107 protein-coding genes and 1 riboswitch (2 of these 108 only partly in view) are annotated in these 112,268 nt (G+C 64.4%); of the genes, 47 read left to right on the top strand and 60 right to left on the bottom strand.

Annotated elements, in window-relative coordinates; genetic code table 11:
* The 5 genes from AC4BBN_RS04300 to ssuD form a co-directional block, all read right to left on the bottom strand.
* Nucleotides 1-760, bottom strand: partial view of a branched-chain amino acid ABC transporter permease gene (locus AC4BBN_RS04300; protein ID WP_490590713.1) — the 5' portion only. Its footprint begins 311 nt before the window's first position; the window shows 760 of its 1,071 coding nt (coding positions 1-760); the start codon lies at nt 758-760; its stop codon lies beyond the left edge, outside the window.
* A gap of 2 nt (nt 761-762) precedes the next feature.
* Complete coding sequence (locus tag AC4BBN_RS04295; RefSeq protein ID WP_490590712.1) at nt 763-1,644, bottom strand: branched-chain amino acid ABC transporter permease; 882 nt, start codon at nt 1,642-1,644, stop codon at nt 763-765.
* A gap of 10 nt (nt 1,645-1,654) precedes the next feature.
* Nucleotides 1,655-2,449 carry an ABC transporter ATP-binding protein gene (locus AC4BBN_RS04290; protein WP_490590711.1) on the bottom strand — a complete coding sequence of 265 codons (795 nt, stop codon included), beginning with the start codon at nt 2,447-2,449 and terminating at the stop codon, nt 1,655-1,657.
* 257 nt (nt 2,450-2,706) lie between these two features.
* A complete protein-coding gene (locus AC4BBN_RS04285; RefSeq protein ID WP_490590710.1) occupies nt 2,707-3,897 on the bottom strand; it encodes an acyl-CoA dehydrogenase family protein in 1,191 nt (396 codons plus the stop codon).
* Nucleotides 3,894-5,057, bottom strand: coding sequence for an FMNH2-dependent alkanesulfonate monooxygenase (ssuD, locus tag AC4BBN_RS04280; protein ID WP_490591386.1), 1,164 nt, complete (start codon nt 5,055-5,057; stop codon nt 3,894-3,896). The genes AC4BBN_RS04285 and ssuD overlap by 4 nt, the downstream gene beginning before the upstream one ends.
* Before the next feature lie 422 nt (nt 5,058-5,479).
* Here ssuD and AC4BBN_RS04275 point away from each other — a divergent pair, with 422 nt between their 5' ends.
* The 7 genes from AC4BBN_RS04275 (at nt 5,480) to AC4BBN_RS04245 (ending at nt 12,470) form a co-directional block, all read left to right on the top strand.
* Nucleotides 5,480-6,607, top strand: a complete 1,128-nt coding sequence (locus AC4BBN_RS04275; protein WP_490591385.1) for an acyl-CoA dehydrogenase family protein — start codon at nt 5,480-5,482, stop codon at nt 6,605-6,607.
* Nucleotides 6,604-7,725: a sigma-54 interaction domain-containing protein gene (locus AC4BBN_RS04270; protein WP_490590709.1), complete on the top strand. Its 1,122-nt coding sequence runs from the start codon at nt 6,604-6,606 to the stop codon at nt 7,723-7,725. Before AC4BBN_RS04275 ends, AC4BBN_RS04270 begins: the two co-directional genes overlap by 4 nt.
* A 147-nt stretch (nt 7,726-7,872) precedes the next feature.
* A complete protein-coding gene (locus tag AC4BBN_RS04265; protein WP_490590708.1) occupies nt 7,873-8,349 on the top strand; it encodes a rhodanese-like domain-containing protein in 477 nt (158 codons plus the stop codon).
* Nucleotides 8,349-9,263: a serine O-acetyltransferase EpsC gene (gene epsC, locus AC4BBN_RS04260; RefSeq protein WP_490590707.1), complete on the top strand. Its 915-nt coding sequence runs from the start codon at nt 8,349-8,351 to the stop codon at nt 9,261-9,263. Before AC4BBN_RS04265 ends, epsC begins: the two co-directional genes overlap by 1 nt.
* On the top strand, nt 9,260-9,529 hold the full coding sequence (locus AC4BBN_RS04255) for a helix-turn-helix domain-containing protein (protein ID WP_490590706.1): 270 nt from the start codon (nt 9,260-9,262) through the stop codon (nt 9,527-9,529). Before epsC ends, AC4BBN_RS04255 begins: the two co-directional genes overlap by 4 nt.
* An 82-nt stretch (nt 9,530-9,611) precedes the next feature.
* Nucleotides 9,612-10,538 carry a family 2A encapsulin nanocompartment shell protein gene (locus AC4BBN_RS04250; RefSeq protein WP_490590705.1) on the top strand — a complete coding sequence of 309 codons (927 nt, stop codon included), beginning with the start codon at nt 9,612-9,614 and terminating at the stop codon, nt 10,536-10,538.
* Between the two features lie 15 nt (nt 10,539-10,553).
* Nucleotides 10,554-12,470: a family 2A encapsulin nanocompartment cargo protein cysteine desulfurase gene (locus tag AC4BBN_RS04245; protein WP_490590704.1), complete on the top strand. Its 1,917-nt coding sequence runs from the start codon at nt 10,554-10,556 to the stop codon at nt 12,468-12,470.
* Between the two features lie 58 nt (nt 12,471-12,528).
* Here the strand turns inward: AC4BBN_RS04245 and trhA are convergent, their stop codons facing one another.
* From trhA to AC4BBN_RS04215, 6 genes are all read right to left on the bottom strand, one after another.
* A complete protein-coding gene (gene trhA / locus AC4BBN_RS04240; RefSeq protein WP_490590703.1) occupies nt 12,529-13,164 on the bottom strand; it encodes a PAQR family membrane homeostasis protein TrhA in 636 nt (211 codons plus the stop codon).
* Between the two features lie 49 nt (nt 13,165-13,213).
* Nucleotides 13,214-14,425: an MFS transporter gene (locus AC4BBN_RS04235; RefSeq protein ID WP_490590702.1), complete on the bottom strand. Its 1,212-nt coding sequence runs from the start codon at nt 14,423-14,425 to the stop codon at nt 13,214-13,216.
* Nucleotides 14,426-14,499: 74 nt separating this feature from the next.
* Complete coding sequence (locus AC4BBN_RS04230; RefSeq protein WP_490590701.1) at nt 14,500-15,948, bottom strand: efflux transporter outer membrane subunit; 1,449 nt, start codon at nt 15,946-15,948, stop codon at nt 14,500-14,502.
* Between the two features lie 15 nt (nt 15,949-15,963).
* Nucleotides 15,964-19,206, bottom strand: a complete 3,243-nt coding sequence (locus AC4BBN_RS04225) for an efflux RND transporter permease subunit (protein ID WP_490590700.1) — start codon at nt 19,204-19,206, stop codon at nt 15,964-15,966.
* A 24-nt stretch (nt 19,207-19,230) separates the two neighbouring features.
* A complete protein-coding gene (locus tag AC4BBN_RS04220) occupies nt 19,231-20,457 on the bottom strand; it encodes an efflux RND transporter periplasmic adaptor subunit (RefSeq protein ID WP_490590699.1) in 1,227 nt (408 codons plus the stop codon).
* Between the two features lie 112 nt (nt 20,458-20,569).
* Nucleotides 20,570-21,439: an alpha/beta hydrolase gene (locus tag AC4BBN_RS04215; RefSeq protein WP_490590698.1), complete on the bottom strand. Its 870-nt coding sequence runs from the start codon at nt 21,437-21,439 to the stop codon at nt 20,570-20,572.
* Between the two features lie 178 nt (nt 21,440-21,617).
* On the opposite strand from AC4BBN_RS04215, the gene AC4BBN_RS04210 reads away from it, so the two are divergent.
* The gene (locus AC4BBN_RS04210; protein ID WP_490590697.1) at nt 21,618-22,529 is read left to right on the top strand and encodes a LysR family transcriptional regulator; all 912 of its coding nucleotides are present in this window, start codon (nt 21,618-21,620) and stop codon (nt 22,527-22,529) included.
* A gap of 76 nt (nt 22,530-22,605) precedes the next feature.
* Here the strand turns inward: AC4BBN_RS04210 and AC4BBN_RS04205 are convergent, their stop codons facing one another.
* Nucleotides 22,606-23,508, bottom strand: coding sequence for a LysR family transcriptional regulator (locus tag AC4BBN_RS04205; protein ID WP_490590696.1), 903 nt, complete (start codon nt 23,506-23,508; stop codon nt 22,606-22,608).
* Nucleotides 23,509-23,623: 115 nt separating this feature from the next.
* Here AC4BBN_RS04205 and speB point away from each other — a divergent pair, with 115 nt between their 5' ends.
* From speB to AC4BBN_RS04170, 7 genes are all read left to right on the top strand, one after another.
* Nucleotides 23,624-24,574, top strand: coding sequence for an agmatinase (speB, locus tag AC4BBN_RS04200; protein WP_490590695.1), 951 nt, complete (start codon nt 23,624-23,626; stop codon nt 24,572-24,574).
* Between the two features lie 9 nt (nt 24,575-24,583).
* Nucleotides 24,584-25,459 carry a sugar phosphate isomerase/epimerase family protein gene (locus AC4BBN_RS04195; protein WP_490590694.1) on the top strand — a complete coding sequence of 292 codons (876 nt, stop codon included), beginning with the start codon at nt 24,584-24,586 and terminating at the stop codon, nt 25,457-25,459.
* Nucleotides 25,460-25,461: 2 nt separating this feature from the next.
* On the top strand, nt 25,462-26,517 hold the full coding sequence (locus AC4BBN_RS04190; RefSeq protein ID WP_490590693.1) for an isopenicillin N synthase family dioxygenase: 1,056 nt from the start codon (nt 25,462-25,464) through the stop codon (nt 26,515-26,517).
* Nucleotides 26,518-26,567: 50 nt separating this feature from the next.
* Nucleotides 26,568-27,377, top strand: coding sequence for a transporter substrate-binding domain-containing protein (locus AC4BBN_RS04185; protein ID WP_490590692.1), 810 nt, complete (start codon nt 26,568-26,570; stop codon nt 27,375-27,377).
* Nucleotides 27,378-27,557: 180 nt separating this feature from the next.
* Nucleotides 27,558-29,087, top strand: a complete 1,530-nt coding sequence (locus AC4BBN_RS04180) for an amino acid ABC transporter permease/ATP-binding protein (RefSeq protein ID WP_490590691.1) — start codon at nt 27,558-27,560, stop codon at nt 29,085-29,087.
* Nucleotide 29,088: 1 nt separating this feature from the next.
* Nucleotides 29,089-29,832: a class II aldolase/adducin family protein gene (locus AC4BBN_RS04175; protein ID WP_490590690.1), complete on the top strand. Its 744-nt coding sequence runs from the start codon at nt 29,089-29,091 to the stop codon at nt 29,830-29,832.
* Nucleotides 29,833-29,946: 114 nt separating this feature from the next.
* Entirely contained in the window at nt 29,947-30,891 is a 945-nt protein-coding gene (locus AC4BBN_RS04170; RefSeq protein WP_490590689.1) for a 2-hydroxyacid dehydrogenase, read from the top strand.
* Here the strand turns inward: AC4BBN_RS04170 and AC4BBN_RS04165 are convergent.
* From AC4BBN_RS04165 to AC4BBN_RS04140, 6 genes are all read right to left on the bottom strand, one after another.
* Complete coding sequence (locus tag AC4BBN_RS04165) at nt 30,885-31,835, bottom strand: AEC family transporter (RefSeq protein WP_490590688.1); 951 nt, start codon at nt 31,833-31,835, stop codon at nt 30,885-30,887. The two genes, AC4BBN_RS04170 and AC4BBN_RS04165, sit on opposite strands and share 7 nt — an antisense overlap.
* Before the next feature lie 131 nt (nt 31,836-31,966).
* A complete protein-coding gene (locus tag AC4BBN_RS04160) occupies nt 31,967-32,368 on the bottom strand; it encodes an ACT domain-containing protein (RefSeq protein WP_490590687.1) in 402 nt (133 codons plus the stop codon).
* Nucleotides 32,365-33,138: an ABC transporter ATP-binding protein gene (locus AC4BBN_RS04155; protein WP_490590686.1), complete on the bottom strand. Its 774-nt coding sequence runs from the start codon at nt 33,136-33,138 to the stop codon at nt 32,365-32,367. Before AC4BBN_RS04155 ends, AC4BBN_RS04160 begins: the two co-directional genes overlap by 4 nt.
* A gap of 11 nt (nt 33,139-33,149) precedes the next feature.
* Nucleotides 33,150-33,863 carry an ABC transporter permease gene (locus AC4BBN_RS04150; protein WP_490590685.1) on the bottom strand — a complete coding sequence of 238 codons (714 nt, stop codon included), beginning with the start codon at nt 33,861-33,863 and terminating at the stop codon, nt 33,150-33,152.
* Nucleotides 33,864-33,873: 10 nt separating this feature from the next.
* Nucleotides 33,874-34,560 carry an ABC transporter permease gene (locus tag AC4BBN_RS04145; RefSeq protein ID WP_490590684.1) on the bottom strand — a complete coding sequence of 229 codons (687 nt, stop codon included), beginning with the start codon at nt 34,558-34,560 and terminating at the stop codon, nt 33,874-33,876.
* An 86-nt stretch (nt 34,561-34,646) separates the two neighbouring features.
* Nucleotides 34,647-35,417: a transporter substrate-binding domain-containing protein gene (locus AC4BBN_RS04140; protein ID WP_490590683.1), complete on the bottom strand. Its 771-nt coding sequence runs from the start codon at nt 35,415-35,417 to the stop codon at nt 34,647-34,649.
* Between the two features lie 141 nt (nt 35,418-35,558).
* On the opposite strand from AC4BBN_RS04140, the gene AC4BBN_RS04135 reads away from it, so the two are divergent.
* From AC4BBN_RS04135 to AC4BBN_RS04085, 11 genes are all read left to right on the top strand, one after another.
* Complete coding sequence (locus tag AC4BBN_RS04135) at nt 35,559-36,491, top strand: LysR family transcriptional regulator ArgP (protein ID WP_490590682.1); 933 nt, start codon at nt 35,559-35,561, stop codon at nt 36,489-36,491.
* A riboswitch (cobalamin riboswitch) is annotated at nt 36,476-36,688 on the top strand. (Overlaps the previous gene by 16 nt.)
* 194 nt (nt 36,689-36,882) lie before the next feature.
* Nucleotides 36,883-38,172 carry a cobyrinic acid a,c-diamide synthase CobB gene (locus tag AC4BBN_RS04130; protein WP_490590681.1) on the top strand — a complete coding sequence of 430 codons (1,290 nt, stop codon included), beginning with the start codon at nt 36,883-36,885 and terminating at the stop codon, nt 38,170-38,172.
* A gap of 20 nt (nt 38,173-38,192) precedes the next feature.
* A complete protein-coding gene (cobO, locus tag AC4BBN_RS04125; protein ID WP_490590680.1) occupies nt 38,193-38,762 on the top strand; it encodes a cob(I)yrinic acid a,c-diamide adenosyltransferase in 570 nt (189 codons plus the stop codon).
* Nucleotides 38,763-38,777: 15 nt separating this feature from the next.
* Entirely contained in the window at nt 38,778-39,617 is an 840-nt protein-coding gene (locus AC4BBN_RS04120; RefSeq protein ID WP_490590679.1) for an ABC transporter ATP-binding protein, read from the top strand.
* 30 nt (nt 39,618-39,647) lie between these two features.
* A complete protein-coding gene (locus tag AC4BBN_RS04115) occupies nt 39,648-40,622 on the top strand; it encodes an ABC transporter substrate-binding protein (RefSeq protein WP_490590678.1) in 975 nt (324 codons plus the stop codon).
* Between the two features lie 14 nt (nt 40,623-40,636).
* On the top strand, nt 40,637-41,677 hold the full coding sequence (locus AC4BBN_RS04110; RefSeq protein WP_490590677.1) for a FecCD family ABC transporter permease: 1,041 nt from the start codon (nt 40,637-40,639) through the stop codon (nt 41,675-41,677).
* A gap of 43 nt (nt 41,678-41,720) precedes the next feature.
* Nucleotides 41,721-42,767, top strand: coding sequence for a cobalamin biosynthesis protein CobW (gene cobW / locus AC4BBN_RS04105; RefSeq protein ID WP_490590676.1), 1,047 nt, complete (start codon nt 41,721-41,723; stop codon nt 42,765-42,767).
* Between the two features lie 10 nt (nt 42,768-42,777).
* Nucleotides 42,778-46,650, top strand: a complete 3,873-nt coding sequence (gene cobN / locus AC4BBN_RS04100; protein WP_490590675.1) for a cobaltochelatase subunit CobN — start codon at nt 42,778-42,780, stop codon at nt 46,648-46,650.
* 20 nt (nt 46,651-46,670) lie between these two features.
* Entirely contained in the window at nt 46,671-47,711 is a 1,041-nt protein-coding gene (locus AC4BBN_RS04095) for a magnesium chelatase ATPase subunit I (RefSeq protein WP_490590674.1), read from the top strand.
* A gap of 17 nt (nt 47,712-47,728) precedes the next feature.
* On the top strand, nt 47,729-48,400 hold the full coding sequence (locus tag AC4BBN_RS04090; protein ID WP_490590673.1) for a vWA domain-containing protein: 672 nt from the start codon (nt 47,729-47,731) through the stop codon (nt 48,398-48,400).
* 9 nt (nt 48,401-48,409) lie between these two features.
* On the top strand, nt 48,410-48,826 hold the full coding sequence (locus AC4BBN_RS04085) for a DUF1636 family protein (RefSeq protein ID WP_490590672.1): 417 nt from the start codon (nt 48,410-48,412) through the stop codon (nt 48,824-48,826).
* Between the two features lie 14 nt (nt 48,827-48,840).
* Here AC4BBN_RS04085 and AC4BBN_RS04080 read toward each other — a convergent pair whose 3' ends face one another.
* From AC4BBN_RS04080 to AC4BBN_RS04065, 4 genes are read right to left on the bottom strand one after another with little or no spacing between them, the layout of a single operon-like run.
* Nucleotides 48,841-50,442 carry a rhodanese-related sulfurtransferase gene (locus AC4BBN_RS04080; RefSeq protein WP_490590671.1) on the bottom strand — a complete coding sequence of 534 codons (1,602 nt, stop codon included), beginning with the start codon at nt 50,440-50,442 and terminating at the stop codon, nt 48,841-48,843.
* On the bottom strand, nt 50,439-51,044 hold the full coding sequence (locus AC4BBN_RS04075; protein WP_490590670.1) for a cysteine dioxygenase family protein: 606 nt from the start codon (nt 51,042-51,044) through the stop codon (nt 50,439-50,441). The genes AC4BBN_RS04080 and AC4BBN_RS04075 overlap by 4 nt, the downstream gene beginning before the upstream one ends.
* A gap of 22 nt (nt 51,045-51,066) precedes the next feature.
* Complete coding sequence (locus AC4BBN_RS04070; protein ID WP_490590669.1) at nt 51,067-52,062, bottom strand: ABC transporter substrate-binding protein; 996 nt, start codon at nt 52,060-52,062, stop codon at nt 51,067-51,069.
* Between the two features lie 34 nt (nt 52,063-52,096).
* Complete coding sequence (locus AC4BBN_RS04065; protein ID WP_490590668.1) at nt 52,097-53,353, bottom strand: acyl-CoA dehydrogenase family protein; 1,257 nt, start codon at nt 53,351-53,353, stop codon at nt 52,097-52,099.
* A gap of 139 nt (nt 53,354-53,492) precedes the next feature.
* On the opposite strand from AC4BBN_RS04065, the gene AC4BBN_RS04060 reads away from it, so the two are divergent.
* The 8 genes from AC4BBN_RS04060 (at nt 53,493) to AC4BBN_RS04025 (ending at nt 61,636) form a co-directional block, all read left to right on the top strand.
* A complete protein-coding gene (locus AC4BBN_RS04060) occupies nt 53,493-54,524 on the top strand; it encodes an ABC transporter substrate-binding protein (protein WP_490590667.1) in 1,032 nt (343 codons plus the stop codon).
* Nucleotides 54,525-54,580: 56 nt separating this feature from the next.
* Nucleotides 54,581-55,690, top strand: coding sequence for an LLM class flavin-dependent oxidoreductase (locus AC4BBN_RS04055; protein WP_490590666.1), 1,110 nt, complete (start codon nt 54,581-54,583; stop codon nt 55,688-55,690).
* Nucleotides 55,687-56,526 carry a class II aldolase/adducin family protein gene (locus AC4BBN_RS04050; protein WP_490590665.1) on the top strand — a complete coding sequence of 280 codons (840 nt, stop codon included), beginning with the start codon at nt 55,687-55,689 and terminating at the stop codon, nt 56,524-56,526. Before AC4BBN_RS04055 ends, AC4BBN_RS04050 begins: the two co-directional genes overlap by 4 nt.
* Nucleotides 56,527-56,551: 25 nt before the next feature.
* The gene (locus AC4BBN_RS04045) at nt 56,552-57,550 is read left to right on the top strand and encodes an ABC transporter substrate-binding protein (RefSeq protein WP_490590664.1); all 999 of its coding nucleotides are present in this window, start codon (nt 56,552-56,554) and stop codon (nt 57,548-57,550) included.
* Entirely contained in the window at nt 57,547-58,617 is a 1,071-nt protein-coding gene (locus tag AC4BBN_RS04040) for an ABC transporter permease (protein WP_490590663.1), read from the top strand. Before AC4BBN_RS04045 ends, AC4BBN_RS04040 begins: the two co-directional genes overlap by 4 nt.
* On the top strand, nt 58,611-59,417 hold the full coding sequence (locus tag AC4BBN_RS04035; protein ID WP_490590662.1) for an ABC transporter ATP-binding protein: 807 nt from the start codon (nt 58,611-58,613) through the stop codon (nt 59,415-59,417). The genes AC4BBN_RS04040 and AC4BBN_RS04035 overlap by 7 nt, the downstream gene beginning before the upstream one ends.
* Nucleotides 59,418-59,481: 64 nt before the next feature.
* On the top strand, nt 59,482-60,654 hold the full coding sequence (locus AC4BBN_RS04030) for a c-type cytochrome (RefSeq protein WP_490590661.1): 1,173 nt from the start codon (nt 59,482-59,484) through the stop codon (nt 60,652-60,654).
* Nucleotides 60,655-60,682: 28 nt separating this feature from the next.
* Complete coding sequence (locus AC4BBN_RS04025) at nt 60,683-61,636, top strand: ABC transporter substrate-binding protein (protein ID WP_490590660.1); 954 nt, start codon at nt 60,683-60,685, stop codon at nt 61,634-61,636.
* Between the two features lie 66 nt (nt 61,637-61,702).
* On the opposite strand, the gene AC4BBN_RS04020 is transcribed toward AC4BBN_RS04025, so the two are convergent.
* Entirely contained in the window at nt 61,703-62,764 is a 1,062-nt protein-coding gene (locus AC4BBN_RS04020) for an AbrB family transcriptional regulator (RefSeq protein WP_490590659.1), read from the bottom strand.
* Nucleotides 62,765-62,954: 190 nt separating this feature from the next.
* Nucleotides 62,955-64,214, bottom strand: a complete 1,260-nt coding sequence (locus AC4BBN_RS04015) for a sugar MFS transporter (RefSeq protein ID WP_490590658.1) — start codon at nt 64,212-64,214, stop codon at nt 62,955-62,957.
* Between the two features lie 217 nt (nt 64,215-64,431).
* Between AC4BBN_RS04015 and AC4BBN_RS04010 the strand changes: the two genes are divergently transcribed.
* From AC4BBN_RS04010 to AC4BBN_RS03995, 4 genes are all read left to right on the top strand, one after another.
* The gene (locus AC4BBN_RS04010; RefSeq protein WP_490590657.1) at nt 64,432-66,048 is read left to right on the top strand and encodes an FAD-binding protein; all 1,617 of its coding nucleotides are present in this window, start codon (nt 64,432-64,434) and stop codon (nt 66,046-66,048) included.
* Nucleotides 66,045-66,374, top strand: a complete 330-nt coding sequence (locus AC4BBN_RS04005) for a 4Fe-4S binding protein (protein WP_490590656.1) — start codon at nt 66,045-66,047, stop codon at nt 66,372-66,374. The genes AC4BBN_RS04010 and AC4BBN_RS04005 overlap by 4 nt, the downstream gene beginning before the upstream one ends.
* On the top strand, nt 66,374-67,360 hold the full coding sequence (locus tag AC4BBN_RS04000) for an ABC transporter substrate-binding protein (RefSeq protein ID WP_490590655.1): 987 nt from the start codon (nt 66,374-66,376) through the stop codon (nt 67,358-67,360). Before AC4BBN_RS04005 ends, AC4BBN_RS04000 begins: the two co-directional genes overlap by 1 nt.
* 365 nt (nt 67,361-67,725) lie before the next feature.
* Nucleotides 67,726-68,307 carry a hypothetical protein gene (locus AC4BBN_RS03995; protein ID WP_490590654.1) on the top strand — a complete coding sequence of 194 codons (582 nt, stop codon included), beginning with the start codon at nt 67,726-67,728 and terminating at the stop codon, nt 68,305-68,307.
* 189 nt (nt 68,308-68,496) lie between these two features.
* Here AC4BBN_RS03995 and cobF read toward each other — a convergent pair whose 3' ends face one another.
* The 4 genes from cobF to cbiE are packed head-to-tail and all read right to left on the bottom strand — an operon-like array spanning nt 68,497 to nt 71,604.
* A complete protein-coding gene (cobF, locus tag AC4BBN_RS03990; protein WP_490590653.1) occupies nt 68,497-69,261 on the bottom strand; it encodes a precorrin-6A synthase (deacetylating) in 765 nt (254 codons plus the stop codon).
* Entirely contained in the window at nt 69,258-70,055 is a 798-nt protein-coding gene (cobM, locus tag AC4BBN_RS03985) for a precorrin-4 C(11)-methyltransferase (protein ID WP_490590652.1), read from the bottom strand. The genes cobF and cobM overlap by 4 nt, the downstream gene beginning before the upstream one ends.
* Entirely contained in the window at nt 70,052-70,441 is a 390-nt protein-coding gene (locus AC4BBN_RS03980) for a cobalamin biosynthesis protein (RefSeq protein WP_490590651.1), read from the bottom strand. The genes cobM and AC4BBN_RS03980 overlap by 4 nt, the downstream gene beginning before the upstream one ends.
* The gene (cbiE, locus tag AC4BBN_RS03975; RefSeq protein WP_490590650.1) at nt 70,423-71,604 is read right to left on the bottom strand and encodes a precorrin-6y C5,15-methyltransferase (decarboxylating) subunit CbiE; all 1,182 of its coding nucleotides are present in this window, start codon (nt 71,602-71,604) and stop codon (nt 70,423-70,425) included. The genes AC4BBN_RS03980 and cbiE overlap by 19 nt, the downstream gene beginning before the upstream one ends.
* On the opposite strand from cbiE, the gene AC4BBN_RS03970 reads away from it, so the two are divergent.
* The gene (locus tag AC4BBN_RS03970; RefSeq protein ID WP_490590649.1) at nt 71,603-72,352 is read left to right on the top strand and encodes a cobalt-precorrin-6A reductase; all 750 of its coding nucleotides are present in this window, start codon (nt 71,603-71,605) and stop codon (nt 72,350-72,352) included. The two genes, cbiE and AC4BBN_RS03970, sit on opposite strands and share 2 nt — an antisense overlap.
* Here AC4BBN_RS03970 and cobJ read toward each other — a convergent pair.
* From cobJ to cobG, 4 genes are read right to left on the bottom strand one after another with little or no spacing between them, the layout of a single operon-like run.
* Nucleotides 72,328-73,062: a precorrin-3B C(17)-methyltransferase gene (gene cobJ / locus AC4BBN_RS03965; protein WP_490590648.1), complete on the bottom strand. Its 735-nt coding sequence runs from the start codon at nt 73,060-73,062 to the stop codon at nt 72,328-72,330. The two genes, AC4BBN_RS03970 and cobJ, sit on opposite strands and share 25 nt — an antisense overlap.
* Nucleotides 73,059-73,790: a precorrin-2 C(20)-methyltransferase gene (gene cobI, locus AC4BBN_RS03960; protein WP_490590647.1), complete on the bottom strand. Its 732-nt coding sequence runs from the start codon at nt 73,788-73,790 to the stop codon at nt 73,059-73,061. The genes cobJ and cobI overlap by 4 nt, the downstream gene beginning before the upstream one ends.
* Nucleotides 73,790-74,422 carry a precorrin-8X methylmutase gene (locus tag AC4BBN_RS03955; RefSeq protein ID WP_490590646.1) on the bottom strand — a complete coding sequence of 211 codons (633 nt, stop codon included), beginning with the start codon at nt 74,420-74,422 and terminating at the stop codon, nt 73,790-73,792. Before AC4BBN_RS03955 ends, cobI begins: the two co-directional genes overlap by 1 nt.
* The gene (gene cobG / locus AC4BBN_RS03950) at nt 74,412-75,602 is read right to left on the bottom strand and encodes a precorrin-3B synthase (protein WP_490590645.1); all 1,191 of its coding nucleotides are present in this window, start codon (nt 75,600-75,602) and stop codon (nt 74,412-74,414) included. Before cobG ends, AC4BBN_RS03955 begins: the two co-directional genes overlap by 11 nt.
* Before the next feature lie 419 nt (nt 75,603-76,021).
* On the opposite strand from cobG, the gene AC4BBN_RS03945 reads away from it, so the two are divergent.
* Nucleotides 76,022-76,708 (top strand): DUF2076 family protein, encoded by a 687-nt coding sequence (locus AC4BBN_RS03945; protein ID WP_490590644.1) that lies wholly within the window; start codon nt 76,022-76,024, stop codon nt 76,706-76,708.
* A gap of 13 nt (nt 76,709-76,721) precedes the next feature.
* Here AC4BBN_RS03945 and AC4BBN_RS03940 read toward each other — a convergent pair whose 3' ends face one another.
* From AC4BBN_RS03940 to AC4BBN_RS03915, 6 genes are all read right to left on the bottom strand, one after another.
* Complete coding sequence (locus AC4BBN_RS03940) at nt 76,722-77,186, bottom strand: CreA family protein (protein ID WP_490590643.1); 465 nt, start codon at nt 77,184-77,186, stop codon at nt 76,722-76,724.
* Nucleotides 77,183-77,446, bottom strand: coding sequence for a cell division topological specificity factor MinE (gene minE / locus AC4BBN_RS03935; protein ID WP_490590642.1), 264 nt, complete (start codon nt 77,444-77,446; stop codon nt 77,183-77,185). Before minE ends, AC4BBN_RS03940 begins: the two co-directional genes overlap by 4 nt.
* A gap of 3 nt (nt 77,447-77,449) precedes the next feature.
* Entirely contained in the window at nt 77,450-78,265 is an 816-nt protein-coding gene (gene minD / locus AC4BBN_RS03930; protein ID WP_490590641.1) for a septum site-determining protein MinD, read from the bottom strand.
* Nucleotides 78,266-78,295: 30 nt separating this feature from the next.
* A complete protein-coding gene (minC, locus tag AC4BBN_RS03925; protein ID WP_490590640.1) occupies nt 78,296-79,036 on the bottom strand; it encodes a septum site-determining protein MinC in 741 nt (246 codons plus the stop codon).
* Between the two features lie 201 nt (nt 79,037-79,237).
* On the bottom strand, nt 79,238-81,805 hold the full coding sequence (gene cphA / locus AC4BBN_RS03920; protein ID WP_490590639.1) for a cyanophycin synthetase: 2,568 nt from the start codon (nt 81,803-81,805) through the stop codon (nt 79,238-79,240).
* Nucleotides 81,805-84,045: a cyanophycin synthetase gene (locus AC4BBN_RS03915; protein ID WP_490590638.1), complete on the bottom strand. Its 2,241-nt coding sequence runs from the start codon at nt 84,043-84,045 to the stop codon at nt 81,805-81,807. Before AC4BBN_RS03915 ends, cphA begins: the two co-directional genes overlap by 1 nt.
* A gap of 160 nt (nt 84,046-84,205) precedes the next feature.
* On the opposite strand from AC4BBN_RS03915, the gene AC4BBN_RS03910 reads away from it, so the two are divergent.
* From AC4BBN_RS03910 to AC4BBN_RS03900, 3 genes are all read left to right on the top strand, one after another.
* Entirely contained in the window at nt 84,206-86,503 is a 2,298-nt protein-coding gene (locus AC4BBN_RS03910; RefSeq protein WP_490590637.1) for a cyanophycin metabolism-associated ABC transporter, read from the top strand.
* The gene (locus AC4BBN_RS03905) at nt 86,500-86,979 is read left to right on the top strand and encodes a cyanophycin metabolism-associated DUF1854 family protein (RefSeq protein WP_490590636.1); all 480 of its coding nucleotides are present in this window, start codon (nt 86,500-86,502) and stop codon (nt 86,977-86,979) included. Before AC4BBN_RS03910 ends, AC4BBN_RS03905 begins: the two co-directional genes overlap by 4 nt.
* Nucleotides 86,980-87,123: 144 nt before the next feature.
* Complete coding sequence (locus AC4BBN_RS03900; RefSeq protein ID WP_490590635.1) at nt 87,124-87,828, top strand: hypothetical protein; 705 nt, start codon at nt 87,124-87,126, stop codon at nt 87,826-87,828.
* 47 nt (nt 87,829-87,875) lie between these two features.
* Here the strand turns inward: AC4BBN_RS03900 and AC4BBN_RS03895 are convergent, their stop codons facing one another.
* The 15 genes from AC4BBN_RS03895 to gspG form a co-directional block, all read right to left on the bottom strand.
* Nucleotides 87,876-89,651 carry an ABC transporter ATP-binding protein/permease gene (locus AC4BBN_RS03895; RefSeq protein WP_490590634.1) on the bottom strand — a complete coding sequence of 592 codons (1,776 nt, stop codon included), beginning with the start codon at nt 89,649-89,651 and terminating at the stop codon, nt 87,876-87,878.
* 69 nt (nt 89,652-89,720) lie between these two features.
* A complete protein-coding gene (locus AC4BBN_RS03890; RefSeq protein WP_490590633.1) occupies nt 89,721-90,623 on the bottom strand; it encodes a 5'-nucleotidase in 903 nt (300 codons plus the stop codon).
* Between the two features lie 2 nt (nt 90,624-90,625).
* Complete coding sequence (gene gspF, locus AC4BBN_RS03885) at nt 90,626-91,858, bottom strand: type II secretion system inner membrane protein GspF (RefSeq protein WP_490590632.1); 1,233 nt, start codon at nt 91,856-91,858, stop codon at nt 90,626-90,628.
* Nucleotides 91,859-91,867: 9 nt separating this feature from the next.
* Nucleotides 91,868-92,251 (bottom strand): type II toxin-antitoxin system death-on-curing family toxin, encoded by a 384-nt coding sequence (locus AC4BBN_RS03880; RefSeq protein WP_490590631.1) that lies wholly within the window; start codon nt 92,249-92,251, stop codon nt 91,868-91,870.
* On the bottom strand, nt 92,248-92,472 hold the full coding sequence (locus tag AC4BBN_RS03875) for an AbrB/MazE/SpoVT family DNA-binding domain-containing protein (protein ID WP_490590630.1): 225 nt from the start codon (nt 92,470-92,472) through the stop codon (nt 92,248-92,250). Before AC4BBN_RS03875 ends, AC4BBN_RS03880 begins: the two co-directional genes overlap by 4 nt.
* A 65-nt stretch (nt 92,473-92,537) precedes the next feature.
* Entirely contained in the window at nt 92,538-93,947 is a 1,410-nt protein-coding gene (gene gspE / locus AC4BBN_RS03870) for a type II secretion system ATPase GspE (protein WP_490590629.1), read from the bottom strand.
* A gap of 3 nt (nt 93,948-93,950) precedes the next feature.
* Complete coding sequence (gene gspD / locus AC4BBN_RS03865; protein WP_490590628.1) at nt 93,951-96,182, bottom strand: type II secretion system secretin GspD; 2,232 nt, start codon at nt 96,180-96,182, stop codon at nt 93,951-93,953.
* Between the two features lie 4 nt (nt 96,183-96,186).
* Complete coding sequence (gspN, locus tag AC4BBN_RS03860) at nt 96,187-96,984, bottom strand: type II secretion system protein N (protein ID WP_490590627.1); 798 nt, start codon at nt 96,982-96,984, stop codon at nt 96,187-96,189.
* Between the two features lies 1 nt (nt 96,985).
* Entirely contained in the window at nt 96,986-97,510 is a 525-nt protein-coding gene (locus tag AC4BBN_RS03855) for a type II secretion system protein M (protein ID WP_490590626.1), read from the bottom strand.
* A complete protein-coding gene (gene gspL, locus AC4BBN_RS03850; protein WP_490590625.1) occupies nt 97,507-98,742 on the bottom strand; it encodes a type II secretion system protein GspL in 1,236 nt (411 codons plus the stop codon). The genes AC4BBN_RS03855 and gspL overlap by 4 nt, the downstream gene beginning before the upstream one ends.
* 118 nt (nt 98,743-98,860) lie before the next feature.
* Entirely contained in the window at nt 98,861-99,904 is a 1,044-nt protein-coding gene (gene gspK / locus AC4BBN_RS03845; protein ID WP_490590624.1) for a type II secretion system minor pseudopilin GspK, read from the bottom strand.
* The gene (locus tag AC4BBN_RS03840) at nt 99,901-100,623 is read right to left on the bottom strand and encodes a PulJ/GspJ family protein (RefSeq protein WP_490590623.1); all 723 of its coding nucleotides are present in this window, start codon (nt 100,621-100,623) and stop codon (nt 99,901-99,903) included. Before AC4BBN_RS03840 ends, gspK begins: the two co-directional genes overlap by 4 nt.
* Before the next feature lie 89 nt (nt 100,624-100,712).
* On the bottom strand, nt 100,713-101,087 hold the full coding sequence (gspI, locus tag AC4BBN_RS03835) for a type II secretion system minor pseudopilin GspI (protein ID WP_490590622.1): 375 nt from the start codon (nt 101,085-101,087) through the stop codon (nt 100,713-100,715).
* On the bottom strand, nt 101,084-101,515 hold the full coding sequence (locus AC4BBN_RS03830) for a prepilin-type N-terminal cleavage/methylation domain-containing protein (protein ID WP_490590621.1): 432 nt from the start codon (nt 101,513-101,515) through the stop codon (nt 101,084-101,086). Before AC4BBN_RS03830 ends, gspI begins: the two co-directional genes overlap by 4 nt.
* Before the next feature lie 157 nt (nt 101,516-101,672).
* Nucleotides 101,673-102,140 carry a type II secretion system major pseudopilin GspG gene (gene gspG / locus AC4BBN_RS03825; RefSeq protein ID WP_490590620.1) on the bottom strand — a complete coding sequence of 156 codons (468 nt, stop codon included), beginning with the start codon at nt 102,138-102,140 and terminating at the stop codon, nt 101,673-101,675.
* 49 nt (nt 102,141-102,189) lie between these two features.
* On the opposite strand from gspG, the gene AC4BBN_RS03820 reads away from it, so the two are divergent.
* Nucleotides 102,190-102,612, top strand: a complete 423-nt coding sequence (locus AC4BBN_RS03820) for a type II secretion system protein N (protein WP_490590619.1) — start codon at nt 102,190-102,192, stop codon at nt 102,610-102,612.
* Here AC4BBN_RS03820 and AC4BBN_RS03815 read toward each other — a convergent pair.
* Genes AC4BBN_RS03815 through ilvA form a run of 3 tightly spaced genes read right to left on the bottom strand, consistent with a single transcriptional unit; the run spans nt 102,602 to nt 105,560 of the window.
* Nucleotides 102,602-103,135 (bottom strand): histidine phosphatase family protein, encoded by a 534-nt coding sequence (locus tag AC4BBN_RS03815; protein WP_490590618.1) that lies wholly within the window; start codon nt 103,133-103,135, stop codon nt 102,602-102,604. The genes AC4BBN_RS03820 and AC4BBN_RS03815 overlap by 11 nt on opposite strands.
* Nucleotides 103,132-103,932: an adenosylcobinamide-GDP ribazoletransferase gene (locus AC4BBN_RS03810; protein ID WP_490590617.1), complete on the bottom strand. Its 801-nt coding sequence runs from the start codon at nt 103,930-103,932 to the stop codon at nt 103,132-103,134. Before AC4BBN_RS03810 ends, AC4BBN_RS03815 begins: the two co-directional genes overlap by 4 nt.
* A gap of 5 nt (nt 103,933-103,937) precedes the next feature.
* On the bottom strand, nt 103,938-105,560 hold the full coding sequence (gene ilvA / locus AC4BBN_RS03805; protein WP_490590616.1) for a threonine ammonia-lyase, biosynthetic: 1,623 nt from the start codon (nt 105,558-105,560) through the stop codon (nt 103,938-103,940).
* 300 nt (nt 105,561-105,860) lie between these two features.
* On the opposite strand from ilvA, the gene AC4BBN_RS03800 reads away from it, so the two are divergent.
* The gene (locus AC4BBN_RS03800; RefSeq protein ID WP_490590615.1) at nt 105,861-106,313 is read left to right on the top strand and encodes an OsmC family protein; all 453 of its coding nucleotides are present in this window, start codon (nt 105,861-105,863) and stop codon (nt 106,311-106,313) included.
* A 3-nt stretch (nt 106,314-106,316) separates the two neighbouring features.
* Here AC4BBN_RS03800 and coq7 read toward each other — a convergent pair whose 3' ends face one another.
* Nucleotides 106,317-106,961: a 2-polyprenyl-3-methyl-6-methoxy-1,4-benzoquinone monooxygenase gene (coq7, locus tag AC4BBN_RS03795; RefSeq protein ID WP_490590614.1), complete on the bottom strand. Its 645-nt coding sequence runs from the start codon at nt 106,959-106,961 to the stop codon at nt 106,317-106,319.
* A gap of 103 nt (nt 106,962-107,064) precedes the next feature.
* Entirely contained in the window at nt 107,065-108,330 is a 1,266-nt protein-coding gene (locus tag AC4BBN_RS03790; protein WP_490590613.1) for a porin, read from the bottom strand.
* 414 nt (nt 108,331-108,744) lie between these two features.
* On the opposite strand from AC4BBN_RS03790, the gene AC4BBN_RS03785 reads away from it, so the two are divergent.
* Nucleotides 108,745-109,824, top strand: a complete 1,080-nt coding sequence (locus AC4BBN_RS03785; RefSeq protein WP_490590612.1) for a porin — start codon at nt 108,745-108,747, stop codon at nt 109,822-109,824.
* An 83-nt stretch (nt 109,825-109,907) separates the two neighbouring features.
* Here AC4BBN_RS03785 and ylqF read toward each other — a convergent pair whose 3' ends face one another.
* Both ylqF and AC4BBN_RS03775 read right to left on the bottom strand, forming a co-directional pair.
* A complete protein-coding gene (gene ylqF / locus AC4BBN_RS03780; protein ID WP_490590611.1) occupies nt 109,908-110,846 on the bottom strand; it encodes a ribosome biogenesis GTPase YlqF in 939 nt (312 codons plus the stop codon).
* A gap of 12 nt (nt 110,847-110,858) precedes the next feature.
* On the bottom strand, nt 110,859-111,347 hold the full coding sequence (locus tag AC4BBN_RS03775; protein WP_490590610.1) for an Lrp/AsnC family transcriptional regulator: 489 nt from the start codon (nt 111,345-111,347) through the stop codon (nt 110,859-110,861).
* A 124-nt stretch (nt 111,348-111,471) separates the two neighbouring features.
* Here AC4BBN_RS03775 and AC4BBN_RS03770 point away from each other — a divergent pair, with 124 nt between their 5' ends.
* Nucleotides 111,472-112,268 carry the 5' portion of an aminotransferase class V-fold PLP-dependent enzyme gene (locus AC4BBN_RS03770; RefSeq protein ID WP_490590609.1) on the top strand. The gene runs 775 nt beyond the window's last position, so only the first 797 of its 1,572 coding nucleotides appear in the window; it begins with the start codon at nt 111,472-111,474; the stop codon falls past the right edge of the window.

Here is a 112,268-nt window from a genome sequence, read left to right as displayed (position 1 = left end):
TGCCCAGGTAGGCAAAGGCCCACAGCGCACCGGCAATGCCCAGGAAGAACGAACTGACGGCATAGGCCTGCAGCTTGCGCCGGGCCACCTGGATGCCGATGACGCCAGCGGCGGTGTCCATGTCGCGTATCGCCATCCATTCGCGGCCAACTCGGCTGCGCAACACGGCATAGGCCAGGCCGATGAGTAGCGCTGTGACTACCAGCACCAGCAGGTAGCGGTCGGCAGCGGACTGGATGGCGTAGCCCAGCCATTCCAGCCGGGGCGCCGAGATGGTCAGCGACTGGCTGTCGTTGGAGAACCAGTGGAAGTTGGTGAACAGCCACTCGAAGAAGAACTGCGCGCCCAGCGTAGAGGCACCCAGGTAGAAGCCCTTGATACGCAGAGCCGGCAGGCCGAACAACACGCCTGCGGCTGCGGCAATCAAACCCGCCAGCACCAGCACAACGGGTAGCGGCAGCAATGGCAGGCGCAGTAGCAAGTTGTAGCTGGCAAACGCACCTATGGACATGAAGGCCGCCGAGCCCAGCGATACCAGGCCGGCAAAGCCCATGAGCAGGTTCAGCCCAATGCCGGCCAGGCCCAGAATGACGATGGGAATGAGGATGGAGTTCAGCCAGTAGTCGCTGAACAGCAGCGGTATGGCAGCGAGTGCAGCCGCCGCCACGCCCGCGTTCACCAGCGACTGGGCCGGTGCCGATGGAGGCTGCAAGAGTGTGGGTAGCGGCGCTGCTGGAATGGAGGAGGGGAGGGCACTCATGCTCAGACTCTTTCAATTTTCAAATCGCCAAACAGGCCGGCGGGACGCACCAGCAGAAAAACCACGGCCAGGATGTAGGCAAACCAGGTGGAAACGCTGCCGTTGACCAGCGGGCCGATGTAGATGTCGGCCAGGGCTTCGGTGGCCCCGACTAGCAGCCCACCCACAATCGCGCCCGGAATCGAGGAGAAACCACCGATGATCAGCACGGGCAAGGCCTTCAACGTGACCAGCGACAGCGAGTACTGCACGCCCTGCCGCCCGCCCCACACCAGCCCGGCCACCAGGGCCACAAAGCCGGCCACGCTCCAAACGATGCGCCAGATGCGCGGCAGACCTATGCCTATGGACTGGGCTGCCAGCGTGTCGTCGGCCACGGCCCGCAGGGACACGCCCATGCGCGTCTTGTTGAAGGCGATGGACAACACGACCACCAGCAGAAAGGCAATGCCCGAGGCTGCAATGTCGTACTGGCTGACCGAGATGCCGTGGAAGTCGATGGCCACGTCGGGTATGCCCAGGTCCAGCATGTGCACGTCGCTGCCCATCAGCAACTGGGCCAGGCCCTCGATGAAATAGCTCAGGCCCAGAGTGGCCATGAACAGGGTCAGCGGGTCGCGGTTGCGCAGCGGGCGCAGTACCAGCCGCTCTACCGCGCATGCCATGGCGACCATGACCACGCCGGTCAATAGCAAGGCGATCAGAAAGTGGAACTGGTGTTCCAGCAGCGTCACAAAGGTCAGCGCTGAAAACAGCAGCATTGCGCCTTGTGCGAAGTTGAATACGCCCGAGGCCTTGTAGATCAGCACGAAGCCAATGGCCACCAGCGCGTACATGGCACCGGCAAACAGGCCGCTGAACAGGGTTTCCAGAAAGTAGGACATGCGCGGGCTCCTAGTGCACGGTGCCGAGGTAGGCGGTGATGACGTCGGGGTGGTTGCGCACCTCGTCCGGGCGGCCGTCGGCAATCTTGCGGCCGTAGTCCAGCACCACTACGTGCTGGGCCAGGTCCATCACGATGCCCACGTCGTGTTCGATCAGCACGACAGTGGTGGCCAGCTGTTGGTTGATCTGGCGAATGAAGCGGCTCATCTCCAGCTTCTCTTCGTGGTTCATGCCGGCCATGGGCTCGTCCAGCAAGAGCAGCGTGGGTTGGGCCATCAACGCGCGGGCCAGGTCTACCCGTTTCTGGATGCCGTAGGGCAGGGTGGACACCACGGTGTGGGTGAAAGGCGCCAGCTCCAGAAAGGCGATGGTGCGCTGGGCTTGGGCCAGTGCGGCGCGGCGCTCGGCCCGGTCGCGGCCCAGGCGGAAGACGTTTTCCAGGAAGCTGGCCGTGCCGTGCCGGGCGTAGCCGGCCAGCACGTTTTCCAGCACGCTTAGGCGGCTGAACAGGGCGTTGTGCTGGAAGGTACGGCCAATGCCCAGACGTGCGGCTTTCAGCGGATGGATGGCTTCAAAGCGTTGGCCGGCGAACACCACATCACCCGAGTCCGCCTTGTAGACGCCGTTAATCACGTTCAGCAAGGAGCTTTTGCCCGCGCCGTTGGGGCCTATCAGCGCACAGATGGTGCCTGGGGCTACGTCGAAGCTCAGCGCGTTCACGGCGCTCACGCCTTTGAAGCTCAGAGACACATCGCGCAGTTGGAGTAGTGGCTTGCTGGTGACGCCAGGGTGCGTGCTGGTCATAAGGCGTTGCTGCGGTAAAGGGTTTGATATGCCATCTATATAGAAGCCGCCAGATATTTGCGACTCATTGCATATAAGCGATTGCCGTGCCAGAAGATTTATCCTTTTAAATCAATGGCTTATGATTTTTTGAGGTGCGTGGTCTGCTGTGTCCGCAGCACATCGCAAACAGATTGCTGCCGAACAAGCACGGCACAAAGTGAAAGCGGGCCCACCGCTTGCGCAGTGGGCCCGCTGCATGCGGGAGCTTCTGTCGGTCAGGAATAGAAACTGGGCTTGGGCAGTTGCTCGTTCAGCACCCAGTCGCCCAGTTCGCGCACCTTGTAGTCCACCGGGTCGTGCAGGGTGTGCACGCGCAGATTGCGCCAGTAGCGGTCTAGCCGCAGGGCAGCGGTGGTGGCGCGTGCGCCGGTGACTTCGAACATCTTGTGCACCACGTCCAGGCTGGCGCGGGTGGTGGCGACCTTGGCCGCTGCGACTGCGATAGCGACGCTGCCGCGCTCGGCTTCGGTCAGGGCCGTGCCCCGCTGCCAGGCCTGGTCAAAGGCCTGGGCGGCGTGCTGCAGCAATACGCGCGCGCCCTCCAACCCGAGCCAGAAATCGCCGTAGTGGGCCAGGATGTACGGGTCCTGGTTGGGGGATGCAGCGCTGGACGCCATCCAGGGCCGGCCCTGTTGCAGGGTGAACTGGCGGGCCTCGGCCAGCGCGCCTTCGCCCAGGCCCTGGTAAATATGGGCCAGTATCAGTTGGGCCAGCAGCGGGCGCAGACAGGCATAGGGGGTGGACAGCGGGCCGGGGTCGGTGAGCAGCTCTGCGTGGCGCACTTCGACCTGGTCAAACAGCACGCTGCCGCTATCTGTCTGGCGCTGGCCCATATTGTCCCAGTCGTTCAGCACGGTGATGCCCTTGCGTTCCGTGGGTACCACGGCTATCAACAGGCGACCTGCAGGGTCGAGTGCGGATGCCAGCAGCATGTCCGAATCGCTGGCACCGGAGCAAAAGCTTTTGCGCCCGTGGAATACGTAGCCGCCATCCTGTGGCTCGGCGCGGGTGGATTTGTCCAGCGGGTTCAGCGCATTGCCCCAGAACCAGCGTTGTGCCAGCGTCTGCTCGATCCAGGGTTGCCACTGTGCTGGTTTACCAAAAAGCTGGGTGGTCGCCAGCAGCAGGTGGTGGAAGGCGAACAGGTGGGCCACGGAGCTGTCCACACGCGCGAACTGGCGCACCACCTCCAGCGTCTGTTGCCAGGTAGCGCCCAGGCCACCCAGCGCGGCAGGTGTGCTCAGGCCCAGCAGGCCGCTGGCGCGCAGCAGGTCACGCTCGGCCTTGGCCGTGCCACCGCGCTGGTCGCGCTCCACGGCGGTGGCCGCCAGAGCCTGTACGGCGGTTTCTACCTGGGTTTGCCAGGGCGCGCGGGCCTCGCCTGTCTCGGACTGGAAATGCTTCATGCGGTGGTCTCCTCTGGCTTGGGTACGCGGGATGCCGGTGGCACGATGTCGTTGGCAATTACCTCGCCAAACGGGCCGGTGAGGTTGGCGGTGCCGGCCGGGCGCACATGGGCCAATGGTAGCAAGGGGAACAGCAGTTCTGCAACGCGGTACGACTCCTCCAGATGCGGGTAGCCCGAGAAGATGAAGGTCTCAATCCCCAGCGCCGCATACTCCTTGATGCGCTCCGCCACCTCTTCGGCGCTGCCCACCAGCGCCGTGCCCGCGCCGCCGCGCACCAGGCCCACGCCGGCCCACAGATTGGGCGAGACTTCGAGCTTGTCGCGGCGCCCACCGTGCAGCGCGGCCATACGCTGCTGGCCTACCGAGTCGAAGCGCGCGAAGGCTTTTTGCGCTGCGGCAATGGTCTCGTCGGTGACGTGGGATATCAGCTCGTCCGCCGCGCGCCAGGCGGCTTCACTGGTTTCACGCACGATCACATGCAGGCGTATGCCGAAGCGCAGAGTGCGTCCGTGTAGTGCCGCCGCCGCACGCGCTTTGGCGATTTTGTCGGCCACATCGGCCGGGGGCTCGCCCCAGGTCAGGTAAACGTCCACTTGTTCACCGGCGAGCGCAATTGCCGCTTCGGACGAGCCACCGAACCACAGCGGTGGATAGGGCTTCTGCACCGGTGGGTACAGGGTTTTGGCGTTCTCCACGCGCAGGTGCTTGCCACTGAAGTTGACGGTTTCTCCTGCTGCCACGCCGCGCCAGATACGCAGGAATTCGTCCGTCACTTCATAGCGTTCAGCATGCGTTAAAAAGCTGCCATCGCCGTGCTGCTCGTCCGGGTCGCCGCCGGTAACGACATTGATCAGCAGACGGCCATTGGAGAAGCGGTCCAGCGTGGCGGCCTGGCGCGCCGACACGGTGGGCGAGATGATGCCGGGGCGTATCGCCACCAGGAATTTCAGGCGCTCGGTGAAAGGCGCCAGCGATGCGGCCACCACCCACGAGTCTTCACAAGAGCGGCCGGTAGGTATCAAGACACCTTCAAAACCCAGCTCGTCGGCGGCCTGCGCCACCTGGCGCAGATAGTGGTGGCTGACGGTGCGCGCGCCGTGCGCTGTGCCCAGGTAGCGGCTGTCACCGTGCGTGGGAAGAAACCAGAAGATCTGCATGCTTGTGCCTTTGGAGGGTGGGGATTCAAGCAGGCAAATCAGCAGGTAGCGTGCCAGTGCCGCAATACCTGTGCGGCTGGCGGTAATCACCTGTTTTGTGCTGCTGTAGCAGCAGCGCATCACCAGTTGTGCTGGGTTTTTGCGGGTCATACAGTGTTGGTCTGCTGGCTCAGAAGCAGGCCGTGTATGCATATGCAAAAGCCTTCCAAGCGCAAGCCCTTGTAGCCCACAGAATATGTTGGCAGAGCAGCAATGCTGCTGCGGCTGCTGGTTTTCAAAAACCCGGCAGCTTCTTGTTTTGACCGCAGCAACCGAGGTTTCCGATCGTGGCTCTTGCTTCAACGGTGCAGATGGCACCCGACAGTTTTGAAACGGATGGCGTGCCCGATCCGTCTTCTGGGCCGCATACTGTACAAAGCTTGATGGAGGCATTTTCTGCAACGGCGGCCGAGCGCGATGCACGCGGCGGAACACCCAAAGCCGAGCGTGACGCCCTGCGCGCCAGTGGCCTGTTAGCACTGAGCATCCCGCAGGAGTTTGGCGGTATGGGCGCCAGTTGGCGACAGACCTTGGATACGGTGCGGCAATTGGCGCAGGCCGATAGTTCCCTGGCCCATGTGTTTGGCTTCCACCATCTGATGCTGGCCACGGTGCGCCTGTTTGCCCGGCCGCAACAGTGGCAGCCTTGGTTTGAGCAAACCGCGCGCCGCCACTGGTTCTGGGGCAACGCGCTGAACCCTTTGGACGACCGCACCACCAGCAGCGAGCAAGGCAGCTGGCGTGAATTCACCGGGCAAAAAAGCTTTTGCTCCGGCGCATTGGATTCCGAGATGCTGGTCGCTTCGGCGCGCGAGGAGGGCAGCGGTGCGCTGTTGGTGGCGGCCTTGCCCACCGGCCGCAGCGGCATCTCGGTGGCGCCTGATTGGAACAACATCGGCCAGCGCCAGACGGACAGCGGCAGCGTCACGTTCGAGAAGGTGCGGGTGGAGCAGCACGAAATGTTGCTGGACCCCGGGCCTCTGTCCACCCCCTTCGCCTGCCTGCGCCCGCTGGTGTCCCAGCTCATTCTGGCGAACGTCTATCTGGGTATTTCCGAGGCGGCCTTTAGCGACGCGCGCCGCTACACCTTGCAGGAGTCGCGGCCCTGGCATGCGGCCAAGGTCGCGCATGTGGACGAAGACCCCTATGTGCTGGGCCACTACGGTGACTTCTGGGTGGGCTTGGAGGCCGTGCGCGTGCTGGCCGACCGCGCTGCCGACCGGCTGGACGAAGCCTGGCAGCGCGGCGATGCGCTGACTGCGTCCGAGCGTGGCCACGTGGCGCTGGCGGTAGCGACCGCCAAGGTGTCAGCTACGCACACCGGGCTGGACATCTGTACCCGCATGTTCGATGTGGCCGGTGCCCGTGCCACCCACGGTGGACTGCGGCTGGACCGCCACTGGCGCAACCTGCGCACCCACACCCTGCACGACCCTGTGGCCTACAAGCTGCGCGAGATCGGTGAATGGGCCCTCAAACAGCAATTTCCTGTGCCGAGCTTTTACTCATGAACTCCTACTCCCGCCATGTGTACAGCGTATCTGCCACCGAAGAACCGGACGCCGATTGGGATACGCCCCGCCTGTTAACCCTGCCCGACCCGCGCAAGCACACCACCTCCATCCGCGCCACGGCCCAGGTGTTTGAAGACCCGCGCTCGGTGGCCTTGCTGGAGCGCATCCGCATGGTGGCGCCCAGCGACGCGAACGTGCTCATCATCGGCGAGACCGGCACCGGCAAGGAGTTGATTGCCCGCCATGTGCACGACCTGAGCAGCCGGCGTGGCCGCCCGTTTGTGGCTGTCAATTGCGGGGCATTTTCGGAAACGCTGGTCGAGAGTGAGCTTTTTGGTCACGAGAAAGGCGCTTTCACCGGCGCCTTCACCGCCAAGACGGGTTGGTTTGAAGCAGCCAATGGTGGCACCTTGTTCCTGGATGAAATCGGCGACCTGCCACTGTCCATCCAGGTCAAGCTGCTGCGTGTGTTGCAGGAGCGCGAGGTGGTGCGCCTGGGTTCGCGCAAGAGCATACCCATAGACGTGCGGGTCGTGGCGGCCACCAATGTGCGTCTGCAGGATGCAGTGGCCGCCGGGCACTTCCGTGAAGACTTGTTCTACCGCCTGCACGTGGTGCAACTGGCCCTGCCCACTTTGCGTGAGCGGCCCGGCGACATCCTGCCGCTGGCCCGCCATTTCATCGAGGAATACCGCAACCGCCTGGGCTATGGCCCGGTACGCATGGACCCGGGCGCCGAACGCAAGCTGCGCGAGCACAACTGGCCCGGCAATATCCGCGAGCTGGAAAACGTGATCCACCACGGCCTGCTGATCTGCCGCCACGATGTCTTGGGTGCCGACGATTTGCAGATGTCCACCCTGGGCTTGCAGCGCCGCAACCATGAAGCCGAGGCTGCCGCCGACGGGCCGCAGCAGGCGCTGGAGGCCGTGCTGCGCCAGCTTTTCAACGAGCCACATGAGAGCCTGTTCGAGCAGATCGAAGACACGGTGATGCGCACGGCCTTTGACTTTTGCCACCGCAACCAGGTGCAGGCCGCCAAGCTGCTGGGCATCAGCCGCAACATCCTGCGCTCGCGCTTGATCAAGAGCCGGGAGATCTCCGCTCTGAAGTAAGTGGGCGCAGCTCCATAGATGTTTTTCGTGTTTAGAACTGACTTTTTAGTCGTTCGCCTTTGGTGGCTATCGCCATAAAGTGGCTCCACAAAGATGCCTGCAGACGGTTTTTGCAGGCGCACGGTGTTTTTTAGAACAGGAGTTGCTATGTCTTCCGCTACCGCTGATGTGATCAGTCTCCCCCCCGAATTGGTATCTGCGCAAGCTCTGGCGCGCGCTGCTGGCCTGCCCTACGCCGGAGGCGTTTCTCCCCAGGTGGCATGGCACCTGCTGGCTGGTGAGCAGGTGCAGCTGGTGGATGTGCGAACCTTCGAGGAGCGCAAGTTTGTGGGCCATGTGCCGGGTAGCGTGCACGTGCCCTGGGCCACCGGCACCAGCCTGACGCGCAACCCGCGCTTTGTGCGCGAGCTGGAGGCCAAGCTGGCGGGCGGCAAGGATGCTGTGGTTTTGCTGCTGTGCCGCAGCGGCAAGCGCTCGGCCCTGGCCGCAGAAGCCGCCACCAAGGCCGGCTTTACATCGGTGTTCAACGTGCTGGAAGGTTTCGAGGGCGAGATCGATGCGCAGCAGCACCGTGGCGGCAGTGATGGCTGGCGCTTCCACCAACTGCCCTGGGTGCAAGACTGATGGCCAGCCCTGTCTTTGATACCCATAGCGTGGTGCAGGCCTTGCACGGCGTGCGCAGCGAATGGCGGGCGGCACAAAGGCGCTCCAGCGAGCCGGGTGGCCGCGAGTTCCCGTCGCGCGATGCGCTGGCGGGCATTGTGGAGTCGCTCAAAGGCGTGCTGTTTCCCATGCGCCTAGGCCCGGTGGATCTGCGCCAGGAGAGCGAAGACTTTTACGTCGGCTACACCCTGGATGCGGCCCTGCATGCACTGCTGACGCAGGTGCGTCTGGAGCTGCGTTTGGTGGATGGCGTGCCCGCAGGCACCCAGCCGACCCAGGTGGTGCAGCAGTTCGCACTGGCCTTGCCGGCGATACGCCGCCTGCTCGACAGCGATGTGCTGGCCGCCTTCCACGGTGACCCGGCAGCCCGCAGTGTGGACGAGGTACTGCTTTGCTACCCCGGTGTGTTGGCCATGGTGCACCACCGCCTGGCGCACCAGCTGTACCGCCAAGGCCTGCCTTTGCTGGCGCGCATTGTGGCCGAGCTGGCACACAGCAGCACGGGCATCGACATTCATCCTGGTGCAAGCATAGGCGCCGGCTTTTTCATCGACCACGGTACGGGCGTGGTGATTGGCGAAACCGCCGTGATAGGCGAGCGCGTGCGCCTGTACCAGAACGTGACGCTGGGCGCAAAGCGCTTCTATACCGATGCCCAGGGCCACCTGGAAAAGGGCCAACCGCGCCACCCCATCGTGGAAGACGACGTGGTGATCTATGCGGGCGCCACGGTGCTTGGCCGTGTGACCTTGGGCCAGGGAGCGACCATAGGCGGCAATGTGTGGGTGACGCAAGACGTGCCGCGTGGCGCCCATGTCACCCAGGCCAGTGCGCGGCAAGAGCCCCGCACCGTGCCCGAGCCTGTACCCGCATGAGTGCGATTGTCGAAAGCCTGGGCCAGGCGGTGCGTCAGCTGCGCGAGGCGCGTGGCTGGTCACAGGAACAACTGGCCGAGCACGCGGACCTGAACCGTTCGTACGTCGGTGAGATCGAGCGGGGCCGCGCGATTGCCTCCATCGTCACCACCGAAAAACTGGCCAACGCACTGGGTGTTTCCTTGTCCATGCTGATGGCCGATTGCGACCATCTCACCGAGCGGCGCACGCGCCGGGGCCTGCGATTGACGGCTATAGCATGTTGAAGGATGCCTGTAGGCGTCCGACACTGCGGGCCATTCCTGTTTTCCTTTTCTTCTTCACCATCTTTTTCAACGGAGTCCTTTCATGAGCAGTGTGAACCTCAGTACCCTCGGCGACAACGCCGCGCGCCAGCTAGCCAACGCGACCAAAACCGCGCCCCAGCTGGAAACCATCTCGCCGCGCTGGCTGACGCATCTGCTGCAGTGGACGCCGGTGGAGGCCGGTATCTACCGCCTGAACAAGGTGAAGAACGCCGAGTCCATCAAGGTCACCTGCACCGCCCGCCAGTCGGAAAACCAGCTGCCCCGCACCTTTGTGGATTACGAAGAGCAGCCGCGCGAGTACTTCCTGAATGCCGTGAGCACCATCCTCGATGTGCACACCCGCATCTCTGACCTGTACAGCAGCCCGCATGACCAGATCAAGGAACAGCTGCGCCTGACTATCGAGACCATCAAGGAAAACCAGGAAAGCGAACTTATCAACAACCCCGACTACGGCCTGCTGGCCCAGGTGACCGACGAGCAGCGCATCTTCCCGCTGACCGGCGCACCTACGCCCGACGACCTGGACGAACTGCTGACCAAAGTGTGGAAAGAACCCGCTTTCTTCCTGGCCCACCCCTTGGCTATCGCCGCCTTTGGCCGTGAAGCTACGCGCCGTGGCACGCCACCGCCCACCGTCAGCCTGTTCGGTTCGCAGTTCATCACCTGGCGCGGCATTCCGCTGATCCCGTCGAACAAGGTGCCTGTTGCCGACGGCAAGAGCAAGATTTTGCTGCTGCGCGTGGGCGACAAGCGCCAAGGCGTGGTGGGTCTGTTCCAGCCCGGCCTGCCAGGCGAGCAGGCTCCTGGCCTGTCGGTGCGCTTCATGGGTATCAACGACCAGGCGATTGCCTCCTACCTGATCTCGTTGTACTGCTCGCTGGCGGTGCTGACCACCGATGCACTGGCCGTGCTGGACGACGTCGAAATCGGCAAGTACCACGACTATCCGGACACCTACAAGTAAAGCGGTGCTGTCACTATGACTACCGTTGTTCCCCAACCCTCGTTGCCAGCGGGCCTGCCCGACCCGGCCACGCTGGCCCGCATGGCGACTGCGCTGTTCTCTGCCCTGCCGGGTGAGTCGCCTGCCTTGGCAAGTTTGCCGGGCGTGCAAGCGCCAGGCAATTTCGCGCCTGCTGGGTCGCCGCTGGCCAGTCCGGCCGGCTTCGGCCCTGGTGTGCCGGGTACGCCGATTCCGATCGGCCAGGTTCCGGGCATCAATCTGATTCCCGCGTCGCCCGGCTCGGTACTCAGCCTGGCAAACCGGGCACCGGCTTTGCAGCCGCATGCCCAGGCCGGTAACGGCCTGCCTGACCGGGTGGTTAGCGAGTTACCGGCTTACGAGCCACGTATCGGCGGTGCCGCCCTGGGTGTGCCAGAGGCTTTGCCTAGTGCTGTGCCCAGCGCTTCGCCGTACTACTTTCTGAGTCCTGACATTGGCCATCCTGCGCCGTCGGCGCCAGACAGTGGCTCCAGCCTGGATGCCTTGAGCCGCTTGCCGTTTGCACCGCCCAGCGATGCAGCGCGGCCCGCTGCTTTGCCCACGCCTCCGGTGCCGCAGACCACGCCGGCGTTCTACTTTGTCGATGCGGTGACCTTGCCCAACGGCTATGTCACCCCCGCCAAAGCGGGCCGTAACGATGTACCTCCGTATGCCGGCTCGGCGCACCCAGCGTTCGACATCAACGCCGTACGCCGCGATTTCCCCATCCTGCAGGAGCGGGTTAACGGCAAGCAGCTGGTGTGGTTCGACAACGCCGCCACCACGCACAAGCCGCAGTCGGTGATCGACCGCATAGCCTACTTCTACGAGCACGAGAACTCGAACATCCACCGCGCTGCCCATGAACTGGCCGCCCGCGCCACCGACGCCTACGAAGGCGCACGGGAGCGGGTGAAGAAGTTCATCAATGCGCCGGACGTGAACGAGGTGATCTTCGTGCGCGGCACCACCGAGGCCATCAACCTGGTGGCCAAGAGCTGGGGCGGCCAGCATGTGGGCGAGGGCGACGAGATCATCGTGTCGAATCTGGAGCACCACGCCAACATCGTGCCCTGGCAGCAGCTGGCTGCCGCCAAGGGCGCCAAGCTGCGCGTGATTCCGGTGGACGACAAGGGCCAGGTGCTGCTGGACGAGTACCGCAAGCTGCTGAATGACCGCACCAAGATCGTCGCCGTAACGCAAGTGTCGAACGCACTCGGTACCGTGGTGCCGGTGAAGGAGATCGTGGAACTGGCGCACCGCGCTGGCGCCAAGGCGCTGGTCGATGGCGCGCAGTCGATCTCGCACATGCGGGTGGACGTGCAGGACATCGGCGCCGACTTCTTCGTGTTCTCCGGCCACAAGGTGTTCGGCCCGACCGGCATCGGCGTGGTCTGGGGCAAGCGCGAGGTGCTGGAAGACATGCCTCCCTGGCAGGGCGGCGGCAACATGATTGCCGACGTGACCTTCGAGAAAACCGTGTTCCAGCCGATCCCGAACAAGTTCGAGGCCGGCACTGGCAACATTGCCGACGCGGTGGGTCTGGGCGCAGCCATCGACTACGTGAACAAGGTGGGTATCGAGAACATCGCCCGCTACGAGCACGAGTTGCTGGTCTACGGCATGCAGCAGCTGGGTGCGATTCCCGGCGTGCGCCTGATCGGTACCGCAGCCGACAAAGCCAGTGTGATGTCCTTCACTCTGGCCGGCTACAGCACCGAAGAGGTTGGCAAGGCCTTGAACGAGGAGGGCATTGCCGTGCGCACCGGCCACCACTGCGCCCAGCCTATCCTGCGGCGCATGGGTGTCGAGACCACGGTACGGCCGTCGCTGGCCTTCTACAACACCTTTGCCGAGATCGACCTCTTGGTCACGGTGGTGAAGCGCCTGGCATCCGCCCGTCGCAACGGCTGATGCTATTAAATTAAGAGCTGCCAGCGCAGGTAATACCTGCGCTGGCAGCTCTTTTTATTTAAGAAGAGTAGTTGAGGACGGCAAAGAAGTGGAAGCCGGTGCCGGCAACCACAAAGGCGTGCCACACGGCGTGGGCGTAGCGCACCTTGTGGTCCAGTGCAAAGAACACCACACCCAGGGTGTAGGCCAGGCCGCCGGCCACCAGTAGCGCAATGCCCATGGTGGGCACGTTTTGCACCAGTGGCACCGCAGCAATCAGTACCAGCCAGCCCATGGCCAGGTACAGGCCGGTGGACAGCCAGGGGTGCGTCAGGCGGTTGAAGGATTTCAAGACCACGCCCATCACCGCCATCGACCACACCAGGCCAAACAGCGTCCAGCCCCAGGGGCCGGACAAGGCGCCCAGCGCGAACGGCGTGTAGCTGCCGGCAATGAAGAGGTAGATGGCGCCGTGGTCCAGCTTCATGAACACACGCTTTGCCGGGCCCTGCGGCAGCGCGTGGTACAGCGTGGAGGCGGCGTACAGCAGCACCATGGTCACGGCGAAGACGATGGCGCCCACCAGGTTGGCGGCGGATAGCTGGCTGGCCGCCACGATTAAAAATGGTGCGGCCACCAAGGCCGCCAGCAGGCCCACGCCGTGGCTCACGCTGTTGGCGATCTCCTCGCCCAGGGTTTGGATTCGATCTTGCATTGCAGCATTTTTACACCCAGGTGTGACACCCGTGTAAAGCACCCGGTGTTTAGAGGCCGGACGCCCGGCGGCCAAACAGGCCCAGCACGCCTGCTGCAGCCCAGGCCATGGCTCCACCCAGCACCATGGCGCTGGGCACGCCGTAGCCATCTACCGCCCACCCGCCCAGCAATGCCCCGCTGGCCAGGGCGATCTGGAACACGCTGACCAGCACGGCCTGGCCGGCGTCGGGTGCGTCGGGCACGGCCTGGATCATCCAGGCGGTCAGCGCCACCGGCAGCGCGCCAAAAGCCAGGCCCCAGGCGGCCACCACCATGTCGGCGCTGACGGCGCCGGGCCCGCTGATGGCTGCCGCTAGCAATGCCATTCCCAGCAGGGCAGCCGGCGCAATCAAGGCCAGGCGCAGGTTCCACGCCACCAGCTTGCCGCCGATGAAGTTGCCGGCAATGCCCACCACTCCGTAGACCAGCAGCAAGACGGCCACCATGGCGGGCTCCAGCCCGAAGACCTTTTCCAGCAGCGGCTTGAGGTAGGTGTAGGCGGCAAAGTGCCCCAGTATCAAGAAGGCTATGGCTACCAGGCCGACCTGCGCCATGGGTAGCCGCAGCGGCTTGAGCAGGTCTGCCGCACGCAGGGCGCGCGCGGCGGGCAGGGCCGGCAGCAGCCACCACTGGGCCAGCGTCACCAGCGCGGCCAGCACTGCCGTCGTGGCAAAGGCGCTGCGCCAACCGGCCAGGCTGCCCAGCAGTGCACCGGCCGGCACGCCCGCCACCGTGCCCACCGAAATACCCGCCAGGATGATGGCCATGGCCCGCGCTTGCGAGGCGGCCGGCACCAGCTGCGTGCCTATACCCGGCGCAAAGGTCCAGAAGCCACCCACGCAGATGCCCAGCAGCACCCGCGCGACCAGCGTCACGCCAAAGCTGGGCGCCAGCGCGCCGACCAGGTTGACCAGGGTCAGCAGCACGGTCAGGGCGATCATCACCAGGCGGCGGTCCAGCCGGCCCGAGGCGACGATCAGCGCCGGCCCGGCCACGGCCGCGACCAGGCCCGGCACGGTGACCATCAGGCCGGCGTGGCCTACCGACACCTGCAGGTCTGCCGCGATATCGGTCAGCAGGCCTACGGGCAGGAACTCGGTGGTCACCATCGCGAAAGTGCCCACGGCGATGGAGCCTACGGCCAGCCAGTTGCGGGCCAGGGCAGGCGGGCTTTGGCCGGCCAGGCCGTGTGTGGCGGTGGTGGATGCAGATGGATTCATTTTGCTACTTATTTGATAGCTGCTAGCGCAGGTATTTATTGCGCTACAGCCTTGTTTTGTTTAAATGCTGGGGCCTACAGCGTCTTCGCCAGCACCCGCGGCGCGACTTCCACGACAGACTTTTCTGGCGCATCCCAGCCACCGCCGAGGGCACGCACCAGCCCCACCGTGGCCTGGTACTGGGCCGAGCGCACACCCAGGGCCTGGCGGCGGTTGAGCAGCTCGCTGCGGCGCGCTTCCAGCAGGTCCAGCTGGCTGACCAGGCCGTTGCGGTAGCGCGAATACGACAGCACCGTGGCCCGGCTGGCCGATGCCACCGCGCGCCCCTGCGCCTGGGCTTGCTGGTCCAGCAGGCGCAGCGCGGCGAGCTGGTCTTCCACCTCCTGGAAAGCGGTCAGCACCTGGCCACGGTACTGGGCGGTGGCGCCATCCAACTGGGCGTTGGCGGCCTGCACGCCGGCTTCGCGCCGGCCGCCGTCCAGCAGCGGTACCGACAGCAAAGCGCCGATGCCCCAGGCGCGGGCCGACCACTTGAACACGTCGCCGAGTTCGGGCGATGCATAGCCGCCGGCTGCGGTTAGCGACACGCTGGGGAACCAGGCCGTCTGCGCCACGCCCACGCGGGCCTGCGCTGCAAGCAGATTGCTCTGTGCGGCGGCTACGTCGGGCCGGCGCGCCAGCACCGTGCCGGGCACGCCAGCGGGTATCACCGGCAGCGCGGTGCGCCAGTCGGCCGACTCCAGGTGGAAGCTGGGCGCCGCGTCGCCCACCAGCACGGCCAGCGCATGTTCCAGCGTGGCGCGCTGGCGGTCCAGCGCCAGGGCATCGGACTCGGTAGCGGCTACTTCGGTCTGCACGCGCACTACTTCCAGCTCGGCCACATCACCGGCGCGAAAGCGGCTTTGCGTCAGCTGCAGCGTGTCCTGGTAGGCATCTACCGTGGCGCGCACCAGGGCACGCTCGGTGTCCAGCGCCCGCAGCGCCAGATAGGTTTGCGCCACATTCGCCTGCACCAGCAGACGCGTGCTCTGTAGCAGCGCGGCGCGGGCCTGGGCGTCCAGACTGGCGGCGTCGGTGGCGCGCGCCAGCTTGCCGAACAGGTCCACCTCGTACGACAGCTGTGCGCTGGCCGTGACCAGGGTGCTGGGCACACTGCCGTTGGTGGTGTTGGCACCAGCCTGGCGGGTGGCTCCGGTACCCAAGCCCAGCTGTACCGACTTGTCGGCCTGGCTACTTTTTAGCAGTGCCTGGGCCTGGGCCAGGCGGGCGGCGGCTTCGGCAATGCCGGTGTTGTGCAGGCTGGCACGCTCTACCAGCGTGTCCAGCGTGGGGTCGGCAAAAGCCTTCCACCAGGTGCCGCGGTCGCGGGCTTCGGCCGGGCTCAGGGCCGTCCACTGCGCGCCTTCTTTGAAGGCCGCAGGCGCGGCGGCGATGGCAACCGGGTCCACCGCAGGGACGCTGGCACAACCAGCCAGCACCAGGGCGGCTAGCAGCGGTGCCAGTGCATGGTTCAAAAGTTTCATGGTGTTTCTCCGTTCTTACAGTGGCGCGGCGGGCAGTGGGCGGGCCGAGCCACCACCGCCATGCGGCAGCGTGGGCAGGGCGGGCACAGCCGTTTCGATGTGGCCGACTTCGCCGTGGTGTTTCAGGGCCCGGTTGCCGGCCAGGCGGCGCATCAGCACATAGAACACCGGCGTCAGGAACAGGCCAAAGGCCGTCACGCCAATCATTCCGGCGAACACCGCCACACCCATGGCCGAGCGCATTTCTGCGCCCGCACCGGTGGACAGCACCAGGGGCAGCACGCCCATGATGAAGGCCAGCGAGGTCATCAGAATGGGGCGCAAGCGCAGGCGGCTGGCTTCGATGGCGGCCTGCACCGGTGTGCGGCCTTCAAACTCCAGCTCGCGGGCGAATTCGACGATCAGGATGGCGTTCTTGGCGCTCAGCCCCACCAGCACGATCAGCCCGATCTGGGTGAACACATTGTTGTCCCCACCGTGTATCCACACGCCGGTCATCGCGGCCAGGATGCCCATGGGCACGATCAGGATGATGGCCAGCGGCAGCGTCAGGCTTTCATACTGCGCGGCCAGCACCAGGAACACCAGCAGGATGGCCAGCGGGAACACCAGCAGGGCGGAATTGCCGGCCAGGATTTCCTGGTAGGTCAGCTCGGTCCACTCGTAGCCCACGCCCTTGGGCAGGGTCTCGGCGGCGATGCGGTTGATGGCGTCCTGCGCCTGGCCGGATGAAAATCCGGGGGCTGGTCCACCGTTGATGTCGGCGGCCAGGTAGCCGTTGTAGCGCATGGCGCGTTCCGGGCCGAAGCTCGAATTGACCTTCATCAAGGCCGACAGCGGCACCATCTCGCCGGTGGTTGAGCGCACCTTCAGCAGGCCCACATCCTCGGCGCGTGCGCGGTAGGGCGCATCGGCCTGTACCCGCACGGTGTAGGTGCGGCCAAACTTGTTGAAGTCGTTGGCGTACAGGCTACCCAGGTAGATCTGCATGGTGTCGAAGATGTCGGTCACCGGCACACCCAGCTGGCGGGCCTTGGTGCGGTCAATGTCGGCATACAGCTGCGGCACGTTGACCTGCCAGCTGGTGAACATGCCGGCCAGTTCGGGCGTCTGGTAGGCCTTGGCCATGAAGGCTTTCACGGCCTTGTCCATCTCGTCGTAGCCCAGCGAGCCACGGTCTTCCAGTTGCAGCTTGAAGCCGCCGGTGGTGCCCAGGCCGGCCACGGGCGGTGGCGGGAACATCACGATGAAGGCGTCCTGGATGCTGCCGAAAGCCTGGTTCAGCTGGCCTGCCACGGCGCCGCCACTTTGGTCGGCGCGCTTACGTTGCTCAAAAGGCTTGAGCGTGGCGAACACGATGCCCGAGTTCGAGCTGTTGGTGAAGCCGTTGATCGACAGGCCGGGGAAGGCGATGGCGTCTTCCACGTTCGGGTTCTTCTTGACGATCTCGCCCATGCGTTTGATCACGTCCTCGGTGCGGTCCAGCGTGGCGCCGTCGGGCAGCTGGGCGAAGCCGATCAGGTACTGCTTGTCCTGCGCGGGCACAAAGCCGTTGGGCACGGCCTTGAACAGGCCAAAGGTCACGGCGATCAGCACCAGGTACATCACCATCATCAGGGCCTTGCGGCCGATGACGCGCTTCACGCCGCCGCTATAGGCTTCCGAGCCCCGGTGGAAGAAGCGGTTGAAGCCGCGGAACAGCCAGCCCAGCGCCTTGTCCATGCCGCGCGTCAACGCGTCTTTGGGCGCATCGTGGCCGCGTAGCAGCAGGGCGGCGAGGGCCGGCGACAGGGTCAGCGAGTTGATGGCCGAGATCACCGTGGAGATGGCAATCGTCACCGCGAACTGCTTGTAGAACTGGCCCGTCAAACCGCTGATGAAGGCCAGCGGCACGAACACCGCCACCAGCACCAGGGCGATGGCGATGATGGGGCCAGACACCTCACGCATGGCCTTGTAGGTGGCGTCGCGCGGGCTCAGGCCGGCCTCGATATTGCGCTCCACGTTTTCCACCACCACGATGGCGTCGTCCACCACGATACCGATGGCCAGCACCAGGCCGAACAAGCTCAGGGCGTTGATCGAAAAGCCCAGGATGTGCAGCACCGCAAACGTACCCACCACCGACACCGGCACGGCCAGCAATGGAATGATGGAGGCGCGCCAGGTTTGCAGAAACAGAATCACCACCAGCACCACCAGCAGCACGGCTTCCAGCAGGGTGTGCACCACCGACTCAATCGAGGCCCGCACGAACTGCGTGGGGTCGTAGGCGATGCGGAACTCCACGCCCTCGGGCATATTCTTCTGCAGCTCGTCCATGGTATTGCGCACATTGGCCGAGATGTCCAGCGCATTCGAGCCTGGCGCCTGGAACACGCCCATGCCGACGGCCGGGTCGTTGTTCAGCAGCGAGCGCAGCGAATAGTCGGCCGCACCCATTTCCAGCCGGCCAATGTCGCGCAGGCGGGTGATGGCACCGTCGGCACCGGTCTTGACGATGATGTCGCCAAACTCTTCTTCGCTTTGCAAACGGCCTTGGGCGTTGATCGACAGCTGCATGTCCACACCAGCCAAGCCGGGCGATGCACCCACCACGCCGGCCGCCGCTTGTACGTTTTGTCCACGGATGGCCGCCACCACGTCGCTGGCCGACAGGCCGCGTTGCGCCACCTTTTGCGGGTCCAGCCAGACGCGCATGGAATAGTCACCACCGCCAAATATCTGCACCTGGCCCACGCCCTGGATGCGCGCCAAGCGGTCTTTCACATTCAGCACTGCGTAGTTGCGCAGGTAGTTCATGTCGTAGCGCTTGTTGGGCGAAGCCAGGTGCACCACCATGGTCAGGTCGGGTGCGCTCTTGACCGTGGTCACACCCAGGCGGCGCACTTCTTCTGGCAGGCGCGGCTCGGCTTGCGATACGCGGTTCTGCACCAGTTGCTGGGCCTTGTCGGGGTCGGTGCCGAGCTTGAAGGTGACTGTCAGCGTCATCACGCCATCGGTCGTGGCCTGGCTGCCCATGTAGAGCATGCCTTCCACGCCGTTGATGCTTTCTTCCAGCGGCGTTGCCACGGTTTCGGCGATCACCTTGGGGTTGGCGCCCGGGTACTGGGCGCGTACCACCACCGAGGGCGGCGCGACTTCGGGGTACTCCGAAATCGGCAGGCTGCGTAGCGCGATCAGGCCGGCGATCAGCATCAGCAGCGACAGCACGCCCGCGAAGATCGGTCGGTCGATGAAAAATTTAGACAAATTCATGGGGTTGTTCTCTGAAGATTCCGATCAGGACTGGGTTGCCGCCCCGGCTTTTGCTTGGGCTTCGGGCTTGCCATTCATGGGTACCAGTTGGGGCTCCACCAGCGCCCCGGGGCGCACCCGCTGCAGGCCGTTGACGACCAGCTTTTCACCGGCGACCAGCCCCTTGCTGACCACGCGCAGGCCGTTCACCGATGCACCCAGCGTCACCTCGCGGTAGGCCACGGTGTTGTCTTTGCCGACCACCATCACAAATTTCTTGTCCTGATCGGTGCCCACGGCACGCTCGTTCACCAGCAGCGCGGTCTCAGTCTGGGTCTGGCCCATGCGCACGCGGGCGAACTGGCCGGGCATCAGGCTGCCGTCCTTGTTATCGAACACGGCGCGGGTGCGCACCGTGCCGCTCTTGGCGTCCACCTGGTTGTCCACCAGCTGCAGCTTGCCGGTGAAGGGCGTGTCGCTGGTGGCGGCCGTGCCCATCTGCACGGGAATGCTCTCAATGCCACGCGTACCGTGCGGGCCGTTCAGGTCTTTCAGCGCGCGGGCAATCACGCGCTCGTCGGCGTCAAAGCTGGCGTAGATGGGGCTGATGGAAACCAGCGTGGTCAGCACTTGTGCGCCGGGGCCTGCGGCCACCAGGTTGCCCGCGGTCACTTCCAGCTTGCCGACGCGGCCCGACACCGGCGCACGCACCTGGGTGTAGTCCAGGTTCAGGCGGGTGGTTTGCAGGCCAGCCTGGGCGGCGCGCAGATTGGCCTGGGCTTCACGCAGGCTGTTGCCGCGCTCGTCCAGCTCGCGTTGGGCGATGGCGTGTTCGTCCCACAGGCGCTTGGAGCGTTCGAATTCGCTGTTGGCCTGCGATACGCGGGCCTGGGCGGCGGCCAGCTGGGCATCGCTGCGGTCCACCTCGGCGGCATACGGGGCGGGGTCGATGGTGAACAGCAGATCACCCTGTTTCACCAGCGCGCCTTCGCGGAAATGCACAGACTGCACCGCGCCAGCCACGCGGGAGCGGATGTCTACCCGCTGCACGGCTTCCAACCGGCCCGAGAACTCGCTCCAGGCGTTGACCTGGCTCTCGGTCACGGTAGCGACCGAGACCGGAATGGCCTGTGGCGCTGCCGGTGACAGGCCGGCTTCGGCCGGGGTACTTTGCAGGCCGAAGACGATGGCGGCGGCCGCTGCCACAGCGGTCACGGAAACGGCGGCAGTCCACAGTGTGCTGCGCAGGGGGAAGGCGGTTTTGGAGCTCATAAGTGTCTTTCAGAGAGGATGGAAAAAGCGTTGGGCCATGCGGCGGCCCGCCCGGACCCACAGGGCCGGGAAAAAGGGGGGCTACAGAGCAGGGTGGTTTAGTGCAGCGGCGTCAACAGCTTCTGGGCTGGTCGGCGCTGGGCTTCTGGGGTGGCAGCGTGGCTTCGAAGAAGGCGCGGAACTGTTGCTTCAAGTCTGCTGCGCAAGGGCATTCAGCGGTCAGCGGGGTGTACAAGGCATCGGGCCAGCCTTTGGCATTGGTCACCAGGTTGAAGCTGGCTGTAATGCCAGCACTGCGCAGCCGCTCGGCGTAGGCGCGGGCTTCGTCGCGCATGGGGTCGTCTGCACCGCTGAGCACCAGGGTGGGAGGCAGGTCGGCCAGGCGGCGGGCCACGCCGGGTACGGCGTAGGGGTGTTCGGCGTCCATCGGGCAGCGCAGGTACTGCTGCCAGCCATCGGCCCATTTGCAGCCGGTAGCGGCACCGGTGCTGGCGCGTAGCGATGCCGTTCCCACGCAAGGGTCGAGCATGGGTGACAGCAGAATCTGCCCTGCCAGCGGCGGCTGGGCGCGGTCGCGTGCCACCATGGCCACGGCGGCAGCCAGGTTGCCACCGGCTTCTTCACCGGCCAGGAACAGGCGGGCGCCTTGGCCGGCCAATTTCACGCGGTGTTTGTAGACCCATGCCAGCGTGTCGTAGCCCACCTCCACACCCTGTGGAAACGGACTGGCGGGCGCCAGTGGGTAGGCCAGGGAGACCACCACCGCGCCAGCGCTGGCCAACAGCCGGGCCACCGTGGCGCCGTTGTCCAGGCCACCCGCCACAAAGGCACCGCCATGGAAGTGCAACACCAGCGGTGCGGCGCCACCGGGTACGCGCTTGCCGTACATGCGCACATCCACCGCAGGCCGCTGCGGCAGCGCGATGCAGGCGTTGCTTTCGGTGGGCTGTGCGGGCCGGGTGGTTGCTGGGCGGGGGACCATGGTGGTGTGTTTAGTTAGTCGCAGGTAGTGCGGGAATGTGAAGTAATGTAGTGCGCATGGCTTATTGCATAAAGACGTGGTTTGGCAAGTTCTCTGTTTCTAATCTAGCAACAATAGGCCATCTTTACCGTGCGAAGATGCGCTGCGCTCCGGCACCCAGCCAGAGCAAGAAAGGACTATGGACCAGATACTGACCATGCGTGTCTTTGCCCGGGTGGTGGAGGCAGGCACTTTTACCAAGGCCGCCGACTCGCTGGCACTGCCCAAGGCCACGGTCACCAAGCACATCCAGCATCTGGAGTCGCGCCTGCGCGTCAAGCTGCTGCACCGCACGACGCGCCGCGTGTCCGTTACACCCGATGGCGCCGCCTACTACGAGCGTGCCTCCCGGCTGCTGGCCGATCTGGACGAGCTGGAAGCCAGCATGGGCAATGCCCAGATCAACCCGCAAGGGCGTTTGCGGGTGGACGTGGGTTCGTCTGTGGCCAATCTGCTGATCATCCCGGCCTTGTCCACCTTTTTTGAGCGCTTCCCGGACATCCAGCTGGACCTGGGCGTCAGCGACCGGCCAGTGGACTTGATTGGCGACAACGTGGACTGCGTGATACGCGGTGGCGAGCTGCAAGACCAGTCGTTGGTGGCTCGGCGTATTGGCATTCTGCCGTTTGTGACGGTGGTGTCGCCCGACTACCTGCGCCGCTACGGCGCGCCGCAGACTCCGCAGGAGCTGGAGCAGGATGGCCACCGCATGGTCAACTTTTTCTCGCCACGCACTGGCCGCCTGATGCCGAATGAGTTTGTCAAAGACGGGGTGCAGCTGGCGCTGGACAGCAGCCACCGCATCGCGGTGAATGAGAGCAACGCCTATCTGGCAGCGGCGCTGGCCGGCTTGGGCGTTTCGCAGATGGTGACCTTCATGGCTGCACCACACCTGGCGGACGGCACGCTGGTGCAGGTTTTACCCGATTGGGAAGTACCGCCGATTCCGGTCTATGTGGTCTACCCGCCGAACCGCCATCTGAGTGCCAAGGTACGTTCGTTTGTGGATTGGGCGGCCGAGCTGTTTAGCCAGAACCCGCATCTGCGTTAGCCGGAAGTTTCAAGCCTTTTAGCTCGCTGGCGCAGGATTTATCTGCGCAGGTAGCTATGAAATAAATAGCGTGGCCTCAGGCCTTGGCCACGCGCTTACCCGGCTGCAGCAGCTCGCGCATGGCCTGCAGCGGCAGTTCGCGGCTGCGGCCACGCCGGTACACCAGCGAAAACTGCGACTGGTAGCCGAACTCGGCCGGTAGCAGCACCTTCAGCCGCCCTTGCTCCACCCAGGACTGGGCGTAGTGCTCGGGCAGGTAGCCGATGTAGCCGCCCGACAAGATCAGTATCAGCTGCGCCTCCATGCTCTCCACCGTGGCCACGCTGCGTTTGAAGCCGTGGCGGCCCAGCTCGGTCTGGCTCCAGTAGCTGCGGCTGACCACGTTCAGCTCGGACACAAAGGTTGGCTTCACCGCTCTCTGGCTGAAGCAGGGATGCCGGTCGCTGCAGTACAGCCATTGCTGCTCGCGGTACAGCGGGTGGTAGATCAGGCCATTGGCCTTGGCGGGGAAGAAGCCCACCGCCATGTCCAGCTCGTTGTCCAGCAGCCCTTTTTGCAGCTCATAGGGGCTGCGTATCAGCAGGCTCAGGTGCATGCCGGGGTACTTGCCGGAGAACACGCCGATGGCCGTGGCCAGCGGCAGGGCGGGGTCGGTTACCGTGGTGTCGATCACGCCGATCTTCAGCGTGCCGCCCAGGTCGCCCTTGAGCGCCATGGCGTAGCGCTCGAAACCTTCCAGCTCGCCGAACAGGCGCAGGGTTTCGGACAGCAGCAGTTCGCCCTTGGGTGTCAGCGCAAAGCCACCGCGCCCGCGCCGGCACAGGCTGAAGCCCACCTGGGCCTCCAGCTGGGTCATATAGGTGCTGATGGCCGAGGTGGTCAGGTTCAGCTCCTGCTGGGCGCGGGCAAAGCCCTGGTTGCGCGCCACGCTGGCAAAGATGCGCAGCAGCTTGAAGTCGGTGCCAGGAGTAGTAGCCATGCTGTTTAGTTGTGAAAAGTTGAAACTGATTATTTGTTTTCTACTATTTTTTCATAACCAGGGCTAGCTAAAGATCACGCCAGTTCCTTGCTTCCAATTTCAAAGGCCCCGCGAGATGTCCAAAGTTTTCCACCAGCCCCAGGGCGGCAACGAGATGCCCCGCTTCGCCGGTCGCTCCACCATGATGCGCCTGCCCGCCATGGACAGCGCCGCCGGCCTGGACGCTGCCTTCATCGGCGTGCCGCTGGACATCGGCACCTCGCTGCGTGCCGGTACCCGCTTCGGGCCGCGCCAGATCCGCGCCGAGTCGGTGATGATCCGGCCCTACAACATGGCGACCGGGGCGGCGCCCTTTGATTCGCTGTCGGTGGCCGATATTGGCGATGTGGCCATCAATACCTACAACCTGCTGGAGTCGGTGCGCATCATCGAGGAAAGCTACGACCAACTGTTGCAGCACCCGGTGATCCCGCTGACGCTGGGCGGCGACCACACCATCACCCTGCCCATACTGCGGGCCATTGCGCGCAAGCACGGCCCGGTAGGCCTGGTGCATGTGGATGCACATACCGATACCAATGACGACATGTTTGGCGAAAAGATCGCCCACGGCACCACCTTCCGCCGCGCGGTGGAAGAGGGCCTGCTGGACTGCAAGCGCGTGGTGCAGATCGGCCAGCGCGCCCAGGGCTATTCCAGCGGCGACTTCCAGTGGGGCGTGGACCAGGGCTTTCGCCTAGTGCAGGCCGAGCAGTGCTGGTACCAGTCGCTGGCGCCCCTGATGGCCGAGGTGCGCACCCAGCTCGGCAGCGGCCCGGTCTACCTCAGCTTTGACATTGACGGCATCGACCCTGCCTGGGCCCCCGGCACCGGCACCCCCGAGGTGGGCGGCCTCACCGCCATCCAGGCGCTGGAAATTGTGCGCGGCTGCAAGGGCCTGAACCTGGTTGGCGGCGACCTGGTGGAAGTGTCGCCACCCTATGACCTCAGCGGCAACACCTCGCAGCTGGCCGCGAACTTGCTTTACGAAATGCTGTGCGTGTTGCCCGGTGTGGCGTACCGCTGAGATACGACGATGGAACTCAAGATTTTTCGCTCCACCTGGGGTGCAACCACCGATATGGCAGCCTGCGTGGCCCAGCTGCGCGAGGCCGGCTGCACGGGCCTGGAAGCCCGCTTGCCCCTGGATGCGGTGGCCCGGCGTGTGCTACGCGATACCTTGCGCGCCGAGGCGCTGGACTACATCGCCACGGTGTTCACCGGCGCCGATGTCGTCCCGCGCCAGCAGGACGGCCCCGAGGTGCATCTGCAGCACCTGGCCCGCGCCTTTGATGCAGCGGCAGACATCGCACCCCGTTTCGTGAACCTGCTGGCCGGCAACGACCGCTGGCCCTTGACGGCCCAGGTGGACTTTCTGGGCCGGGCCCAAGCGCTGGCCGACGCAGCAGGCATAGCCTGCACTTTTGAGACCCACCGTGCCAGCTCGCTTTACAGCCCCTGGGTTACGCTGGACATAGTTCGCCAGTTGCCCCAATTGCGCTACACCGCTGACATCAGTCACTGGGTGGTGGTGTGCGAACGCTTGCTGGAGGACCCGCTGGACTACTTCCAGCCCTTCATTGACCGCGTGCACCACATCCAGGCACGTGTGGCCTACGCCCAAGGCCCTCAGGTGCCTGACCCGGCCGCGCCCGAGTATGCCAACGAGCTGGCATTCCATCAGCGCTTCTGGGAATCCATCTGGGCGGCGCAGCGTGCCCAGGGTTACACCACGGCCACGCTGACCCCCGAGTTCGGCCCGGATGGTTATATGCATTTGCTGCCGTACACCCGCAGCCCGGTGGCTGACCTGTGGTCGGTCAACCGCTGGATGGCGCTGGAAGAAAGACGCCACTTCCAGCGCTGGTCGCAACACCACATTTCCCAACCCGACACCTCCGCAGGACTCTGAGCATGCAACCCGGACAACGCAATTTCACGGCCTTGCCCGTGATCAATATCAGCGGCCTGTACAGCGACAGCCTGGCGCAGCGCCAGACGGTGGCCGATGCCCTGGGCGAGGCGGCGCGCGATGTTGGCTTTTTCTACATCGTTGGCCACGGCATCGACGCAAAGTTGGTGGCCGGCCTGCGCGAGGCCAGCCGCACGCTGTTCGCCCAGCAGATGGATTGGAAGATGCGCTACTACATCGGCGAATCCTGGGGCCATAAGGGCTATGTGCCCGAAGGCGAAGAGGTGTACTCGAAAGGCCGGCCCGACCACAAAGAGGCCTTTGACATCGGTTTTGAAGCACCAGACGATCACCCGCTGGTGCTGGCCGGCACGCCGTTGATCGGCAACAACAAATGGCCAGATCTGCCCGGCTTCAAGGCCGCAGTGGCCAGCTATTACGCAGCGGTATTTGCCCTAGGTCGCCAGCTGTTCCGCGGCTTTGCCTTGTCGCTGGGTCAGCCGGAAGACTTCTTTGAGGCGATGGTGACCTGCCCACCGTCCAAGCTGCGCCTGATCCATTACCCGGTGGACACCGAGGCGGTGGATGCGCCCGGCATTGGTGCGCATACCGATTACGAGTGCTTCACCCTGCTGCTGGCCGACCAGCCTGGCCTGGAGGTGATGAACGACCAGGGCGTCTGGGTTGATGCGCCGCCATATTCCGAGGCAGGTGAAGAGGCCTTTGTGATCAACATCGGTGACATGCTGGAGGTGATGACTGCCGGCGCGTTTCCCGCCACCTCGCACCGCGTGCGCAAGGTACAGCACGAGCGCTATTCCTTCCCGCTGTTCTTTGCCTGTGACTACCACACGCGCATCCGCCCGCTGCCGCAGTTTGCCCGTGCATCTGCGAGCACCAGCTACAGCGAGCTATCGATCGGCGACCACATGTATTCGCAGGCCCAGCAAACCTACACCTACCTCAAACGCAAGGTAGCGGCCGGTGAAATTTCCTTGCCCGAAGGTGCGCTGAAGCCCAATAGCTTCGGTCACCTGAAGTCCCAGGCCACCAGCTGAACCCCGCTTTGTTTCCGTTGTTTGTCCACCCACCCCAGGAGTTAAGCACCATGATGAAAACCATCCGTACCGCGTCCCTGCACCGCAGCCTGTTGGCTCTGGCATTGGCAGCCTTGCTGCCGGCCGCTGCATTTGCCCAAACCCTGGTGCCCGGCCAGATCAAGGTCGGCATGGAAATTACCTACCCACCGTTCGAATCCTGGCAAGGCGACAAGGTCGTGGGCTTTGACCCCGATGTGGCCGAGATGCTGAGCAAGGACATGAAGACCAAGCCGGCTTTCGTGGACACCAAGTTCCCCAGCCTGATCCTGGGCCTGGGCAGCGGCCAGTTCGATACCGTCATTTCTGGCATGTACATCACGCCGGAGCGCACCGCCCAGGCCGATGCGATTGCCTATGCCCGCACCGGCGCTTCCATCATGGTGGGCAAGGATGGTGGCGTAACGCCGAAGACAGAGCAAGAGCTGTGCGGCCTGAAGGTCGGCCTGCAAGCCGGCACCAGCTGGGTCAAGGCGCTGGCCAAGCTGTCTACCGAATACTGCGTGCCGAATGGCAAGCCGGCTGTGGTCGTGAGCGAGTTCCCCACCGCGCCCGAAGCCTCGCAAGCGCTGCTGTCGAAGAACATCCAGGCCCAGCTGGAAATCGCCGGCGCCGCAAAGATGCTGGCAGAACGCAGCAAGAACCGCATCGTCATCAGCTCGCCTGCGCTGGTCTATCCACAAACCCTGGGCATCTACGTGAAGAAAGGCAATACCGCCCTGTACCAGTCGCTGGAGAAAGCCTTGGCCGCCGCCCAGGCCAGCGGTGAATACGCAGCGCTGATCAAGAAGTACGACCTGGAACCCGTCGCGTCGAAATAGGACTCACCCCCAGGCTGCAGCGCTGCGCGTCTTTCGCCAACCCCCTTGCAGGGGGCAACACCAGCAGCCTGGCAAAGCCAGTTCTGCGGTGTTTCTGGCGGGAGTGCGTTCTGTCTGTAGCGTGGGGGTAATTAATTAAACCGAGTGGCACGGCGTTAGTGCGTCTGCTGGAGCCTGTATATGGAATTGGATTGGCCGTATTTCTTCTCTCTGTTTTCCATGGGGGTGTTCTGGCGGGCCTGCGTGACGGTGGTCGAGCTGGGCTCGCTGTCCTGGGGGCTGGGCCTGGTGCTGGGTTTTTTGGTGGCCTGCGCTCGCGTTGCCGAGTCGCGCTGGATCAGCGCGGCGGCCGCCTTTTATGTGTGGCTATTCCGCAGTGTGCCGCTGCTGGTGCTGGTGGTTTTTGTGTTCAATCTGCCGCAGATATTCCCGGCTAGCCGCAGCATCATTGGTGAACCGTTTTTTGCCGGCCTGTTGGCCATGGTGCTGACCGAGGCCGCCTATATGGCCGAGATCCATCGTGGTGGCCTGCTGTCGGTGGCCAAGGGCCAGCGCGAGGCCGGCAAGGCACTGGCGATAGGCCGCTTTGGCGCCATGCGCCTGATCGTGATTCCGCAGGCCTTCCGTATCGCCCTGCCCACGCTGATCAACGAATACGTCACCATCATCAAGCTGACTTCGCTGGTCTCGGTGATCTCGCTGCCCGAGCTGTTGATGACCGGGCTGCGCCTGTATTCGCAGAACTTTCTGGTGATGGAAACCCTGCTGGCCGTGGCCGTGTACTACGTGTTTCTGGTCACCATCTTCAGCACCCTGTTCAGCTGGTTGGAGAAGCGGCTGGACCTGCATTCCCGCCAGCCCGTCACCCTGGATGCCGCTGCGTGTACCGCACTGCGCGGTGAGCTGGGTGGCCCGGTAGCGCTGCAGCCGGTGGTGGCCGCAGCCGGCACGCCTGCTGCCCTGGAGCTGCGCAATATCCATAAGGCCTACGGGCCACACCAGGTGCTCAAGGGCATAGGGCTGCAGGTGGCAGCGGGCGAGGTGATTTCCATCATCGGGCCGTCCGGCTCGGGCAAGACATCGCTGATCCGCACCATCAACGGCCTGGAAAAGATTGACCAGGGCGAGATCATCCTGTTTGGCGAGAGCTATATCCACGCCAATGAGCCGCTGGAAAGCAGCCGCGTGCGCAAGGGTATCAGCCGTATAGGCATGGCCTTCCAGAATTTCAACCTGTTCCCGCACCTGACGGTGCTGGACAACGTCTGCCTGGCGCCGCGCTACCACCAGCAGCCCGCAGATGCGCCGCTGCGCCGTACCCGTGCACTGCAACTGCTGGACAAAGTGGGCCTGCTGGCGCACCACCAGAAGTACCCGCACCAGCTCTCCGGCGGACAGCAGCAGCGCGTGGCGATCGCCCGTGCACTGGCGATGTCGCCGGATGTGATGCTGTTCGACGAGCCCACATCCGCACTCGACCCCGAGTTGGTGGGCGAGGTGCTGAAGGTGATCCAGGACCTGGCGCAAGAGGGCATGACCATGGTGATCGTGACCCACGAGATGGACTTCGCTCTGGCCATCTCCGACCGGGTGCTATTCATGGAGAACGGCCTGGTCCAGCTGGACGCGACTCCGCAGCAAATTCGACAACCCGACGTGCTTGATGCCACCACGCAGCGCGTGCGCAAATTCATGGGACTGGACGCTTGATATGACCGTAACGACTGACGAAGCCACCCTACGCCGCGACCTGGCTGCGGCCTACCGACTGGCTGCGCTGTTTGGCTGGGACGACACGCTCTACACCCACTTTTCGGCGCGTCTGCCCTCTGACGGTGGAGAAGAGCGCTTTCTGATCAACCCCTTTGGCAAGATGTTCGACGAGGTCTGCGCCAGCGACCTGCTGGTGGTGGACATGCAGGGCCGCGTGGTGTCTGGCAGCGCTGACTACAACGTGGCCGGCTTCACCGTGCACAGCGCCGTGCACATGGGCGGCCAGAACGCGCATTGCGTGATCCACACCCACACCCTGGCCGGCATGGCGGTGGCGGCCTGCGACGGTGGGCTGCTGCAGCTGAACCAGATTAGTACCGAGTTTTATGGCCGGGTGGGTGTGCATGCCTACGAAGGCGTGGCCTTCGACCTGGGCGAGCGGGCGCGCATCCAGCAGGCGCTGGGCAATAACATCGCGCTCATCCTGCGCCACCACGGCCTGCTGTCGGTGGGGGCCACGGTGGCCGACGCGTTTTGCATCATGTACTACCTGAACCGTGCCTGTGAAATCCAGATGGCGGCCAGCCAGATGGCTGCTACCGCCGGCCCGGTTAGCGCCATGCCTGCCCATCTGAGCCAGCATGCCTGCGAACAGCTGCAAAGCGTGGAGCATGAACGCCAGATACTCTGGCAGGCCTGGCTGCGCAAGCTGGACCGCATCGACCCTTCCTACCGCAACTGATTCCATTTCCAGATCAATACGAGATTAGGCGCGAAGCCGCAGGCAGTGGTTTGCCACGGCAAGGCGAAGCAACGACATATTCGGATTAATCTGGTAATGGAATGAAAGCCGACTATGCCGACTCTGCTGGTGTGTAGCGATACCGATGATCTGGGCGGGCTGTATGCCGCCTTCCGTGCCGAGGCCGAGCGCCTGTGGCCCGATGTGCAGGTACGCCTGTGGCCCGATGTACCCGACCCGGCCGACGTGCTGGCCCTGGCCGCCTGGTTCCCGCCACCAGGCCTGGCCGAGAGCCTGCCGAATCTTCGCCTGGTGTGCTCGATTGCCGCCGGGGTAGAGCACGTGCTGCAGCGTTTGCCGGTGCCCATCCAGCTGCCGGTAACGCGCATCGTGGACCCCGGACTGGCCGTTGGCATGGCCGAGTACGTATTGTGGGCCGTGCTGTACTACCACCGTGCGCTAGACCGCGCCCTCCAGCAGCAGGCGCAGCGCGTGTGGCAGATGCCGGTACAGAAGACTCCCGCCCAGACCCATGTGGGGGTGATGGGCCTGGGCGTGCTGGGCGGCCATATTGCGCAGGTGTTGCAGGCCCAGGGCTTTGTGGTCAGCGGCTGGTCGCGGTCAGCCCATGCCATTGATGGTGTGCGCACCTATGCCGGGCCGGACGCTATGGATGATTTTCTACAGGCGCCAGACATTCTGGTCTGCCTGCTGCCGCTTACACCCGAGACCCGCTTTATCCTCGGCAAGGACCTGTTCGGCCGCCTCAAACCCGGCGCGGCCCTGGTGCATTGCGGACGTGGCGAGCACCTGGTGGTGGACGACTTGCTGCAGGCCTTGGACCAGTGCACGTTGCGCGGCGCGGTGGTGGATGTGTTTGCGCAGGAGCCCTTGCCTGCGTCCAGTCCGCTATGGGCACACCCGCGCGTGGTGGTCACACCGCACATGGCATCGGGCGCCCAGGCCAGCGTGATCGTCGCGCAGGTTTTGGACAACCTGCAGCGCGTGCGCAGTGGCCAGCCGCTACTGAATGCGGTGGACGCGGCAGCGGGCTACTGATACCACCAGGACACGAAGCTCATTACTGCGCTGACCGTGACCAGGCCCAGCACGGTGGACACGGCCACGCTGGCAGTGATCATTTCTTCCCTGGTTTTGTAGCGCTGCGAGAACAGGAAGACATTGGCGCCCATGGGCATGCTGGCTGCCACCACCATCACCATCAGCGCCAGACCGTGAAGGCCCAGCATCCAGCCGAACACCACCACCAGTGCGGGATGCAGCAGGTTTTTCGCCAGCGCCAGGCCTAGCGCTGGGCGCAGTTGCGGCCCAACCCGGTTCTGCGCCAGGGTGATGCCCACCATCACCAGGGCCACCGGGCTGAAGGCCTGGCCCAGCAGTACCAGGGGTGTGTCTACAACAGCGGGAATCGTCCAGCCCGTTTGAGCGAACAGCAGCCCTGCGACGATGGGAATCGGCACGGGGTGGAAGACCGCATTGCGCACCGCCTGCCACACCAGCACCGCTACATGGTGCTGGGGCCCACCGTTCTGCGCGGTTTCGCGCGCTACGGCCAGTTCAACGGCCACGGTGGCTAGCGTCAGCAGCACCAAGGCGTGCAGTGAGATCAGTGTCAGCAGCGTCACCATGCCCGGCGGGCCGTAGGCCAGGCCAATCAAGGGGATGCCGATCATCGAAGTGTTGCTGTAGGTGCTGGCCATGCCCAGCACGGCGGCCGTGCGGTTAAAGCCGTAGACCAGCAGCATGCCCGCAAAGATGACCCCAGCGCCCAGGAAGTAGGCCGCTACAGGCTTCAGGCTCAGGTCCTGCACATGCACCACGCTCATGCTGCGGAACAGCAGGGCGGGCGAGAGCAGCAGAAACACCAGGTTGGACAGGTCTTTCACCGAGCCTGGGCCTATCCACTGGCGGCGGCCGGCGATCCAGCCCAGTGCGATCAGCAGCACCACGGGCAGCAGGGAGGAGACGATGGGGTTGTTCACAGGCGCAGGCGGCAGAGTGCATAAGCAAGGGCCTCCAGTGTAAACAACGCCTTTTTTGTTAGCTTCTTATGCTATTTTATTTATAGCTGCTAGCGCAATGAATATATGCGTTGCAGGATTTTTTTGTATTTTTAACCGGCACTTTGCTGGAGCTGGCGCAGCGCGGCCATCGCGTCCTGCGCCCGCTCCACGGGCACAAAGATGTGGTCGTGGTAGGCCCCGGCGACCACATTGCAGCTGATGCCTGCGTCGCCCAGCGTCCGTGCAAACGCGGCGGTCAGGCCCACGGCCTGCAGGTCGGAGTGCACGGTCAGCGTGATCCAGGCGCAGCGGAACAGCACGGGCAATTGCAGCGCCAGGGCGCGTGCCTCGGGCAATACGATAGACAGGCCTTCGGGCTCACGGATGGTGGCCACCACGTCATCCAAACCGATGGAATAGCCGGGGTGCAGGCTGGCGAACGCAAACACACCATCGTTCAGTACCGGCTCCATGCTCGCCAGCAAGGTGTGCAGATTGGATATAGCGGTCATTTCAAACTCCCAGATAAAAACTGCTGCAGCCGCTCGCTCTTGGGCTGGCCCAGCACCTCGCGCGGCACGCCTTGCTCTTCAATCTGGCCCTTGTGCAGAAAGATCAGGTGGTTGGCCACCTCGCGGGCAAAGCCCATTTCGTGTGTCACCACCACCATGGTGCGGCCTTCTTGGGCCAGCTTCTGCATCACTTTCAGCACCTCGGAGACCAGCTCCGGGTCGAGCGCGCTGGTGGGTTCGTCAAACAGCATGACCTCGGGCTCGATGGCCAGGGAGCGCGCAATCGCCACGCGCTGCTGCTGGCCGCCGCTCATATGGGCGGGGTAGCTGTCTTCCTTGTTCTGCAGGTCCACCAGTTTCAGGTACTTGCGGGCGCGCTCGATGGCCTCGTCCTTGGAAACGCCCAGCACATGCACTGGCGCTTCGATGATGTTTTGCAGCACCGTCATGTGCGCCCATAGATTGAAATGCTGGAACACCATGGCCAGTTTGGTCCGCATGCGCTGCAGCTGCTTGGCCTCGGCGGCCACCAGTTCGCCATGCTTGTCGGGCACCAGCTTCAGCTCTTCACCGGCGACGATGATGCGGCCCGCATTGGGCTTTTCCAGCAGGTTCATGCAGCGCAAGAAGGTGCTCTTGCCGGAGCCGGAGCTGCCGATGATGCTGATCACATCGCCTGCGCGGGCTTCCAGCGAGACGCCTTTGAGCACTTCGTTGGAGCCGAACTTCTTGTGGATGTCTATGGCCTGGAGTTTGAGGTTGGAGGTCATGTGGTGCGTCCTTACTTTCTGCGCGGTGCCATGTAGGCCAGGAAATGTTTTTCAGCCAATCGGAACATGGCAATCAAGGCAAAGGTACCTACAAGGTAAATCGCCGCAGCAAACAGATAGGCCTCGAACGGCAGGTAGAAGTCCGAGTAGATGCGGCTGGCCGCCGCCGTCACATCCAGCAGCCCCGGCACCGCACTGGCCAGGCTGGTGCTCTGCAGCATCATCACCACCTCGTTGCTATAAGCGGGCAGGGTGCGCCGCATGGCGCTGGGCAGCACCACCCGGGTCATGATCTTGAAGTGGCTCATGCCAAAGGCTTGCGCTGCTTCGATCTCGCCGGCATTGGTCTCGCGGATGGCCCCGGCCAGCATCTCCGCCGTGTAACCCCCGGTATTCAGCGCAAATGCCAGCAAGGCGCAGAAGAACGCGTTCTTGAAATACACCAGCGGCCACACCGTGTCCCAGCGCGCCTGTATCCACTCCAGCTGTGCCAGACCGTAGTAAATCAAATACACCTGGATCAGCAGCGGCGTACCCCGAATCACAAAGGTATAGGCCCCCACCAACCGTTTGAGAACGGTGTTGTTGCTCGTCAAAGCCAAAGCAAAGGCCACCGCCAGCACCGCCCCGATGGCGACAGAGGCCACCAACAGCCACAGCGTATTCAGAATCCCCTCGCCAAACATGGCCAGGCTTTCTTCGCGAAAGATGACTTCCCAATTCATAACGTCATCCTCACAGCGTAATGCGCTTGGTGCCCAGGCTGTAGCGGGCATTCAGCCTGCGCAACACCTCCAGCGACACCCAGGTGTAGACCAGGAACAAAGCCCCGGCAAACAGCAAATAGACAAACGGCGAGCGGGTCGCCGCACTGGCCTGCTTGGCCAGATAGGTCATCTCCTGCAGACCAATCAAACTCACCAAGGCTGTCGCCTTGATCAACACCAGCCAGTTATTCGTAAAGCCCGGCAAGGCATAGCGCACCATCTGCGGCGCCGTGATACGCAGGAACGCCTGACGCGGTCCCATGCCGAAGGCGGCCGCCGCCTCGAACTGCCCGCGCGGAATCGCCATGATGGCGCCGCGAAACGTCTCGGTCATGTACGCACCGTAGATGAAACCCAGGGTCAGCACCCCGGCCGTGAACGGCTCCAGGTCCAGAGTCGCCTCGCTGCCGGCCATCTCCAGCAGGGAATTCACGCCAATCGTGCCGCCGTAGAACACCAACAGCATCAGCACCAGGTCCGGGATGCCTCGGATGACAGTGGTGTACAGCGTGGCGGGCACCACCAAAAGGGGCCGCCCGGAGAGCTTGGCAGCCGCGCCCAGCAGGCCCAGCAGCACCGAGACCACCAGCGCGGCCAGGGACACGCCGACCGTGAGCAGTGCGCCGTGGAGGATGGATGAGTAATAGTCAGACACGGTAAAACCAGGGGGGAGTTAAAGAACAAGCCATGGCGCCGTGGCACAGCGCGATGGCCTGGAGTTCTGGTGCGTGCTGTAACGGCTTACAGCTTGCCGTAAACATCCATCTTGAAGTACTTGTCGTTCAAGGTCTTGTAGGTGCCGTCGGCGCGGATGGCCTTGATGGCCACGTTGAGCTCATCCTTCAAGGCCTTGTCACCCTTGCGGATGGCTACGCCCACGCCGGTGCCGAAGTATTTGGGGATGTACAGCTCTGGTCCCACGGTCTTGTAGTCCTTGCCTTCGGGTTTGCTCAGGAAGCCGCCGGTCACTTCGATGATGTCAGCTACGGTGCCGTCCAGGCGGCCGGCCTTGATGTCCAGATAAACCTGGTCTTGGGCTTCATAGGGGGTGATGATGGCGCCCACTTTTTTCAGTTCGCCGTTGGCGTATTTCTCTTGGGTGCTGCCCTTGAGCACGCCGAGTTTCTTGCCCTTGAGCGAGGCGTCGCCGGCATAGGCAATATTGCTTTTGATGACCACCGTGCTGGGTGTGAAGTAGTACTTGTCGCTGAAGTCCACCACGCGCAGGCGTTCTTCATTGATGGTCATGGAGCTGATGATGGCGTCGTATTTCTTGGCTTGCAGGCCGGGGATCATGCTGTCCCAGACCTGTTCGACGAACACGCATTTGCGTTTGATCTTCTCGCACAGGGCGCTGGCGATGTCCACATCGAAGCCGGTGGGCTTGCCGTCGGCAGTCTTGAAGGTGAAGGGCTCGTAGGTGGGGTCGATGGCGACTTTGAGGTCTTTACCCTGGGACAGGGCGCTCAGGCTGATGGCGCCCAGGGCAATCGAAAGCAGCAGTTTTTTCATCGTGGATCTCGGTAAGGATACGAATCTAGGGTCTTCCCGGCTCTGGAATAACACCCTGTGTTGTCAGGGAGCCGCAGGTTAGTGGGCTTTGAAAAAGAAATAAAACTAATTTTTTTAACGATGGTTTAGTATTTCTAAATTATGAAAATTGATAACGCGCATCTGGCGGCTTTTGCGATGGTGTTGCGCGAGGGCAGCTTTGAGGCGGCGGCCAAGCGCCTGCATGTCACGCCCTCGGCCATCAGCCAGCGCGTCAAGCTGCTGGAGGAACACCTGGGCCAGGTGCTGCTGCAGCGTTCCACGCCCACCCAGGCGACCAGCGCGGGCATGGTGCTGGCCCGGTTTGCCGAGCAGGTATCGATGCTGGAGGCCGAGATGCTCAGCGAGGTGGGCGCGCCCGAAATGCTGGGCGCAGCCATGCAGCGCGTACCCATCGCGGTGAACGTGGACTCTCTGGAGACCTGGTTTCTGTCGGTGTTCGACGTGCTGCCGCCGGGCGTGCAGATGTGCCTGGACATCCGTGCGGAGGACCAGGACCATTCAGCCGTGCTGCTGCGCGAGGGCACGGTGATGGGCGCGGTTAGCTCCAGCCCCGACCCGACCTACGGCTGCACCGCCGAGCACCTGGGGGTGATGCGCTACCTGGCCGTGGCATCGCCCGGGTTTGCGCAAAGCTATTTCGCCACCGCCGACCGCGAGGAGGCGCTGCACCACGCGCCCATGCTGGGCTTCAACCGCAAGGACAGGCTGCACGACCTGTTCATCGCCCAATTGGCGAATACCGCCCAGCTGTCGCCCACGCATTTCATTCCCTCGGTGCACGGATTTGTACATGCCGTGGCGCGCGGCCTGGGCTGGGGGCTGGCCCCCGAGGCCTTGGTTGCCGAGGGCATTGCGGAAGGCTCGCTGATTGACATACTGCCCGGACAGCACCTGGACGTGGCTCTGTACTGGCACCGCTGGCGCATGCGTTCGTCGTTCCTGGACGTGATCGGCGTGGCACTGAAGCAGGCGGTGCAGGCTGGACTGCGCGTCTCGCTCCTCAGGGGGGCTGGTACACTGGAAACACGTTAGCAGGTGTCTTTCAGCCCTCGGGCTCGGAGGATTAAACGGGAAGTCGGTGCGATGCCGATGCTGCCCCCGCAACGGTAAGCGAGCCAAAGCGCGGCCTCATCTGCCACTGTGCATCCAATGCATGGGAAGGTGGCCCCGCAGAAAAGTCCTTCTTTTCCCTCGTGAGCCCGGATACCGGCCTGTTAGCACAAGCGTGACCTTGCGGTGGGCGGGTGTCAGCGGGCTTCGTGGCGTGCCGGACATTGCTCCGTCTGCGTCTGCGCCCTCTGATCTCTTTGCCTCCGGGTCACACCGATCCATCTTGTCGCGCGGCGGGCGTGTGGGGCTGAATGATGTACTACCAAATTTATAGCTGCTCCCGCAGGCGGAATATGCGCTTGCGGGCTATTTGATGCCTAAGCTGTGTGATGCACTGCTGGTGTCGGCTCCGGCCTCCGGCCAGGGCAAGACCACCGTCACGGCTGCGCTGGCTGCATGGCACCGCAGCCAGGGCCGGCGCGTGCGCGTCTTCAAGACCGGCCCCGACTTTCTGGACCCCATGGTGCTGGAGCGCGCCAGCGGCCACCCGGTCTACCAGCTGGACCTGTGGATGTGTGGCGAGGCCCATTGCCGCGCGCTGCTGCATGCGGCAGCAGCCGAGGCCGACGTGATCCTGGTGGAAGGCGTGATGGGCCTGTTCGACGGCACGCCCAGCAGCGCCGACCTGGCCGAGCGCCTGGGTCTGCCCGTGCTGATGGTGATTGACGGCGCCTCCATGGCGGAGACCTTCGGCGCGGTGGCCCATGGTCTGCACAGTTACCGGCCCGGCCTGCAGTTTGCCGGCGTGCTGGCCAACCGTGTGGGCAGCGACAGCCACGCACAGATGCTGAAAAACAGCCTGCCCCCCGGCCTGCGCTGGTTTGGCGCCATGCCGCGTTCGGCCGATTACAGCCTGCCCGAGCGCCACTTGGGCCTGGTGCAGGCCTCTGAAGTGGAGCAATTGGATGCGCGCATCGCCAAAGCCGCGCAAGCCATTGGCCCCAGCGTGGAAGGCATGGCCAGCCCGGTGCGTTTCGAGCCGGTGGTAGCCGAACCCTTGCCGCAGCGGCTGGCCGGCGTGCGTATCGCCATCGCCCGTGATGCGGCTTTCTCATTCCTGTACGCCGCCAATCTGGACACGCTGCGTGCGCTGGGGGCCGAGCTGGTGTTCTTCTCGCCGCTGGCCGATGCAACCCTGCCCGATGCGCACAGTCTGTATCTGCCCGGTGGCTACCCCGAGCTGTATTTGCATAACTTGCAGTCCAACCAGGCCATGCGCGAGGCGGTGCATGCCCACCATGCGCAGGGCAAACCCATCGTCGCTGAATGCGGCGGCATGCTGGCGCTGCTGGACAGCCTGGCCGGCCACGATGGCATTGCCGTGCCTATGTGGGGACTGCTGCCTGGCACCGGCGCCTTGCAAAAGCGGTTCGTCAACTTGGGCATGCACGCGGTGCAATTGCCCGAAGGCCGGCTGCGCGGCCACAGCTTCCACCATGCGCGCATGGACAGCACGCTGCCCGCCGTGGCCTTCACGGCGCCGCAGCGCGAACGCAGCTATGCCGAACCGGTGTACCGCAGCCAGCGCTTGCACGCCTCCTTCATGCACATGTACTTTCCGTCCAACCCCGGCGCAGTGGCAACGCTGTTTGCGCCCGGCTGACCCTTCATTAGGACCTCCCCATGGAAATCGAATCCCCACCGCTGCTGCGCGACACCCCCAAGCCCCAGGGCGAGCGGCGCGGCCTGGTTATCGTGCACACCGGCACTGGCAAGGGCAAGAGCACGGCCGCTTTCGGCCTGGCGCTGCGCGCGCATGGCCGGGGCAAAGTGGTCAAGGTCTACCAGTTCATGAAGGTGCCAACCGCGCGCTTTGGCGAGCACCGCTTGTTTGAGCAACTGGGCATTCCCATCATCGGCCTGGGCGACGGCTTCAGCTGGAAGAGCCGCGACCTGGACCACTCTGCCGAGCTGGCCCAGTTTGGCTGGGCCCAGGCCGAGGCTACGGTGCGCGCTGGCGAACACTTCATGGTGGTGCTGGACGAAATCATGTACCCGCTGCGCTACGGCTGGATACCACTGGAGCCGGTGTTGGCCTGCCTGCGTGAGCGCCCGCCCCATGTGCATGTGGTGCTGACTGGCCGGGGCGCGCCTGCCGAGTTGGTCGAGCTGGCCGACACCGTGACGGAGATGACGCTGGTCAAGCACCATTTCAAGGCCGGCGTGCCCGCCCAGCGCGGCATTGAAGACTGAGCGTTTGCCAAAGCCATGAGCACCCCGAATCCCACCGCCCAACCCCTGCTGGAAGTGCAGGCCGTGTCCCTGCTGCGCCAGGACAAGGCGGTGCTGAGCCAGGTCTCGGTGTCCGTGCCGTTTGGCGCGCACATCGCGCTGGTAGGGCCGAATGGTTCGGGCAAGACCAGCCTGCTGCAGGTGATGGCGGGCCGCCTCAAGCCCACGCAAGGCCGGGTGCTGGTGGGCGGCCAAGATCTGGCGCAGATGCCCGGCATGCAGCGCGCGCGCCAGTTGGCGGTGGTGCACCAGCACGAGCAGGTGCACGGCCAGCTGCGGGTACGCGACTACGTGGCCCTGGGCCGTACGCCACACGTCGATGCCAGCCGGGATGAGAATGCTGAAGCGGTACAAAGCGCTTTGCAGCGCTGCCATCTGGAGCAACTGCAGGACCGCTTGATGCGCACCCTGTCTGGCGGCGAGCAGCAACGCGCCGCCATCGCCCGGGCCATTGCGCAGCAGCCGCGCATCCTGTTGCTGGACGAGCCCACCAACCACCTTGATCTGCGTACCCGCGCCGACATGCTGGACCTGTTGACAGGGCTGGGTGTGACCGTGGTCGCGGCCCTGCACGAGCTGAGCCTAGTGCAGCGCTTTGCCCACCGCGTGCTGCTGCTAGGCCAGGGCCAGGTGGTGGCCGAAGACCTGCCCGCCAAGGTGCTGACCAAGGAGCTGGTGCTGGGCAACTTCGGCATGGACGTGTTCTACCTGCCGCTGCCGCACCGCGAGCATGCGGTTGCAGTGTTCGAGTCGCCGCAAACCGCGCACAAGCCGCTGCATGCCACGCGGCCCCATGTCCGCCCGTTGGCACATTGATTTTTAACTGTTGAAGCAAAGAAAAGAACCATGGCATTTACCGTGCGTCGTTTGAAATTTTCCCCAGTTGGGTGCCTGCTGCTGGGCGCGCTATCGCTATATGCCGTCGGCGTGCAGGCCCAGACTTTCCCGGTGACGGTAGACAGCTGCGGTGAAAAAATCACTTTCGCCGCCCCGCCCAAGGCTGCCCTGATCCACGACATCAATATGACCGACATGGCCCTGTCGCTGGGTCTGCAAAAGAACATGGTGGGTGTCAGCGGCATCAGCGGCTGGTACAAGATGAGCCCCGAGTTCAAACAGGCGCTGGGCAACATCCGCGAGATCGCACCCAAACAGCCAACCCTGGAAAACATCCTGGCCGCCAACCCCGACTTCTTTTTTGCCGGCTGGAACTACGGCATGAAGGTGGGCGGCGACGTCACTCCGACCACGCTGCAGAAATACAAAATTCCGACATTGGTGTTGTCCGAGAGCTGCATCCATGTGGACAAGGCACGCCCGCGTGCATCCATGGACCTGCTGTACGGCGACTACCTCAAGCTGGGCACTATCTTCGGCAAAGAGGCCGAAGCCAAGGCCCAGACAGAGGGCTGGAAGCAGCGCCTGGCCCGCTTGCCCAAGGCTCCAAGCAAAGAACCTTTGCGCATGTTCTTGTTTGATTCTGGCGAAGACAAGCCCTTCACCGCCGGCAAGTACGCCATTCCCACCGCAATGATGGAAGCCGCCGGTGGCCGCAACATCATGGACGACGTGGAAACCAGCTGGGGTACGGTGTCGTGGGAGGCGGTGGCCGCGCGCAACCCCCAGTTCCTGGTGCTGCTGGACTACCAGAACGGTGGCGGCGCTGACAAGCTGCTGCAGTTCCTGCAACAGCATCCTCTGATGCAGCACACCGACGCGGTCAAGAACAAGCGCTTTGTGGCTCTGCGCTATGAAGAGCTGACGCCCGGCCCGGCGAATATCGGCGCCATTGAAAAAATAGCCAAGGCGGCCGCGCGTTGAGCACATTGACCACCATGCGATCGGCATCCCGCTGGGCGAATGGCGGGCCTGCGTTCGTGCGCGTGGCCTTGCTGTTGTTGGCCTTGGTGGGCGTCGGCATGGTGTCGGTAGTCTCTGGCTCGACCTCGGTGAGTCTGTCCCAGGTGGGACATGGCCTGGGCTTGTTGCTCAGCGGTGCAGACGATGCGCGCTACAGCATGGTGGACCGCATCGTGGTCGATCTGCGCCTGCCGCGCATGCTACTGGCGATTCTGGTTGGCGGCGGCCTGGCTCTGGTCGGCGCCTTGCTGCAGACGGCCACGCGCAATGACCTGTCCGACCCGTATCTGTTTGGGCTGTCCTCCGGTTCGGCAGCGGGTGCGGTGGCGGTCATTACCCTGACGGGCGAGGTGCTGGGTATCTGGACGCTGCCGTTGGCGGCGTTTGTCGGTGGTATGGCCTCGGTGGCCGTCGTCTTGTTGCTGCTGCGCCGCTACCGCAGCCACACGCCGGAGCGGATGATTCTGGCCGGTCTGTCGGTGTCGTTCCTGTTCACCGCGCTGACCTATTACTTCACCTTTCTGGGCGACCAGCGGGCCGCCCAGTCGGTGCTGTTCTGGACCATGGGGGGGCTGGGCTCGGCGCGCTGGGACAATCTTTTTGTGCCTTTGACCGGCCTGCTGGTGCTGGTAGCTTTTTGCTGGCGCAAGCTGGGCGCGCTGGATGCCATGCTGGCCGGTGAGAACACCGCCCACAGCCTGGGCATCGACCCGCAGCGCCTGCGCATCCAGGTGTTTGTGGTCTGCGCGTTTGCCACCGCCTGCTTTGTGGCAGTGTCGGGCGTGATCGGTTTCGTAGGGCTGATGGTGCCGCACTTGGCGCGCGCGCTGGCTGGCGCCTTGCACCGGGGCATGCTGGGCCTGGCCGTGCTCATGGGTGCTCTGCTGCTGTTGCTCAGCGACGTGGTTTGCCGCACCGTGCTTGCGCCACAGGAGCTGCCAGTGGGCATCATCACCGCCAGCCTGGGCGCGCTGTTTGTGATGTACACCTTGCTGCACCAGCCCGACGTGGCCTGACCGCACTTCTTATTGTTTGAATTCTTTTTTGAAAGACTGCACCATGCAAACCCGCAAAATCCCCGCCACCATCGTCACCGGCTTTCTTGGTAGCGGCAAGACCACGTTGCTGCGCAACCTGCTGACCAACGCGCAGGGCCGCCGCATTGCGGTCATCGTCAACGAGTTTGGCGAACTGGGCATTGACGGCGAGCTGCTGCGCGGCTGTGGCATCGGCTGCGATGAGAACGGTGAAGAAAACGGCCAGCTGTTCGAACTGGCCAACGGCTGCCTGTGCTGCACCGTGCAAGAAGAATTTGCTCCGGTGATGGAGCAGCTCGCCGCTCGCCGCGACCAGATTGATTACCTCGTCATTGAGACCTCCGGCCTGGCGCTGCCCAAACCCTTGGTGCAGGCCTTCCAGTGGCCCGCGCTGCGCAACGCCTTCACCGTGGACTCGGTGATTACGGTGGTGGACGCGCCAGCGGTCGCCGCAGGCACCTTCGCCGAAGACCCGGTGGCCGTAGACGCCTTGCGCCGCGCTGACGACAACCTCGACCACGAATCCCCGCTGGCCGAGCTGTTTGAAGACCAACTGGCCACGGCCGACCTGGTGATCGTGCATAAGGTGGACGGCATGGATGCGGCTGCGCTCGAAGCAGTGGAAGCCACCATCCGCGCCGAAGCGCCAGCGGGCGTAAAGCTGGTGCGTGCCTCGCACGGCAACGTGCCTATGGACGTGCTGCTGGGCCTGGAGCGCGCGGTGGAAGACGTGATCGATTCCCGCAAAACCCACCACGACGAGGAAGAAGACCACGACCACGATGCCTTCGATTCGGTCTCCCTCACCCTGCAGGTGACCGACCGCGCCAAGCTGCTGAAGGAGTTGACCGCCCTAGTGCAGCGCCACGAAATCTACCGCGTCAAAGGCTTTGTGTCCTTGCCGGGTGCGGCCATGCGCTTGGTGGTGCAGGGCGTGGGTCAGCGCTTTGACAGCTACTTTGACCGCGCCTGGCGCGCGGACGAGCCCCGGGCCACCCGCTTGGTGTTCATTGGCGACCACCTTGAGGCTGCCGTCCTGCAAGCCGAATTGCAAGCCGCACTGGCGTAAGGAATCTCCTATGCATTTGCTTTCCACCCGCCCCGGCGGCCATGTCGAAGACGATGGCAACGGCATCGTGCGCGTGGAGCAAACGCCGGGCGACATCGTGGTGCTCACCGTTGCAGACACCACCTTGTCGCTGCTGGCCGAGGTGGCCAGCAACTTGCCGGCTGATTACCCGAGCGTGCGCCTGGCCAACCTGATGTGGCTGCGCCAGCCTGCGTCCACCGACTTATACATGGACGATGTGCTGCGCCACGCCAAGGCCATCGTCATGGAGCACCTGGGCAGCCCCAGCGACTGGGCCTACATCGTGGACCAGGTGTGCGAGTCGGCGGCCGCGCGCGGCCAGTGGCTGGTGATGGTGTCGGGCGAGTGTGTGGAAGACGCGCAACTCTTGCTGCGCAGCACCGCCGCGAAGGAAGACTGCACCCACCTCTGGCGCTGCCTGCGCGAGGGCGGGCGCGACAACGCGAACAATTTTTACCAGCTCATCCAGCATGCCGCCTTTGGCCGGGGTGAGCGGCCTGCACCGGCCCAGGTGCTGCCCGCCGCTGTGCGCTACGCGCCCGTCACGCAGGTGGCCCCTTGGTGCGACGGCGCACCTGTAGCCCTGCTGGTGTTTTACAAAGCCCATTTGCAAGCCGGCAATACCGCCGCGTTTGACGCCATGCTGGCAGCCCTGGCGGAGCAGGGCCTCAACACCCTGGCGCTGGCGCTGGATTCGTTGAAAAACCCCGGCAGCATGGCGCTGCTGCGGTCCATGGCTGCGGAGCACAAGGTCGATGTGGTGCTCAACGCCACCAGTTTCGCCGTGGGCTCGATTGACGGCAACGACAGTGGCGCCGAAGTGCAGCCCGTGCTGCTGGCGGGCGACGCGCCGGTGCTGCAGCTCATCACCGCCGGTTGTTCGCAAGAGCAGTGGCAAGACGACCCGCACGGCCTCACCCCGCGCGACCTGGCCATGCAAATCGTGCTGCCCGAGGTGGATGGCCGCATCGGCACCCGGCCCATCAGCTTCAAGGGCCTGGCCTGGCGCTGCGAGCGCGCAGAGATTGATGTGGTGCGTTACCAGCCTGAGCCTGAGCGCATGGCCTATGTGGCCTCTCTCGCACGTCGATGGTGCACATTGCGCTATAAAAAAAGTAGCGATAAGCGCGTGGCCCTGGTGCTGGCCAATTACCCGAATGACGACTCCCGCCTGGCCAATGGTGTGGGGTTGGATACGCCAGCCTCCACCGTGGTCATCCTGCAAGCCCTGCAAGCCGTAGGCTATGCCACCGGCGAAGTGCCGGCTGACAGCGACGCCCTGATGGCAGACCTGACGCGTGGTGTCACCAACAACCTCGACGCCAACGACGCGCGCCCCGTGGGTCAGAGTCTGGCCATGGCCGACTACCTGCAAGACTTCTGTGCGCTTCCTGCCGATAGCCAGGCCGCCATCAACGCGCTGTGGGGCCTGCCTGAGCAGGACCCGCTGGTGCGCCATGGCCGCTTCATGGTGTCTGGCCAGCGCTATGGCAATGTGTTTGTGGGTAACCAGCCCGCACGGGGGCGCGACCTGGACTTGGTCGCCACCTACCATGACGCCGACCTGGTGCCCACGCACAACTACCTGGCCTTTTACTTCTGGCTGCGCCGCGCCTACGCGGTGGACGCGGTGGTGCACGTTGGCAAGCACGGCAACCTAGAGTGGCTGCCCGGCAAAAGCGTGGCGCTGGGCGCGGCCTGCTGGCCCGACGCCATTCTGGGCCCGTTGCCGCACCTGTACCCCTTCATCGTCAATGACCCCGGCGAGGGCGCTCAGGCCAAGCGCCGCACGCAGGCCGTCATCATCGACCACCTGATGCCCGCCATGACCCGGGCCGAAACCTATGGGCCCCTGCAGCAGCTCGAAGGCCGCATGGACGAGTATTACGAAGCCCTGTCGCTCGACCCGCGCCGCGCCAAGCTGCTGCGCGCTGGCATTCTGGAGCAGGTACTGGCCGATGGTTTGCACATTGAATTGGGCTTTACGAAGCCTGCGGACGACGCTGAGCGCGAAGCGCTGCTGCGCCGCCTGGACGCCTACCTGTGCGAAATCAAAGAATCGCAAATCCGCGATGGCCTGCACACCTTCGGCCAGTCGCCCACCGGCCGCCAGCGGGTGGATACGCTGGTGGCACTGGCCCGCTACCCCGGTGGAGCAGGTGCCGCGCAAGGCAGCCTGACGGTCGCCTTGGCGCAAGACCTGGGCCTGCAAGATTTCGATGCCCTCAGCCCCGACTGGGCTACGCCTTGGACCGGCGAGCGCCCGCAGGCCTTGCAAGCCCTGAGCACCGACCCCTGGCGCCATGCGGGCCACACCCGCGAGCGGCTGGAGCTGCTGGCGGCGCAACTGGTGCAAGACGCAACTTCCGGCCCCCACCCCAACCCTCCCCCGGCGGGGGAGGGAGAGGACCCCGCATTACCCCCTCCCCCCACGGGGGAGGGCTGGGGTGGGGGCGGGCAGCCATTAGCGACGGTTAACTGGCCCCACACCACCCAGGTGTTGCAGCGCCTGCAATCCGTGCTGGCCCCGCGCCTCGATGCCTGTGGCCCTAATGAGATCACCCAGCTGCTGCGCGGCCTGGATGGCCGCTTCATCCCGCCCGGCCCCAGTGGCGCGCCCTCGCGCGGCCGGCCCGATGTGCTGCCCACCGGGCGCAACTTTTACTCGTTGGACACTCGCGCCATCCCCACCCAAACCGCTTACGCCATGGGCGCCAAGGGAGCAGACCGCGTGGTCGAGCGCCACCTGCAAGACCACGGGTCGTATCCCACGGCTATGGGCTTGTCGGTGTGGGGCACCAGCACCATGCGCACCGGCGGGGAAGACGTGGCCCAGGCCTTCTCGCTCTTGGGTGTGCGGCCCAAGTGGGCGGCGGGCAGCAACCGGGTGGTGGACATCGAAGTCATGCCTATGACCGTGCTGGGCCGCCCGCGCGTGGACGTGACGCTGCGTGTCTCCGGCTTCTTCCGCGATGCCTTCCCCAATGTGATTGACCTGTTTGACACCGCCGTGCGCGCCGTGGCCGCCATCCCGCCCGAGGACGAGGCAGACGACGTCAACCCCATCCGTGTGCGGGTGCAGGCCGAGGCGGCCCAAGCCCAGGCCGCCGGCCACAGCGATGCGGACGCCGAGCGCGCCGCTACCTGGCGCGTCTTCGGCCCCCGGCCCGGCGGCTACGGTGCAGGCTTGCAGGCGTCCATTGCCAGCGGCAACTGGACGGAGCGCTCCGAGCTGGCGGAGGCTTATTTGCGTGCCGGTGCCTTTGCCTACGGCCAGGACAGCGATGGCGCTGCCGCTTCTGATGCCTTTGCCCAGCGCATGGCCGGCCTGGACGCCGTGCTGCACAACCAGGACAACCGCGAGCACGACATCCTCGACTCCGGCGACTACTACCAGTTCATGGGCGGCATGGCCGCGGCGGTAGAGCACCTGAGCGGCAAGACAGCTGCCCTGTACCACGGCGACTTCAGCGTGCCCGGTGCCCCGCAGATTCGGGCTCTCAGCGAAGAGGTTGCCCGCGTGGTGCGCTCCCGCGCCGTCAACCCTAAGTGGATAGGCGGCATCAAGCGCCACGGCTACAAGGGCGCGTTTGAGATGGCTGCCACGGTGGACTTTTTGTTTGCGTTTGACGCCACCACCGGCGTGGTGGCCGACCACCAGTACGCGCTGGTGGCCGATGCCTATGTGCATGACGATGACACCCGCGCCTTCCTGCAACAGCACAACCCAGGGGCTCTGCGCAGCATTGGCGAGCGCCTGCTGGAAGCCATGCAGCGCGGGATGTGGGCCGAGCCCGGCGACCAGCGCGAACGTATTGAAGAGCACCTGCTTGCGCTGGAAAACCAATTAGAGGCATCTTGACCGTAGCTATGAATTCCAACATGACCACCCCACTTGAGCCGGTGCCTTTCCCGTTCACCGCATTGGTTGGCCAGCAGGCCTTGCAACGCGCCTTGCTGCTGGTGGCGATAGACCCAGGCATCGGCGGTGTGCTGATTGGCGGGCCGCGCGGCACTGCCAAGTCCACCGCCGCACGGGCGTTGGCCGCCTTGCTGCCGCAGGCCCCGTTTGTGACCCTGCCTCTGGCGGCCAGCCTGGAGCAACTGGTGGGCACGCTCAGCATTGAAGACGCCTTGCAAAGCGGCTCCGTGCGCCTCTCGCCCGGCCTGGTGGCGCGTGCGCACCAGGGCGTGCTGTATGTGGACGAAGTTAACCTGCTGCCCGACGCGCTGGTCGATGCCTTGCTGGACGTAGCTGCCAGTGGCGTCAACACCGTGGAGCGCGACGGCATCTCGCAGCGCCACGCCGCCCGCTTTGTGCTGGTGGGCACCATGAACCCGGAAGAGGGCGAATTGCGCCCTCAGTTGCTGGACCGTTTTGGCCTCTCGGTGTGGCTGCACAACCCGCTGGACGCGGCCCAGCGCCAGCAGATCGTGCGCAGCCGCTTGATGTTTGACGCTGCCCCGGACGCAGTGGCAGCAAACCATGCCGACGCTTTGCAAAACCTGGCCGCCAGTGTGCTGGATGCACAGGTTTTGTTGCCCCGCGTGGCCTGGCCGGACGCGGTGCTGGCCCATGCCGGTGCGTTGGCACTGGCGGCCGGGGTAGATGGCGTGCGGGCTGACTTGGTCATGCTGCGCGCCGCCCGCGCCTCAGCCGCGCTGGATGGGCGTGATGTGGTTACCGTGGCCGATGTGGACGCCATAGCGGAGCTGGCTTTGCACCACCGACGCAATGCCTCTGCCGCTTCAGGCGGGCAAGCGCCTCAAGCACCCACACCCACACCCGCGCCGCAAACGCCAGGCCAGAGCCCTGCTCCGGCGGCGCAGGGTGGCGATGGTGACTGGGGTGCCATGCCACCCGTGCCGGTGGGCACTGTGCGGCCAGCGGCTGCAGGAGTGCTGCCGCCAAAAAAAGCCTGAGCCACCCCGGCCCTGCGTTGCACAGTGCGGCGCGCGGCGGGCGGTGGCGCACAGCAGTTCAGCCAGCCGGTGCACGCGTACTGCGGGTGGTGGCTGCGCGCGCGCCATCCGCCTCCATTGCCTGGCTGCCCACCCTGTATGCGAAAGGCCGTGAGGCACTGGCCGCCCAGCATCTGCGCTGGCGCGAGCCCCAGGCCAAGATGTCCACGTTGCATCTCTTGTTGCTGGATACCTCTGGCTCCATGCGCCAAGGCGGCCGCCTGGCGCTCGCCAAAGGCTACGCCGCCCAGGTGCTGGAGCAGGCCGCCCGCGCGGGCGAGCATGTGGCCTTGCTCTGCTTTGGCGGGCAAGGTGTTGAAGTGCTGGTAGCGCCTGGTCCGGCGCGCCGTGCCGCTGCTGTGCGCGTGCAGCAGCGCGGTGGCGGTGGTGGTACGCCGCTGGCGCAAGCCTTGGCTGCCGCAGAAAAAATGATTGCCCAGCACTGCCGTGTGCGCGGCAACCAGGGCATTGCCAACACCGTGCTATGGCTGCTGACCGATGGCCGTACCCAGGATCGCCCAGCAGCACCACATGGTGCAGCGCACACGGTGGTGGTGGATTTTGAAGACCCCCGCCGCGCACTAGGCCGCTGCGCGGCCTGGGCCGCACGCTGGGGTGCCGAGCACCGCATGGCCCCCGCGCCAAGATGAAATTTTTATATGACTGAACCGAGCCTGAACACCTTGCAATCCCCCATCACCGAAGTCATCGTCTGCACCACCTGCCGGCCGGCCGATGTGCCACGCGACCAGCCCGCACCAGGCGCGGCGCTGTTTGAAGCTGTGCAGATCGCCGCGTGGGACCTGGCCCCCGCGCAGCTGGCCCAGGTGCGTATACGCAGCGTGGAGTGCATGACGGGCTGCAACCGTGCCTGTACCGTAACGTTCCAGGCTGCGGGCAAGTACCTGTACTACTTTGGCGACTTGTCGGCAGACACTGAAACCGCTGAACACATCCTCGCCTGTGCGCAGCTGCATGCCCAAGCAGCGGACGGTACGCTCTTACGCAACGACCGCCCAGCACGGCTGCGCAACGGCATCTTGGCGCGCATACCGCCGCTGGCCATCCCTGGCTAGGGTCAGGCCCTGGCCTAAATCACCTTGAAATGGTGCGTGCCGTCCCGGCCCAGTTGCGCCACCAGGCCAAACTCCCAGTCCAGGTAGGCTTGCATGGCCTCGGCGGGGGCATCCGTACCTTCGTAAGGGCGGCGGTAGCGGTCTGTGCGTGGCACGGCCAGGCGCTCGTCCCCGGTTGACGTGGGCAGGCCTGCGGCAAACCAGGCGGCATTGCCACCTGCCAGCACATGTATTTCGGCGTCGCTGCCACGCGCTTGAAGCAGCGCGCGCAGGTCTTGCTCGGCAAAACGGGCCAGCAAACTGCTGCCGCAGGTCAGCACATAGCGCGGCGCCGCAGGTATGCGGTCCAGCGCCTGCGCCAGCTGTGCACGGATGACAAACCAGGCGCCCGGAATATGGTTTTTAACGTGGTTGACGCTGGTGGTCACATTGAGCAGGGCGACTGAGGCGGGGTTTTCATCCAGCCACTGCGCCAGCACGGCCGGCGTGATGTCTGGAGTGTTCGGTGCCGGTGCGTGTGCAGCGGCTTCAGCACCCGGTTCGCTGAATAACGCGCTTGCCGGTGTTTCCAGTACATAGACCTCCCAGCCCATCTGGGCCAGCCAGGACGCGCTCATGGGAGCGCGTACGCCATCCTGGTCGGCAAGAACAATGCGGGCGCCGCGCACCGGCACGTGGTGGTCGGTCTCCTGCACCAGCTGCCCGCCAGGGGCGCTGCCGAAGCCGGGGATGTGGCCGGCTGCATATTCCTCCGGTGTACGCACGTCAAAGCGGTAGACGGTGCGCCCCGGCGCTTCCAGCGAAGCCAGGGCGTCGTAGGCAATCCAGTTCACACCGGCTTTCTCGGCCACGCTGCGCGCTTGGACCTGGGCTGTAGCTACGTGTTCAGCGTCGGGCGCGGGGGCCTGGCGTCGCGCGCCATGGTCCAGTTGCTGGCCGGCGAGCTTCCAGCCGATGGTGCCGTTGCGCAGGGCTGCGATGGGGTTGGGCAGGCCGGCGTTGACAAGGGATTGGGTGCCAATGATGCTGCGGGTGCGGCCTGCGCAGTTGACGATGATCTGTGTCTTGGGGTCGGGGGCCAGCTCCCGCGCGCGCAGCACCAGCTCGGCCCCTGGGACGCTGGTGGCGGTGGGGATGCTCATGGTTTGGTATTCGTCGAAGCGGCGTGCATCCAGCACCACCACGTCGGCTTTCGCGTCGATAAGCGCCTTCACCTCTTGGGCCGATAGCGAAGGCGTGTGGCGCTCGTGCTCCACCAGTTCACCAAAGGATTTGCTGGGCACGTTGACGTCGCGGAACAGCTCGCCACCGGCGGCGCGCCAGCCCTCCAGTCCACCCTCCAATAGATGCACCTGGGTATAGCCCAGGCTCTGCAGGCGCTGTGCGGCCAGGGGGCCAAGGTCCACTCCGTCATGGCTGCCATAGAGCACGATCAGCGTGTCGCGGCGTGGAATGCGGCGCCAGGCCTCCAGTTCTATGCGGGACAAGGGCAGGTTGGCGGCCCACAGTGGGTGTTCTTGCGCAAATGGGTCTTCCTCGCGCACATCGAGCAGGGCGATTTCATGGCGGGCGAGCAGGTGCGCGCGCACGTTGGTAAAAGAAAGAGTGGCGGTCATGCGTGTCGAAGTTCCAAGGATCGGTCCCAGAGATTGGGTAGGGTGGTATTGCTGTAGCCAGACACAAAGGCCTTGCGTCCGCCTTCCGCAGGGTAGGTATGGCGTTGCACGGCGCCGATGTTGGCACCATAAACATGGATGCTGATCGACACCCGGTCGTCGTACGCATTGTGGACACGGTGGATGTCGCCTATGCGGGGCGATACGGCTTCTACCTGGCCTGGGTCCAGCCGGACGCCGGCACCGTCTGGCACGCTGCGGCCATCGGCCTGCAGGCGCCAGGGTTGGCTGTACTCAGCCCCGCGCAGCATGCCGATCAGGCCCCACACGGTGTGGTCATGCACCGGAGTGGCCTGGCCTGGCCCCCACACAAAGCTCACCACCGAGAAGCGCTCGGTGGAGTCCGCATGCAGCAGGTACTGCCGGTAGTGCCTGGGGTGCGGTTCTGCGTAGGCTGCGGGCAGCCAGCTGTCTTGCGCCACCAGCGTGCGCAGCAGGGCGCTGCCTTGTTCCAGAACGCGTGGCTCGTCGGCTTCGCGCTCCAGCAAGCGCCCGAAGGCGATCACAAAGTCGCGCAGCGGTGCGATGGGGTTGGTGCTCATGGGGGGTGTAGGGCAGGGTCGTTCAGCGTGTCCACACCTGGGCATCGGTGATGGCGCGGACGTCAACGCGTGTGGGCAGAATGCCGTCGCGGGCCGAGCGGTCTGCCACTTTTTGCAAGGCGGCCACGTCGGCTTCGCTGACCGGCCGGCTGCTGACCGCCGCGCGCGCTGTAATCGTACGCGCATTGTCCAGCGGCAAGCGCGTCAACTGGCTGTAGACCTGGGCAAAGGCTTCGGCATTGGCTTGGGCCCATTCGCCCGCACGGCCTAGCCGGGCAAGAAAGTCGGCAATGGCGGCGCGCTTGTTGGCATCGGCTAGCGCTGGCTCGCTGGCGGTGATGAAGGCCAGCGCAGAGTTGATGCCGCGTCCATCGCGCAAGATGCGTCCGCCTTGCTGTGTGGCGACTGCGTAATAGGGGTCAAAAATCGCCCACGCATCTATCTGGCGGGATGCAAAGGCCATGGCGGCGTCGGTCGGCAACACAAAACGCACATTGACCTCTTCACGGGCGACTCCGGCTTCCTCCAGCGCACCATACAGCTGGTATTGCGAAATGCTGCCGCGCGCCGACGAGACCACCACGCTGCGCCCGCGCAGATCGCGCACGCTGCGGATGGGCGAGTCGGCCTGTACCACGATGCCCAGCGATTCAGGCAGGCCGACACGGGTGGCGACTATCTTCAGCGGCGTGCGGCCCACGGCAGCGGCTAGCACTGGCAAGTCACCAGCAATGGCAGTATCCACCGCCGCACTGCGCTGTGCCTCGAACAGCGGTGCCGCCCCCTGGAAGTTGGCCCAGCGGTAGCCATAGGGTGCGCCCTCCAGTGCTTTTGATGCGTCGAACAGGGCCCGCAGACCGCCGGCCTGGTCGCCCAGAACCAGCGTGGTGCCGGGTGCAATGGTGTTGGCTGCCTGCGCGGGCAAAGCGCTTGCGCCCAGGCCCAGCAGGCCGGCCATGGACAGGCCTTGTTGCAGCAGGTGCCGGCGTGTGGGGAGGTGAGATTTTTTGGAGGTCATGGATGCCTTCGGTGGACTGGATGTTGAATACGTTCTAAGAATTTGCAGCCTGCAAGGCGGATTTGCCGGCGGCCACCAGCGCGGAGTCGTTTTGCGGCGTGTGCACGCGACCGCACAGCACGTCGCGGTAGTGGCGCTCCAGCGGGTTGTGCCGTGTGAGCCCGTGGTTGCCACTGAGCTGCAGGGCAATTTCCACGGCGCGGATGGCGTTGTTGGTGGTGGTGTACTTCAGCAGACCGCTGTCGCTAGGCGAGGGTGTGCGTCCAGCGTCCACCTCGCTACCCGCATGCGCCAGCAGCACGCGGTTGCTGTGCAACAGCGCGGCGATTTCGCCCACATGCTCCTGCACACGCGGCAGGCTGGCCAGTGGTGCCCCCAGGTTGGCGGGGCTGCGGGTCCGCAGAAAATCGCACAGCCAGTCGTATGCAGCCCGGGCTACCGCGTCGTAGATGCTGCCTAGCAGCACGCCCATCCAGGCCTGCTGGGTGGCATAGTGCTTGGCTAGATCCGTGCTTTCAGACCAGCCGTCCGGCGGCCGCAGATCGACGGCAAATTCAGCGGCGATGTGCACGTCTTCAAAGACTACCTCGTGGCTGCCCGAGGCGCGCAGGCCCAGGTGGTCCCAGCTTTGCACCACGCGCACGCCGGGCGCATCGCGTGGCACCAGAAAGTTGCCCACGCGTGGCGTGGCTTCGTCGGTGCGGCCCCATACGGACAGCCAGCGCAGCCCGGCAATGCCGGTGGTGTAGAGCTTGTGCCCATTGAGCGTCCAGCCCGTTGCGGTGGCTGTCCCTACGGTGTTGGGCAGGCCGCCGCGCGCCGGTGAACCCAGGGCGGGTTCCACGCGCAGGGCGTTGATCAAGGCGCCGTGTTGCACGCCGTCGCGCAGCACCTGCTCGCGCACTGCCACCGGCCAGCGGCAGTCCTTGCTGCGCAGCGCCAGGTGCTGCAGATAGGTCATGGTCAGTACCAGGGCCGTGGCCGGCTCGCCCTTGGCCACCGCTGCGATTACCCGCCGTGCGGTGGTCAGTGTGGCGGCACTTCCGCCCAAGGCAGTGGGTGCCAGCAAGCCCACCAGGCCATGCTGCTGCAGCGTGACGAAGTTGCTGTGCGGAAACTCGGCACTCGCATCCAGGCCTGCGGCACCGGCTGCAAGCTGGGCTGAGAGCTGCGCGAGCAGGGCAGGTGTATGGGCTATATGGGCCGATGTGTACGGTGCCAACGTTGGGTGCGCATTGGCTTCCAACGGTGTGGGCACTGCAGCGAGGCGATGCAAGGTAGTGGAAGACATGGTGCCGAAGTTAAGCGCTGCGCCTAGTCAGTACAACAAAGTTTCTTGCATATCGATGTGCGACTTTCTACGTTGGCACATCGGCATCTGCGACTTACGCTGCAGGCTTCTTTGTTCTTGCAGTAAAGCCGTAACCACCATGCAATCTTCCCGCTTTCCGTCTACGGTGCCGCTGACTCCGCTATGGTCGCGACGCCAGTGGTTGCAGACTGCTGCAGCGGGTGCAATGGTTTCCGTGGGCGTGAGCTCGCATGCTGCCAACGCCACATCGGACCTGTCCGGTGTGTCCCTACGCATTGGGACTTACAAAGGCCTGTGGCGCCCCTTGCTGCAAGCTGCCGGGCTGGTTGATACGCCTTACCGTATCGACTGGCGTGAGCTCAACAACGGCGTGCTGCACATCGAGGCGATCAATGGCGACGCGCTCGACGTGGGCTCGGGTAGCGAAATTCCGGCAGTCTTCGCGGCGCGCCAAAAGGCCAATGTGCGCTTCATCGCCGCCACCCGCGAGGACCTGAATAACCAGGTCACTCTGGCACGCAAGGATGCGCCCATCCAGCGCATTGCCGACCTCAAGGGCAAGCGCGTGGGCTATGTGCGTGCCACCACGGCCCACTATTTCTTGAGCAAGCAATTGGCCGAGGCGGGCCTGGGGTTCAACGACATCCAGGCCGTCAGCCTCACACCGGCTGATGGGCTTTCAGCCTTCGCGCGCGGCGATCTGGATGCCTGGGCCATCTATGGCTACAACGGGCAGATTGCGCGTACGCAGTACGGTGCGCGCCCTATCAAGACTGGTGTGGGCTATCTGTCGGGCAACTTCCCCATCTATGCGAACCCGCGCGCCGTGGACGACCCGCGCCGCCACGCGGCTATCACGGATTTTTTGCTACGTCTGCAGCGCTCCTACGTTTGGGCCAACGCCAACTATTTGTCGTATGCCCGTGCCCAAGCGGCCGAAACCCGGGTGCCGGTGGGTGACCTGGTGGAGCTGTTCAACGGCCGCAGCACCGACTACAGCCTGGGGCCCGTCAACGACACCATTGTGCAAAGCCACCAGGATGTGGCCGACACCTTCCAGCGCCTGGGCGTGCTGGACGGGCCCGCCCTAGTAGCGCCGCTCTGGGAGCGCAGCTTTGGCAAAGCCTTGACGGCACGCGCTGCTACTTGAGCCCATCAACTTTCTTCACACACATTTCTTACTGATTACTTCAAGGAGCACTTTTCATGAGCTACGGTCCTATTGAATTCATTGGCATGATCCAGAGCCAGAAGGTCTCGGAGATCCACGCGGCGCGTGGTCCTTCCATCGACCGCGACTACGTGCGCGCCTTTGCCCAGGCGCATGAAGCAGCGGGCTTTGACCGTATCCTGGTACCCCACCATTCCACCAGCCCGGACGCCACCTTGACCGTTGCCTACGCAGCCGCGGTCACCGAGCGCATCCACTTCATGCTGGCACACCGCCCTGGCTTTGTGGCCCCCACGCTGGCAGCCCGCCAGTTTGCTTCGCTGGACCAGTTTAGCGGCGGCCGTCTGGCGGTGCACTACATCTCAGGTGGCTCTGATGAAGAGCAGCAGCGCGATGGTGACTGGCTGGACCACGACCAGCGCTACGCGCGTACCGACGAATACCTGGATGTGCTGCGCAAGGTCTGGACGGCCGACAAACCCTTTGACCACCAGGGTGCGCACTACCACGCCAAGAACGCGTATTCCGAGGTGAAGCCGGTGCAATCGCACAACGGCAAGCCGCATGTGCCGGTGTACTTTGGCGGCGCGTCGGAGGCCGCTATTCCGGTGGCGGGCAAACATGCGGACGTATATGCCCTGTGGGGCGAATCGTTGGACCAGGTGCGCGAACTCACCACCCGCGTGCGTGCCGAGGCCGCCAAGCATGGCCGCACGGTACGTTTCTCGGTCTCGTTCCGCCCCATCCTGGCCGATTCTGAGGAGAAAGCCTGGGCGCGTGCCGACGCCATCCTGGCCGAGACCAAGCGTCTGCGTGTGGTGCAGGGCTTTGGCCGGGGTGGCCCGCAGCAGAGTGAAGGCGCCAAGCGCCTGCTGGCTGCGGCCGACAAGGGCACGCGGCTGGACAAACGGCTGTGGACCGCAGTTGCGCAGGAGATCGGTGGCCGCTCCAACAGCACGGCGCTGGTCGGCACGCCCGAGCAGGTGGCCGATGCGCTGCTGGACTACTACGACCTGGGCGTCACCACCTTCCTGATACGCGGCTTCGACCCGCTGGAGGACGCGATTGACTATGGCCGAGAGCTGATTCCGCGCACCCGCGCCCTGGTAGCACAGCGCATTGCCGCGCAAAGGAAAGCAGCATGAGCGCCGTGCTGTCCATAGACCGCACTGCGGCACCTGCAGCGGCATTTACGCAACTGCGCTTCAACCCCCGCCCGCAGCAGAAGTTCTGGTTTGACCCACCCGCACCGCGCACCAGCGTGGAGGCCGAGCGCCGCCACCGCCAGGAGCGCCTGGCCGGTGCCTTCCGCCTGTTCGCCCGCTTCGGTTTTGCGCAGGGGCTGGCCGGCCACATCACCGCCCGCGACCCCGAGCTGACAGACCACTTCTGGGTCAACCCGCTGGGCCTGCATTTCTCGCGCATCAAGGTGTCGGACCTGCTGCTGGTCAACGCCAAGGGCGAGACGGTGATTGGCGACCGGCCGCTGAACAAGGCCGCGTTTGCCATTCACGCCGCCATCCATGAATACAACCCCAAGATCATCGCCGCAGCCCACACACACTCGATCTATGGCAAGGCCTGGGCCACCCTGGGCCGCAAGCTGGACACTCTGACGCAAGACAGCTGCGCCTTCCACGGCGACGTGGCTTTGTTCGACGACTTCACCGGCATGGTGGTGGACGACAGCGAAGGCCTGCGCATTGCCAAGGCCGTGGGCGATGGCAAGGGCGCCATCCTGCAGAACCACGGCATCCTGACTGCAGGCCCCAGCGTGGAAGCCGCCGCCTGGTGGTACATCGCGCTGGAGAACGCCTGCCACACCCAGCTGCTGGCCGAAGCCGCCGGCACGCCCAAACCGATTGACGAAGCAGTGGCACAGCACACGCACAGCCAGATCGGCGGCCCCGAAGGCGCGCTGCATGCCTTCGAGAGCCTGTACGAGGGGCTGGTGGAAGCCGAGCCTGAATTGCTGGACTGAACATACCAACGACAGGGAGTGGCCAATGACTACATCTTTATCGCGCCGCAGTGTTTTGCGCGCCGGCGGCGGTGCCGCCGTGATCGCATCCAGCGGTCTGCTGGCCTCGCGTGCCTTCTCGCAGCCGCGCAAACTAACCTTCGCCTGGAATGCGTCGGCGTTCTGTTTGTCGCCGGTGGTGGTGGCGCAGGAGCGGGGTTTTTTTGAGAAGAATGGCCTGCAGGTGGATCTGATCAACTACACCGGCTCTACCGACCAGTTGCTGGAGTCGTTGGCCACCGCCAAGGCCGATGCTGCCGTGGGCATGATCCACCGCTGGCTCAAACCTCTGGAGGCGGGCTTTGACGTGAAGATTGTCGGCAGCTCGCACGGCGGCTGCGTGCGGATGGTGGGTGTGAAAGAGGCAGGCGTTACCAGCCTGCAAAAGCTCAAAGGTGCGACCATCGGCGTGTCGGACATAGCGAGCCCCGGCAAGAACTTCTTTTCCATTCTGCTGAAGAAAAATGGCATCGATGCCGACAAGGATGTGACCTGGCGCCAGTACCCAGCCGATCTGCTGGACATCGCGGTGAACAAGGGCGAAATCCAGGCAATCGCCGATGGCGACCCTACGCTGTACCTGATCGAAAAGCGCAACAAGGGCCGCTACGTCGAGCTGGCCTCCAATCTGTCGGGTGAATACAAGGACAAGGTGTGCTGCATCGTCGGCGCACGCGGCGAGTTGGTGCGCAATGACAAGCCCACAGTGGCGGCGCTGGTGCGCTCCATCGTGCAGGCCTCTGACTTTGTAGCCGAGAACCCCAACGAGTCTGCCAAGCTGTTCTCCAAATATTCGCCCAAGGTGCCGGTGGAAGACCTGCAAGCGCTGCTGGGCACCCTCACGCACGCCCACCACCCGGTTGGTAGAAGCTTGCGCGACGAGGTGGAGTTCTACGCCCGCGACTTCCGGTCGGTGGGGGTGCTGAAGTCCTCTACAGATCCCGCGCGCTTGGCCAACCATGTCGCTGTGGACGTGCTTGCATGACCACCGCAGACCAGGTACTTGGCGGGCGTGTGGAGCCCGCTGCGCGAGCGCCAGCAAACACGGGTGTGGCACGCAGTGCGCTGCCTGCTGCGCTGCAGCCTGCGCCGTTGCGCGGAATATGGCGGACCGGCGCCGTGGCTGCACTGGCGTGGGCGGGCTTGGGCCTGCTGACCTTGGGCTGGCCCAACAAGGAGGTTGGTTTTAGCGACTGGAATTTCACGACCGAACTCGGCGTGGTGGCGCTGGTCGTGGCACTTTTGCTAGCGGCCGTCGCGCTGCTGGGTGCGCGTGCCGGGTCTGTGGGGCGCTACCTGCGCCCGGCGGGACAGTGGTTGATCGCGGGCCCTTTGTTGCTGGCACTGTGGGAGGTGCTGACCGCCAAGCTGGGCCTGCTGCCGCCGCCATTTTTTGCCCCGCCGCAAAGCCTGATTGATGTGGCATATGAAGACTGGGCGCGCTTGGGCTTGTCCACCGTGCATTCGCTGCGCTTGCTGGCGCATGGCTTCGTCCTGGGGGCCTTGGTGGGCTTTGGTACCGGCGTATGGATTGGCTGGTCGCGCGTGGCAGGTTACTGGGTGCACCCGGTGCTGCGCTTCTTGGGGCCAGTGCCCGCGTCTGCGCTGCTGCCCTTGGCCTTTTTCTTTGCGCCCTCTAGTTATGCTGCGGCGGTGTTTTTGGTGGGGCTTGCGACCTTCTTCCCGGTGGCGGTGCTCACCTGGTCGGGCGTCGCCTCGGTGAACAAAAGCTATTACGACGTAGCACGCACTTTGGGCGCTTCGGAATGGTTCTTGGTACTGCGCGTGGCCGTGCCCGCGGCGCTACCCCAGGTGTTTGTGGGCTTGTTCATGGGCTTGGGCGCTTCATTTTCGGTGCTGGTTACGGCCGAGATGATGGGCGTCAAAGCCGGGTTGGGTTGGTACCTGCAATGGGCGCAGGGCTGGGCCGCCTATGCCAATATGTACGCCGCGCTGCTGGTCATGGCGGTGCTGTGCTCGGGGCTGATTACCCTGCTGTTTACGGTGCGCGACCGTGCACTGTCGTGGCAGAAGGGGACTGTCAAATGGTAAGCACTACCGTCGCCACGCCGGAGGCCGTAGCGGCCCTGGCACCCACGGGCGCCCATATCGATATCAGCGGCGTGAGCCACTGGTTTCAACAGCAGCAGGGTGTGCTGCAGGTGCTGGATGGCATTGACCTGCAGGTGCAGCCAGGCGAGTTTGTGGCCCTGCTGGGGCCCAGTGGCTGCGGCAAGTCCACGCTGCTGCGCCTGGTGGCGGGCCTGGAGCCCGCGACCACGGGCCGAATCACCCAGGACGGCACGGCCATTACCCGCCCAGATCCTTCGCGTATCGTTGTTTTCCAGGACCCCACGCTGTACCCCTGGCGCAGCGTGTGGGACAACGTGGCACTGGGCCTGCAGGCACGCGGATTGTTGAAGACCCAGCGCTCTCGTGTGGACGATGCGCTGGCCCTGGTGGGCCTCAGCGATTTCGCCAAGAGCTTTCCGCACCAGCTGTCGGGCGGCATGGCCCAGCGCGTGGCATTGGCGCGTGCGCTGGTCAACGACCCGCAGCTGCTGGTGCTGGACGAACCCTTGGGCAAGCTGGATTCGCTGACGCGGATTGCCATGCAGAGCGAACTGGTCAAGCTGTGGCAGCGTGCCGGGTTTTCGGCCTTGCTGGTCACGCACGATGTGGAAGAGGCGCTGTTCCTGGCCAACCGTGTGGTCGTTCTGAGCGACCGGCCGGCCCGCATCGTGGCCGAACTGGTGGTGGATTTGCCCTATCCCCGGCACCGTGGCCATCCACGCTTGGCCGAGCTGCGCCACACGGCTTTGCGGCACCTGGGTTTGGACGCAACTTGGTGATCTGGGTGCTTATGCGGCTGTCGCGCCTGGTGCGGGCGGCTGCCTCTGCAGGCCGGGTGGGGCCGTGAGCGCGCTATGGAATGACGGCTGGCTGAATGCGCTGATTGGGCTGTTGCAGACGGCCCAACTGACCCTATTGCAACTGCTAGCCTGGCTGGGTGTGGCCGAGCTGCAAAACGGGCAACCTGCCTGGCCCTGGGCAATGCGCCTGTCCGGCGAAAACCTGCTCATCGACCTGGGGCAGGCGCGGCGCTTTGCCGGCAGCTTGGCTGTGGTGGTGCTGGTGTTGGCGTTGTGGCTGCTGGCCGGGCTGTGGAAGCGCGGGCGGCTCGGGCTGCTCTTGGTGGGGGCTCTGTTGTTGCTGATGGCCCCCTGGCCCGATAAGCGGGTGCTGGCGGTGCCGGCCACGCCCGCCAGCTTCCACCGTGCGCCCATCGGCTCCAGCGTGGAATCCATCGCGCGCGGCCAACAGCTGTATGCGCAGCATTGCGTGGCCTGCCATGGTGCCGATGGGCGTGGCCGAGGCCCGCTGGCTGCTGCACAGGCCGTGTGGCCCCCCAATTTGGCGGGGCCCTTGCTCTGGCGGCGCGCGGATGGTGATCTGCTATGGCATGTGCTGCACGGCATGCAGGGCGCCAGTGGCGCCACCACCATGCCCGCATTTGCCGGCACGCTGGGCGATGCGGATGCCTGGGCCCTGATCGACTTTATGAAAGCACTGGCTGCGGGGGAGGGCCTGCGCACCACCGGCACATGGGCCCTCCCTGTGCGTCTGCCGGATGCGCAGGTACGCTGTGCCGGTGCTCCACCGCGCCATTTGGCGGCGTGGCGTGGCCAGCGCCTGCGCATCGTGGTGGATGCAGGCCCGCAGTCCACACCCCCGTTGGAAGACCCTAGGCTGGTCACCGTGCTATTGCGTTTACCCGGTGCAGCCCAGCCAGACGCGGGATGCACGGTAGATGATTCGGACGCACCCGCTGCCTGGGCCGCCGTGGCATTGCTGACCGGCACTCCGTCGGCGGCCGGTACCACCTTGATCGTCGACCGTGACGGTTGGCTGCGCGCCCGCAGTGCGCCCGGCCAGGCTGGCTGGTCCGATGCCGATCTGTTGTGCCGCACCGATGTACGGCCGCAACCCGGCGCCGTTGCCGTGGCCAGCGCGGATGGCCTGGGCGCACTCATAAGCCGCATGGATGCCGAGCCGGTGCGCTTTGTCAAAGGCGGCTTTGTCCACTGATTTGCTTTCCAACCTCAAGGAGATTTTTATGGTTCCACAACACAAGCCACGCCGCCAGTTTCTGGCCCAGGCCGCAGGTGCAGCGTCTGCGCTGGTCTTGCCTGCATTTGCACAGACGCGTCCCGTGCTCAAGGCCGGCGACCAGAAGGGCGGCTTGCGTGCGCTGCTAGAGGCTGCGGGCGCCCTGGACGGCATTGCCTATGACATCCAGTGGTCCGAGTTCCCGGCCGCCGCGCCGCTGGCCGAGGCGCTGAACGCTGGTGCGGTGGACTCTGGCCCCATCGGCGATGCCCCGCTGATCTTCGCCCTGGCCGCAGGCGCACGGGTGAAGGCCATCGGTGCGAACCGATCCGACTCGTACGGCACGGCGGTCCTGGTGCGGCCCGATTCGCCGCTGAAGGGCGCGGCCGACCTGAAGGGCCGCAGCGTGGCGACCAACCGGGGCTCCATCGGCCACTACATCACGCTCAAGGCGATTACCCAGGCCGGGCTGGCGCCCGAGGACGTGAACTTCCGCTTTCTGGCACCGGCAGACGCCAAGCTGGCGCTGACCCAGGGCTCGGTCGATGCCTGGGCCACCTGGGAGCCGTACACCGCCCTGGCCGAAACCAGTCGCCATGCGCGCGTGCTGGTCAGCGGGCGCGGCCTGCTGCCCGGCCTGAGCTACCTGGCCGCCACCGACACGGCCATCTCCAGCAAGCGTGCCGTGCTGCAGGACTTCTTGCAGCGCGTGGTGCGCGCCCAGCAATGGTCGTACAAGCATGTGGACGCCTATTCGGCCGCATTGGCGCGCATCATCGGCATCCCGCCCGAGGCCGCCAAGCTGCAGTTCGAACGCCGCCAGCAGCAGTGGGTGCCCATCAACGCCCAGGTCATCGCCGACCAGCAGGGCACGGCAGACTTCTACCAGCAGGTGGGCCTGATCAAGCAGGCGCTGGACGTGAAGGGCACGTTTGATACCGGCTTTGGTCTGGCTGCTTAAAATGGGTGCTTGCTATTGAAAATATAGCTGCTTGCGCAGGTAATGCCTGCGCTGGAGGCCATTTTGTTACGCAGCCCGGGTAGCTACAAACTTGGACACCTGTGGCCCCAGTACCAGCACCATCAGGAACCGGGCTAGCTGCATGGCCATCACAAAACTGGCGTCTACCGCGCTGGTGGCGGCAATCACCGCCACCGAATCCGCGCCGCCGGGGCTGGTCGCCAGATAGGCGGTGAGCGGATCAATGCCAGACAGCCAGGACAGCGCGGTCGCAATCGCGATGCCCACAGCCATCAAAGCCACAATCGACCCCATCACATGCGGCAATGCCCGCAAGGCATGTTTCAGAATGGCGCGCGTAAAGCGCAGCCCGATGCTCCAGCCAATCAGTGCATAGGCCACGGCCAGCAAGGCGCCTGGCAGTTCAATCACCAGCAGCCCCGTCGCCTGCAATGCGCTACCCAGCAACAAGGGCAACACCATGGCGCCAGCGGGAATATGCAGCCTGCGGGCGACCAAAGCGCCCCCAAATGCCAGCAGCATCGTCAACGCCACGTTGTCCGGGTTGTCCACCGTGAACCAGTGCATGCCGGCGACCACGGACGGGCCGGTGTGCGGGGCAAATATGCGTGCCACCAGCGCGGCCGTTGCCGTCACCATCGCCACCCGCAAATACTGCATGAACGCCACCAGCCGCGTATCCGCCCCGTAAGACTCGGCCATCAACACCATGGCCGAGGCCGCGCCGGGTGCCAGCCCCCACACAGCCGTGGTGCCCGGGAATATCTTGCGGCGCATCAAGACCCAGCCCAACACCGCGCTGGCCGCGATGACCGAGCCCGTCACCAGCACAAAGAGGGGCCAATTGGCCGCCACCTTGCCCAGCGCCGAAGGCTGCAGGCTGTGGGCCATCAGACAGCCGAGCACGCCCTGCGCCAAAGCAAACAGGGTAGGCGGGATGCGCAGCTGAATGTCTCTGGCCGACAGCACAATGCCCACCAACATGCAGCCCAGCAACACCCCGGCAGGCAGATGGATTGCGGTCAGAAGCCAGGCTAGCGCGGCACTCGCCGGGAGCAGAACGCCCCACCAAGCCAGTGGGGTTGTATGAAAGAAGCGGGTGAACATGGGGACAAATGTGCCACACGGGCATGCGTCGTTTCGGCGCGAAGACCCGTGGGCCGGCCAGGTCCGGCCTGGAGGGGCGTTGCTATCTAAAAAGTAGCTTGCAGCGCAGTTTATATCTGCGCTGGAGCCACTTTTTATATAGATTCCTGCGGGCCGCAGGGCGCGGGTACCGGCTGCCGCTAGGCGGTTGTTAGGCCGTCACTGTGCGTGGTGCAGGCGCTGCGTCGGCAGGCTCTTGCACGGCCACCGGGCGGTAGCCCCTGGACCCGTAGAAGCCGATGTACAGAAAGCACAGCAAAGGCACGATGAAGGACAGCAGCAGGCTCAGCTTGTCGGCCAGCGCTGCCTGCAGCAGCGGCACCACCGCGCCGCCCACAATCGCCATGCACAGCAGGCCCGAGCCCTGGCTGGTCAAATGCCCCAGGCCTTCCAATGCCAGCGAGAAAATCGTGGGGAACATGATCGAGTTGAACAGCCCGGTCAGCAGCAAAGCCCACATGGCAAACGGGCCGCCCACCGCCATGGCCGCGCCTATCAACACCGCGTTGACCAGTGCTGCCGCCGCCAGCACCCGGTTGGCTGCCACGCGCTGCATCAGCGCAGAGCCCGCAAAGCGCCCCACCATGGCCGCACCCCAGTACATGGCAAGGTACTTGCCGGCTTGCACATGCGTCAGCCCACCCACGGCGGGCTCGCTCATCAGGTTGACCAGGAAGCTGCCCACGCTGACCTCGGCACCCACATAGGTAAAGATGCCCAATGCGCCCAGCACCAGATGGCGGTGCGCCCAAATGCTGTCGTTGGCACTGCCAGGGTGCGATGCTGGGGCGTTGTCCTCAATCGCGCGGGCGTCGGGCAGCTTGAACATGGACACCACGGCCGCCAGCACGAACAGCACGGCGGCCAGCACCAGGTACGGGCCCTGCACGCTATCTGCCGACTTCGCCATGTCGGCCGCATGGTCGGCTGCGCCCAGGATGGTGACAGCGCCAATCAGCGGGCCCAGGGTGGCGCCCAGTGAGTTGAAGGCCTGCGTCAGGTTCAGGCGGCTGGAAGCCGTGGCGTGGTCGCCCAGCAAGGTGACATAGGGATTGGCGGCGACCTGCACCAGCGTAATACCAGCCGCCAGCACAAACAAGGCGCCCAGGAAGAAGGGGTAGGCCTGCAGTTCAGCCGCCGGGTAGAACAGCAGGCAGCCTATGCCTATCGTGCACAGCCCCACGGTAATGCCCCGTTGGTAGCCAATGCGGCGCAGCAGCGCACCAGCGGGCATGGACACCACGAAGTAGGCGGTGAAGAAGCAAAACTGGATCAGCATGGCCTGCACATAGGTCAGCGAGAACATCGCCTTCAGGTGCGGTATCAGGATGTCGTTGAGCGAGGTGATCAAACCCCACATGAAGAAGAGCGAGGTCAGGACCGTGAGCGGCCGGGTGTAACGATGGGACATAAATTAGGCAAATTGGTCATTGCCAGGCACCTTGCGCGCCCGAGCGAAGGCCAAATATTAACGGTTTATTAAAAACACCATTCGCCGCTTGGATAGGCCCACTTGTTTTGGCACCCCCACGCCAAAGTTTCATATATCGATGGAAGGATTTGTTCGTTGGTGAGCCGCACATCGGCTACTAGCATTGCCGGTGAACTTGCAACGTAAGGGGCACGCAATGGGTACACGAGATATGGATCGGGCATGGCACTCCGCCACGGACGGCACACAGCAGTTCGATGTGGATGTGCTGGTTTTGGGGGGCGGCCCTGCGGGGGCTTGGGCAGCGGTCAGTGCGCGGGCCAGAGGTGCCAGCGTGGTGCTGGCCGACAAAGGCTATTGCGGCACTTCGGGTGCCACGGCGCCCTCTGGTACCGGCGTTTGGTATGTACCGCCCGGCACGGAAGCCCGCGAGCAGGCCAAGGCCAGCCGCTTTGCCATGGGCGGGCAGCTGGCCGAGCATGTGTGGATGGACCGGGTGCTGGAGCAAACCTGGAAGAACGTCGAGCAGCTGGCCGAATGGGGTTACCCCTTTCCAGTGGATGCCGAGGGGCAGCAGCAGCGCACATCCCTGCAAGGACCTGAGTACATGCGCCTGATGCGCAAGCGGGTTAAAGAATCCGGCGCGCGTATTCTGGACCACAGCCCGGCGCTGGAGTTGCTGGTCAGCGCATCCGGTGCAGTGCAGGGGGCACGTGGTGTGAACCGGCAGACCGGTGACAGCTGGGTTGTGCGGGCGGGGGCCGTGGTGATGGCCACCGGCGGTTGCGCATTTTTGAGCCGTGCGCTGGGCTGCAATGTATTGACGGGCGAGGGCTTGCTGATGGCGGCCGAAGCTGGCGCAGAGCTGTCGGGCATGGAGTTCTCCAACGCCTATGGCCTGGGCCCCGCGTTCTCGTCCATTACCAAATCACTGTTCTACAACTGGGCGACCTTCTACCACGCCGATGGCACCGAGCTAGAAGGCGCGGGCTCGGCCAGGGGCCGCAGCATCATTGCCAAAACCTTGCAGACCGAGCAGGTATTGGCGCGCCTGGACCGTGCCGATGGGCAGATCAGGGCCTGGATGCGTACGGCCCAGCCAAACTTCTTTCTGTCCTTTGATCGGCGCGGCATCGACCCGTTTACGCAGCACTTTCCGGTGACTTTGCGCCTGGAGGGAACTGTGCGGGGCACCGGCGGGCTGCGCATTGAAGATAGCAGCTGTGCCACCAACGTGCCCGGGCTGTATGCGGCCGGTGATGCGGCCACCCGTGAGCTGATTTGCGGAGGCTTCACCGGCGGGGGCAGCCACAACGCCGCCTGGGCTTTGTCATCCGGCTTCTGGGCGGGCGCAGGGGCTGCGGACTTCAGCCGGCAGCAGTCAGGTGGTCACAGTCTGCACAAGCAACACTTGTTGTATGCCGGGCGCAATGGCCTGCGCACAGCCGGCCATACGCGTTGGGATGCGGAGGAGGTGATTCGCGCGGTACAGGCCGAAGTCTTTCCCTACGAGCGCAACTGGACGCGCAGCCAGGACCTGCTGCAGGACTCGCTGGTGCGTCTCGACGCGCTGTGGGAGCGGCTGCAACACAGCGCACCCGCTGCCGGCGCGACAGACAGCGTACGTTCGCGCGAAGCGCTTGGCATGTTGGCCACATCGCGCTGGATGTACCGCAGTGCGCTGGCCCGTAGCGAAACCCGTGGCATGGCCCGCCGTGCCGATCACCAGGCCTTGGATCCGGGGCAGCAGCACCGCTTGGTCGCAGGCGGCCTGGATGCCGTCTGGGTGCGCAGCGAAGGGGTTGCGGCATGATCGAAATCGTCAGCCCTGAGCGCTGCACCGGCTGCAATATCTGCGTGCACGCCTGCCCTACCAATGTGTTTGAAGCGGTGGCATCCGCGCCCCCGCGCATTGCGCGCCAGTCTGACTGCCAGACCTGCTTTATGTGTGAGCTGTATTGCCCGGAAGACGCGCTGTATGTGGCTCCGAACGCGGACCAGAGCGCACCGGTTTCCGAGAGCGATCCCTTGGTGCAGTCGCTGATTGGCAGCTACCGCAGCACCATCGGTTGGGGCAAGGGGCGCCAGCCGACGGCTGGCGGTGACATGAGTTTTGAGTTACTGAAAAGAGTGCATTGATGCGTACATGGACCCATTACCCTACACCCTCTAACGCGCTTCTTTCCCGGCGCAACCTGCTCGTCGGTGGCGCTGCGGCGGTCGCCAGCGCAGCCTTGCCCGCCGTGGCACAGGCGCAGAGCAGTGTATTGCGGCTCGGTTTCATCGGCCCTGGAAAGAAGCCGGGCTCTGCATCTGGCTATGCGCTGGCGCAAGGCCATTTGGTGCGCGAATTGGCGCCCTTGGGTTACACCGAGGTGTCAACCCATGTGTTTCCCAATGGCCCGGACCTGAACGAGGCGCTCGCTGCCGGCTCTCTGGATGTAGGCATCTATGGCGACACGCCTGCCGTGGTGGCCAAGTCGCGTGGCGTGGACGGCAAGCTCATTGGCTTTGACAACCTGGGCATGAATGTGTGGCTGCTGACACCGCAAGGCGGCGTCAAAACGGTCAAAGAACTGGAGGGCAAAGTCGTCGCCGTGGCGCTGGGTTCCTATATGCACCGCTACGTGCTGGGTCTGCTGAAAGAGGCTGGGATCTTGAAAACCACCAAGGTGGTGTACATGCTTCCACGCGATGGCGAGGTGGGGCTTGAGAAGGGCAGCGTGGCTGCTTTTGCCGCGCCGATCAACACCGGTCCCCTGCTGGCCTCACGGGGTTACCCGGTCATCGACGAAGCCGACAGACACCCCAGCCTGCGCGGCAGCGCGGTCATCGTGGCCTCTGGCAAAGCGCTGGCCAATGCACCCACTCTGGGAGCGGCCTGGCTACGGGCCCGGCGCGCGGCCATCGCCGATATCCGCAAAGACCCGGACCGGTACTACAGCTTCCACGCAGATGCATCGGGCTTCCCGGTCGCGGTCGTGAAAGAGTCCTACCCTGTTGCCCGGTTCCCGGATGAGGCCTATCCAGCCACTGGCTTGCAGGCCCTGGAGGACATCAAGGTCTTCCTTTTGGGGGAAAACCTGATCAAGCAAGACTTCAATATTGCGCAGTGGAAGGTGTGAGCTTATTGCTATCAAAATGGTAGCTTCTAGCGAAGGTATTACCTGCGCTAGGAGCACTTTTCCTTTAAATGTGCGGGTGCGATAAATACAGGCCGCATGCGGCTTTGATGCCGCAATCGACATCGCGCAACTGGCTCTTGCGGAACAAGGTCAAGCTATCGCAGATGCTTTGGATGGGCTGCTGAGGTGACTTTGGGGGACCTTCAGGTCGGTAGCCAGTAAAAGGTAGAAGGCGGCCCTTCGAGCGCAATCAGACATCGACGCATTGCGTGCTCCCGAAAGCGCCCCCGTGGGCCGTCGGTCTGCGGATAGACTTTGCTGCGTTCAGCCAGGTGCCGATAGTCTTTTGCCGAGCCGCATCCACCATGAAACATCTTCGCCAGCTTCTTGTCCTTTTCGCCGCTGTCACCTGCGGCCACGTGGACGCTCAGACGGCTAGCGCTTTGTCGCCCGGGTTCAATGGCTCCCCGATTTCCGCCGCGTCGCATGGGTCCATCTCGGAGTCCAATGCGGCCGTATTCAAGGCTTGCGCGGTCGATCCGACAGCCCGTGGAGTGTGTCCGCTGGATGCGGTCTTCGGGCTCTTCAAGCTCGCCCCGAACAATGACGTGTTGGACTTCAAGGTTTCCAACACAGTCCCCCGGATCGTTAACCAAAACTACGGGTGGATACTGAAACTCAACCAGATGGCCGGCAAGGTCCGCGTTCTTGAACGCATGACACTGCCGGAACCGCCGAAGACGTGGGGCGCCGGTGGACAGCCTTATGGCACCTCGGCGGATCGCAAGACGATTTCGCTGGATGTGACCCTGACGGTGTACAACGGCACGATTTCCAAGTCATGGGACGTGGCTGATGGCGATCCTCCTGGCCACTACCTGATCACCGCGTTCATCGAAAACTCCGCGCCGGTGCAGTTCGAGTTCGATGTGATTGATCCGCGATAAGCATGCGCCCCCAATCTGTTGCTTGAGCCCGTTTCTCATTTCTGCACGCGCTGAGGGTGATCGTCCGTTCGTCCGTTTCCTCGGTAGATAGGCGAGCTTGGCGGTTTGTCGCTATCAAGCCAGATCGCCGCGTTCGCCGAGCTTCCGCTTGGTTGTGTGCAGCTGCTGCTTTGCAGACCCAGCGGTCTGTCAGACTCGAAAATTCCGCCGCATCAAATACGTATCCATGATCCACCCATGCGCAGCCCGCGCGGCCTGGCGCTCCGCCTGAATCTTCTCGCTCACCTCGGCCAGCGGGCCCGCGATGCAAATCTGCTGCGCCATACCCAGGTAGGCACCCCACCAAATGGTGATGCCCTCGGGTGCCAAGTGCTGAAACGCACAGGCCCCGTCCAACATCACGGCCACGGTGTCGGCACTTTCGGGCCAGCCGTGGTCTCGCAGCTGGCGGCCGGTGGTGATGGTGACGGGGGCGTTGATGTCGTTGAGCGCGATGGCGTGGGCGGCGGTCAGCGCTTGCAGGGCGGTGATGCCAGGTACCACGGACACCTTCAGCGGTAGCTGCAGGGCTAGGCGGTCGGCGATGCGCAGGGTACTGTCGTACAGCGAGGGGTCGCCCCATACCAGCAGGGCTACACGGCCACCTGCAGGCAGGTGGGCGTGGATGGTGGCCAGCCAGACCTGGGCAATCGCGTCGTGCCAGCGGTTTACGGCGGCGGGGTAGTCGGGGTCTTCGGCGTCGCGCACCGGCATGTCGAACTGCACCACTTGGGTGGCGGGGTTGGTCACCAGCTCCTGGCACAGCTGCAGGCGCAGTTCGGCCAGATCGGCTTTGCCCTCGCCTTTGTGGGGCACCAGGATGAGGTCGGCCGCGTTCAGCGCTTTCACGCCTTGGCGGGTCACGTGGTCGGGGTTGCCGGTGCCTATGCCGACCAGGCAGAGGTCAATATTCACTCTGTACCTGCGGGGAAGCGCGGCGCGGTGCCCAGCGGGCGGTAGCGGCGGTCGTAGTCGCCTGCGTAGAGGCGGCTGTGGTCAAAGTCTGCTTCGCCCAAGTTCTCACCCAGGGTGTGGCCGACCAGAATCAAGGCCGTGCGCTCCATGCCTTCGCCCACGGCGGCTTCGATGGTGGACAGTGTGGCGCGCACCACGCGCTCGTCCGGCCAACTGGCACGCCAGACCACGGCCACCGGGCAGTCTGCGCCGTAGTGGGGCGTCAGCTCGGCCACCACGCGCGGCAGTACGTGGATGGACAGGTGGATGGCCAGCACGGCCTGGGTGGCGGCAAAGTTGGCCAGCGACTCGGTGCTGGGCATGGCCGACGCACGGCCAGAGGTGCGCGTGAGCACCACCGACTGGCTCAGGCCTGGCAATGTCAGCTCGGCTTCCAGCGTGGCGGCGGCGGCGGCGAAGGAGGGCACGCCGGGCGTCACGGTGTAGGGGATGCCGAGTGCGCGCAGGCCGCGCAGTTGCTCGCCCATGGCCGACCAGACCGACAGGTCGCCCGAATGCAGGCGGGCCACGTCTTGCCCGGCGGCATGGGCGGTGCTGATTTCGGCCAGGATTTGCTCCAGCGACAGCGGTGCTGTGTTGACGATGCGGGCGCCGGGTGGGCAGTGGGCCAGCACACCTTCGGGCACCAGGGAGCCGGCATACAGGCAGACGGGGCTGGCGGTGATCAGGTCACGGCCGCGCAGGGTTAGGAGGTCGGGGGCGCCGGGGCCGGCGCCAATGAAGTGGACAGTCATAGCCGGGTATTTTCCGCGATGGCGGCGGTGGCCATGCGGTCGGCGGATACGCCCCGGGGCGTGACCAGTTGCGCGCCTGCGCCGGCTGCGGCCAGCGCTGCCGCCTCGGCCAGGCTATGGCCGCCGTAGCGTGCGGGTGCATGGGGGCTGGCGCTGGCAGTTTGTTGCTGCAGGTCGGCCAAGGGTACGGCCACTAAGGGTAGGCCGAGTTCCGCAGCCAGCTGCAGCAGGGCGGGGGCTTGGGCCTTGTCTTCGGCCGTTGCCAGCACGCTGATGCCATGGGCGCCAGCGGCCTGCAAGGCACTGCGCAGCGATGCCTCCGTGGCCTGGGCGCGAAAGCCCAGGCCAGCGATTCTTACAAGCTTATTCAGAGCGTTATGCTCCACTGCACCACCGGACGGGCGGGTTGCCAGCCGCGCATGCTGCCCAGCGGGGCCGATGCGGCCAGTTCGATGCGCAGCAAATCACCGCCGTGCTGCAAGTGCAGCTGGGTCAGTGCAGATTCGGTTTCCAGCGTGACCCCATTCACCACCAACCTACAGCCAGAGGGAGCCAGGGATTGCAAAACCGTGAACAGTGCCAGATTGAAACCACCGCCGACAAAGATGGCCTGCGGTGGCGCCAGGCTGGCCAGCGCGTCGGGCGCCAGGCCTTCGACCACATGCAGGGTGCCGGCCAGGCCGTAGTGGTCTACGTTGGTACGGATGTTGGACACGCGCGCGGCATGTTGCTCGACCGCGCTGGCGCGTCCACCCGCCAGGCACCATTCCACCGAGACGGAGCCCGAGCCCGCGCCTATGTCCCAGAGGTGTTCGCCGGGGCGGGGCGCCAGGGCGGCCAGCGTCAGTGCGCGCATGGGGGACTTGGTGATCTGGCCGTCGTGCGCAAAGTTGGCATCCGGCAGGCCGGCGCTGCGCGGCAGGCCCAGCGCGCCCGCCACCTCGATGGCCAGCGCCACCGGGGCGGCTACATCCAGCAGGTCAAAACCTGCGGCTGTGCTGTGGCGTATGCGTTCACGCGGGCCGCCCAGGGCTTCCAATACGCAGAGCGCCGAGCTGCCAAAACCTTGCTGGTCCAGCCAGGCACTGAAGTCGCGCACGGCCGATCCGTCGCGCAGCAGGCACAGCAGGCGTGCGCCACGCTGCAGGCTGGGGCGGATGCTGGCGAACGGGGTCGCGTGCAGGCCGTGGCAAGCTACGTCTTCCAGCCGCCAGCCCAGACGTGCAGCAGCCAGAGAAAAGGTAGAGGGCGCGGGGTAGCTGGCCCACTCCGCTGCATCCAAGTGTGCCGCCAGGCTACCGCCGGCGCCAAACCAGAACGGGTCGCCAGAGGCCAGCACGGCCACACGTTGGCCGCGCAGTGCCAATACCGGGGCCACGTCAAAAGGCACGGGCCAGGGTTGGCCGCGTGGCCCGGCATCGGCCAGCGCCAGGTGGCGCGGTCCGCCAAAAATGACGTCGGCAGCGTCCAGCGCGGCGCGGCTGGCTTCACCCAAGCCAGCCAGCCCGTTTTCGCCTAAACCTATGATGGAAAGCCAGGGATCAAGCATGCAACGCATCCTCGTATTGGGTGGAACCACAGAAGCCAGCCAGTTGGCCCGGGCCCTGGCAGCGGCCGGTATGGACGCAGTGTTTTCGTACGCAGGCCGCACCGAAGCGCCCGTTGCCCAGCCACTGCCCACGCGGGTCGGTGGCTTTGGCGGCATCGTGGGTTTGCAAACCTGGCTGCAGGCAGAGGGTATCAGCCATGTGGTGGATGCCACCCATCCGTTCGCCGCGCAGATGAGCGGCAACGCCGTTGCGGCCTGCGGTGCCGTGGGAATTCCGCTGCTGGCTTTGGAGCGGCCGGCCTGGGTGGCGCAGGCCGGTGACCAGTGGCTGCATGTGCCTGACATTGCTGCAGCTGTTGCCGCATTGCCCAAGGAGCCGGCACGGGTGTTTTTGGCGATTGGCCGGCAAAACCTGGCGGCGTTTGCGGTGCGCCCGCAGCACCATTACCTGTTGCGCCTGGTCGATGCCGTGCCGGACCTGCCCTTGCCCCAGGCCGATGTGGTGTTGGCGCGCGGCCCATTCACGGTGGACGGGGACCGTGCGCTCATGCAGGCGCACGGCATCAGCCATGTGGTGGCCAAGAATGCCGGTGGCAGTGGTGCCGAGGCCAAGCTGCTGGCTGCGCGTGCACTGGGCATACCGGTGATCTTGGTGGACCGACCTGCCATTCCTGCCCGCGCCACCGTCGCCACGGTGGCCGAGGTGATAGGCTGGATTGCGGCTCACGCTGCCGACCGGGGCGTGTAGACGAAGCGCCCCACACGTCGCGTGACGGCATTGCCGACCAACACCACGGTGCGCATATCGGCCATCTCGGGCGTGGCCTCGGCCAGGGTGACGGTGTGGATCTGTTCCTGCGGCGTGGACACAGCGCGCGCAAAGGTGATCAGTCGGCCAGGGCCGCAGGCCTCGCGCAGCACGGCCAGAATGCGGCCAAAGGTGTCGGGCCGGCTGGCCGAGCGCGGGTTGTAAAACGCCATCGCAAAGTCTGCCCCGGCGGCGGCGCGCACGCGGGCTTCGATCAGGCTGGCGGGCTTCAGGTTGTCGCTGAGGTTGATGGCGCAGAAGTCGTGGCCCAGCGGCGCGCCCGCGCTGGCTGCGGCGGCCAGCATGGCGGTGATGCCTGGTAGCACGCGGATGTCCAGCTGCTGCCACGTGGGCATGCCTTCCAGGGCTTCGAATACGGCGGAGGCCATGGCAAACACTCCCGGGTCGCCAGATGACACAACCACCACGCGGCGGCCTGCGGCGGCCATGGCCAGCGCCGCGCGCGCGCGGTCCATTTCCACCCGGTTGTCAGAGGGGTGCAGCGTCAAGCCTGCACGCGGTGCGATGCGCGCCACGTAGGGGATGTAGCCGACGACATCGGTGGCGGCTTCCAGGGCCAGCGTGACCTCGGGAGTGACCAGGTTGGCGTCCCCTGGGCCCAGACCGGCTATACACAACCACCCGTTCATTCCAGTACCTCGGGCCGTCGCCCATGGCCGTGCACCAGCACGATGGCGAAGTAGGGGCAGTCGGTGCCATCCACTTCGATGAGTGGCACAACGCGCTCGCCCGGCATGGTGCCGCGCTCTACCAGCCAGGCCTGGTCCAGCCGGCCGGCTGCGGCCAGCGCGCTGCGCACGCGCGGCAGGTTGCGGCCGGTCTTCATGATCACCAGCGCGTCGGCCGATTGCATATGGCGCAGCAGCTCGGCCTCAGGCAGTGTGCCCATGAGCACGGTCAAGACGTCGTCGCCCCAGGTGATGGGGGTGCCGGTGGCCCACCAGCAACCTACCATGCCCGGAATGCCGGGTATCACTTCCACGGCGGCGCGGCCCTCTAGGCGGGTGTACAGGTGCATGAACGAGCCGTAAAAGAAGGGGTCGCCCTCGCACAGCACCAGCACGTCTTCGGTCTGCGCCAGTACTGCCAAACGGTCGGCCCAGTCGTCGTAAAACCCGGCCAGGCAGGCGATGTACTCGGGGCTGTCGAAGGGCAGTTCGGTAGTCACCGGGTATTCCATCGCGTACTCGGTCACCCCTGGTGCCAGCATGCCTTCGACGATGCGCCGGGCCTGGCCGGGGCGGCCTTTTTTGCGGAAGTAAGCGACATGGCCTGCGGCGCGGATCGCGCGATCAGCACGTACGCTCATCAGGTCCGGGTTGCCTGGGCCGAGCCCGGCGCAGAGGATGCGGCCCATCAGATTTCTCTCCGGCAGGCGAGTGCGTTGACTGCGGCGACGGTGATGGCCGAGCCGCCGAGCCGGCCTTGCACCACCAGCGATGGTGCGGGCAGGTCGGCCATCAGCGCGGCCTTGGATTCGGCTGCGCCGACAAAGCCCACAGGGCAGCCGATGATGGCTGCGGGGCGTGGGCAGGTCGGGTCTTGCAGCATGTTCAGCAGCTGGAATAGCGCGGTGGGTGCATTGCCTATGGCCACCACGGCGCCGGCCAGGTGCGGCCGCCACAGCTCCAGCGCGGCGGCGCTGCGGGTGGTCGCCATGGCTTGGGCCAATTCGCGTACTGCGGGGTCGTTCAGCGTGCAGATGACCTGGTTGCTGGCGGGCAGGCGGGTACGGGTAATGCCTTCGCTCACCATACGCACATCGCACATGATGGGCGCACCGGCCTCCAATGCGCTACGGGCGGCTTCGGCCATGCCTTCGGAAAAGCGCACATGGGCTTCCAGGCCGACCATGCCGGTGGCGTGGACCATGCGGACGACGGCCAGCTCTTCGATGGGGTTGAAGCGGGCCAAATCGGCCTCGGCCCGAATAATGGCGAAGGACTGGCGATAGATAGCTGCGCCATCGGTTTCAAATTCATGACGCATGGAATGTCGGTAGCAAGTAAGAAGCAATGGATTCGGTAGGCAAGGCCTGTACATCGGGGGAGGCAGATGCCGCTCCGTTACGGATCAGGTCAAAGCCAGCCGACGTGGCCACCAGCGTCAGCGCGGCGCGCGGGTGGGCGCAGCCTTTGCTGCAGCCCGATACATGCAACAGGTGGCCGGCGGGCACCAGGGGCGCCAGCGTGCGGGCCAGGGGGCGTGTGGCGGCCAAGGCCTGCAGGCAGCCGGGTGCGCCGGTACATGCGACCACGCGCAGGAGCGGATCGCCGGGGTGGGTGATCAGGCCTGCCAGGTCGGGCGCCTGGGTGGCGCCTTCGACCAGCAGCATGTGCCAGGGCGTCATGCGCAGCGGGCCCAGACGTGCCAGGGCATCCAGTGTGGCTGCGGTGAGCTGGCCGAACTCGGCGCCGACCAGCCAGCCTGGGGGCACAGCGCCGGGATTGGCTGGGAGGGGCGCAGCCGGTCTGGCTGCCACGGTTTGAAAGCGCGCTGGCAAGGCTTGTGGCGCCAGCGCCGCCATTCGGCTGCGTCCCGGCCTACCGCCGCCCTGGGTCAAAAACCAGCGGGCTAGCTCTATTGCGGCGGAGACGGCTTCGTCGGCAGCCACTTCGGCCACATTCGCATAGCCATCGGCGCTCACGGTATAGCCCCGGGCGCTGCGTTCGATGCGGATGTCGGCTGAGGTGCTTTCCAGTACAGCCAATGGGCCGGTATCTACCGCGAAGCCGAACTTGCCCGGTAAGTCGGGCGCGTCCGGCGCGGCCAGAGCCTGGGCCAGGGCGTTGGCGATTTGCAGGGTACCGTCGCCCGGCGTCCAGAAGGGTGTGACGACGATGTTGCGCCGGGCTTCGGCTTCCGGGCTGTCATCCACCAGGCCTAGATCCCGCAGCCCCTGGATCAGCGCGGGATGCGATGCAGGCGCAACACCGCGCAGCTGCAGATTGGCGCGGCTGGTCAGGTCGAGCAGGCCGTTGCCATGGCTGTTGGATAGCGCGGCAATGCCGATTGCCTGTGCCTGTGTGAGCCGCCCAGCCTGTGGACGTACGCGCACCACCAACCCGTCGCCTGACAGCATGGGGCGCAGCGCACCGGGGCACCAGCCTTTGATGTGGGGCGTGTTGACGGGGGGCATGGTGGTGGCGACGGTTGCGGCGGTTCGCATCCCAGGGCAGTGGACGTGTTGGAGTTGTTTTTGATGCGGGGCAGGGCCGCCGGGGATGTCGCGCCAGAGCCTCGGCCCTCAGGCAAACGGCATGGCGCAGAGCAGCTTCGAAATCCCCACGGCAATGCTCCAAGTATCGCATTACAGGTGCTGCGTCCTCAGCGCCCGGCAAGGGCATCGCTGCAGCCTGGGCCCCCGGCCTCGGGTTGTGGACTGCAGTTTTGAAGAAAATAGGGGTCTGGCGCATATGGAATCCGCGCAAGCAGCTATGAAAACGATAGCTTTCGGTGCAAGCTATTTCCGTTTGTATGCAAAATTACCGCATCTTTACTTTTGCTTCACCGGTCGGCGTGTATAGCTATTGAATTTGTGGATCACAGTGTGTATCTATCAAGGACTACTACCTGCACGAGGTTTATATGAACTTCCAAGAACGCGAACAATTGACCCAGTTTCTGCAGCAATTGGCTTTAGCCAAGGGCGGCCCCAAAGACCCCGAAGCCCATGCGCTGATTGAAAGCACTGTGGCCTGCCAGCCCGATGCCACCTATTTGCTGGTGCAGCGCAGCCTGCTACAAGACCAGGCGCTGCAAGCGGCCCAGGCGCAGATTGCCAGCCTGCAGGCTGAATTGCAACGCAGCAAGGCACCGGCTTCGGCAAGCGGTAGCTTTCTGGACAGCATGGCATGGGGCCGCAACCCTGCCTCGTCGGTGTATGCGCAGTCGCCCGTGGCGCCGCCTGCTTCAACACTCCCACCGGCGTATTCGCCCGCGCCTGCACCTTTGGCGGCCGCGCCATCGCGCTTCCAGGCGCCCAGCTTTTTAACCAGCATGGCGACCACGGCGGCCGGTGTGGCAGCCGGTGCGTTCCTGTTCCAGGGCATCGAAAACCTGATGGGCCACCACAGCAATACCTCCGCATCGAGCTTTGGCCTGGCTGAATCCGTGCCGGCCTTCCCGTCGCTGGACAGCAACTTTATAGGCCAGAGCGACAGCCTGGCCAGGGATGCCGGGGCTTTTACTTTGGATGCACCGTCTAGCATGGACAGCTCGGGCAACGACGAGGTGTTTGACCTCGGCGACATGGGCGGTAACGACTGGGCCTGAGCGGCCCAAGGCGTTATTTGAGTGGAATCACCGTACCGCGGTCTACCGGCACGGCTGTGACGGCATTCTGCGGCGAGCCGTCAATTAGCTTGTCGGAGTAGGTCAGGTAGATCAGCGCGTTACGTTGCTTGTCCACGATGCGCACGATGCGCAGCTTCTTGAACAGAATGGACAGGCGCTCGTTGAACACCTCGTCCTGCTGCGGCAGCGGCTTGCTGAAGCTGATGGGGCCAACCTGGCGGCAGGCAATGGACGCCTCGGCCTTGTCCTCGGCCAAGCCCAGCGCGCCCTTGATACCGCCGGTTTTGGCGCGCGAGACATAGCAGGTGACGCCTTTTACCTGCGGGTCGTCATAGGCTTCGACCACGATTTTGTGGTCCGGGCCTATCCACTGGAAGGCCGTGTCTACCGCGCCGATCTGCTCGGCGTGCAGGCTGCCGGCGCAAGCCAGCGTTGCAGCAAGCATCCACGCTTTCATCGAAGGGCCTCTGGCAGCTCAATCTTCACTTCCAGCACTTCCAGGTTGTCCTGGCGCTCCAGGTGGACCTTGATGTCGTCGGCGTTGATAGACACGTATTTACTGATCACCGCCACCAGTTCACGCTGCAACGCGGGCAGATAGTCGGGTCGGCTATTGCCCCTGCCGCTGCGCTCATGCGCCAGAATGATCTGCAGCCGCTCTTTGGCGACCGTGGCGGTCTTTTTCTTTTCCCCCAGCAGGAAAGACAGGAAAGACATGGTTTATTTCCCCCCGAACAGGCGCTTGAAAAACCCGGGTTTCACGGCTTCCACAAAACGCATGGGTTTTTCTTCGCCCAGGAAGCGTGCCACCACGTCCTTATACGCCTCGGACACATCGCTGTCTGCCAAATGGATGGCGGGCAGGCCCTGGTTCGATGCCTGCAGCACGGTTTCCGACTCGGGAATCACGCCCATCAGCGGAATGCGCAGGATGTCCTGTATGTCTTCCAGCGACAGCATATGGCCGTCTTCCACGCGGGTGGGGTTGTAGCGGGTGATGACCAGGTGTTCCTTGACGGGTGCCTGGCCTTCGATGGCACGCTTGGTCTTGGAGCCCAGCATGCCCAGGATGCGGTCAGAGTCGCGCACCGAAGAGACTTCGGGGTTGGTCACCACCAGCGCTTCGTCGGCAAAATGCATGGCCATCAGCGCACCAGTTTCGATGCCCGCAGGGGAGTCGCAGACGATGTATTCGAAACCCATGTCGCCCAGGTCTTTCAGTACACGCTCCACGCCGTCTTGCGTCAGGGCGTCCTTGTCACGGGTTTGCGAGGCGGCCAGCACGAACAGGTTGTCGCACTGCTTGTCCTTGATCAGCGCCTGGTTCAGATTCGCTTCGTTGTGGATCACGTTGATCAGGTCATACACCACGCGGCGTTCGCAGCCCATGATCAGGTCCAGGTTGCGCAGACCGACGTCAAAGTCGATCACCGCCGTCTTGTGGCCGCGCAGTGCGAGGCCGGATGCGAAGCTGGCGCTGGTGGTGGTTTTGCCAACGCCACCTTTGCCGGATGTCACCACAATGATCTTGGTCATGGGTTGCGGGTCTTTCTGGATTGAGAGTGTTTAAAGAAGAGGTTCCATCACCAGCTTTTCGCCTACCAGGCGAATCTGGGCCGCCTTGCCCAGCACGTCGGTGGGCAGCGGGATTTCGGAAGTGCGGTAAGTGCCGGCAATCGACACCAACTGGGCTTCCAGGCAGGTACTGAAAATGCGTGCTTCGGTATTGCCCTTGGCGCCGGCAATAGCCCGGCCGCGCAGCGGGGCGTAGACGTGCACATTGCCGTCGGCCAGCACTTCGGCTCCAAAACTCACCACGGCCAGCACCACCAGGTCGCCGCCTCGGGCATAGACCTGCTGGCCCGAGCGCAAAGGCTTGTCGATGACCAGCGTGCCGGGCGCCACGGCGGGGGCAATCACCTCAGGGGCAACCGGCGCCGGTGCTGGAGCGGGCGCTGGCAACGGCAGCGCATGCGTGATGTCCGGCGCATCGACCAGGCCTACGGCGACGGCGGCGGCGCGCTGTTCTGCGCTACCGCCGTGTACGGCAATGGCGTGCATACGGTAGCTGCGCAGCAGTACGCACAATTGTTTGAAGTCTATGGGGAGGGCTTCTTCTTCCACATGTACCAGGTTGACCACCACGGGGTCCTGGTCGAAGAAGTCGGGCGTGTCGCCATAGCGCGCTTCCAGCTCTTGCCCCAGGATGTTGAGGTTGGCGGTCTTGAGCACCAGCGCCATCAGGGGCAGCGTAGCGCTTTTCAGGTCAAAGCAGGCACGGGAGTGCCCAGCGGGGACAGACGACATGGGAGGGGAGGGGGCGAAAAGGCGCGATTTTACAGTCCTGCCGAGCGGCCGCCGCGTCGGCTACACCCTGTTGCGAATCTGTACCTGGCCCGATCTGCGCTAACGAATGCAATTGCTATATTTTTCGTAGCTGCTCGCACAGGTGGAATCTGCGCCAGCGCCCCATTTCTTTTGTAAAACTGGGGCGCTGCCTAGAACGGCTTAGGCGGCGGCGACGCGCTGGGCCAGGTGGGCCAGGGCTTCTTCCACCTGGTCCACCAGGATTAGGCACAAGTCGCCGGGCTGCAGGCGCTCCAGAGCCCTGTCGATGGCGATGAATTCGCCATAGATTTCGTCCACCTGGCGTGTGCGCTGGGCGTTGGCCAGGCCCTCGCGCAGCAGGGCCACGACCTCGCCGTCGGCACGGCCGCGCTGGCAGGCATCTTCAAACAGGATCACATCGTCAAACGCGTCGCCCAGGATGATGGTTTGCTCGCGGATGTCTTCGTCGCGCCGGTCACCGGCACCGCTGATGACCACTGACCGGCGCTTGGCCGGCATGGCGTCCACGGCAGCGACCAGGGCGCGCATGGCGTCCGGGTTGTGGCCGTAGTCGGCAATGATGGTGGCACCACGGTAGTCCATCACGTTGAAGCGGCCAGGCGCGTTGTCGGCGTCGTTGGCAAAGCTGGACAGGCCACGGCGGATGGTGTCCCAGTTCAGGCCTACGCCCCAGGCGGCAGCCACGGCGGCCATGGCGTTGTCCACCTGGAAGCCGATGGTGCCGGCACGGGTCAGCGGCACATCGCGCAAGGCAATCTGTTCGCGCCAGGAGCCCACAGCAGCGACGATGTGGTCGCCATCGACATACACCGTGCGCCGGCCCTGGGCGCGGTGCGTGGCCATCACCGGGTGGTGGCGGTCGGCGGTGAAGAAGATCACGTTGCCAGGGCAGGATGCGCCCATGGCGGCGACGATGGGGTCGGCGGCGTTCAGCACGGCGTAGCCGTTGGCTTGCACGTTCTGCACGATCACGCGCTTGAGCACGGCCAGGTCTTCCACCGTGGTGATGTAGTTCAGGCCCAGGTGGTCGCCCGCGCCGATGTTGGTCACCACGGCGACCTGGCAGCGGTCAAACCCCAGGCCTTCGCGCAACATGCCGCCGCGCGCGGTCTCAAACACGGCTGCATCCACGTCAGGGTGCATCAGCACGTTACGCGCGCTTTTCGGGCCCGAGCAGTCGCCGCTGTCGATCTGGCGGCCGTTGACGTACACGCCGTCGGTATTGGTCATGCCGACACGCATGCCGCTGCTGGTGAATAGGTGGGCGATCAAGCGGGCTGTTGTGGTTTTGCCGTTGGTGCCGGTGATGGCAACCACCGGAATGCGGCCGTCTTCGCCCGGTGCGTACAAGTTGCTGACCATGGCTTCGCCGACGTTGCGGCCCTTGCCGAAGGACGGCGAGATGTGCATGCGCAGACCCGGTGCGGCGTTTACTTCGACGATGCCTCCGTGCTGGTCTTCGAGCGGTCTGAGCATGCTTTCGCAGACCACGTCCACACCGCAGATGTGCAGGCCAATCATTTGCGCGGCGGCCACGGCCTGGGCCGCGACGGCGGGGTGCACGTCGTCGGTTACATCGGTGGCGGTGCCGCCGGTGCTCAGGTTTGCGTTGTTACGCAGAATGATGCGGCGGCCTTTTTCGGCAATCGACTCGGGTTGCAGGCCTTGCAGTGCCAGGCGGGCGATGGCGATATCGTCAAAGCGGATCTTGGTGAGCGAGGTGGCATGGCCTTCGCCGCGCTTGGGGTCGGAGTTGACGATGTCCACCAACTCGCGCACGGTGTGCACGCCGTCACCCAGCACCTGGGGCGGGTCGCGGCGGGCGGCAGCCACCAGCTTGTTGCCCACCACCAGCAGGCGGAAGTCGCTGCCGGGCAGGAATTTTTCCACCATCACTTCGCCGATTTCGGCGGCGGCGGCATAGGCCACTTCCAGGTGGGCGCGGTCCACGATGTTGACCGTCACACCCTTGCCCTGGTTGCCGTCCTGCGGCTTGACCACGACGGGTAGACCGATTTCCTGCGCCACTTGCCAGGCTTCATCCAGGCTGTTGACGGGGCGGCCCAGGGGCACGGGTACGCCGGCGGCGTGCAGCAATTTTTTGGTCAGGTCTTTGTCCTGGGCGATCGCCTCGGACACGGCGCTGGTGGCGTCGAACTCGGCTGCCTGGATGCGGCGCTGGCGCGAACCCCAGCCAAATTGCACCATGCTGCCCTTGGTCAGTCGGCGGTAGGGAATGCCACGGGCGACGGCTGCGTCCACGATGGCGCCGGTGCTGGGGCCCAGGCGTTCGTCTTCGTCGGTTTCACGCAGCTGGGCGATGGCGCTGTCCACGTCGAAGGCGGTGTTGCTCAGCGCAGCCTGGATCAGCGCCTGGGCAAGCTCCAGAGCCTGGCGGCCTACAGCTTCTTCGCTGTATTCCACAATGACCTGGTAGGTGCCTGCCTGCGGCGTAGATGCCGTGCGGCTGAATGTCACAGGGCAGCCGGCCTGGGCCTGCAGGGCCAGGGTGGCGGCTTCCAATACATGGGCCAGCGATACCGAGGCGTGTTCGCGGTTGGGGCGCAGCGGGCCTATGGCCGGGAACAGGGCGCGTACGGTGGCCTCGAAGCCGGGTAGTTGTGCGATGGCGCGTTCGCTTTCCGTACACGAAACCACGGCTTCCACGGCGGTGTGGCGGCTCCAGAGATTAGGGCCACGCAGGGCCCGAATGCGTGAGACTTCCATCAGTCGGTCTTTCTATCTTCTTGTTCGGTACGGTAGGGGGCTGCGGTGGGTACGGCGGGGAGCACGGTGCGCGCGGTCGGCAGATCCAGTTCAAAGGTTTTCAGGCCGGCGACTATGAGGTCGGGCGAGATGTCCATGGCCCAGGCGGCGGCAATCGCGGCCAGTATGGGTTCCAGCGGCACCTCGCGGTGCCAGACGGCAGACAGGATGTCCAGGCTGACCAGGGGGGCTTCGGAGCTGCCGGTGGCTAGCATGATGTAGCCCTTGCTCACTAGAACGGCGCGGCCTTCGGTAGCGCGGTGGGCCACCGTGGTTTCCAGTTGCGGGTCCAGGCCATACAGGATGGAGCTGCCGTCGCAGAGTTCGGCCATTTGGGCCACGCGTGCGTCGGCCGCATTCAGCACCGCCACGCCTTCGGGCAAGACTACATCGACCTGGGTGCGCAGCACTTTGTAGAGCTGGTCTTCATCGGTGATGTCGAATTCAGCCAGCTTGTCTGCGCCGCCCATGTCGGTCACGATGCCTACGGCGCAGCGGTCGTAGGCTAGGCCGTCGCGCAGGATGCTGGCTGCGCCGTTTTCAATCACGGCGGCTTCCATGGAGCGGTTGATCAGCAGGCGGTGTGATGGCGCCCAATGGGCACAGTCGGTGGACTCGATGCGGCGGGTGTCCAGGAACAGGCCGTCGCGGCAGGCCAGGCCCACGCGCAGGCCGCTCAGGTGCAGCAGCCAGGCGACCAGCCTGGAAATGGTGTGCGTGGCCTGGGTGCCGGCTACGCCAACCACCGGAATGCGGCCGGTTTCGTGCTCAGAGAACAGGTGGTCTACGATGGCACGGCCCACGGGGCGGGGGGCGCCCTCGGCCGGTTTCAGGTGCATCAGCAGGCCGGGACCGGCATTGACTTCCACGATGGCGCCGCCTTGGGCGCTCAGTGGCTTGGAGATGTCTTCGGCCACCACGTCCACGCCAGCAATGTCCAGGCCCACGATGCGTGCCGCCAGCGACACGATGTGATCCACCTCGGGATGCATCTGGTCGGTGCAGTCGATAGCCACGTTGCCGTTGCGCTGGATCAGCACCTGCTTGCCCATGGGAGGGATGGAGTCAGGCGTCAGCCCCTGGCGCTGTAGGTCCAGCAGCACGGCTTCGTCGCCGCGTGTGTCGATCAGGCCCAGTGGCGCGTCTTCGTGGGTGCCACGGCGCGGGTCGGTATTGATATGGGCATCTACCAGTTCAGCCACGGTGGAGTGGCCGTTGCCGGTGACCCAGGCCACCGAGCCACGTGCGGCGGCGACCACGCGGCCACCGACCACCAGCAGGCGGTGCTCGTTGCCGCGCACAAAGCGCTCTACCAGCACTTCGCTGCCGTGCTTTTCGGCCACCAGGTAGGCGGCTTCGATGTCGGCCTGGTTGCTCAGGTCCAGTGTCACGCCGCGGCCGTGGTTGCCATCGGATGGTTTCACTACGACGGGCAGGCCGATGTCTTGCGCGGCTTCCCAGGCGGCGGCCGGGCTGTCCACGGCAACACCTTCGGGCACGGGCACGCCGCAGGACTGCAGCAGGGTCTTGGTCAGGTCTTTGTCGTGCGCAATGCCTTCGGCGATGGCGCTGGTGAATTCGGTCTCTGCCGTCCAGATGCGGCGCTGACGGGCACCATGGCCGAGTTGCACCAGGTTGCCGTCGTTCAGGCGGATGTGCGGAATGCCCCGGTCCGTGGCGGCGGCCACAATGCATGCGGTGCTGGGGCCCAGGTAGCAGTCGTCCACCTCGGCGCGTACGGCGGCTACTGCGGCGGCTACGTCAAATGGAATATCGTTGATGGCCGACATGAGCAGCCGGTGGCCCTGGGCCAGGGCGGTGCGGGCAACCTGCTCGTCGCGCGCCCGGAACACCATGCGGTAGATGCCGCGCTGCGAGGTGCTGCGGGTTTGGCCGAAACCGGTGGGCATGCCCGCCAGGTTCAGCAGCTCGATCACCGCGTGTTCCAGGATATGGCCGGCCCAGGTGCCTTCCACCAGGCGCTGCAGAAAGCCGCCGCGCTCGCCTACACCGCAGTGGTGTTCCACCAGGGCGGGCAGCATGGCGACCAGGCGGTCGGTGAAACCGGGCAGCAAATTGGAGGGGTAGTCTTCGAGTTCCCCCAGGTCCAGCCAGACTTCGAGAGCCGGTCGGTAGGTCCAGATGTTGGGGCCGCGCAAATAGTTGATGCGCAGAAGTTGGATATCGTCCTTGGGGCTCATGTTCTTCGGGGGTGTTGTGGCCGGGCACCCCGGCTGCGGGTGGCTATTGTGCACTTTGCTATATGGTAGTGAGAAATGAAGGCGCCATCGGCGAGAATCTGAGGCTCCGCTGAGGCGCTGGTCCATCTGGCACCAGGTAAGAGATCGCGGGGTTAAAAAAATGCAAGAACACCATACAGTCGATATTTCCCTTGGGCTGCAAACGCAGCTCCTTGCCCACGAGAACGTCGTAGCCAGCCTGTCCGTTGACCTGGACACCCAGCTGCGCTTTGCGCCCGGCCTATTGGCCTTGACCAACCAGCGCCTGCTGGCCTTCCAGGGAGGGGCCTGGCAGACCTGGGCGCTGACGCCCGACATGGTGCTGCGCCACTCCGACCACGCCGGTGTGGGCACGCTGGAGCTGCACGACGCCCGCACCTTGCTGGCCCGCTGGCGCTACACACTGGCCGTTGACCCCCAGGCGCTGCGCTTGGTCAAGCTGTTCGGCCAGCGTTTGCTGCCGCAGGACCCCAGCCAGGACGAACCCGGCCAATGCCCCAACTGCCATGCCCCGCTACCCGCTGACAGCGAGGAATGCGCGGTATGCAACCGCGAGCTGAATAGCCCGCCCAGCACCTGGGTGTTGCTGCGCTTGTGGCGTTTTGCAAAGCCTTACCAATTCCAGCTGCTCGGTGGCTTCCTATTGATGCTGGCTTCCACCGCTGCCACGCTGGTGCCGCCCTACCTCACGATTCCGCTGATGGACGAGGTATTGATCCCGTTCCAGAGCGGCAAGCAGATCGATGTAGGCCAGGTGAAATGGCTGCTGGCCGGCTTGCTGGGCTCGGCTTTGCTGGCCTGGAGCCTGGGCTGGGTGCGTACCTGGCTGCTGGCCTTGGTGTCCGAGCGCATTGCGGCCGACCTGCGGACCACCGCGTTTGACCATCTGCTGGGCCTGTCACTGGACTATTTTGGCGCCAAGCGTACCGGCGACCTGATTTCCCGCATCGGCTCGGAAACCGACCGTATTTCGGTGTTTCTGTCGCTACATGCGTTGGATTTCGCTACCGATGTGCTGATGCTGGTGATGACGTCAACGATTCTGTTCTCCGTCAATCCCTGGCTGGCGCTGGTAACTTTGCTGCCTTTGCCCTTTATCGCCTGGATGATCCACACCGTGCGTGACCGGCTGCGCACCGGATTCGAGAAGATCGACCGGGTCTGGGGTGAGGTCACCAATGTGCTGGCCGACACCATTCCGGGTATCCGCGTGGTCAAGGCGTTCGCGCAAGAGCGGCGCGAGGCTGGCCGCTTCCACGCGGCCAACCAGGCCAACCTGGCGGTGAATGACCGACTGAACAAGACCTGGAGCTTGTTTACCCCCACCGTTTCCCTGCTGACCGACATTGGTTTGCTGGTGGTCTGGGCTTTTGGTATCTGGCAGGTCAGTAAAGGCCAGATCACCGTGGGTGTGTTGACCGCCTTCCTGGCGTATATCGGCCGCTTCTATACCCGTCTGGATTCCATGAGTCGCATCGTCTCTGTCACCCAGAAGGCAGCGGCTGGCGCCAAGCGTATTTTTGACATCCTGGACCATGTATCGAATGTGCCGGAACCCACCCAGCCGGTGGTGGTCGGCTCGGGCATGCCTGGCGCTGTGCAGGTGCGCGGCCAGATCGAGATGAAAGGCATTGGTTTCCGCTACGGCAACCGCTCGGTCATACGCGATATGGATCTGGTGATTCGTCCGGGTGAAATGATTGGCTTGGTGGGCCACAGCGGCTCGGGCAAAAGTACCCTGGTGAACCTGATCTGCCGCTTCTACGACGTGACCGACGGTTCCATCCAGGTTGATGGCACGGATATCCGCCGTTTTGCCGTGGCCGACTACCGCCGGCACATCGGCTTGGTACTGCAAGAGCCCTTCCTCTTCTTCGGCACGATTGCTGAGAACATCGCCTACGGCCGGCCCGACGCCACCCGGGCTGAGATAGTGGCGGCCGCGCGCGCCGCGCATGCGCACGAGTTCATCTTGCGCCTGCCCCAGGGTTATGACTCGCTGGTGGGCGAGCGTGGCCAGGGCTTGTCGGGCGGAGAGCGCCAGCGCATCTCCATCGCCCGGGCCTTGCTGATCGACCCGCGCATCCTGATATTGGACGAGGCCACCTCTTCGGTGGATACCGAAACCGAGAACGAAATCCAGAAAGCATTGGACAACCTGGTGAAAGGCCGCACCACCATCGCCATTGCCCACCGTTTGTCCACCCTGCGCAAGGCCGACCGCCTGGTGGTGATGGACCGAGGCCGGGTGGTCGAGGTCGGGCCGCACGAGGAGTTAATGGAACGCCAAGGTGCCTATTGGCGCCTCTACCAGGCCCAGCTGCGCCGCACTGAATCCGAAGACGATGGTTTAAGTTTGTCCGCCTCCTTGCCGATAGCCCCAATAGCCCATTCGGCCCACCCTGCAGGTAACCCATGATGGCTGTGTTGACCCCTGATTTCCAACTGGAACGTGACGCTTTTGGGCGTCTGGTGCTGGTGCTTGCCAGCGGTGAGCGCCACGAGGGCGTGCTGCCGGTGCGGGCATTTCCTATTACTTCGCCGGAAGAGGGCTTGTCCTTGGTCGGTACCGAAGGCCGCGAACTGGTGTGGGTGCCGCAGACCAGTAGCCTGCCGCCGGCGGTGTGGGCGCTGTTGTCCGAGGAGCTGGCCAATCGCGAGTTTGTTCCCGAGATCCGGCGCCTGAAGGCCGTGTCCACCTTTTCCACCCCGAGTGTGTGGACGGTGGAGACCGACCGTGGCGATACCGAGTTTGTGCTCAAGACCGAGGAAGACATCCGCCGCCTGGGCCGTGCCGGCCTGCTGATCGCTGGCGGGGCGGGCGTGCAGTTCCGCGTACGTGACATGTTGGCCCTGGACCGGGCCTCGCGCCGTCTGCTGGAGCGCTTTCTCTGAAAACTTGAGGGCGGGGGCGAAGTTGTTTTGTAAAGATTTTTATCTTTTTTAAGAAATAGCCCTAAATAACCCTCCATTTCTGCCGTTAACCAAGATACGTGGTGTGGAAAAAGTATTCCACCGCCCCCTAACCTGGTGAACGCTATGCAACTGCCCTCTGTTGAACGAACCGCAAGCTGGCCGCCGGCTGCCGCCGGTACGCATTCGGGCGTCGGTGCGGCGGCGCCTAAGGCCGAGTCCGCATTGATTCAGGAAGCGACCGCCAAGGTTGAGGCGGTGGCATCCAAACCCGAACCCTCCACTAAGGTGGATATTTCCACCACCCAGCAAGAGATTGCAGCGTTAGAGGCTGCGGCACGCCTGCGAGCGTCTATCCAGCCAGCTGCCAAGGAAAAAGCCGACGAGGCGGGTGGCATCAAAGCGGTGGCCGATGTGGCCAGTACTGCAGCCAACGCGGCAACTGCTGCAGTGTCGGCAGCGACTGCCGAGGCCAAAAAGCTGCAAGACCCGGTGCAAAGCGCAGCACCTGAAGATACCGCCAAGACGGCCAAACTGGTCGATGCCGGCAAGGAGCCGGGTCCGAACCAGCCTACGACGACGGAAAAAGGGCCTTCCAAAGACTGGACCACCACGCCCCAGGCGTCCGATAAAAAGGTGGAAAACCCACCGCCGGAACCGCTGTCAAAGAAGCTGCTGGACTTTTTGCAGGCCCTGTGGCGCGCCGGCGGCAACGCGGTGGACGTGAACAACCAGGCGACCAACCAGGTTTTGAACTCCGAAAAGCAGTCCGAAGGACCGCTGACCTACTCCGATCCCACCGTCGTGAAAAAGACCAGCAGCAGCGTTTAACGCTTTCAACGTATTTCTTCCAGGGCCCCGACGGGGCCCTGGTTGTTTCAGGCCCGGCTTTGCACCAGTTGGTAGCGGGCTGCGGCGCCTTCGGCCTGTGGCTCCAGCGTCCAGCGGCTGTTGTGGAAAGCGGCAATGGTTGGCTTGTGTGCTATTGAAATAATAGCGCCTTGCGCTTGTTCTACCTGCGCTAGCAGTCGTTTGTAGATGGCTTCTTCGGTGGGGGCGTCGAGTGCGCTGGTGGCTTCGTCGGCATAAATCCAGCGGGGTTTCTTCAGCAGCACGCGCGCAATCGCCAGCCGCTGCTGTTCGCCGCCCGAGAGTTTTTGGCTCCAGGCGGCCTCCACGTCCAGTTGTTCGCCCAGGTCGGGCAGCAAGGCATCTGCCAAGGCCTGGCGCAGCTGCGCATCGTCGTAGTGCGTGGCTGCCAAGGGGTAGGCCAGGGCGTCGCGTAGCTTGCCATCCGGGAAGTAGGGCCGCTGGGGGATGAACATTGCATCCTGCGGCTGTGCGACTTGCCCGCTGGAAAACGGCCAGATGCCCGCCAGCGCACGGAACAGCGTGGACTTGCCGCTGCCCGAGGGGCCGTTGAGCAGAATGCTGTCGCCAGGGGCAGCGTGCAGGTTTTGGCCTTGCAGCAAGACTTGGCCATTCGGCAGGCGCAGGGTCAGCCCGTGGACTTCCAGGGTATCAGGTGCTGCAGAATTGATAGCTGCTTGCGCTGAATTTACCTGCGCTAGCGCCTGAATTTGTTCTTCAAACGAAGTTAAGCGGTCGGTGGTGGCCTGCCAGGTTGCAAGGTTGCTGTAGTTGTCGACAAACCAGCTCAGCGAGTCCTGTACCCGGCCAAAGGCGGAGTTGATCTGCATCAGCGTGCCCAGCTGGATGGCTCCGCTGAAGTAGCGCGGCGCCGCCACAATCATTGGGAAAACTACTGCCGCCTGGCCGAAGAAGCTGCTGAACCAGATCAGGTTTTTCTGCGCCTTCAGCAGCTTCAGGTAGTTGGCCAGCACGGCCTTGAAGCGCAGGTCTAGGTGGGCTTTTTCGGCGGCCTCGCCCCGGTCCAGCGCGATCGATTCGCTGTATTCACGTACCCGCACCATGTGGTGGCGGAAGTCGGCCTCCACTTTCTGTTGCTGGAAGTTCAGCTTGATCTGCGGGCGGCCTATCCAGTGGGTGATGATGCTGCCGGCCAGGCAGTACAGCACGGCCATCCATACCATGAAGCCGGGGATGAAGTATTCGCTGCCGCCCAGGTGGAACGAGAAGTTGCCCGACAGGCCCCACAGAATGCCGACAAAGCTGACCAGGGTGACCAGCGCGTTCAGCACGCCCATGGTCAGTTCGATGGTCAGGCTGGTGAACTGGTTCAGGTCTTGCTGGATACGTTGGTCGGGGTTGTCCGGGGTGGCGAGTGTGTCAGTCTTGGCAAAGCGGGCCAGTTCCATCTTGTAGAAGGACTGGTTGCTCAGCCAGCGGGCCAGGTAGTGCTCGGTCATCCAGGCGCGCCAGCGCATTTCCAGCAGCTGGGTCAGGTAGAACTTGTACACCGCCAGAAAAACCATGCCAAACACGATGTATGTAAAGCGGCCCAACTGCTGCCAAAACACGGTGGCATCCTTGTTTTGCAGCGCGTCGTAGAACACCTGGTACCAGCTGTTGTACAGCACCAGCAGGTAGACGCCCAGCAGGTTCAGCGCCACGATGGCGGCCAGCAGGGCGCGGGCCTTCCATTTTTCTTCGGATTTGAAGTACGGAATCGACAAAGCCCAGACTTTGGCGGTCTGGGCTTTCAGGTTGGAAAAGCGCGAAGCAAGACGCATGGGTGTGTGCCGTGGGTAGAGTTGACAAGCCCGCAGATGGACTGCTGCGGCGCGGATTAGTTCGCGGGCTTAGTGCGTTGGGTTGGATATGCCGCTGCTCACATGGCCGGCCGGCACGTGCTGCGCGGCGGAGGTGACGTGGCCAGTCTGGTCGTCGAAGAAGAAGTCGGGCTCGAATTCGCGCAGAAACGGGCCTTTTTCCAGCCCACCCAGGAACATCACCTCGTCCACCGCAATATTCCAGCGCATCAGGGTCAGGATGGCGCGCTCATGCGCAGGTGCACTGCGCGCCGTGACCAGGGCGGTGCGTATGCGCATGTGCGGGGTGCTGGCTTTTTGCAGGCGGTGCAGCGCGGCCAGCAGGGGCTTGAACGGGCCGTCGGGCAGCGGTATGGAGGCATGTTCGACCTCGTGCTGCTGGAAGGCGGGCAGGCCGTCTTTTTGATAGACGCGCTCGGCCTCGTCGCTGAACAGCACGGCGTCGCCGTCAAAAGCGATGCGCACTTCATGCGGGTTGCTGTCACCGGCCTGGGCCGATTCGGTCAGCACCCGTGCGGCGGGGAAGCCCAGGTTCAGCGCTTCGCGCACGTCTTTTTCATTGGCCGACAGAAACAGGTGCGCGCCCAGCGCCCGCAGATAGCCGAAGGGTGCGCGGCCCTGGGTGAACACACCGCGCTCCAGCTGCAAATTGCTGGCCTGGCTGGAGCGGAAGATGCGCATGCCGCTGACCGGGTCGTTGCGCGACAGGATCACCACCTCGACCCGTTTCACGCCATCGGCGTTGAAGGCCAGCAGCTTCTTTACCAGCGAAAACGCCACACCCGGCTTGGCGGGTATGTCCAGCCGCTCGAACTGCAGCTGCATATAGGCTTTGTCGTCGCCCGCGTCGAACAGGCGGTTTTCCTCTTCCAGGTTGAACAGGGCGCGCGATGAAATCGCCACCACCAATTTGTCGTCTAGGGTCAGAGCCATGGCTACTTCGCAAACTGGTTGAGTTGGATGATGGGCATAAGGACTGCCAGCACGATCAGCATCACCACCAAGCCCATGGCCACGATCAGCAGCGGCTCCAGGATGGTGGCAAGGGCCATGGCGCGGCGCTGTACCTCGGTGCCCAGCTGGCGGGCGGCGCGCTGCAGCATCAGCGGCAGCTGGCCGGTCTGTTCACCCAGGCGGGCGAACATGGCCAGCAGGCCGGGGAAGCGTTTTTTCTGCGCCAGGGCCGAGGCCAGCGGCGCGCCTTCGCGCACCAGCACCAGCGCGTCCAGCGCATCGGCGCGCATGGCGGTGTTGTTCAGGGTTTCGGCGGCGGCTTGCAGGGCTTTCAGAATCGGCACGCCGGCAGCGGCCAACATCGCCAGGGTGCTGGCAAAGCGTGCCGCGTTATAGCCGCGTGCCAGTGTGCCCACCAGCGGTAGCCTCAAAAAGGCGGCGTCAAATTTTTGGCGAATCAGGGCGTTGGCGTAGGCAAACCGTGCGCTGATAGCTGCAAAAATAATAGCAATCAACATGGCCCAACCGTAGTTGCGCACCGCGTCGCTGATGGCCAGCATGGCCACCGTCAAGAACGGCAGCGCGCGCTTGCTGCCGGCAAACACGTTGGCCACCTGGGGTACCACATAGCCGACCAGGAACAGCACGATGGCAATCGCCACCAGGGTCACGATGGCCGGGTAGAGTGCTGCGCCGATCAGCTTGGACTGCAGGGCCTGGCGTTCTTCCAGGTCGGTGGCCAGGCTTTCCAGCACATCGCCCAGCGCGCCGCTTTGCTCGCCCGCGCCAATCACGGCGGTGTAGATGGCCGAGAATTCGCGCGGATGCTGGCCCAGTGCCTTGGCGAAGCTGGCGCCGGCGTTGACTTCGGCGCGCAGCGAGGCCAGCAGATTGCGTTGGCGCTCGTCCTCCGCCTCGTCGGTCAGCGCGGTCAGCGCCCGCTCCAGCGGCAGGCCGCTGGACACCAGGCCGGCCACCTGCCGGGTCCAGATCGCCAGGCCAGAGGCATTGAAGACTTTCTTCTCGAACAGCGTGGTGCGCAGGCCGGTGCCGGCAGACGCATTGCTGCCGCTGGCGTTGACCGGAGTGACGGCCAGTGGCACCAGCGCCTGGGCGCGCAGCAAGGCCCGCGCAGCTTTGGCCGTGTCGGCCTCCATCACCCCTTTGCGGGACTGGCCCTGGGCGTCTACGGCTTCAAAGGAATAGGCGGGCATGCTAAGTGTTCAACGTATATGGGCGTTCTGGCGCAGCCAGGCAGCAAAGTCAGCTTCATGGATATCGCCTGCGGCCGCGCCCATGACCATCAGTGTTGCGTCGGCCTGCGACGCCGTCAGCCGATAGCCATTGAGGTACAAAAACAGACCGACAGCCAGGAAGGCTGCGCGTTTGTTGCCATCGACGAAGGCATGGTTTTTCACTAAACCCAGACCGTAACTGGCCGCCAGGGCGGCAAAGTCTGGCTCGCCATAGGCGGCCAGATTCAAGGGGCGAGCGAGCGCGGAATCGAGCAGGCCCTCGTCACGCAAACCCGTGCCGCCACCGTGCTCGGCCAGGCTTTCGTCGTGCAGCAGCAGGAGTGCTTGTTTGCTGACCCAGCGCCAGCTCATTTGGCGAGCTGGTGAAAGGTGTCGCGGAAGTCGCTCATAAACGCGCGGCCCGCTTGGATTTGCTCTTCCAGGGCAGGGTCGTAGGGGGTGAGGGTGTAGCCCTCAGGGGTTTCCGTCAGGAAGATCGAGGCACCTTTTCCCAGCTTGAGCCGGGCCAATGCTTCCTTGGGCAGGATGACGCCGATCGAATTGCCAATCTGGGTGAGTTTGAGCGCGTGCACGTCGTATCTCCGTTATAACGGTTGTTATATTAGCTCTGGCTTCTGGTTTGTGTCAAAGATGGGCGTCAATCCCGCGTCACGCGCAGCAGCTCTTCGCGCGAGGTCACGCCGGCCTGCACCAGGCGCTCGCCGTCTTCGCGCATCAGCAGCATGCCGGCGGTGCGCGCGGCGCTGCGGATGTCGGCCTCGGCGGCGCGGTTGTGGATTTGGGCGCGAATGGCGTCGTCGGTGACCAGCAGTTCGAAGATGCCGGTGCGGCCCTGGTAGCCGGTGTGGCTGCAGGCTTCACAACCGCCGGTCGGTCCTGAGCTTGTCGAAGGATGGCACACCGGGCACAGCTTGCGCACCAGGCGCTGGGCCAGCACACCCAACAGCGAAGAGCTCAGCAGGAACGGTTCCACGCCCATGTCGATGAGCCGGTTCACTGCGCTGGACGCGTCGTTGGTGTGCAGCGTGGCCAGCACCAGGTGGCCGGTGAGAGAGGCCTGGATGGCGATCTGCGCGGTCTCGAAGTCGCGAATTTCGCCGATCATGATCACGTCCGGGTCTTGCCGCAGGATGGCGCGCAAGGCCTTGGCGAAGGTCAGGTCGATCTTGGCGTTGACCTGGGTCTGACCGACGCCGGGTAGCTCGTATTCAATCGGGTCTTCCACCGTCATGATGTTGCTGGTGCTGGCGTCAAGGCGGCTCAGGGCGGCATACAGCGTGGTGGTCTTGCCCGAGCCGGTAGGGCCGGTCACCAGGATGATGCCGTGCGGCTGGTTGATCAGGTTTTGCAGCTTGTCCAGCACGTCGCCCTGCATGCCCACCGATTCCAGGGTCAACTTGGCACCGCTCTTGTCCAGCAGACGCAGCACGGCGCGTTCGCCATGGGCGCTGGGCAGGGTGCTGACGCGCACGTCCACCGCGCGGGTGCCGATGCGCAAGGAGATGCGACCATCCTGCGGCAGGCGTTTTTCAGAAATGTCCAGGTCGGCCATGATCTTCAGGCGCGAGATCAGGGCGGCGTGCAATGCGCGATTCGGCTGCACCACTTCGCGCAGCGTACCGTCCACGCGGAAGCGCACGCTGGAATGGCGCTCATACGGCTCGATATGGATGTCGCTGGCGCCGTCGCGCGCGGCCTGGGTCAGCAGCGCGTTGAGCATGCGGATGATGGGCGCGTCGTCGCTCATCTCCAGCAAGTCTTCGACAGCAGGCAGCTCCTGCATCATGCGCGACAGGTCGGCATCGCTCTCGACCTCGCTGACCACCGATGCGGCGCTGGACTCGCCCTGGGCGTAGGCCGCGCTGATGCGCTGGGCCAGGGCTTCGGCGCTCAGGGTTTCGATCTGGCGCACCGGGTATTTGCGCATCACCTCGCTCAGGGCCGATGGCGTGGACGCCGGGTGTAGCCAGAGCGTGTACTCACCCAGGTTCTCTTCCAGCAGCAGCTGCTGGGCGCGGGCAAAGGCGTAGGGCAGGGGGTGGCGCATTGCTTACGGCGTGGTCGTGGTGGTCGAGGGCAGCGTGGTCAGGGGCTTGGGCACGACGGCTTTTTTGTCGGAGGTGGGCAGGACAGGAATCACCGAGGCATCTGGCACGGCCGACAGGCCGATGCGTGGCACCGGGTTCACGTCCTGCTGCTGGCCGCGCATCATGTCGTAGCGGTCTACCGCCAGGGCGTCGCTGGTGCCTGCGTCACGCACCACGATGGGTCGCAGGAACACCATCAGATTGGTTTTCTTGCGGGTGCGGGTCTCGCTGCGGAAGAAGTTGCCCAGGAAGGGCACGTCCCCCAGTCCTGGCACCTTCTCCACGTTGCCGGAGTAGTCGTCCTGCAGCAGGCCCCCCAGCACGACGATGGAGCCGTCGTCCACCAGTACATTCGACTCGATGGAGCGCTTGTTGGTGGTGGGCCCATTGGTGTTGCTCTTGGTGGAGGCGTCTACGCTGGACACCTCCTGGTAGATGGCCATTTTCACCGTGCCGTTTTCGTTGATCTGCGGGCGCACCCGCAGCGTCAAGCCTACGTCTTTGCGCTCCACTGTTTGGAACGGGTTGGAGGTGCCGGTGGCGCTGTTGGTGGTGTATGTGCCGGTGACGAAGGGCACGTTCTGGCCGATGACGATCTTGGCCTCTTCGTTGTCCAGCGTCAGCAGGTTGGGCGTGGACAGCACGTTGCCGGTGCCGGTCTGGTCCATCAGCCGGGCCAGCGCGCCCAGCACATAGGTGCCGCCGATCTTGGTGGCCACGCCCAGGTTCAGGCCCGAGCTGAGGGTGGTGCTGGTGCTGCCGGCGGCGATGTTGGTGGCCAGGGTGGCCAGGTTGCTGCTGCCGGTGCCGAAGTTGGTGCCCAGGCCCACACTGCCCAGCACGCCCTGCCACTGGATGCCGAATTCGGCCGACTTGTCGCTGCTGACCTCCACGATCAGGCTCTCCACCAGCACCTGTGCGCGCCGGCCGTCCAGCTTGTCGATGACGGCGCGCAGCTGGCGGTACTGCGGCTCGGGCGCGGTGATGATCAGCGAGTTGGTGGACGGGTCGGCCTGGATCTGACCGCCGGTGGAAGGCTGGTTGCTGGTGGTGCCGCTCAGGGCGCTGCTGCTGGAGCTGCCCATGGAGTTGGCCGAAGTGCTGGTGCTGCCTGTGGTGCTGCTGGAGCTGGTGGGGCTGAGCCCGCTGGACAGGCTGGAACTGCCGCCGCTGCCTGAACCGCCGCTGCTGGCGTTGCCGCGTGCGTCGCCGCTCATGGCGGCGCGCAGGGTGGTGGCCAGCTTGGTGGCATCGGCATTCTTCAGGTAGACCACATAGATGTTGCCGGCTTCGCCATTGCCGGTGTTGACCGTGGGCTGGTCCAGCTTGGCGATCAGCGAGCGGACCAGGGATACCCGCGCCGGGTTCGCCGCGCGCAGGATGATGGCATTGCTGCGCGGCTCGGCCAGCAGCGTGGTCTTGAAGGAGGTGTCAGTTTGCCCGGCGGCGGGGGCAGCGCCGGTGGTGCTGCCGGACTCGACCAGCTTGGTTACCAGCGGCACCAGGTCGCTGGCAATCGCGTATTTCAGCGGGATGATTTCCAAATCCGACGCGTTGGACACATCCATGGCCGCCACGATGCGGCCAATGCGGCGCAGGTTGTCAGCGTAGTCGGTAATCACCAGCGAGTTGTTGCCGGGGTTCAGGTTGATGGTGTTGTTCGGGCTGATCAGCGGGCGCAGCACCGGCACCAGGTTGGCGGCGTTTTCATAGTTCAGCTTGAAGATCTGCGTCACGATCTGGCTGCCCACGGCGGCATTATTTTCGCCAATGGTCACCGGGCCGGGCTGCAGCTTGGCATCGGCCTCGGGCACGATCTTGTCCAACCCGCCGGACTCGACCACGGTAAAGCCCTGCAGGCGCAGCGCCGCCAGGAACTGGCTGTAGGCCACGGTGGGGTTGACTGGGTGGTCGGTGCTCAGCGTCATCGTGCCCTTGACGCGCGGGTCCACCACCACATTGCGGCCGGTGATCACGGCCATGGTGCGGGCCACCGATTCAATCTCGGCGTTGGCAAAGTTCAGCGTGATGGGCTCGCCGCGCTTGGCCGTGCTGGCCTTGTCGCTTGCAGGCCCCTGGGCCAGTGCATTGATAGAAAAAAGGCCGCTGGCGCAGGTGAATCCTGCGGTAATAGCTATCGAAATAATAGCTTTAGGAAAGCGCGAAGACAGCGTGGGTGTGCGGGCTGGGGTCATTCCATTAACCTACTTTGATGATGGCACGCGCGCCGTCGCGCCGACCGATGATGTTGAGAAGATTGGACAAGGCGTCGATACGCTCCGGGGCGGCGGTGGCCACCCCGTCGAAATGCAGGCGGTTGCCGACCCATTGGCCGCTGCCGGTCAGTTGCAGGCTGCCCTTCAGGGTTTCCAGCTGCAAGGTGTTCGGATTGCCGCCGGCCAGTGTGAGCCGGTAGCTGCCCATGGGCTTGAGGGTGGACAGGCGCGAGGCGATGTCGATGGCTTCCAGCTGGGCCCGGCCACTGAGCTGCATGCGTCCGCTGTTCAGGTCCACGACCAGGCCCTGCGTGGCCAGTGTCAGCGTGCCCTCGGGCTGCAAGGTATTCCAGGGGGCGCCCAGTCCAGCCAGCCAGGCGGCCGGCCAGTGCGACTGGCTGTCGGCCAGCGTCAGCTCGCCACCGCCCCAGTGCGGCGCGGCGCGCAGCTGCAGGGGCTGGGCCATGCAGCATTCGGCCAGGAGGTCGGCAGATACGCCGTTGAAAGAGGGGCGCAGGCGCCAGCGCAGGCGCTCGGGCAGTGCGGCCTGGTCGCGGCTGTCCTTGCCACCCGACAGCACCAGCTGGGCTGAGCCGTCCCACACCGTGCCCAGCGGGTCTGCCAGCTGGACCTGGCCCTGGCTGGCCTGGTCCAGTGCAGCGGCCAGCCAGCGCGCCGGGGCAAACACCAGCAGGGCCCAGGCCAGGCCCAGGCAGGCGCCCGCCCAGGCCCAGCGCCAGGGCGCGGTGCGTTGCGGGGCGGATGCGGGTTTCAGTGCCACGTTAGCGCTTGGGCAGTGCCAGGACCAGGCTGCCGTCCCAGGCGGGTAGACCGGGCTGGGGCGCGTTGGCGGCGGTACTGGCGGGGCTGCGCACCAGCTTGGCCTCGGTGGGCAGGGCGCGGGCGTTGATGCGCACCTGCGCCAGCCAGCGGGCCAGCGCATCGGCCGGGGTGTTCTTCAGGGTGACGCTGACGCGTTCGCCCAGCACATTGATCTGCGCGGTGCCAGACAAATCGGTCTTGGCCGAGGCCTGCACGCTGCGCAGGGCCTCGTCAAAGTCGATGGCGCTCTGGCTTTTCAGGGCTTGTACTTCGGCCTGCATGCGGCGCATGTTTTGCAGCTGGGCGTCGAGTTCGCGGTGCTGCGCATCGGCGGCACGCAGGGTTTGCAGTGCGGGAGCCAGGGCCAGCCACCACAGCAGGGCCAGGCAGACCAGGGCTCCTGCCGCGAACACGCTGCGGCGTTCGCGCGGCGCCAGGGCGGCCCAGTGGGGCTGCAGCTGTAGTAGGAAGGACGGAGTTTTCATGGTGTGGCTCCGTTGGCGGCCTGCAGTACCAGCAGGTTGCCTTCGCTACGCAGGCTGTAGCCGCTGCTGCGCAGGCTGGTGATGGCGTCGGGGCCGGGTGCCGGGTCCAGGCCTTTGAGCCGGATTTCGCCGGTGCTGAAGTCCAGCTGGCTGGCAGAAGTTTGCGGCGGCAGCACCGCGCCGAGTGCGCTGAGCATGGGCTCCAGGTCACGCGCCGAGGTGGCGCCCACGCTTTGGCGCAGCAGGTCCAGCTCGCGCGCCATTTGCACCGGCGCATTGACCACCAGCTTTACCTGCGGGAAGGTTTGCGTCAGGCTGTCGCGGATGGTCTTGCGCTTGGCTTCCAGGCTGTGGCTTTCCTTCCAGGCCCAGGCGTTCAGGCCAATCAACTGGGCCAGCAGCAGCAAGCCTACGCCCCAGCGCGCGGGGCGCCAGGCGGGGGCTTGCAGCATGCGCTCAGTGTGGCCGGCCAGGTTCTTCCAGGCGCGGCTGCTGCCGGAGTTGGTCAGGTCGAATTGCGCCAGGTCCCAGCGGCCATGGGCCGAGGCCAGCCAGCGTTCGGCGCTGTGCTGCAGGGTGACGGGGCGCTGCGCCAGCTGTTCGGCCATGCTGGCGACAGCGGGCTCGGCGACGATCTCCAGCGTATCGGCTGCGCCGCCCAGGGCCATGGCCAGCGTGGCGTGGTTCAGCGGCAGCAGGTGGATGCCCTGGGGGCCGGCGTGGACGACTTGTGCTGCCTCGGGTGTGCCCAGGATGTGCACCCTGTCGCTGCCCTCAGCCAGGGGGCTGAATTCGGGCACGATGCGCGCCACCGTGCGCTGGCTGGCCTCCAGCACCGCCAGGGCGCTGCGCAGCCAGGCGCGGTTGCAGGCCGCCACCCAGACCGGGCCTTCGCTAGGCGCATCGGGCTGGACCGCGAAGTGCAGCTCGGAGGGCTCCTCTAGCAGGCGTTCTTCCAGCAGGCCTTCCAGCAGGGCGCGCAGGCGGGGCGTGTCGGCCGCGCGGCCCAGGGCGCTGCGTTGCAGGCTGCCCTTGGGCAGCTCGACGCGGTGCCAGGACAGGGCTTGTGCAGGCACCACGGCCACCAGTTCGGTGGCGGTGGCCACGGGCAGCAGGGCGGCGGGGGCGCGGTCGTGCGAGCCCACGCTGTGGCCGTCCGGCGTGAGCACGTAGTCCAGCGGGCCTGCGCTGCCGGTAGATTCAAGAGGGAGTAGAACGATCAGGGTGCTCATGGGCGTGACAACGTGGAACAACTGGCATGCGCTGGGGCGCCCTGCGTGCGGCAGACGAAACTCAGGCCGGCCATTGTATGTAGAGACTGTGACATTCCAGGTGGGAAAAGCCCCTGCTTCACAGGGGCGCCTTGCCGGACGGATCGGCCACCGCCCGCTCGCGCCACAGGGTGGTGACATTGATGCCGTCACGCTGTACCAGCGAGCGCTCCAGCACCGTCGTGGCGCCCATGCGCAGCCGGCCCAGTACTTCGAAATAACGGGTGGCCACACCCTGCTCGGATTCGCTGAAGCTGATGCCCGGCTGGTTCAGCAGCGTGCTGGCATCGGCCGTGCTGCGAAAGTACTTGCTGGCCCGGGCGCTGACCAGCTTTTGCGCATCGGCCATGGACAGATTGGGCACGCTGGCCACCAGCACCTCGGCACTGGCGGTGTTCAGGTTGACGGAGGTGCGCACCGGCAGTACCGACACATAGGGCCGCAGCGCAGCCACGCTGCTGGGGCTCAGACCCAGCCAGCCCAGGTCTTCGGCGCGCCGGGGCACCAGCGGGATGTTCGGGTTGTCGGTGTTGTACTGGCTGCTGTCCAGCGCCAGCTGCAGCTGGCTGCTCATTTGCGTCAGCTCCTGGGGAGACAGCTTGAGTTCTTCGAACAGGCGGCCGAAGGCGGCCAGGCTGACTTCGGAGATCTTGTTGTTCTCCACCAGATTCATGATGTTCATGCGCGACTGCATGTCGGTGATCTGCCCGGACAGAAACGCGTCCACCTCCTCGTCGCTGCTCATGCCGCCGGTATTGTTGCGGTCGGCTGCTAGAAAGGTGGACAGGCGCGACTCCTGCAGCGGCACGGCCCAGGGCTCTGCCAAGTGGTCGGCGCCGCCAGAGCGGGCGTCTTCGCGCAGTATCAGCCGCGCCCAATCCAGCGCGCCGGTGAGTATCCAGGCCGACTGCACGCGCTGGCGCTCCGCCGCTTCCACCTCCACGCTGCGCCATTGCTGCCACAGCGAGGCGGCGGCCAGTGTGGCGACCAGGGTGACGGTGAGCATGGCCAGTAGTAGCGCTGCGCCACGTTGCTGGCGTTTGCTATGGTTTTGGGAGCTGCTGGCGCAGGTATTACCTGCGCCAGAGGCCGATTTTTTATGTAAACAGCGGCGCGGACTCACGATTTGCCTCCGCCGACGGTAGGCCGTATCCAGTCGCGCGTCAGCACGCCGCTCAGGGCCTGGCCGGGCGGCAGGGTTAGCACCAGGCGTACGCCGTCGGGGATGGCGGAGTCGGTGGAGGCGACGCTGGATGCCCCCGTAGCGGGTGCGGTTGCCGTGGTGGCACTGCTGGATTGCGGATTGCTCCAGGCGCCGTCGCGGTAATAGAACACCTGCCAGTCGCTCAGTGGCGTCAAAGCCACCTCAGCGCGGCGCGCCTCGTCGCCCGGGTTTTGCGCCCACAGTGCGGCATTGGCCCAGGCCTGGGTGAGCCCGGCGCGGTTGCGCACCACCGGCGACTGCCAGCGCAGCCACTGGTCGGTGCCGTCCACATTGCGCAGCGACCAGGCCACGACCAGCGGGCCGGCGGCGTTGGGCTCGGTGCTGCGCCGCACCAGGCGCAGGCTGCGGCCGTTCCAGTCGATGGTGGAGGTGTTGGGCAGTTGCAGCAGGGCGTCCAGGTCGGCGCTCCATTGGCTCAGGCCGGCCTGCAGGGTCAGCACCTCGTCGGCGCGTTGCTGGGTGCGGGTTTGTGCACGCTGCATGCCGTCCAGCCCGCGCCAGCTCAGCACGGCCAGCAGCGCCATGACCATCAGGGCCACCAGCAGTTCGACCAGGGTGAAGCCACGCGATTTTTTCCCCCTTCCAGAGACGCCATGGAACCGGCTTTGCCGGGCCATAGGCGTCGCCCCCTGCAAGGGGGTTGGAGGCCATGCGCCATTGGCTCTCGCCAATGTCGGGGCGCAGCGGGCAAGCCTGGGGGTGTTCATCAAAATCGCCCTACGATGGTGGACAGGCGTAGGATGGGCGCGTTGGCGGCAAACACCTGCGCATCCACCCGGCGAAAGCTGGGGTTGGGCGTGGGCAGCACGCTGAGCCGTACCTGGTAGCTGTGGCCAGCCTGTTCGCAGGTGATGTCGGAGTCGCCCACGCCGGGCATCTGGGTGGACAGGCGCATTTTGATGAGTTCGTTTTCGGCGCACATATGGGCCAGCAGCACATCGGTCTGGCGGGTGGCGTTGGTGGTCAGCGCCTGGGTGGCTTGCATCCCGGCAATCAGCGCAATCGACACGATGCCCAGCGCGACCAGCACCTCGATCAAGGTGAAGCCACGGACTTTTAACAGGCGGTTGCGGGCCTTCACGGTGTGGCCGGCTGCACGGTAAAGGGGCGTGCGCCATCGGTGGCGATGCGCAGCAGCTCGTTGGGCTGGCTGATGGACTGCAGTACCACCTCCTGGCGGCCAATGACTGGTTCGGGGCCCAGCACGACCGGGCTGGTGTTGCGCGCCACGGTGTCGTTGCCCAGCCAGCGCTCGGGCAGGGTATGGGGCGGCAGGCCGTAGAACTGGAAGCCGTCTGGCGTGCTGTTCCATCGCACCGGCACACCGGTCGCTCGCGACTGGGCCCGCGCCGATTCAAACAAGGCGGCTAGCCGCGCCGCATCGCGCTCCAGCAAGGTCTGGCTGTTGTCGCGCATGGCAAAGGCAACGCCTGCGCTGGCGATGGCGATGATGGCGACGACCACCAGTAACTCAAGCAGCGTGAAGCCCCGGCTGAAGGCTGGCGCCACACTGGGCCGCCTAGCGATCACTTTAAACGCCAAAGAGTCCGGTTTTGCCGCCGGGCCGCCCCATGTCGTCCAGACTCTGCGAGTCTTGCACGAGGGCAAAACGCCTCCCCCCCGGGGGGTGGAGAAGTACGCGAAGCGACAAGCCGGGGGGCCAAAATCACTGCCAGCTGCCGATGTCGGCATTTTTGCCTTCGCCACCTGGTTGGCCGTCGGCGCCGAAGGACATCACATCAATCTCGCCCTGCACGCCGGGGTTCAGGTACTGGTAGGGGCGGCTCCAGGGGTCGTTGGGCAGCTTCTCCACATACGGCTTCCAGTTGGGCGGCACCGGGTTGGTGCTGGGCTTGGCGACCAGGGCTTGCAGGCCTTGCTCGGCGGTGGGGTAGCGTTGGTTGTCTAGCTTGTAGAGCTTTAGCGCCTGCATCAGGTTGTGGACATCGGTCTTGGCGGCGGTGGCGCGGGCGTCGTCGGCGCGGTCCAGCACATTGGGCACGATCAGCGCGGCCAGCACGCCGATGATGACGAGCACCACCATCAATTCGATCAGGGTGAAACCGGCATTGCGCACTTTACGCACGCGGCGGTAAAGGAGGCTGGAGGGACGAATAGGGCTGTGGAGTGTCATGGGCTGCGATGATAATCAATGCATGTTAATCAATGCATCCGATTCTGTAATGGAACGCTGGGCCCCGCGCCTGGTGGCCTTTGTGGTCTGGGCCCTGGCCCTGGCCAGCGTGGCGTACTGGGGCTTGAAGGCCACGGCTGCACCCAGTGGTCCGCAGGCCGCCGTGGCCGGGCCGGGGGCGGTTGCCGTGGACGCGGCGGCGGTGGCGCATGTGCTGGGCAGTGTGGGGCCGATGCCGGTGGCAGAGGTCAACCCGTCCACACGCTTTGTGCTGTCGGGCGTGATTGCCGAGCATGGCCGCCAGGGCGCAGCCCTGATCGCCGTGGACGGCAAACCGCCCAAGCCCTACCGGGTGGGCAGCCTGGTCGATGGGGCTTTGTTGCTGCAGTCCGTGGGCCCGCGCCGGGCCGAGTTGGCGTCCAGCATGGACGGCCCAGCCGCTTTCGCGCTGGAATTGCCCATCAGAAAGTAATCCATTCGCCGTAGCCGGGGGCGGCCTGCGGCCATTGGTCGGCGCGGTCCAGTGTGCGGATGCCGGCGGCCAGCAGGCTGCATGCCCGCGCCACGCCGGCATGGCTGATCCACAGCGTGGGCTGCGCCCCAACAGTATCCCAGGCAGCGCCCACCCGCTGCATGAAGCCGTGCACCGATTCGCCGCCTCCCGGCCGGTAGTCGGCGAAGTCGGCGGTCCAGGCGTCCAGCGCGGCTGGGCCAATGGCCTCCCAGGTCTGGCCTTCCCATTGGCCAAAATCCATCTCGCGCAGCCGTGCATCAAATTTCAGCGTCAAATCGGGCCGCAGCGCAGACAGTGCCTGCGTAAGCTGCTCGCATCTTTGTAGCGTAGAGCTGCAAACAAGCATGCCTGTGGGCAGGGCTGCGGCCAGCCGTTCGGCAGCGGCCTGCGTCGCCAAGGCGTCAGCCGCCACATCCAGCGCTCCGTAACACACGCCAGGCGCCACCAGCGGGCGGGCATGGCGGGCCAGCCAGAGTCTCATGGCAGGGCCACGGCGGCGCCTAGATAGAAGGCGATCTCGCAGACTTGCTGTGTGGCACCCAGGCAGTCGCCGGTGAAGCCTTGTAGCCGCCGAGTAAACAGGCGCTTCATCCATAAAAACGCCAAGCTGCTACTTATCAGGCTTGCTATTAAAAATGTAGCTCCTTGCGCAAGTAATACCTGCGTCAGAGGCATAAAACACCATAACAACGCAACGGCCAGCGCAGTCCCGCTGATCTGGCCCGCCAGGGGCTTGCTTTTGGACGTGGCCGCGTCGCCCACATGGGGCAGCAGGCGGACCAGCAGCAGCGGGCAAAAGCGCGACCAGACATGGCCGCCGAGCAGGGCTGCCAGTAGGGCGTGGCTGCTGTAGCTGCCGAGCAGGCCCAGCAGCGCGACCTTGGACATCAATGCCAGCACCAGCGCCATGGCACCGAAAGCGCCGACCCGCGAATCCTTCATGATCTCCAGCGCGCGGGCCCGGTCGGCGCTGCCGCCCAGGCCATCGGCCACGTCGGCCAGGCCGTCTTCATGGAAGCCGCCGGTCAGCAGCACCGTGGCCACGGTGCACAGCACGGCGGCTACCAGCGCGCTGCCCGGGCGTTGCTGCAGCAGCGCCATGCTGGCCGCCGCCACGCCGCAGGCCAGGGCCGCCACCAGCCAGCCCACACCGGGCAGGTGCGCCGCACTGGCGCGCAGCATGGCCGGGCTGTAGCCCACCCAGGCCGCCAGCCGCCCGGTGATGGGTAGCCGGGTGAAGAACTGGACGGCCAGCAGGTAGTGGCGGACGAAGGCCAATCGCGTCAGCTCTGCAGAAATAGCTGATAGACCGGGTTGTTGGTTTCTTCGACGTAGGGGTAGTCCAGCGTGGCCAGGAACTTGTCGAAGGCCTTGGCGTCGGCCTTGGGCACTTGCAGGCCGACCAGGATGCGGCCGTAGTCCGCGCCCTGGTTGCGGTAGTGGAACAGGCTGATGTTCCAGCCCGGGCGCACCAGGCTTAGGAACTTCATCAGCGCGCCGGGCCGCTCGGGGAACACAAAGCTGAGCAGGCGTTCATCTTGCGCCAGTGCCGACTGCCCGCCCACCATATGGCGGATGTGCTCCTTGGCCAGCTCGTTGTGGGTCAGGTCCAGCGCCTTGAAGCCGTGTTTGCTGAAGTTGCTGGCGATTTTTTGCGATTCGCCCTTGGCCGTGGTGGTCAGGCCGACGAACACATGGGCGGCGTTGCTCTTGGCTGCGTCGCTGATGCGGTAATTGAACTCGGTCACATTACGCGGCCCGCCGGGCAGCTGGCCTATGGCTTCGCAGAAGCGCTTGAAGCTGCCGCGCTCTTCGGGGATGGTGACGGCAAACAGGGCCTCGCGTTCCTCGCCCACCTCGGCCCGCTCGGCGACAAAGCGCAGGCGGTCGAAGTTCATGTTCGCGCCACACAGGATCGCGGCGTAGGTCTGGCCCTTGGTCTTGTGCTTGGCCACGTACTGCTTCATGGCGGCCACGGCCATTGCGCCCGAGGGTTCGACGATGCTGCGCGTGTCCACGAACACGTCCTTGATGGCGGCGCAGACGGCGTCGGTGTCTACGGTGATGAATTCGTCCACCAGGCCGCGTGCCACGCGGAAGGTTTCTTCACCCACCAGCTTGACGGCCGTGCCATCGGCGAACAGGCCCACATCGGCCAGGGTCACGCGCTTCTTGGCGTTGACCGACTGCAGCATGGCGTCGGAGTCGCTGGTTTGCACGCCGATGACCTTGATGTCGGGCCGCACGGCCTTGATGTAGTTCGCCACGCCGGAGATCAGGCCACCGCCGCCGATGGCGACAAATACTGCGTCCAGGTGCTGCGAGCCCAGGCCCTGCAAACTTTGTATTTGGCGCAGGATTTCCATGGCGATGGTGCCCTGGCCGGCGATGACATCCGGGTCGTCAAACGGGTGGACAAAGGTCAGGCCCTGCTTTTTCTGCAGCGACAGGGAGTGGTTGTAGGCGTCGGTATAACTTTCGCCAAACAGCACTACTTCACCGCCCAGCGCGGCCACCGCGTCCACCTTGACCTGGGGTGTGGTGGTGGGCATGACGATGACGGCACGCGTGCCGAGCTTGCGCGCACTCATGGCCACGCCCTGGGCGTGGTTGCCGGCGGAGGCGCAGATCACGCCCTTTTTGAGCTGCTGCGGCGTCAGGTGGGCCATCTTGTTGTAAGCACCGCGCAGCTTGAAGCTGAACACGGGCTGTGTGTCTTCGCGTTTGAGTAGAACCGTGTTGCCTAGGCGGCGGCTGAGGTTGCGCGCGGGCTCCAGGGCGGATTCGATGGCGACGTCGTAGACGCGGGCAGTCAGAATCTTTTTCAGATAGTCGGCGGGGGTCAGCGGCTTGGCCGCTTGGACTGGTTTCTGGGCCTTGGGTGCTTTGGCGGGTGCGGTCGTCATGGGTTCTCCTGGGAGGGAGATCATAAGGGGCCGGCCCGCGCACGCCGTTTGCCACCGCTTGGGGCATAAAAAAAGCCCCAAGTCTTGCGACTCGGGGCTTAAATCCACCTTTTCAGAGGGTGGAGGAGACAAACGGTGCACACGGGTTAAATGTGTGCGATGGATTTATTGTAGTCGTTTTCCCTAGGTCTTGCTGCGTTGCAGCATCCGCGTGTTGTTAAAACCGTGAATTAATGCGCGCGGCTAGGCAAAATCGGGCTTGTTCTCATAATTGGGCTTTGCCTCAGAAAGATACGCAGCATGGAATGCACAGTCAGTTGGACCGGCGCAGCGGGTACCCGCTCCGGCATGGGGTTTGTGGCCGAAACCGGCAGTGGCCACACTTTGACCATGGATGGCGCGCCTGACAGCGCCAAACCCGAGAACGGTGGCCAGAACCTGGCGCCCCGTCCGATGGAGACTTTGTTGGCCGGCACCGGTGGCTGCACTGCCTATGACGTGGTGCTGATTTTGAAGCGCGGCCGCCACGACGTGCGCGGCTGCTCGGTCAAGCTGGCTGCCGACCGTGCCGACGTCGATCCCAAGGTGTTCACCAAGATCAATATGCATTTCACCGTAACCGGCAAGGGCATTCCAGCGGCTGCCGTGGAGCGCGCGATTGCCATGAGCCATGACAAATACTGCTCGGCCACCATCATGCTGGGCAAGACAGCCGAGATCACCACCAGCTTTGATCTGGTGGAAGCCACCTAAGGTTTAGATTCTGTGGGCCACGGTCGTCATGACCTTGGCCGCCATGCGCATCATGGTTTTGATGGGCGCCGGCAAATCGATCGCACCCTGTATCGTGGCTTCGTGGGCGTGGCGCTCTTCGTCATCCTTCATCTGTACGACGATGGCCTTGGATGCGTGGTCGTTGCTCGGTAGGCGCTGCAGATGGCTTTCCAGGTGGGCCGACACCTGGTTCTCCGTTTCCACTACAAAACCCAGGCTCCAGCGGTCGCCGCCGAGCCGACCGGCCGCCAGGCCGAGGCCGAAGGCGCCCGCGTACCACAGCGGATTCAACATGCTGGGCCTGCCGCCTAATTCGTCCAGCCGCTGATGCGTCCAGGCCAGGTGGTCGGTTTCCTCGCCGGCAGCATGTTCAAAATGCGCGCGCAGAGCCGGCGTTGGTGTGACCAGTGACTGGGCCTTGTACAAGGCTTGCGCGCACACCTCGCCCACATGGTTGACGCGCATGAGCGCGGCGGACTGGGTTTTCTCCTCGGCGCTCAGCTCCTGCGTGTGTTCCGGCACCGTAGGGCAGGCCCGGTTGCCATGCGGTCGGGTGAAGATAGTGCGCAGCGCAGAGTCTGCGACACGGCAGATTTGGTCTAAAGAAGGAGGGGTGGGTAGCGACATGCGGTGCGTGTAGTTGGGCAAACAGGGCTTCACTGTAAATCACTGTGCCGGTTTCATGCCGCCTGAGACCCAAGCCCCCGAGGACCGAGGGCTTGTTCTGGGGTTAGAAGCGGTGGCGCAGGGCCAGCGCCAAGCTGTTCGAGTCGGTGCCCGCACTGGCGGTGACGCCCCCCAGAAAGCCGTTGCCGCCCGGTGCCAGCTGCGATGCACCGCTGTTGTTGAAGCGCGTCAACACGGCGTTCAGATCGGTGCGTTTGGACAGCGCATAGGTGTAGGCTGCTCCATAGGAGTCGCGGTCGGCATTGTTGGCGGTCCTGTCGTTCATAGTGTTATAGGCCACAGTGAAGGTGTGCGGGCCGCTGCGGATGCGATAGCCTATATGCAGCAGGCGCGCGTCTTGTTGCACCGCCCGGATGAAGGCGTTTTGCACGGCTTCGGCACTGGCCGCGCTGGCTCCTTTGGAAACGAGCAGGGCCGACACGCTCGACAGGTCGGCGGGGTGGTCGTCTTTTATGGTGGCGTACATGGTGCTGAAGCTGCCCGGACCAATATCCACCGACGCGCCCAGCAGGGTGTTCGTTAGCCCTTTCTCACCTAGCTCGTTGTTCTGCGTGTTATAGCCCGCACCCAGGGAAAAACCGGTGCCTTTATAAGTGGCCATGGCGCCCAGAAGTCGGTTCGCGGAGTTGTTGCCCGCCACTTCTCCGGCTGCCACCATCAGACTTGCGCTAAGTCCGCTGGCCTGGACGGCGTATTGCAATGCATTGCTGGTCCGGATGGTGAACGACGCGGGGACCGACACCAATTGGCCCAGGGCCAAACTGGATTCGCCGTGCATGGAGTCAAAAGTGGCCGACACCACGTAGCCAGGGGTGTATTGGCGGCCCGCCATGATCGCGCCGACTGGCGTGACCAATCCCATGAAGGCCTGGCGGTCAAACAGGTTTTTGTCGGCAACATTGACGCCAAACCGCGACCCCAGTGCACCAGCGACCGCGTTAACCAAAGGCTGCGCCGTGGCGGGAAGCCCCATCAGCGTGGCTGTATTCAAACGGTCCGGCACCTGTGCGCCGGAGGCCGGGACGTTGTAGACCGCGCCGGTATCTATTTCAAACCGGCTTTCAAGTGTAAATAATGCACGCATGCCGCCGCCCAGGTCTTCACTGCCTTTCAGACCCCAGCGTGAACCTTCCATGACACCGCTGGCCAGTTGCGTGACCGTGCCTTGCTTTAGACCGGTGACGTGGTTGATGCCCACGTCGGCGATGCCGTAAATCGTGACGTTACTGGTCGGCGTTTCTTGTGCTGCAGTGATGGACGCCATGCCTGCGAGCAATGCTGTTGTAGCCAGCAAACTGTTTTTTTTCACATTGTTCCTCGGTTGCTGTCGTCAAAGTGGCCCTGGCTTGGCAGTAGTGCCGGCGTGGCCGATCCCTGGCAAGGGGTACCCCTTACAAAGTTACATATTTTGTACCCAGCTTTGTACCTGTCCGTCGCTGTAAATTTTTTATGTAGTTTCGTGACTCTTTGTAAGTTGGCCATACGAAACAGGTCAATTCATGTGGAATATACGAATTGCCGGGTGTAGCGGGCTGGAATCTGAAGCTTCTTGTATGTCTGAAGTGTTGTTTTTAATTAACAAATCATATGTTTATGACGAAAACGTCACCGGTTTATCCGGGGTCGTCTGCTTTAATCCGATCAGCTTCTGAAACAAGGAGTGGGGTTGAGGTTACAGCCTGACTGTGAACCCGACATCTTTTAATCTTTGGAGAACCTTTCCATGAAAAAATCCCTGATCGCCCTGGCAGTACTCGCCACCTCCGGCGCCGCCATGGCTCAGTCCAGCGTGACCCTGTACGGTATCGTTGACATGTACCTCGGCAGCACCAAGACCGACAACGGCACGACCAGCCTGCGTCAATCCAAGCTGGAAAGCGGCCTGGTGAATACCTCGCGTTTTGGCCTGAAGGGCTCTGAAGATCTGGGTGGCGGTTTGGCTGCCAACTTCCAACTGGAACAAGGTATTGCTGCTGATGACGGTACTGCTAAGTCCACGACTCTGTTGACCAGCAAAGTGACCAACACTGCCTTCTCCCGTCAAGCATGGGTTGGTCTGGCTGGCTCCTTCGGTTCCACCCGTTTCGGCCTGACCCCCACGCCTTTTGACGATGTCAGCGGCGCGTCTGATGCCGTGTTTGACTCGGCTTTGTCGCCAATGAACAGCACGTTCAAGTCGACCGGTTACTTGGTTCGCCCAGGCAACACGATCGCTTACTACACCCCTAGCTTCAGCGGCTTCTCTGGCTCTTTGAGCTACAGCCTGGGTGAGAACAAGACGAATACGGCAGTTGCTGCAGTTCCAGCCACGGCTACGACTGCTGCAGTTCCTGCAGTTACCGTGCACAATGCTGGCGCCGTGACCAGCTTTGCTTTGGTGTATGCCAATGGCCCTATCAGCGTGAACTTTGGTTACCAAGATGAAAAGTCTGCTGGCGACGTGACTGCCAAGAAGTTCACCCGTCTGGGTGGTTCTTATGACTTCGGCGTTGCTAAGCCTTACGCTATCTACGGCAAGGCTGCAAACATGGGTAACGTGTCGGGTGCTGATGCAACCGATTACCAACTGGGTGTTGACGTTCCCGTCGGTGCTGCTCTGACCTTGTCTGCTAGCTACGCTCAGTCCAAGGACAACGCTACGGCTGGTAACGCAAAGCGTAAGGGTTACGGCCTGGGCGCCAAGTACGCTTTGTCCAAGCGTACGGCTCTGTACGGCGGCTACGAAGCTGACGACAGCAAGGTTTCCGGTGCAGCTACCACCAAGCACGACCTGTTCGCTGTTGGTATTCAGCACCGTTTCTAATCTGATGCTGGCGTAAGCCAGTTCAGGTTTAAAACAAAAAAACCCGCTGCAGAAATGCAGCGGGTTTTTTTATGATTGTTAATTTATTCGGGTAGCGCGTCTCGCGTTGGCCCCTTCTTGTTCTTCCGCGCATCCTTCTTCGCCTGGCGCGCGGCATCCAAGGCTTTGCCTTCGGCAAGCCACTGGGCGAATTCTTCCGGGGTTTCCAGCGTGATGCGGCCCAAGGTGGCGGCGCGGAACTCGGTGAGTACGATTTCGGCGGCTTTTTGCAGATTCACCTTGCCCTTGCCCAGCAGGCCGCCGCGCTTGCGGGCGATTTCGGTCAGTAGGGCCACGTCCGTCAGGCCCAGGATGGGGTCGAGCTTGTAGCGCTCTTCGACCTGGCCGGCATAGTGTTTTTGCAGGATCAGCAGCAGCTCCAGTGCCACCTCTTCTTCGTCAAAGGCATTGCGGCCAATTGAGCCGGCGGCGGCCAAGTGGTAGCCGCTTTGCTCGACGATGATGCGTGGCCACAGCATGCCGGGCGTGTCGTAGGCGTAGAAATCGTCGGCCAGCACGATGCGTTGCTCCAGCTTGGTGATGCCAGCCTCGTCGCCGGTTTTGGCGGCGCGCTTGCCTTTCAAGGTGTTGACCAGGGTGGACTTGCCCACATTGGGCACGCCGCAGATCAGCACCCGCATGGGCTTGACCATGCCGCCGCGTAAGGGTGCCAGCAGCCGGCAGGCCGGGATCAGGCGCTGGGCCGGCGCAGTTTCACTGGCATCCAGGGCGATGGCGCGGGTGCCGGGCAGGGCGTTGTAATGGTCCAGCCACAGCGCGGTGCGCGCCGGGTCGGCAATGTCTTGCTTGTTGAGCACTTTGAGCGTGGGCGTGCTGCCGATCAGTTCGGCCAGCATGGGGTTGGCGCTGGAGCCGGGCAGGCGCGCATCCAGCAGCTCGATCACCACATCGGTTTCCTTTAGGCGTTCGGTGATGGCCTTCTTTGTCAGGTGCATATGGCCGGGGAACCATTGGATGGGCATGTTCTTTTCTTTCTAGGTTTTGGATGCGCCAAAGGACACCAGATCCAGCGGCAGCGCCGTGGTGGACTTGATCTGTTCCATGGAAAAGGCGCTGGACACGCCGCTGAGCGGCGCAGCCTGGATGAGCTTTTTGTAGAAGCGATCGTAACCGCCGATGTCGGTGGTCACGACTTTGAGCAAATAGTCCACGTCGCCGCTCATGCGGTGCAGCTCCTGCACTTCGGGCAGGGCGGACACGGCGGCGCCGAACTGGGCCAGCCATTTGTCGTCGTGCTGCTGGGTACGCACGCTGACGAATACCGTGACCGGCAGGCCCACCTTTTGCGGATGCACCAGGGCCACACGGCCGGTGAGGTAGCCCTCGTCCTCCAGCCGCTTGAGCCGTTTCCAGCAGGGTGTGCTGGACAGACCGACGCGTTCAGCCAGCGCGGCCACGGACAGGCTGCCATCCACCTGCAAGGCACCCAAAATGGCGTAGTCCAGACGGTCTAGTGTATTCATGCTGTTATTTTAATTTATATAGATTTTTTATCCTGTTATTGATGCGAAGGCGTTAAAGATGGGAACGTATATTCACGGTGTGGTAGGTAGCATGGACTTATCTTTAGCTTGCCCGAAAACCACCATGCCCACCGATATTTACCTGGACTGCAACGCGACCACGCCTGTGCTACCCGCCGCCCTGGCCGCCGCGCAGCAGGCCATGGGCACGCTGTACGGCAACCCCAGCAGCACCCATGTGAGCGGTCTGCAGGCACGGCAACTGGTGGATGGGGTGCGGGCCCGTGCGGCCCGGGTGTTGGGCGCGGGTGCGGGCGACGTGGTGTTTGTCAGCGGTGCGACCGAGGGCATACAAACGGCGGTGCTGTCGGCCCTGTGCGCTGTGCGCGACCGGCGGGCCCGGGGCGAAGATGTGGGCAGCTTGCTGCTGTACGGCGCGACCGAGCACAAGGCCGTGCCCGAAAGCCTAGCGCACTGGGACCGCCTGCTGGGTCTGCAGCTGGAGCTGCGCGCCCTGCCGGTGCTGCGCAGCGGCCAGCACGACCTGGCTGCCTTGCGCGTCCTGGCCCCGCAGGCTGCCTTGGTCTGCACCATGGCGGCGAACAATGAAACCGGTGTGGTGTCTGACGTGGCCGGCATCGAGGCCGTATTGAGCGACGTCGCCCCGCAGGCTTATTGGCTGGTGGACTGCGTGCAGGCGCTGGGCAAGCTGGCCTTGCGGCTGGCGCAGACGCGCATCGACTACGCGCCGTTTTCCGGCCACAAGCTGTACGCGCCCAAGGGCATAGGCATGCTGTATGTGCGCCAGGGAGCGCCGTTCACCCCGCTGATGGCCGGCGGTGGCCAGGAGGCGGGCATGCGCTCGGGCACTGAAAACGTGGCGGGTATTGCTGCATTGGGTACGGTACTGCAGGCGTTGGA

Source organism: Rhodoferax sp. SPJ21 (assembly GCF_058216335.1).
This window is presented reverse-complemented; position numbering and strand designations above follow the sequence as displayed.

Bases quoted from the DNA above. Each gene is read 5' to 3' on its own strand.
- AC4BBN_RS04295 (WP_490590712.1), bottom strand. From the start codon at position 1,644: ATGTCCTACTTTCTGGAAACCCTGTTCAGCGGCCTGTTTGCCGGTGCC.
- AC4BBN_RS04290 (WP_490590711.1), bottom strand. From the start codon at position 2,449: ATGACCAGCACGCACCCTGGCGTCACCAGCAAGCCACTACTCCAACTG.
- AC4BBN_RS04285 (WP_490590710.1), bottom strand. From the start codon at position 3,897: ATGAAGCATTTCCAGTCCGAGACAGGCGAGGCCCGCGCGCCCTGGCAA.
- ssuD (WP_490591386.1), bottom strand. From the start codon at position 5,057: ATGCAGATCTTCTGGTTTCTTCCCACGCACGGTGACAGCCGCTACCTG.
- AC4BBN_RS04275 (WP_490591385.1), top strand. From the start codon at position 5,480: ATGGAGGCATTTTCTGCAACGGCGGCCGAGCGCGATGCACGCGGCGGA.
- AC4BBN_RS04270 (WP_490590709.1), top strand. From the start codon at position 6,604: ATGAACTCCTACTCCCGCCATGTGTACAGCGTATCTGCCACCGAAGAA.
- AC4BBN_RS04265 (WP_490590708.1), top strand. From the start codon at position 7,873: ATGTCTTCCGCTACCGCTGATGTGATCAGTCTCCCCCCCGAATTGGTA.
- epsC (WP_490590707.1), top strand. From the start codon at position 8,349: ATGGCCAGCCCTGTCTTTGATACCCATAGCGTGGTGCAGGCCTTGCAC.
- AC4BBN_RS04255 (WP_490590706.1), top strand. From the start codon at position 9,260: ATGAGTGCGATTGTCGAAAGCCTGGGCCAGGCGGTGCGTCAGCTGCGC.
- AC4BBN_RS04250 (WP_490590705.1), top strand. From the start codon at position 9,612: ATGAGCAGTGTGAACCTCAGTACCCTCGGCGACAACGCCGCGCGCCAG.
- AC4BBN_RS04245 (WP_490590704.1), top strand. From the start codon at position 10,554: ATGACTACCGTTGTTCCCCAACCCTCGTTGCCAGCGGGCCTGCCCGAC.
- trhA (WP_490590703.1), bottom strand. From the start codon at position 13,164: ATGCAAGATCGAATCCAAACCCTGGGCGAGGAGATCGCCAACAGCGTG.
- AC4BBN_RS04235 (WP_490590702.1), bottom strand. From the start codon at position 14,425: ATGAATCCATCTGCATCCACCACCGCCACACACGGCCTGGCCGGCCAA.
- AC4BBN_RS04230 (WP_490590701.1), bottom strand. From the start codon at position 15,948: ATGAAACTTTTGAACCATGCACTGGCACCGCTGCTAGCCGCCCTGGTG.
- AC4BBN_RS04225 (WP_490590700.1), bottom strand. From the start codon at position 19,206: ATGAATTTGTCTAAATTTTTCATCGACCGACCGATCTTCGCGGGCGTG.
- AC4BBN_RS04220 (WP_490590699.1), bottom strand. From the start codon at position 20,457: ATGAGCTCCAAAACCGCCTTCCCCCTGCGCAGCACACTGTGGACTGCC.
- AC4BBN_RS04215 (WP_490590698.1), bottom strand. From the start codon at position 21,439: ATGGTCCCCCGCCCAGCAACCACCCGGCCCGCACAGCCCACCGAAAGC.
- AC4BBN_RS04210 (WP_490590697.1), top strand. From the start codon at position 21,618: ATGGACCAGATACTGACCATGCGTGTCTTTGCCCGGGTGGTGGAGGCA.
- AC4BBN_RS04205 (WP_490590696.1), bottom strand. From the start codon at position 23,508: ATGGCTACTACTCCTGGCACCGACTTCAAGCTGCTGCGCATCTTTGCC.
- speB (WP_490590695.1), top strand. From the start codon at position 23,624: ATGTCCAAAGTTTTCCACCAGCCCCAGGGCGGCAACGAGATGCCCCGC.
- AC4BBN_RS04195 (WP_490590694.1), top strand. From the start codon at position 24,584: ATGGAACTCAAGATTTTTCGCTCCACCTGGGGTGCAACCACCGATATG.
- AC4BBN_RS04190 (WP_490590693.1), top strand. From the start codon at position 25,462: ATGCAACCCGGACAACGCAATTTCACGGCCTTGCCCGTGATCAATATC.
- AC4BBN_RS04185 (WP_490590692.1), top strand. From the start codon at position 26,568: ATGATGAAAACCATCCGTACCGCGTCCCTGCACCGCAGCCTGTTGGCT.
- AC4BBN_RS04180 (WP_490590691.1), top strand. From the start codon at position 27,558: ATGGAATTGGATTGGCCGTATTTCTTCTCTCTGTTTTCCATGGGGGTG.
- AC4BBN_RS04175 (WP_490590690.1), top strand. From the start codon at position 29,089: ATGACCGTAACGACTGACGAAGCCACCCTACGCCGCGACCTGGCTGCG.
- AC4BBN_RS04170 (WP_490590689.1), top strand. From the start codon at position 29,947: ATGCCGACTCTGCTGGTGTGTAGCGATACCGATGATCTGGGCGGGCTG.
- AC4BBN_RS04160 (WP_490590687.1), bottom strand. From the start codon at position 32,368: ATGACCGCTATATCCAATCTGCACACCTTGCTGGCGAGCATGGAGCCG.
- AC4BBN_RS04155 (WP_490590686.1), bottom strand. From the start codon at position 33,138: ATGACCTCCAACCTCAAACTCCAGGCCATAGACATCCACAAGAAGTTC.
- AC4BBN_RS04150 (WP_490590685.1), bottom strand. From the start codon at position 33,863: ATGAATTGGGAAGTCATCTTTCGCGAAGAAAGCCTGGCCATGTTTGGC.
- AC4BBN_RS04140 (WP_490590683.1), bottom strand. From the start codon at position 35,417: ATGAAAAAACTGCTGCTTTCGATTGCCCTGGGCGCCATCAGCCTGAGC.
- AC4BBN_RS04135 (WP_490590682.1), top strand. From the start codon at position 35,559: ATGAAAATTGATAACGCGCATCTGGCGGCTTTTGCGATGGTGTTGCGC.
- AC4BBN_RS04130 (WP_490590681.1), top strand. From the start codon at position 36,883: ATGCCTAAGCTGTGTGATGCACTGCTGGTGTCGGCTCCGGCCTCCGGC.
- cobO (WP_490590680.1), top strand. From the start codon at position 38,193: ATGGAAATCGAATCCCCACCGCTGCTGCGCGACACCCCCAAGCCCCAG.
- AC4BBN_RS04120 (WP_490590679.1), top strand. From the start codon at position 38,778: ATGAGCACCCCGAATCCCACCGCCCAACCCCTGCTGGAAGTGCAGGCC.
- AC4BBN_RS04115 (WP_490590678.1), top strand. From the start codon at position 39,648: ATGGCATTTACCGTGCGTCGTTTGAAATTTTCCCCAGTTGGGTGCCTG.
- AC4BBN_RS04110 (WP_490590677.1), top strand. From the start codon at position 40,637: ATGCGATCGGCATCCCGCTGGGCGAATGGCGGGCCTGCGTTCGTGCGC.
- cobW (WP_490590676.1), top strand. From the start codon at position 41,721: ATGCAAACCCGCAAAATCCCCGCCACCATCGTCACCGGCTTTCTTGGT.
- cobN (WP_490590675.1), top strand. From the start codon at position 42,778: ATGCATTTGCTTTCCACCCGCCCCGGCGGCCATGTCGAAGACGATGGC.
- AC4BBN_RS04095 (WP_490590674.1), top strand. From the start codon at position 46,671: ATGACCACCCCACTTGAGCCGGTGCCTTTCCCGTTCACCGCATTGGTT.
- AC4BBN_RS04085 (WP_490590672.1), top strand. From the start codon at position 48,410: ATGACTGAACCGAGCCTGAACACCTTGCAATCCCCCATCACCGAAGTC.
- AC4BBN_RS04080 (WP_490590671.1), bottom strand. From the start codon at position 50,442: ATGACCGCCACTCTTTCTTTTACCAACGTGCGCGCGCACCTGCTCGCC.
- AC4BBN_RS04075 (WP_490590670.1), bottom strand. From the start codon at position 51,044: ATGAGCACCAACCCCATCGCACCGCTGCGCGACTTTGTGATCGCCTTC.
- AC4BBN_RS04070 (WP_490590669.1), bottom strand. From the start codon at position 52,062: ATGACCTCCAAAAAATCTCACCTCCCCACACGCCGGCACCTGCTGCAA.
- AC4BBN_RS04065 (WP_490590668.1), bottom strand. From the start codon at position 53,353: ATGTCTTCCACTACCTTGCATCGCCTCGCTGCAGTGCCCACACCGTTG.
- AC4BBN_RS04060 (WP_490590667.1), top strand. From the start codon at position 53,493: ATGCAATCTTCCCGCTTTCCGTCTACGGTGCCGCTGACTCCGCTATGG.
- AC4BBN_RS04055 (WP_490590666.1), top strand. From the start codon at position 54,581: ATGAGCTACGGTCCTATTGAATTCATTGGCATGATCCAGAGCCAGAAG.
- AC4BBN_RS04050 (WP_490590665.1), top strand. From the start codon at position 55,687: ATGAGCGCCGTGCTGTCCATAGACCGCACTGCGGCACCTGCAGCGGCA.
- AC4BBN_RS04045 (WP_490590664.1), top strand. From the start codon at position 56,552: ATGACTACATCTTTATCGCGCCGCAGTGTTTTGCGCGCCGGCGGCGGT.
- AC4BBN_RS04040 (WP_490590663.1), top strand. From the start codon at position 57,547: ATGACCACCGCAGACCAGGTACTTGGCGGGCGTGTGGAGCCCGCTGCG.
- AC4BBN_RS04035 (WP_490590662.1), top strand. From the start codon at position 58,611: ATGGTAAGCACTACCGTCGCCACGCCGGAGGCCGTAGCGGCCCTGGCA.
- AC4BBN_RS04025 (WP_490590660.1), top strand. From the start codon at position 60,683: ATGGTTCCACAACACAAGCCACGCCGCCAGTTTCTGGCCCAGGCCGCA.
- AC4BBN_RS04020 (WP_490590659.1), bottom strand. From the start codon at position 62,764: ATGTTCACCCGCTTCTTTCATACAACCCCACTGGCTTGGTGGGGCGTT.
- AC4BBN_RS04015 (WP_490590658.1), bottom strand. From the start codon at position 64,214: ATGTCCCATCGTTACACCCGGCCGCTCACGGTCCTGACCTCGCTCTTC.
- AC4BBN_RS04010 (WP_490590657.1), top strand. From the start codon at position 64,432: ATGGGTACACGAGATATGGATCGGGCATGGCACTCCGCCACGGACGGC.
- AC4BBN_RS04005 (WP_490590656.1), top strand. From the start codon at position 66,045: ATGATCGAAATCGTCAGCCCTGAGCGCTGCACCGGCTGCAATATCTGC.
- AC4BBN_RS04000 (WP_490590655.1), top strand. From the start codon at position 66,374: ATGCGTACATGGACCCATTACCCTACACCCTCTAACGCGCTTCTTTCC.
- AC4BBN_RS03995 (WP_490590654.1), top strand. From the start codon at position 67,726: ATGAAACATCTTCGCCAGCTTCTTGTCCTTTTCGCCGCTGTCACCTGC.
- cobM (WP_490590652.1), bottom strand. From the start codon at position 70,055: ATGACTGTCCACTTCATTGGCGCCGGCCCCGGCGCCCCCGACCTCCTA.
- AC4BBN_RS03970 (WP_490590649.1), top strand. From the start codon at position 71,603: ATGCAACGCATCCTCGTATTGGGTGGAACCACAGAAGCCAGCCAGTTG.
- cbiE (WP_490590650.1), bottom strand. From the start codon at position 71,604: ATGCTTGATCCCTGGCTTTCCATCATAGGTTTAGGCGAAAACGGGCTG.
- cobJ (WP_490590648.1), bottom strand. From the start codon at position 73,062: ATGAACGGGTGGTTGTGTATAGCCGGTCTGGGCCCAGGGGACGCCAAC.
- cobI (WP_490590647.1), bottom strand. From the start codon at position 73,790: ATGGGCCGCATCCTCTGCGCCGGGCTCGGCCCAGGCAACCCGGACCTG.
- AC4BBN_RS03955 (WP_490590646.1), bottom strand. From the start codon at position 74,422: ATGCGTCATGAATTTGAAACCGATGGCGCAGCTATCTATCGCCAGTCC.
- cobG (WP_490590645.1), bottom strand. From the start codon at position 75,602: ATGCGAACCGCCGCAACCGTCGCCACCACCATGCCCCCCGTCAACACG.
- AC4BBN_RS03945 (WP_490590644.1), top strand. From the start codon at position 76,022: ATGAACTTCCAAGAACGCGAACAATTGACCCAGTTTCTGCAGCAATTG.
- AC4BBN_RS03940 (WP_490590643.1), bottom strand. From the start codon at position 77,186: ATGAAAGCGTGGATGCTTGCTGCAACGCTGGCTTGCGCCGGCAGCCTG.
- minE (WP_490590642.1), bottom strand. From the start codon at position 77,446: ATGTCTTTCCTGTCTTTCCTGCTGGGGGAAAAGAAAAAGACCGCCACG.
- minD (WP_490590641.1), bottom strand. From the start codon at position 78,265: ATGACCAAGATCATTGTGGTGACATCCGGCAAAGGTGGCGTTGGCAAA.
- minC (WP_490590640.1), bottom strand. From the start codon at position 79,036: ATGTCGTCTGTCCCCGCTGGGCACTCCCGTGCCTGCTTTGACCTGAAA.
- cphA (WP_490590639.1), bottom strand. From the start codon at position 81,805: ATGGAAGTCTCACGCATTCGGGCCCTGCGTGGCCCTAATCTCTGGAGC.
- AC4BBN_RS03915 (WP_490590638.1), bottom strand. From the start codon at position 84,045: ATGAGCCCCAAGGACGATATCCAACTTCTGCGCATCAACTATTTGCGC.
- AC4BBN_RS03910 (WP_490590637.1), top strand. From the start codon at position 84,206: ATGCAAGAACACCATACAGTCGATATTTCCCTTGGGCTGCAAACGCAG.
- AC4BBN_RS03905 (WP_490590636.1), top strand. From the start codon at position 86,500: ATGATGGCTGTGTTGACCCCTGATTTCCAACTGGAACGTGACGCTTTT.
- AC4BBN_RS03900 (WP_490590635.1), top strand. From the start codon at position 87,124: ATGCAACTGCCCTCTGTTGAACGAACCGCAAGCTGGCCGCCGGCTGCC.
- AC4BBN_RS03895 (WP_490590634.1), bottom strand. From the start codon at position 89,651: ATGCGTCTTGCTTCGCGCTTTTCCAACCTGAAAGCCCAGACCGCCAAA.
- AC4BBN_RS03890 (WP_490590633.1), bottom strand. From the start codon at position 90,623: ATGGCTCTGACCCTAGACGACAAATTGGTGGTGGCGATTTCATCGCGC.
- gspF (WP_490590632.1), bottom strand. From the start codon at position 91,858: ATGCCCGCCTATTCCTTTGAAGCCGTAGACGCCCAGGGCCAGTCCCGC.
- AC4BBN_RS03880 (WP_490590631.1), bottom strand. From the start codon at position 92,251: ATGAGCTGGCGCTGGGTCAGCAAACAAGCACTCCTGCTGCTGCACGAC.
- gspE (WP_490590629.1), bottom strand. From the start codon at position 93,947: ATGCGCCACCCCCTGCCCTACGCCTTTGCCCGCGCCCAGCAGCTGCTG.
- gspD (WP_490590628.1), bottom strand. From the start codon at position 96,182: ATGACCCCAGCCCGCACACCCACGCTGTCTTCGCGCTTTCCTAAAGCT.
- AC4BBN_RS03855 (WP_490590626.1), bottom strand. From the start codon at position 97,510: ATGAAAACTCCGTCCTTCCTACTACAGCTGCAGCCCCACTGGGCCGCC.
- gspL (WP_490590625.1), bottom strand. From the start codon at position 98,742: ATGAGCACCCTGATCGTTCTACTCCCTCTTGAATCTACCGGCAGCGCA.
- AC4BBN_RS03840 (WP_490590623.1), bottom strand. From the start codon at position 100,623: ATGGCCCGGCAAAGCCGGTTCCATGGCGTCTCTGGAAGGGGGAAAAAA.
- gspG (WP_490590620.1), bottom strand. From the start codon at position 102,140: ATGACACTCCACAGCCCTATTCGTCCCTCCAGCCTCCTTTACCGCCGC.
- AC4BBN_RS03820 (WP_490590619.1), top strand. From the start codon at position 102,190: ATGGAACGCTGGGCCCCGCGCCTGGTGGCCTTTGTGGTCTGGGCCCTG.
- AC4BBN_RS03815 (WP_490590618.1), bottom strand. From the start codon at position 103,135: ATGAGACTCTGGCTGGCCCGCCATGCCCGCCCGCTGGTGGCGCCTGGC.
- ilvA (WP_490590616.1), bottom strand. From the start codon at position 105,560: ATGACGACCGCACCCGCCAAAGCACCCAAGGCCCAGAAACCAGTCCAA.
- AC4BBN_RS03800 (WP_490590615.1), top strand. From the start codon at position 105,861: ATGGAATGCACAGTCAGTTGGACCGGCGCAGCGGGTACCCGCTCCGGC.
- coq7 (WP_490590614.1), bottom strand. From the start codon at position 106,961: ATGTCGCTACCCACCCCTCCTTCTTTAGACCAAATCTGCCGTGTCGCA.
- AC4BBN_RS03785 (WP_490590612.1), top strand. From the start codon at position 108,745: ATGAAAAAATCCCTGATCGCCCTGGCAGTACTCGCCACCTCCGGCGCC.
- ylqF (WP_490590611.1), bottom strand. From the start codon at position 110,846: ATGCCCATCCAATGGTTCCCCGGCCATATGCACCTGACAAAGAAGGCC.
- AC4BBN_RS03775 (WP_490590610.1), bottom strand. From the start codon at position 111,347: ATGAATACACTAGACCGTCTGGACTACGCCATTTTGGGTGCCTTGCAG.